This window comes from Bradyrhizobium sp. UNPA324 (assembly GCF_006658635.1).
GTDB lineage: Bacteria > Pseudomonadota > Alphaproteobacteria > Rhizobiales > Xanthobacteraceae > Bradyrhizobium > Bradyrhizobium nanningense.
The window spans coordinates 5,972,429-6,087,771 of record NZ_LFJD01000004.1 but is presented as its reverse complement, the minus strand read 5'-3'; the positions used below and the strand labels follow the sequence as shown (position 1 = coordinate 6,087,771).

The following is a 115,343-nucleotide window of genomic DNA, read 5'->3' as shown; positions in this document are numbered from 1 at the left end:
CTGACCGTGATCACCTCATCGCCCCTGCCGATCCCCAGGGCAGCCAAGGCGAGCTGCAGGGCGGTCGTGCAATTCGCGACCGCGCAGGCGTGCTGGGCGCCGACAAGTGCGGCGAACTCGTCCTCAAACGCAGCCACCTGCGGACCTTGCGATACCCAGCCTGACAGCACGACCGCGCGAGCAGCATCGGCCTCTTCGTCCGCGAGCAGCGGCGCTGCGATCGGGATCACGATGCTGCCACCTGCCGCTGACGGTCCGATGCGTGATCGCGTTCTGATCGCCACCATTTCACGAGGTCGGCGAGCCCCTGTTCGAGCGAAACAGTGGTGCGGAACCCCAGCAGTCGCTCGGCCTTTCCCGTCGATGCCAGCCGTCGCGGTACCGGATTGACCGAGCGCTCGGGCGCAAATTCGGGTGTCAGGCTGCGGTGTCCCATCACCCGCGCAAGCACCGTAGCCAGTTGCGTCAGGCTGGTCTCAGTACCGCTTCCGACATTAAAGACTTCATCGGTGACCTTTGCCCTGGCCGCAAGGATGTTGGCGCGCGCGACGTCGCGGACGTGAACGAAATCCATGGTCTGACGGCCGTCGCCAAAGATAACGGGCGGTAATCCGGCCTCGAGCCGCTCCATCCAGCGGATCAAAACTTCGGTGTAGCGTCCGTGTATGTCCATCCGGCTACCGTAGACGTTGAAATATCGGAATGCCACGTAGTCGAGGCCGCATACGTCGTTGAAGGCCCGCAAAAGCCCTTCGTTGAACGCCTTGGCGGCTCCGTAGAGGGTCCGGTTGTTGTACGGATTCTGTCGCTCAGTTGTCGGAAACTCCTCTGCCATGCCATAGACGGATGCCGAGGAGGCCGCGATGATCTTCTCGATGTCGTGCTTGATGCACAGCTCCAGGAGGTCATAGGTGGCGTCCACCATGACCTCCTTGGCCAGACGCGGCTCTGCCGCGCAATGAGTGATGCGGAGAGCGGCCTGGTGAAAGACGATATCGGCGGCCTTCACCAGGGCTTCCATCAGCTTGCGATCGCGTATGTCGCCGTGAACCAGTCTCACCGGTCCACGCCCGAGCGCGCGCCGGAGATTTTCCGGCCGGCCCCTGACCATGTTGTCGAGGGCAACGATCTCGATGCACCCCTCTTCGCAGAGCAGATCAACGATGTGGGAGCCGATGAACCCTGCCCCGCCCGTGACAAGAACGCGCTTTCCCTTGAGCTCAATCAAGACGCCCTCCTCTTGCAGGACCTTGTTGTGAAGCTTTGTGACGGCTGCGTTTGGTTGCTGACGGCTTCGCTGGATCGCAATGCCCCGGCGTTCCTCAAAGTGGAGACAACTGCGGTCGCCTGGTCCGGCAGCAACTCCGGATAAATGGGAAGGGAGAGAAATTCGTTCGCAAGCATCTCGGTTACCGGAAGATCGCCGGCCTGATAACCGAGTTCTGCGTAGGCTTTCTGCAGGTGCACCGGAATGGGATAGTGAATTCCTGCTCCGATGCCGGCCTCCCGCAACAATGTGAGCGCATCGTCACGCCGCTGCAATCTGACCGAATAGACATGATACACGTGGCGCGAGTGCGAGGGCGGCCGCGGACACGCGGATGGGAGCGCGGAAAGCAGTTCGTTGTATCTTTCTGCCAACGATCGGCGGGCCTCGGTCCAACGCTCGATGTAGTCCAACTTGACATTCAGTACCGCGCCCTGGATCTCGTCCATGCGATAATTGTATCCGGCAATGACGTGGTCGTATTTCGCCTCCTGCCCCCAGTCTCGCAGCAGCGACACTCGGCGTGCGAATTCAGGCCGATCGGTTACGACGGCGCCACCCTCGCCGAACGCCCCGAGATTCTTGCCCGGGTAGAAGCTGAAGCATCCCATATCTCCGATCGAGCCGGCGCGGCGTCCCCGGTATTCCGCGCCATGCGCCTGCGCGGCATCTTCAATGACGACCAGGCCGTAACGCCGCGCAATCGACATGATGGAATCCATGTCGGCCATCAATCCATGGAGGTGAACCGGCAGGATGGCTCTGGTTCGAGGTGTTATCGCAGCTTCGATCAGACCGGGATCCATCGTCCAGGTGACCGGGTCAACGTCGACAAAAACCGGTTTGGCGCCGCTGTAGAGAATGGCGGCGGTTGTCGCCACAAAGGTCATCGACACTGTGATGACTTCATCACCGGGTCCGATGCCCGCTGCCAGCAGCGCAAGGTGGAGCGCAGAGGTCCCACTATTCACTGCGAGACAATGCGAAGTCCGGCAATATTCCGCAAAGCGACCCTCGAAGGCTGCCACCTCCGGCCCGAGCACAAAATGCCCGCTGCGGACGACTCTTGCCACCGCGGCGTCGATTTCCGGCTTGATTTGAAGATATTGGGTTTTCAGATCCAGGAAAGGTATCAAGATTCAACACCTTGAAATTGGTCAACCGTATATAAATAATTAACTCGAATTATATTTTTAAATCAAGGCTATTTTTTCAGAATTTAAATGGTGATTAATTTGATTTGACCTGCGAGGCGTCGCTGACGAAGGCATGATCGGCTGTGGCCATAGCGCCCGCTCGGAACAGGGTCCGAGCCGGCACTCCCGCGACGGTGGCGCCCGCTGGAACATCCTTCGTCACAACCGAGCCCGCGCCGACGAATGCCCCCGCACCGATTGTTACACCGCACAAGATGGTAGCGTTGGAGCCGATGGAAGCGCCCCTCTTGACGTGAGTGCGCTGCAGCGTCCAATCCGAAGCTTGCTGAGGACGGCCCGCCGCCGTCGTTGCCCTCGGATGCTTGTCATTTGTAAACATCACGCCATGACCGATAAACACCTCGTCCTCGATCGTGACGCCCTCGCAGATGAAGCTATGCGAGGATATCTTGCAGCGCGCACCTATCTTTGCCCCCGCCTGAATTTCGACGAACGTTCCGATCCCGCTCTCGTCACCAACGGTGCAGCCGTACAGATTGACCAGCTCCGGGTGAGGAATGCGAACACTGCGACCAAGCTCGACGTCTTTTCCGATGGGCATGTACGAACTCCGAATGATGTCACCGAAACCGCTATGATGCCGTCCGCGAACGCCACAGCCCCGGCACCATTCTCGCCAAGCCGGCTGCGGCGTAGTGAAACTGCTGCAAGAGCGGGTGCCCGGTTATCGCCAGTCCCAGCCCCCAACAAAGCACAGCGACGGAGAAGGCTGACGCCAAGCGCGCAAGCGACATAAGTCCTTGAGCGTCCGTCAGCGCCGCACAGATGGATACGCCGGCAATCACAAGAGCCGTTACGGCCCCGCTTCTGAGCAGGGTGCGTACAAGTTCGCGGATCCCAAGGTCGAGATGTCGTCCAAGAAAATGAAACGCCACTGCTGCTTGAAATGGCAACGTCACCAGCGCGGATGCCGCAACGGCGTGCACGCCCAGAAATGATGCGCCGAAGATCACCAGAAGCGAGGGGGGCAACGAGATCAAGGACGAGATCAGCGCATCCTGCACCCTTCCGACCGCAACAAACACCGGGTAGGTCAGGCAGGCGGCGAAAAGCGCAAGATTGCCAATACAGAGCAGCTGCACGAGCGGGACGACCTCCAGCCACGTCGGACCGAGCCAGATCAGAATGATTGGTCGGGCCATGATTGCCATAAAGGCCAGGAACGGCCACTGCACCGCGGAGAGCAACTGAATGGCCTCCAGATAGACGGCCTTGAGATCGCCCCCTGCTTTACGTTGCGCGACAACCGCGGGCATGACGACCGGACTTATGACCTGCGTGACCAGCTTGTCGAATATCTGCGTCGATGCAGTGGCTCGGCTGTAGAGACCGACGGCCGTGAAGTCGAGCACTCTGGCTAGGAACAGCTGCGGTGCCAGGCCATAGAACACATTTACAACACTCACCGCGCCCGAATAGAGGCCAAAGCCGACGATCTCCCGGCAATCGACCAGGGACGGACGCATTGCACCAAAATCTTTCCGCCATATGAGCAACATCACGGCCAACACCGCGTTGCCAGCCACCGCCCCCCAGAGCGGTGCCATGTAGCTGAAGTGGGCCATCGCGAGAGCGATCGAAACGACAGCGATCGTCGTACTTGCGGCAAGGTTACAGATTGCCAGTGTTCCAAACTGCATCTCACGCCGGAATAACGCGGCTATGGTTCCGGAGAACGGCAGCAAGAGAAAATTCAGCGCGGAAATCTCGATGCCTAGGCGCAAGCGGTCCAGCTCGAAGAGATGCGCGATGGGCTGCGCAAACACGAACAGCATGATGGCGGTGGCCGCCGAGATCACGAGGGTAATCGTGAACGTAGTCTGTACGCTCGCACGCGACAACTCGCGCTTCTGAATCAGATAGCTTGCGCCTGCAAACTCCTGGAAACAGGCGGCAATGATGGATGTGATGGCGTTAACCACGGCATAGATGCCAAACTCCTCCGGCGACAGCAAACGGGCAAGCACGGCGGTCGCGACAAAGACCAGCAGCAGGCCGATGTAACGATCGAGCGCGGAGAACAGGATCGAGCGCTGCACGGACCTCATTGCACTGTCTGCCATGTCGATTGGGTCAGCTAGGTCGCCGCACGCCTCATGCTATCGCTCTCGCGCGCTGCCGGATTCCGTGAGGCTCTCGCAGCAATACCGGCGCCCCCTGTTTTGCGATCGAGCACGAGGCCGCTTCCAAGACTTCGACCACGCGAAGTCCCGAGACGCCGCTGGAAATCGGCTGGCCACCGGTGCGTACGCAATCGACAAAATGCTCCACCTCCGTCTGCAGTGCCTCCGTTGGCGAGATATGCGGAGCCCACATGTCGCCGGCGCGGTAGCCAATCCGGAACTGATGCGCATCCTCGGGAGACCCATCAAGTGTGATTCCCTTGTCATAGACCTTGATCTTCTCCGTCGGCTCGAGATCGTCGTAGACAATCATCTTCCTGCTGCCGCCGATAAACGTTTGGCGCACCTTGACGGGCGAGAGCCAATTGACGCTGACGTGAGCGACGCACGCGTCGGCAAAAAACAGCGTGATGTGCGCCATATTCTCTGGCGAGCCGACGACGTGGCACGACCCGGTCGCCGAGACGGCGATCGGGTCCTTATCGAGGATATGGTGGATAATCGAGATATCGTGCACCGCCAGGTCCCAGATTACATTTACGTCTTTTTGAAACAACCCGAGACTCGCTCGCGTGCTGTCGTAGTAGTAGATGTCTCCAATTTCCCGACTCAGCAGCAGCTCCCGGATTCTCTGGACCGCCGGCGTGTAGAGGAAGGTATGATCGACCATCAGCGTCAACCCGCGTCGATCCGCCTCCTCGATCAAGCGGGTGACGAGCTCGGAGCTCGTCGCAAGCGGCTTTTCGACCAGTACATGCTTTCCGGCCCTCAACGCCGCAAGTGCCAGTTCGTAATGCGTATGCACCGGCGTCGCGATAGCGATTGCATCGATGCTGGCGTCCTTCAGCAGATCTTCGTAACGACTGGTCGTTTCCACTCCCGGGTAAAGCTGCTTTACCGCGCCGAGCCTTCCTGGGTTCAGGTCGCTCACGCCGACGACGCGGGTGGCGGGATTGATCGAGAAATTGCGAACGATATTGGGACCCCAATAACCGTAGCCCACAACGCCGATCCCCAATTGACTGTCTCGCATGCTAACCTCGATGCATCCAGAGAATACGCTTCCAATCATTCCGTCGCAGACGATCAGCTCACGCCGGGCACTAGGTCCGTGCCGGCATGTCCTGCCAGATGCCTCGCGTATCTATGACGTCGAGATGTCGACGCTCCGACAGGGGTACCATCTTGAACTCGTCATGATCGACGAGGAGAACCGCGATTTCGCAGCTGCGCAGAGCCTCCTCGATGTTCACGAAAGCGACACGATGATCGGCCAACTGGGGCGGCAAACGACGAAGGTTCGGCTCAACGATCTTGACCCGTTCTCCATACTTTGCCGCAAGATGCGTGGCTATTTCCATGGCGGGACTTTCGCGCAAATCGTCGACATTGGCCTTGAACGTCAATCCACAGCAGGCGATGCTTGCGTAGGGATGATCGTCGATCAGCGCCTCGGTACGTTCGATGATCTTCTGCGTTTTGGTGTTGTTGACTTCGCGGCTGGTCCGCATCACCCGGGCGAGGTCCGGCGCGGAGTCGATGATGAACCAGGGATCGACCGCAATGCAGTGCCCGCCTACTCCAGGTCCCGGCCGCAATACGTTGACGCGGGGGTGGCGGTTGGCGATGTCGATAACTTCCCAGACATTGATGTCGAACCTGTCGCAAATCAGCGAGAGTTCGTTCGCAAAGGCTATGTTGGTGTCGCGGAATGCGTTTTCCGTCAGCTTGACCAACTCGGCCGTGCGCGCCGTAGTCCCGACGCAGGCCCCGCGAACGAACATCTTGTAGAATCGTTGAGCACGGCGCGTACAAGTTGGTGTGATGCCCCCAATGCATCTGTCGTTGTTGATGAGCTCGGTCAGGATCCGGCCCGGCAACACGCGTTCTGGGCAGTAGGCGATGTAAATCGCCGCGTCTTCCTTGCCGTTGACGCCTATGTGCAAATCTGGCCTGCGGTCGATGATCCGCTTGGCGATCGCCTCGGTGGTGCCGATCGGCGACGTCGATTCGAGGATGACGAGATTGCCGGGCGCAATGATGTCGACGATTTGGTCGACAGCGGCGTTCACACTTGACAAGTCCGGACGGTTCTCGCGATCGATCGGCGTCGGCACCGCGATAATGAAGACGTCGGCCGGCTGCGGCTTGGTGGATGTCGTCAGGGCGCCGCTCGACACGACCTTGGAAACGAGACCATCGAGATCGGGCTCGGCGATGTGAATTCTTCCGGATGCAACGGTATCGACGATGCGCTCGTTGGTGTCGACACCGACCACCTGCATTCCTCGGCTTGCAATGAGGGCCGCGGTCGGCAGCCCGATATAACCGAGTCCAACGACATTGATCTTCTGGAACTCAGGCATTGAGAAGCACCTTCACGATACGCTCGCTCGCGTGCCCGTCACCGAACGGGTTATGCGAACGGGCCATGGCCGCATAAGTCTCGTCGTCGTCGAGCAGGCGAAATGTCTCCGCAACGATTTTGTCGTAGTTCGCGCCGACGAGACGCGCCGTCCCGGCTTCCACCCCCTCGGGACGCTCGGTCGTATCGCGCATCACCAGGACTGGCTTTCCGAAAGTGGGGGCCTCCTCCTGGACGCCACCTGAATCCGTCAAGACCAGATGCGACAGCGAGAGCAGGCTCACGAAGTCCGTGTATTCCTGGGGGGAAGTGAGGACGACCCTCGGGTGATCCGACAACCGGGACGCAAACAAGTCGCGAACATTCGGATTCGGATGCACGGGCAGCACCATGGCAACGTCTTCCCTGCACAGGATCGTTTCCAAGGCGTTGACGATGTTGATCACACCGCCGCCGAAATTCTCCCGCCGGTGGCAGGTCACCAGGATGATGCGCCGGTTGCCGTGGCGCTTCTTGATGCCGTCCCAGCGGCCCGAGAGCCCCGGATCGGATTCGACCATGGCTTTTGCGAGGATGAGAGCATCAACCACCGTGTTTCCAGTGACGTGGATTCGATCATCCGAGACGTTTTCCGAGCGCAGCGCGCGCGCAGCGCGCTCTGTTGGGGCAAAATGTTGATCTGCGATTGAGCCGACGATCTTGCGGTTCACCTCCTCCGGCCAAGGAGAAAAGATGTCCCCACTGCGCAGCCCGGCCTCGATGTGAGACACCGGTATCCGGTGGTAATAGGACGCAAGTGCGCCAGCCATGGCAGTCGCTGTGTCGCCTTGGACGATAACCCTGGTAGGCTTCACTTTCTCGAGGAGCTCACCGACCTCTCCGAGCAGCCGAGCGGTGAGATGATCCAGCGTCTGATTGGCCGTCATGACGTTCAGATCAAAATCCGGAACCACTTTGGCGAGCTTGAGGACCTGATCAAGCAGCTGCCGATGCTGTGCTGTCGCACAGATCGTCAGGGAAATGTCCTTGCTATTCTCGGCCTTGAGTCGGTTGATGACCGGAAAGAGCTTGATTGCTTCGGGCCGAGTCCCCAAGAGGACAAAGAAATGCTTGTGCACGTCTCACCCTCCGATCCGGCTCGCGCCCGGAGGGACGGAGCCCGGCGCGCCAAGCGTATGCTGAATCGCTTGCTTGACGAGCGCTTGCGCCAGGATGCTCGCAAACAGCGTGTTCGTCGTGGCGTATCGCCACCACATCCGCCCGGGTTCTTGATAGATCCGGTACAACCACTCGAGGCCCAGCCTCTGAACCAGTGCAGGCGCGCGTCGAACCGTACCTGCAAGAATATCGAACGCGCCGCCCACGCCCATGATGAAGGGTACGCCGAGATCATCGCGGTGAGCGGCCAGAAAGCGTTCCTTCCGCGGTGTCGGCATGCCGATGAAGAGACAGTCGGCCCCGCTAGAGCGAATGTCCCGAACGACGTCACTCTCCTGCTCGGGTTTGAAGTAGCCGTCATGCCAGCCCGCGAAGGCAAGTGAGGGATGCCTCTCGCGCGCGCGTTGCATTGCCGAATGCAGTACGGCCTGGGTAGCTCCCAGGAAATACGGTTTGAAGCCTTCCCGCGCACATACTGCGAGCAGTTCGGCCAGGAGATCGACGCCGGCGACTCGCGCCCTCGCCGGAAGCCCCACTGCTCGAGCGCCCCAGAGAATCCCCATGCCGTCTATGCCGACAATATCACTGTTGGCGACATCGGCCGCGAGCACAGGATCGGATCGCATCTTGACGAATTTGGCGACGTTTAGCGCCACGTGCTGCAGGCGGCCGCGGCTGCGCATGGCGCCGCGCGCCAACTCTACGGTCTCCGCCATTGTCAGGAGGTCGATGGGGCACGCCAAGAACGATGCACGCATTTGAATCGACCTCCCAAAATGCAACTTTGCCTAAGTTGTATTTAAGATTATAATAACGATAATAAATGGCAAATATTTAATTGCAAGGATTAAATGCATTGCTTCAATCAGGCGAAAAATGAGCGCTGCCGCGCCGCGGATACGCAAAGTTCCAAATGGCAATTAAATAGGGACCGATGAAATGATTTCGGTAATTATTCCCCATCTCAACCAGGCGGCGGCTCTGGAAGCCTGCTTGCGAAGCCTGGATGCACAGACCCTGTCCCGGGACCTGTTCGAGGTCATCGTGGTGGACAACGGCTCGGCGATGCCCCCGATCGACGTCGTTGCCGCTCATCCCAAAGTGAGGTTGACGTACGAATCGGATCCCGGTCCCGGCCCCGCTCGAAACGCCGGCGCGGCTGTCGCAAGGGGAGAGATGCTTGCCTTCATCGATGCCGATTGCAGAGCGCATCCAGATTGGCTCAACAGCGTATTGCGGGCGTCGCGCTCGTCGCCGGCCGACACGATCTTCGGGGGCGACGTTCGCATCTGGCAGGCGGAAAATGCGAGTCTTAGCGCCATTGCGGCTTATGAGAGCGTCTTCGCTTATCGATTCAAACTCTACATTGAACGCCACGGCTATTCCGGAACGGGCAATATGGCGGTGTTTCGTCGCGACTTCGATCGCGTCGGTCCATTCGCCGGCATCGACGTGGCGGAAGACATGGAATGGGGACAGCGCGCACTACGCGCTGGACTGCGATTTCGGTATATCCCCGACATGATCGCCTTCCATCCGGCCCGAAGCTCTCTAGAGGAGTTGTATGCAAAGTGGGACCGGCAAATCGCGCATTATCGCAATATGGCGCAAGGTAAGCCGGTGTGGCGGTTGCGCTGGATTGCGCGAGCTTTGCTCGTTCTCGCGTCGCCAGCGCCAGACGCTGTGACGGTGCTAACCAGTGACCGCCTTCACGGTAGCGACGCCCGTCTCAAGGCTATCGCAGTTCTGTGTGCCGTCCGCGCCCATCGTGCCATGACGATGCTTTCGCACCTGGGCCGTCGCCATGCAGTGGCTTGGAACCGCTAAGCCAGAATCAAGTGTCGCGGAACGCCGGGTAGTCGGTCAGATCCCGCAAGTCGGTACGGCGGCCGAATGACCACAATATCCAGCCGAGTTCGTAGCTGCGGCACTCGAGCCGGACTCCGACGCGAGCCGGATCGATCAGCGCCTCTCCGTTTCCGAACCAGGCGTTCCCGAGCGCGCGCAACATCCGCGGAGCCCTGGTCTTCAGTTCATTCTTGCGAACCTGCGAACGGATCGTCAGGCTAAGTTCCGGCACGAGCATGGTGCGGCCCAATTGGTTGTGGCCAAGCACCCAGTTGAATCCTTTGACCAGGGCATCCCGCGCTCCCCGTCGTCCAAAACGCTCGGCCCATTCCAGCAAGGCCGGCGCCATTCCATACTGATGGACCGAATAGACTTCGTAGAAATCGAGGACGCGGCCACTCATCGCATCGAAAAACCACGGCCATTCTCCCTGGGGTCCCTGAAGCGCAATTAAATTGCACACACAGGCGTCGGCCATGACGAGCGCGGACACATCTCCAGTGAATTCGCCATATTGATAGCAGGCGATTGAAAGGTAGGTTTGCGTCGCAAAAGATGCAAAGCGCCGACGGAAGCCGGCCGGCGCATCGAAAAACAATCCAGACTCGCTATGGAAACGCTCCTTCAGGAAACGGTAGAGCGGGCCGGCGAAGCATAGCCACTCCCTCTCGCCTGCCCTGGCCTGCGCGATGACTCCCGTCAGCAGCATACCCAAGTCCTGGGCCCGAAACGCCCGCCACTGCGACTCATCCGAAAGAATCGCTTTCAGCGCGAACCTTACCCGATCCGGAATGGGAAGGCGGAGTTCGGCGGCGGCCCACAAAGCCATGCCGAACGCATATTTGCGCACGGGAAACGCGGTGAGATCCGTGGCGTTCCGATGGAATATCTCTGGAAGATCAATATCAGCTGGAAGGTGCGCGACCCGCGACATTCCAAGCAGGACATTGAGGGTATAGAACACGTCGCTCTGCGCTATCGACTCGTTTGGCGAGGCGCGCCCGTCGAGGTGATAAATGTGGGACCAACGGCGCTCCTTCGGCAACCAGCAGCGTTCCAGCCCCCTAAGGGCGTAGTTCACCAGAGGCGAGTTTGGCGACAGCTCCTGCACTGGAGCGGGCACTATGAGCTTCACCCTAGAATTCGGACTGATCATCATCGACGGTCCACCATGGTAAATCCGGCTCAGTACTCCCGGATGCTTTCATCCAAGCCGCGAAGCAGGGGATAGAGGAAATATGAAATCACTGTCCGCTGTCCAACCTTCATCTCGGCAGTGACCGCCATGCCGGGTATCAAATGAACTCGTTCAGCCGGCAGCCGAAGGTGCGCGTCCCGTAGATCGATCAGTACGCGATAATAGGGAGCTGACGACCGGCGCGCACCTTCGGCTTTCGCGTCTGGCGAGAATGAGTCCCGGCTGATGACGCCGACCTCGCCAGTCGCAGTGCCGTACTTCTGAAATGGAAATGCCTCAAACTTGACTCGGACGACTTGCCCGACCGCCACCTGCCCGATATCCCTTCCCTCGACGTTGACCTCCGCACGGAGCGCCTCGTCGCGCGGGACCAGCACAAACAACGTCTCGGCCTCGCGGACCACCGAACCTACCGTCCGATTGGCAATGTCGAGTACCACCGCATCCGCCGGTGCAGTCAGCACGATCAGTTGCCGGCGGAGCTCCGCCTTCTTGAGCTCCTCGGCAGTGCCATCGCGCTTTGGCAAGGTCTCTACAAGTTCCTGATAGGCAGTGCGGCGAAACTCGGCGGCGAACACCTTCTGGTCTGCACGGGCCTTGTCCAGACGATGCGTGTTGTCGACGATGCTGCCACGAACTCGCGCCAGGTTGCTTTCGACCTCCAACCGCGCATCGCGTGACAGCAGGAAATTCAATCTTGAACCGACCTCTTTGGCCATCAACGCATTCCGCATGGCTTCAATGGACTGCATCGTATCCAGCCGCTCAGCCAGGACCAGTTCCTCGTTCTGCGCCGTTTTGAGATTGGCCTGTGCGGACGCAATCTGCGCGTCGTAGTTCTGGATCTGAAGGTCGTAAGCCGCCCTCCTCTGCAGGAATACCTTTCTCTGCAGAGCTTGGTCGGCATTCGCCGTCTCATCGACGCCATAATCCGTGCCGTCCAACTCGGCTCGCAGCCGATCGATGGAGGCGTCGAGGCCTGCCAGGCGGCCGCGCAGTTGGGCAAGATCGGCCTGAGAGAACGTCGGATCGAGAACCGCAAGCACGTCGCCGTGATTCACGATATCGCCGGCCTTGACCCGAATCTCCCGAATGACCGACGTTTCCAGCGGCTGTACGACCAGGTTGGGATTCGTCGTGATCAACTTACCCTGGGCAGTCACAATCATATCAACGCGAGATACGCATGCGAATGTGACCGCCGCAGCGATCAGGGCGCCGACACAATAGAGCGTGATCCGTCCCAGCCGCGGTGGCGTCAATTGCTCGATCTCGGCTGCGTCGGACTGAAATCGCGCGACAACGCGAGCCCCTGTCGGCCCGGAGTTCAAGAGCCGGCGTCTCGTCCGTCGATCGGACGGAGGCCCGGATCTGCCCGGGGCTGCTTCAGCTCTGGTCTTTTCAGCCGCGGTCATGCGACCTGCCTCGTTTGCTGGTTCCAGAGATGCCTGTAGAAGGTGCATTTCGAGAGCAGCGCGTCATGACGATCCACATCGACGATCCGGCCACGGTCGATCACCAAAATCTGGCTTGCGTCCGACAGCATCGAAAGCCGGTGCGATACGATAATGACGGTTCGTCCCTCCGCGATTCGCCGCAGATTGCGCCGAATGATCGTCTCGCTCTCGGAATCCAGCGCGCTCGTGGCTTCATCGAGAATCAGGATACGCGGGTTGACGATCAAGGCCCGCGCGATGGCGAGCCGCTGCTTTTGCCCCCCGGACAGGTTTGATGCCTGCTCCTCGAGCACGGTATCGAACCCTCTCGGCAGCCGCTCGATAAATTCGTCGGCACCGGCGAGCTGAGCCGCCCGGACGACCTCCTCGAACGGGGCGTCGCGCCTCACGCAGGCGATATTTTCGCGCACTGTACCCCGGAACAGGAAATTGTCCTGGAGCACGATCCCGAGATTCCGCCGCAGGTGGGCGAGGTCGATCTCACGCGAATCGTGACCGTCGATGCGCACCAATCCCCGCTGCACCGGGTACATTCCCGCGATAAGCCGCGTCAGCGTCGTCTTGCCCGAACCGCTCCGGCCGACAATTCCGAAGATCGAGCCGGAAGGGATCGAGAACGACACCTCGTCCAGCGCCGGCGGTCCCTCGCCATAGCGAAACGTGACGTTTTCAAACTCGATCTGCCCGGCGAAATCGGGCCGCAGGCCCTCGCGATGGCCGTCCCGTTCCAGCTCCCTGTTCATGACCTCGCCGAGCATCTTAACGGCCAGCGCGATCTCTTGATATTCGTGCACCATGGTCACCATCTGCACCAGCGGCCCCGAAACCCGTCCCGCCAGCATGTTGAAGGCGACCAGTGCGCCGATCGTCATCTCGCCGCCGAAGACGTCGAGCGCACCCAAGGCCACGATACCAAGCGTCATCATCTTCTCGAGGAACCCGGTCAGCGCCTGAGCGCCCGCCGAGATCTTTTCGACGCCAAATCGCATCGAGACCGATTGCGCGCAGCGATCGTCCCACGCCCTGTTCTGGCTTGGCTCCATGGCCAGCGACTTCACGGTGCGCATGCCATGCACGGTCTCGACCATCAAGGCCTGGCGACTGGCTTCGGCCTGATACAGCTGGTAGAGCCGCCGGCGGAACGGTCCCATCAAGATGGCGATCACACTCGCACTAACGGCCGTGAAGGCCAGAACAACACACGTCAGTTTGATGCTGTAGAGCGCGAGGATCGGCAGGACGACGACCAGCGACAACGCGTCTAGGGCCGTCAGGAACAGACGGCCGGTCAGGAACTCGCGGATTCGTCCGGCCTGCTGCATGTGCTTCACCAAGACGCCGGCCGAGATGCGCTCGAAGAAGGTTATCGGAAGTCCCAAGAGATGCCGAAACGTCCTGGTCGCGACCCGGATGTCGATCTTGTTCGTGGCATAGAGCAGCAGGTAGCGTCGCAAGAAGCTGAAGATGGCGTCGAAGCAGAGTGCTAGGATCGCGCCACCCGAGAGCACGTAGAGTGTCGTGAGGCTCTCGTGGACAAGGACCTTGTCGATGACGAGCTGAAAGAAGATCGGAAGCGCCAACCCCAGCGCATAGAGGAACACCGCAGCAATTGCGACGTCGGAAAAGAGCCGCCACTCCCGCAGCATTTCGGGTATGAACCAGCGCAGCCCAAAGGGCCTCTGGTCCCGCGATGGAGAACTCTGGCGCTTGAACAGAACGACCTTTCCGGACCACTTGGCGCAAAAGCGGTCCGCATCGATTAGCAGGTGCTCAGAGTTCCGCTCGGCCAGTGGATCGAACACCGTTACCGCGTCGCATTCCGGCCCGGCTCCGAGCACGACCACCCAGTTCAGGTTCGAGAGCTGAACAAGGGCCGGATAGGCTTCGCCGAGCTGGCATATGGCCTTCCAATCGAGCTGCGCCGTGCAGGCGCGAAGGCTCGCCTCATGAGCCATGCGCAGCAAGAGATCGATCGAGATGCCGGTCTCGTCGACAGCATAGGCATGCCGCAGGCGGTCGGACGGCAGATCGATACCGTGATGGGCGGCGACCTTCGACAGGCATTCAAGTGCGGTTTGAGCAGCCCGACGCGGCTCGTCCTCCGACAGAGGCGGCGCCGGTTCACAGCTGCCAATTTCAACGGAAGTTGGCTGAGACATTTGGAGATCGTGAGTTGTCCGAAACTGGCGAGACGGGCTCGACTTGCGCGCTCGCCTGTGGCGCGACAATCGACGCTCTCGGCCGAGAGCGCTGGACGACTCCAGAGTCGACCAGACCCTGAAGCGCGTTCTGCATCACCTCCACGGAGTTCGCGAACGCCTCCGCTGAGAAGATCAGCCTTTGGCAAAAGACTTTCTTGGGCGCGTTGTTGGCGTCACGTTCCGTGGGCGAGAGACTGATCAGGTCCACCCTAACGATCGACCCGCCAATCGTGACCTCGTCAACCCCGTCTGTATAGATCTCGGCATGCATTGCGGTTCTCCTATGCTGCGAGCTGAGGCCTGAAGAGAACGTCAACCGCGTAGCTCGTCGCGTTGAAGGTGTTGGTGGGGAAGAGGCTCCCGGATCCGTATGCATAGACGCCGTTCCCGCCGCTGGACGCGGATGACGGGGCTGTCAATGGTCCGTTGGTTACCGAGCTGGCAAAGAGATTCGGATCGTCAGAGTAATTTCCTGCACTGTGGTAGGAGGCGAGATAGGTCGTGCCCGCCGTGATGGTGACCGGCGTCGCAAAATTGACCTGTTGCCAGCCGCTCGCCGTCTCATTGGTGAATGTGGCGGTCGCCAACAGGGTCCCGCTACTGCTCCAAAGATCGGCGACGTGAGTGCCGGTATTGGATGGTCCTTTGTAGAAGCGCAGTCCCATGATGTCGCCAGTGGTGGACACCTGGAACTTCATACCGAGCTCAACCGAATTCGGATCATTCACCGTCACCACGCTGGGCGTTGGATTCGAGCTGAACAGGCTTACAGTGCTTGCTGACGGCGCGTGAACGGTCACGGCCACACTTGCGCTCGCCGTGCCGCCCCGCCCGTCCGAGATCGCGTAGTTGAACGAGGCCGGCCCGGTGTAATTGCTCGCCGATGTGAACGTCACCGTATTGTTCTGGGTGTTGAAACTGGCGGTGCCATTGACGGCTCCACTGACCCCTGTAATCGTCAACGGGTCGCCATTCGGATCGGTATCGTTTGCAAGCAGCGAGGCACTGGAGATGCTCAGCGGAACCCCTTGGGTCGCGTTGAAGCCGCTATCGTTGCTCGCTATCGGTGACTGGTTGGTGCCGCTGCTCGAGCTGCTGAACACCACGTCCACCCAATAATTGGTAGCGTTGTAGGTGCTGGTCGGGAACAGATTGCTCGAACCGTAGGTGTAGACACCATTGTTGCTGGAAGGAGCCGTGAGCGGTCCATTAGTATGGGCCGTCGTGAAGTAGTTCGTGGTATCGCTATAGTGGCCATTGCTATGGAAGCTCGCGACATAAGTGGTGCCGGCCGAAATGGACACGGGACTGCTGAATGTGACCGTCTGCCATCCGCTGGTGGTTTCATTCGTGAACGTCGCGCTCGCCAATAGCGTTCCCGTGCTGCTCCACAACGAGGCGGTATGGGTGCCTGTGTCATTGGCGCTCTTATAGTACTTGATTCCGGTGATCGTACCGGCCGCCGAAGACGAGAATCGCACACCGAGATTGACCTGCGAGGCATCGGGGTCGGACAGTGTCGCCGGTGTGTCGGAGCTCGAGAACAGACTAACCGTCGTGGGAGCCGTGCTTACAGTTACATTGAACGTCTCGCTGGCCGCGAGGCCGCCGAGATCAGTCGCGACGGCCTTCACGCCGAGCGTGCCGACATCAGCCGACGTCGGTGTGCCGCTGAAGGTCCGGGTCGAGGCGTTGAAGGTCAGCCAGGCAGGAAGTGGCGAGCCATCGGCCGCGGTTGCCGTGTAGGTGAGTGAATCGCCAGAATCGACGTCGGTGAATGTGCCGGCCGGCAATGTCAGGGAGAACGCCGACCCAGCTGTTGCGGTTTGATTGCCGGTCTGGACCGCCAGCACCGGCGCATCGTTCGCGCCGTGAATGGTGATCGTGAGCGTGGTCGACGATGTCGCGCCGGCGGCATCACGCATCGTGTAGTTGAAGACGTCCGTCAGTGTATTGGTCGAAAGCCGCAGGGCCTGGACTGCGGAATCGGTTTCATTGACGGTATAGGTGAAAGCGCCTGAAGCATTGAGCACGAGGCTTCCGTGCGCTCCATTTAGCGCCGAGTCCAGCGTTCCGGAAGTCGAGCCGAAGCTAACCGCAGTCACAGTCTTGGTGTCGCCCGCGTCCGGGTCGGTGTCATTGGTCAGGACGTTTCCCGTGGCGGGTGAGCCGCCGGAGCCGTTATTGACACCGCCCTTCTCGGTCGCGTCGCCCGTGTCGGCGACCGCAGTTGGCGGAGTGTTCGCAGTCGTCGTCACGACAATATTGAACGTTTCGCTTGCAGTGAGGCTGCCGAGATCCGTTACAGTTGTCTTCACACCCAGCGTGCCGACATCGGTTGACGATGGCGTACCGCTAAAGGTTCGGGTTGACGCGTTAAAGGTCAGCCAGGCGGGAAGTGCCGACCCGTCGGCCGCTGTCGCAGCGTAAGTGAGTGAATCGCCGGAATCGACATCGGTGAAGGTGCCCGCTGGCAGCGTTAGCGAGAACGCCGACCCCACCGTCGCAGTTTGGTTGCCGGTCTGGACCGCCAGTACCGGCGCATCGTTCGCGCCATGAATGGTGATCGTGAGCGTGGTCGACGATGTCGCTCCGGCGGTATCACGCATCGTGTAATTGAAGACGTCCCTCAGCGTGTTGGTCGCGAGTCGCAGGGCCTGCACGGCGGGATCTGTCTCGTTGACCGTATAGGTGAAGACGCCTGAAGCGTTGAGCACGAGGCTTCCGTGCGCTCCGTTCAGCGCCGAGCCGAGCGTGCCGGAAGTCGAGCCGAAGCTGACTGCAGTCACGGTCTTGGTGTCGCCGGCGTCCGGATCGGTGTCGTTGGTCAGTACGTTGCCCGTGGCGGGCGAGCCGCCGGTGCCGTTATTGACCCCGCCCTTCTCGGTGGCGTCGCCAGTGTCGGCAACGGCGGTCGGCGGCGTGTTCGTACCGGCGGATCCGTTGAAGACCACGTCAACGTAGTAGTTGGTCGATTTGTAGACGTTGGTCGGGAATGATGCGCTGGTTCCGTAGGCGTACACTCCATTCCCGGCCGCTGGTGCGCTTAACTGGCCGTTCGTAACTGAGCTCGTGAAGTAGTTCTGAGTGTCGGAATAATTACCTCCAGTGTGATAGGAAGCAACGTAAGTCGTTCCCGCGGAAATCGCGATCGGGCTCGCGAAACTGACCTGCTGCCAGCCGCTGGCCGTCTCGTTCGTGAAGGTCGCCGTAGCAAGGACCGTTCCCGTCGAGCTCCAGAGATGCGCGACATGGGTTCCGGTATTCGACGATCCCTTGTAGAAGCGGAGGCCGGTTATCGTCCCGCTCACAGACGCGGAGAACTTGACTCCGACCTCGACGGAGCTCGTATCGCCCGAATTGGCCACGCTCGGCGCATCGTTGGTACCGAACAGGCTTTGCGCGGAGACGGGATAGTTGACGTTGAGGAGAACCTGGCCGGTTCCGGTGGCCTCGCTCGTGTCAGTGATCGTATAGGAGAATTGCGCCGGTCCCGCGTAATTCGCGGTCGGAGTGAACGTCACTGTCTGGGTCTGAGCGTTGTAGCTTACGCTCCCGTTGATCGGGCTGCTCACGCCGGTGATCGAAAACGACAGGCCGGCCGGATCCGTATCATTGGCGAGCAGCGCCGATGCCGGAATAGTCAGAACACCGTTTTCAGTTACGCTAAAACCACTGTCATTGTTGGCCTGCGGCTGCTGGCTGGTATTTCTGAAGACGACATCGACCCAATAATTTTGAGCCTTCACAATCGAAACGGTGTTCGGGAAAAGCGGTCCGGGACCGTAGGCATAGACACCGTTGAGGCCGCTCCCTGTCGCCGTCAGTGGACCGTGCGTATGGCCGGCATTGTCGAAATAGAAGTCGGTCGTAGAGTACTGACCGGTATTCGTGTGATAGGAGGCGATGTAGGTGACCCCGGCCTGCACATGGACCGGTGTCGCGAAGTTCACCTGTTGCCAACCGCTCGCGGTTTCGCTGGTGAACGTGGCGCTCGCAAGGAGTACGCCGTTCGTGGTCCAGAGATCGCCCAGATGCGTCCCTGTGTTCTGCGGCCCTTTGTAGAACCGGATGCCGGTGATGTCGCCGGACTCGGCGGCGACGAATTTCATGCCCAACTCTACGGCGCCGGCGTCGTTGTTTGTGATTACGGCCGGCGTATCGGTCGAATTGAAGATCGTCAGGTTCGACGAAGGCGTGACGGTGTAAGCAGCGCCCGAGCCAGCCGTCTCGAGGTTGAGGCTGTCGTCCACCGCCCTGCTCTTTATGGTGTACTGGCCGGAAGCGCCAGCGGAGAATGTATACGACCACGTCACATTCGAGATGCCGACCCTGCTGCTGGCGGGATGCCACGTCTTCCCGCTGTCCGTCGAGACTTCAACGCCGCCGATGACACCGCCCACATCGCTCGCCGATCCTGTGACGGTAACCGACTGGCCCTCCGAGATGCTGCTGGCCGAGACGTTCGTGATGGTGGATGTCGGAGCAGTGCGATCAGTCGATTGGGAAGCAATGACCAGACTCGCTTGCAACGTCCCGGGCTGCACGCCCATATCGGCGAGCACATTGACCGTCGCTTGCTGGACATTCGGATCGATTGGCGTTGCAGACCCTGTCACCTGGTCGTGATCGGAGGCGAGGCCCCATGACCAGAACACCGTACCGGTCCCGAAAACAAGGGCACCGCTGACCGGGTCACGAAACTCGACCAGATTGTGAGTTGCTGTTCCGTTGCCGGTGGTGTTGCCGTAGTCTAGGAGATACTGGCCGGTGATCTGCAGCGTCGAAGACGACACACTGACCAGTCCAGCCGGGCGGAAGCCGTTATCCGGCGAAGAATCCCACTCGTACCCGAGCAGGTTCTGTACCAGCGAGGCGGTTTGGCCCACCGGCGTGTTGGCAACGGACGTATTGCGCCAGAAGCGCAGTTTCGTCATGTCGTACGGAATCCGGATAATATCCGTGCGATCGGAGTCCACCTGAAATACCTGGCCGGTGAGGGCATTGGAGGGGGTTCCCGACAGGCCTCCGGTCGACGCGAAGCGCGCGTCCATGAAAGTGGCAGTCGCCGTTCCAGTTGGATCGATCAGCTGATTGGCATGGGTGTCCTTGTACGTGATCAGGGTGCGGTTGGCCGTCTGGCTGGCATCGATGCTGGGCGCAAGTCTCGTTTGCCAGTACACTTCGTTGCCACTGAGAAACATCAGATTGACGCCGGCATGGCCGGCCGCCTGGACGTTGGAGAACTGGCTGTCGGTCCAATATTCATCGTGGCCGACATCCATATAGACTTGATGGTTGAGCAGTAGCGATCCGTTGGTCGCGGCATCGATACCGGAGATGTAGGAGACGTCGTATCCGTTCTGCTCGAGCCAGTAGATCGCCGGATACTCCGCCGAAAAAACCATGTCGTTGGAGGTGCCGTATAGGCCGCCGTCCCGTGTCGTAATGGGGCGGTTGTAGCTTACGGCATAGGCCGAACCGTTGATGCCCGGTCCGTTGCCGGCGTAAAGATCGGCTCCGCCCCAGGGATTGTAAGCCTGCCACGTCTGATCGGACGTCTGAAACACCACAGCGCTGTGCGACGCATCGTTGCGGATGACGAACGGAATCTGGAAAATCTGCGTTCCGTCGATGACGTTGGCGATGTACACGCCGGAAACGGCGTCAATCGGCATGCTCCAAGAGTCGGTCACGCTCCAGTTGCCGGCGTCGACGAGGCCAGTCGATGCGTTCTTCAATGGCGCCGGTTGCACCACCGAAGTTGCGGCCTGATGCTGTACGGTCGTAATTAGTCTGGCGCCGTTGCCGCCGTAATATCCCAGCCGGTAGATATCGATTCGATAATTCGGATTGCCCGTCTGGTTGTTGATCTTGAATTGAACGGTGCCCCCGATATTGGTACTTATCGCCGTCGTGAATCCCTGGATTTTCGTCGAGTCCGCGCCAGGGCTGATCTGCCAAATGCTTGGCGATGTGCCTTGCTTCTGATTCTCCAGCACGATCGGGTTCGTCACCGGATCCGCAACGATGGTGCCGCCCAGTCCATCGCTTGCAAAGGTCCAATTTGGGTCGTTCCCGGAAAACAACAGGGTGACATTGCCGGCCCCGTTGCTGAAATCGACCGTGCTGATGTTTGAGCTCTGGTCGTAGTGAACCGACGCTGACATCGTCGCCGTGAAGGCGAAATCCTTGAGGTCAATCAGGTTGCCATCCGAAAGCGCTCGATCCTGCGACGAACTTCCGATCAGGCCGTGGAATTGGGCGGAGTGATCGAGGATCAGGGTGCCGACTTCCGTCTCGAACGAGACGGTTATTCCGTCAAACGAACCGTTCACGAACTGCCCGGAGACCGCGCCTCCGATCTCCAGCGACGATCTGTCCGAGATCGCGAAGGCGCCCGACCCGCGGACATCGCCTTTAAAATCCGCTGTGGCAGCTCCATGGCCGCCAGACGATCCGAGCTTGATGCTCCCGTTGTTGATGGCGTCAGTTTCCACGACGAACGACGATTCCCGCCCGAGCGCGATCGTCACGCCTGCATCAACGAACAAACTGCCTACATCGACATTGGCTCTGGTCGTGACAACATAGGATCCTGGCGCGTCGATGACGGCGCCCGACGCGGCGTTTGGAATGCCCGCACTCCAGTTCGCGGCCATATTCCAATAGCCGCCGCTCGAATTGATCCAATGCGTCGCACCGGCGCGCGAACGAGATGGCGCGACCAACGCTTGCGGATCGGCGCCGGAAGACAGCAGCGAGCCGATGCCGTCGGGGCGCGTCAGCGTGCCTGCCGTCCCCCACAACCAAGCAGCGTCTCTGCTCCAGGTCGCTTTCCAGGGCGGCGCATCCGGCAAGCCCGCATTTATCTGGGCGAAATCACCCTCTTCCGCGAGGAGAAGCCTTGCTGCTCGATAAAGGACGCTCGCCTTCTGATTTAACATGGCCAGCCTCAAATTTCGCAAGTTTAGTATTTAATTTAAAAGAGCGATATCGGTCAATTAATTAAATGAAAGCAAATTTAAATCGCAGATCAGACCTCGATTGCGGCGCCGGAACGAGCCTCAGGCAACCGCAGGATTTCATTGAGATACCTGCCGTATCCGCTCTTCTCCAGCGGCTGAATCAGTCCGCGGAGCTGATGTTCATTGATGAATCCCTGCCGGAAGGCGACCTCCTCGAGACACGCCACTTTCATGCCCTGCCGCTTTTCGAGCGTCTGTACGAAGGTCCCTGCATCGATAAGCGACTCGACCGTGCCCGTATCCAACCATGCGAATCCCCGTCCCATGCGCTCGACGTGGAGAGCGCCGGCCGCGAGATAGCGCATTTGCAGATCGGTGATCTCGAGCTCTCCCCGCGGCGACGGCTCGACACGGCGGGCATATCGCACGACCCGGTTGTCGAAGAAATAGAGACCGGTGATGGCCCAGTTCGATGTCGGCTCTTTCGGTTTCTCCTCGATTCGAAGTGGGCGGCCCATGTCGTCGAACGTGACCACGCCGTATCGTTCGGGGTCACGTACGTGATACGCGAACACGGTTGCCCCCTCCTCGCGGGCTGCGGCCCTTGCGAGTAGTTCGCGCAAGCCGCCGCCGAAGAAGATATTGTCTCCGAGCACCATTGCGACCCGATCGGTTCCGATGAAATCGGCACCTACGATGAACGCTTCCGCCAAGCCGCCGGGACGAGGCTGTTCCGCATAGCTGAGCCGAATTCCCCACTGGCTTCCATTCCCGAGCAATCGCTCAAATTGAGACCGGTCCGCCGGGGTCGTGATCACCAGGATGTCGCGGATTCCTGCCAGCATCAGCGTCGACAGCGGGTAGTAAATCATCGGCTTGTCATAGATGGGCAGCAACTGCTTGCTGACCACATGCGTGATCGGGTAGAGCCGAGTTCCGCTGCCGCCAGCCAGGACGATTCCCTTCAGCATCGGTGTCTCCTTTTCCGACAAGTTGGTCGAGACAGCTTTCGAGAGAGTGGCGCCAGGCCGGCAATCGAATTCCGAACACGCGCTCCGCTTTAGATGAATCCAGGCGCGAGTTCAGAGGCCTGCGCGCGGCGCAGGGATACTGCTCTGTCGTGATCGCTTCCAGCGCCGGCGGCCGCACTCCACGACGGGACAAGCCATCGAAGATTGCTTCGGCAAAGCCGTGCCAGCTTGTTGTCCCCTGGCCGGCCACATGAAAGATGCCTGCCGCGATGCGGCGATCATCGGCAAGCGACCGCTTCGCAATCTTCAGGAGCGCTGCGGCCAGCTCCGCCGCCGACGTCGGGCTTCCGTGTTGGTCGCAGACGACCCTTACCATTGGATGCGTTTCGGCCAGCCGCAACATTGTGCGAACGAAGTTGGTGCCTGTTGAGCTGTAGATCCAAGACGATCTGACGACGGTCGCGAGAGGGTGCGCCGCCAATACGGCCGCCTCGCCGGCCAATTTTGATGCACCATATGTGTTCAACGGCGCTGGCACGTCGGCCTCGTCGTAAGCCTCGCGTTTAGCACCGTCAAAGACATAATCGGTCGACACATGCACAAATGGAATGTTTCTCTGCCATGCGACATCCGCTAACGCAGCCGCACCATCGCGGTTGATACTGAAGGCTTTTCCGGCCTCGGATTCAGCTTGATCCACAGCCGTATAGGCCGCGGCATTGATGATCATGCAGGGGGCGATCGAGGCGATCGTTCTGTCGACCCCCTCGCGGACCTCAAGATCGAGCTCCTCACGTCCGAGCGCGACCGCAGACACGCCGCTAAGCGCAGCGAGATCATGAAGGCAACTGCCCAATTGGCCACTTCGACCAGCAATCAGGATCGGTTGTTCGATCATTGGCAACCTCAGTGTCGGGTGGCTGGGAGGCCAAGACGCGAACCGTCGTAGACCATATTGCGAGCCCGCGCCCACCAGGTGCCGCTGGCCAGATACCATTCCACCGTGTCGGCGAGACCTTGTTCGAAGCTTCGGGTCGGCTTCCATCCCAGCTCGCTGCGAGCTTTGGACGCATCGATCGCGTAGCGCGCGTCGTGTCCCGGGCGATCCGACACAAACGAGATCAACGATCGCCTGGCTGCCGGCCCCGGACGTAAACGATCAAGCACGTCACAGATCCGGGTGACGACTTCCAGGTTCGAGCGTTCGCTATCGCCTCCGAAATTGTACTTCTCGCCGGCTCTGCCCTCGAATAGCAGCCGGATCAGGCCGGCTGCGTGATCGTCGACATGAAGCCAATCGCGCACATTGCTGCCGTCGCCATAGACGGGCAGCGACTTGTACTCAATCGCGTTGAGAATCGTCAGAGGAATGAGCTTTTCCGGGAATTGGAACGGTCCGTAATTGTTCGAACAGTTCGACACGATCACCGGCAAGCCATAGGTCCTATGCCAGGCGAGCGCGAGGTGGTCCGAGGCGGCCTTGCTCGCCGAATAGGGTGAACTCGGCCGGTAAGGGGTATCTTCCCGGAAGCAGTCGACCGGCCCCAATGAACCGTAGACCTCGTCCGTCGACACGTGAATGAACCTGAACTGTCTCTGTTTCTGGCTCGAAAGCCCGTCGTAATATCGCCTGGCTGCTTCCAGCAGAGTATAGGTGCCGACGATGTTGGTGCTGATGAACGCTGCCGAGCCGGTAATCGATCGATCGACGTGGCTCTCCGCCGCCAAGTGGATGACTGCGCTCGGCTCCCATTCGTAGAATAGACGAGTGACCGCCTCGTGATCGCAGATGTCGTGCTGCTCAAATCGATAACGGCTGGTGCCGTCGATTGATGCCAGCGAGGCCAAATTGGCCGCATAGGTCAACTTGTCGACATTGACCACCGAGGCCTCAGCTTCCAAGACCAATTGGCGACAGACCGCAGACCCGATAAATCCCGCTCCACCCGTCACCAGGACACGCATGACACGCCCTCTATTCAAACACTGAAGCGAGTTGATTGAAGGACGGAAGCGCTCGATCCTTCGGCGACAGTTGCGCCTCCGAGGCCTTAACCGGCCACTCGATCGCCAACTCCGGATCCGCCCAATAGACGCCGCCATCGTGGTCCGGCGAATAGACCTCATCGACCTTATAAAAGACCGTGGTTTGAGGCTCGAGCGTACAGAAGCCGTGAGCGAACCCTTTTGGAACGAGCAGCTGCTCGTCACTCTCGCTATCCAGTTTCACCGAAACGTGCTTGCCGAATGTCGGCGATCGCCTCCGAAGATCGAGCACCACATCAAGGATCGCGCCCCTTAACACACGGACGAGCTTGGCCTGTGCGAACGGAGGCCTCTGGAAGTGCAATCCGCGAACCGTCCCCACCCGCTCCGAGCAGGACTGATTGTCCTGGATAAAGTCGTGAGAAATTCCTTCTTCGGCAAAGGCAGAGCGGCGAAACGTCTCGCAGAAATAGCCCCGCATATCGGAAAAGCGCTTCGATCGGACTATCTTGACGTCCGGAATCGCCAAACTTCGCACTTCCAGCATGACTGCACGCTCCGATACGCAGCGCTATCGCCCGGGCGGTCGACCTGATCCTCTCAATGCACCGCGCATCGAGCACTCCGGCCGAACCAGTTCGGCCTCGCTCTGGTCGCGACAAATGTCAGGAGTTAATCGGACGCCACGCCCTTCCGTCATTCAAATTAATTATTCGGCAATTAATGCCTGAGCCGGATTTAATTGGCAATACAAATTTTATCTGATATATTATTTTAAATCAGCCCGTGGCGCCAATACGTGGCCACGGGCTGCTCCCGCGCGATTGTCGACAGTCGAGAGAATTGTCCGATGCTTCAGACCAATACGCTCCAGACCGACGGGGCACGTCTCCCCTCCGCCGCACAAATGCAGCCGGATCGACAAAACGCCGCGGGCATCGGCGAGCTCATTAAATTGGCGCTCGTGTTTATACGGCGACAGTACCTCGTCATCATTTTCGCCACTCTCCTCGCAAGTGCCGCCAGCCTCATATACTTACGATTGGTCTCGCCGGCCTATACAGCGCAGGTTCAGGTCCTGTTCGAAAATCCAAGGGCGCAGTTCCTCCAGAAGCAATCGCTTCTATCCGAACCAACCGTCGACGTTACCCAAATCGAAACGCAGCTGCAGATCATCAAGTCGCAGGCGACTGCTGCGGCTGTGATCAAGCAGTTGACGTTAGCCGATCACCCTGACTTCAAGGAGGTACGGCCGCTGCAATCCTGGTTACTGGGCCTGCTTCGAAGGTGGAGGTCCGCTCCATCACAAGGTGCGCAACCTACTCCGCCAGAGCAGCCCTCGGAAGCCACAATTGCGAACTTTCTGGATCGCCTATCTGCCGGCCGAGTTGGCTACAGTCACGTTATTGAAATCGCGTTCACCTCGAGCGACCCAGCGCTGGCGGCGGACATCGCGAACGCAATTGCCAAAGCCTACATCAACGACCAGCTCGAGGCGAAATTTGAAGCCACTCGAACTGCAACGAGCTGGCTGCGGGAACGACTGCGAAACCTCGGTGAGGAGGCGCTGACCGCTGAACGTGCAGTCGAGGCTTATAAATCTCAAAACAACATCGTTTCGTCCGGAGGAAAGCCGATCGACGAGCAGCAGATCACCGAACTCAACACGCGGCTGGCTACCGCGCGCGCACAGAGTTCAGAAGCCACGGCCAAGCTGTCGCGTTACGAAGCTCTCCTTGCCGTCGATCCGGCCAAACCATCCTCGATCGGCAATCTGGATGCCATAGGCTCCGACGCGATGAACAGTCCGATCATTACGTCGCTACGCCAGCAATATCTCGAACTTGCCAGGCGCGAGGCCGAGTTATCCGCCCGCGTCGGTCGAGATCATCTGGCGGTTGTCAACATCCGAAACAGGCTGCGTGAGTTTCGCGTCTCCATTCTGGACGAGGTTAAGAGACTCTCCGAGATCAGCCGCAGCGAAGCCGAACTTGCAAAGCAGCGGCAGCAGGAGATCGAAAAACGTCTCTCTGTGGCCATTGCGCAGTCGCGCCTCACAAACTCGGCAGAGCTCACGATAAGAGATCTTGAGAGTCGGGCCAAGAGCTTACGGGGTCTGTACGACACTTTCCTTCAGCAGTACATGGGCTCGGCCCAGCAGGAAAGCTTCCCGATCTCGGAAACCCGGGTCATCTTCCCCGCTTCTGCCGCTCAAACCAAGAGCAAACCGAAAGCCAAGGTGGTGCTGAGCGTCGGACTTCTGGGAGGGCTCGCGCTGGGACTGCTCCTCGGTTTCGTGCGGGACGTAATGGATCGCGTTTTCCGCACGTCTTCCCAGCTTGAGGCAGCGCTGGACCTGCCGTGCCTATCCCTCGTGCCGATCCTGAGTTTGCCCAGGCAGCAGAGGTCGGCAGCTCGGCCGCAACAGACGCAGGAAGACTCGAACCAACGAATACTTTCGAGCGCTCCGGACATCCATCGCGCCGTCGTGGGCATGCCTCTCTCTCGGTACACTGAGGCCATCCGATCGATTAAGATTGCGATCGACCATAGCCCGGCGAAGACCCCCAACCAGGTGATTGGCGTAACTTCGGCCCTCCCAAATGAGGGCAAGACCACGATTGCCGCTTCCGTGGCGCAACTTATCGGGCACAGCGGGAAGAAGGTGATCATAGTCGACTGCGATCTGCGGAATCCATCGCTCTCGGCCCGTCTCGTCCCCAAGGCTTTGGATGGCATTATTGAAGTCATGAAAGGCGATCGCTCACTCGATGAGGTCGTATGGCGGGATCCGAACACGACTCTTGCCGTCCTTCCGGCCGTTCAGCGCGGCCGAGTGCTTCACTCAAGCGAACTTCTGTCCGACGGGTCGATATGCAAACTCTTTGATCGCCTGCGACAAAGCTATGACTACGTCATTGTCGATCTTCCGCCGCTGAGTCCGCTTGTCGACGTACGGGTAACAGCTCCCCTGATCGATTGTTACGTTCTCGTCGTCGAGTGGGGACGCACCAAGATCGACGTCGTGCAGCATGCACTGCACACCGCCCCGACGATCTCGGACTCGCTGATCGGCGCAGTACTGAACAAGACTGACATCAAGGCGATGGCGCGATACGACACCCACCGAAGCGATTATTACGATGACAGTCACTATATACGCTATGGTCTTTCGAGCTCCTGAGCGGCCTGTCGCCATACGACCTGCTGATTTGTCGTCGAAGAGTCTGCTGTGCCCGAGCCTTCGGAGAAACGCCAACCCCTGAGGTGACGTTGTATGCTCGACAGGTTCCTGATGGTGGCACTCCTGGTGTCCGTTGCCGTGGGTTTTGCAATGCCCGAGATCCCACAAGCGCGAGTTCTATGCTCTGCACTTCTCGCGATCGCGGTGCTTGCAACCGCAGTTTTCACCTCATCCTCCGCAATCGTTCGCCTGGTACGGCGGTTACTGCTCTTTCCCCTCGTCATTCTCGTTGTACCGGCGATCTACATGACTATTCAACTTGTCCCAATTCCTATCCACGGCTCCGGCAATCCGATATGGGCCACCGCATCTGCCGCCTTGAACATCCCCCTTGCTGAACGGCTCACGGTGGACATCGGCGCAACCATGCGGGCATTCGTGCATTACAGTACGGCTGTTGCCCTCGCGCTCGTCGCGACCGTTGTCGCGCTGGATAGACAGCGTGCTTGGCAGCTCCTCACCATGCTAGTCTCGTTCGCAACGATCGTCAGTGCGTACTTGCTAATGCGACAGGCGATGGGAGCGGACTTTCTCTCGCCCGGCGATACTCCCTTGCCGGTCGTGGCCGGTGCAGTACCGGCAGTGCTCGGCCTGGTGCTGTCTGCGGCGATGACGGCCCGTGCGTTCGAGGAACGCCGCCGGGCCAAGAAAATCTCATTTCAGCTGGCGACGACCCTGTCGTTCGCACTCCTGGCGACGTTGCTCTGCCTGTCGGCGATCCTTGCCAGGGAGGACTCGACGAGAACTGCCATAGCTGCACTGCTCGGAGTGGGAATCGTTCTCGCCGCATTCGCGATCCAGAACTGGTTCTATGGGCCTTGGGGAATGGCTAGCGTGCTTGCGACGGCTGCAATTCTCTTTCTGGCGGCGTTCACCCTGCTGCCGGTGAGGCAGAATACCGATCTCACGATCGCCTTATCCGCGCATCCCCCGACGGCGACTGAACGAATGCTGCAAAACACCCGCCAAGCCGGGACCGGTGCAGGAACGTACGTGGCACTGCTGCCGATCCATCGCGATATCGGCGCGCCGGTGTCGCCAGAGCGCCTGACGGCTGCCGCTGCCATCGCAATCGAAATGGGCCGCCCCTTTCTGTATGGCGTGTTGACGGTTGCGGTACTTGGCGCCGCGGCTTTGCTCAGATGCTCTCTGCGGCGAAGGCGTGACTACGTCTACGCGGCCATTGGTTCCGGCGCTGCGGCTGCACTAGCCATGCTGGCCTTGGTCGAGGACGGCATTCTCGAGTTCGGCGCATCGCTGCTCGCCGTCGCCATGTTCGGACTGGCGGTCGCTCAAAGCCAACGTGATACAGGCACTGCCGCCTTGCCGTCGCAATCAACGCGACCTGTAAGTGAACCGGATAGTCGAGGTCCGACATGTGCTCCAACACGCACTTATGAGATTGGCACGGCGACGATGCGTATTGGATTGGGCTGCTTCGCAGTCGCCCTGATCGCGCAAACGGTCTGGCTGCTCGCTCAGCAACGGAATCCGGGTGGTTTGCCGATCGAAGCGGCCGCCAGCCAAGCGGCACGCCAAGTCATTCTAAGGGCGCTCCTTCCGAGCTCACTTCGCGCTGACGGCGACTTGCGTCCCGGGGGGCTCGCACCTGCGCCGCAGCTCAACGCCAATGAAGCGGCAGCGTCGAGGCCGGAGATCAAAGTCGCCCCGGCCACGCCGACCGCATTGGCGCAGGCACTGCAGTACTCGCCGCTACGAGGTGATCTTTGGCTTATGCTTGCGGCTCTCTCGAGAGAGCAGAGATCAGCCGAATATGATGTCGCGGCCTTGCTGAAACTTTCGTACTACACAGCACCAAACGAGTTGGCCTTGTTTCCGCTGAGACTCACTGTCGCTCTCGGCGAGGTCTCGGCCGCAAGCGAGGTTGAGCTGCGTGAACTGGTGCAGCGTGACGTCAGGATTGTCCTTGCCAAACAGCCCAGTCTCCGCCCCGCTCTTAACGCCGCCTATCAATCGGCGTCGGCGGACGGGAAGGGCTTGGTGGACAAACTGACCACCGAGCGGGATTCAGCTGCCCTTCAGAGCATGAGCAAGGAAGTTCGGGTTCCATCCACCGGAACGGACCTCCCTCCGCCGAACCGAGTATCGGGCCGCGGGACAGCGCGATAACACCAAAGGGTTTCCGCTCGACATGCGGACGACGGAGCACATGCGCTAGATTCGAACCCAAGCGATGCGGCGCGCGATATAAATGATCGTTATTTTAACTTGATATATTCAATCAGTTAATAATATATTAAATACCTGTTTCGAGTACCTCGCCATGAACTTCGTGAACCGACACTTCCCCGATCAAAACGATACGGCTCGTGTCAGCCTTGAGCCGTTGGTATCCCGGCACAAATGGCCCCTGCGTTATGACCGGATCGAACACGTTGCGCTCTGTGCCGATATCGTGACGATTTTGCTTGCGAGCGTCGTCGTTACGTTTATGGACCGGTTCCAGAACGGGCCGACCGGGGGGGAACAGGGCAACGCATTTGGCTTGGCACTGGTCAGCGCAGCCTGTGTGGCGTCAGCGCTGAAGGCTCAGGGCCTCTATCGCCCAATTGAGCTCTTCATGCTCAAGAACCAGGTTCGGGCCGTCTGCGCGACCTGGGCGTCATTGTCGCTCTTGATTTGGGCCGCGTACGGCTTTGCAATCCGCCCCGGCGCATCTCAGGAGACAGCCCCAGTCTTCGCCATCCTCGGCCTGGCGTTACTTGTGGCCGAGCGATGGGGGGTCAGGACGCTGCTGGTAAGAGGTCTGAGCGAACGAAAATTCGCTAGCACCAATATCGTTCTAATCAGCGACCAACCGCTTTCGAAAAACGCCGGCCTGCCAGAGGCCTTGGCTATGCACGGTTATTGCATCAAGGGACGCTTCAGCCTGCCGCCGATTGGCTTCGGGCCTGCCGGTCGAAAGCGGCTCGCCTCTCGCCTAATCGACTATATTCGCAACGCCCCGCTCGACCAAGTGGTCGTCGAGGCCAGTCCGGAGCGATGGCCCGAGCTTCGAGCACTTGTCGCCGATCTGCGGGTGTTGCCGTTCCCGATCATGTTCGTGCCCGTCGGCACGACATCCGAATTGCTTCGACATCCTACGCGAAGTCTGGGAAGTGCTGTTTGCGTTGAATTGCAGCGCGGTCCCCTTACCTACCTTGAGTGCGCGACCAAGCGAACCATTGATGTTGTCGGGGCGGGGCTGGCGCTGGCGCTATCTGCACCACTGCTTGCGCTGGCTGCAGTCGCAATCAAGCTGGATTCTCCTGGCCCCGTATTCTTCCGACAACAACGCTGTGGCTTCAATGGTCGGACATTCTTGATCCGCAAATTTCGGACCATGCATGTGCTCGAGGACGGTAGCGTAATCGCTCAGGCCACCCCACTCGACCAACGTGTCACCCGCGTAGGCAAATGGCTGCGTCGGACGAGCTTTGACGAACTGCCGCAACTGCTAAATGTTCTTGAGGGCAGCATGTCGCTGGTGGGCCCGCGTCCGCATGCCTTGGCGCACGACGGACAGTTTGACAAGCTCGTGCGAAACTACGCCTTTCGCCGGAGGGTCAGGCCGGGGTTGACCGGATGGGCCCAGGTCCACGGCTGCCGCGGCGCAACACCCACGGCGCCGATGATCGAAGCTCGAGTACAGTACGATCTCTGGTACATCGACAATTGGAGTCTTGGGCTGGATCTCGCAATCCTGTTGCGAACTCCTATGGAAGTATTGCGCGGGCGCAACGCTTACTAGACCAGATCGCCACACACCAAGTTGCCCAGCCGCTGGCGCAACTTGTCCTCATGCCCGCTGCCGAAGCTTCGGAGCCGCTTCCCCGATACGGAAATCCTCGATCCGGCGACCGGACTTCATGGCAGCGACCAGCCAACGCGGTCGCTTGCCACGGCCTGACCAGGTTTCGGAAGTCTGCGGGTTACGATATTTCGGCAATACGCGCGGATATTTGCGCCTCTGCTTGCCGGTCGGAGAGACGCCCGCCCCGCCTGCTTCGGCTAACATAGCCGCCCCGCCGCCGAGAACCGCCAGGCGCTTCTCCAGCTCCTGCTTTTCCGCCCTGATCCGATCCGACAAAATGCCGCTAATTTCCTCATGAAGCGACCATAGGTCATCAATGGACAGCGCTTCTAGTTCGAGCTTCTTGGTCGACATGCTAGCATCCTGTAGTTGCGCCCATTTAATATCGTCCCCGTCCCGATAATCAAGAGCACAGTGTCGGGTTGTACCCAAAAAATATGTGGAACCGAACGGCAAGTGCGGCCTCCACATAGCTGCGTCGCCGGTTCCAATCAAGACTGAAAAATGAATTATCAGCTGAATTTAATAGCAGCCGAACTGGGAACACGCGCCTTACGTGCACCGCCCTCCCACCTCAAGCGAAAATGGCTGATTAAACGGGGCGCCTGATCAATCTGCCACGCCGCATTCCTGGCGAATATGACCGGTGCGCCAGGCCGCGCTTCGCTGGCAATCCTCCTGAAGTTCGACCATCGGCCCGCTGCAAACGCGAGCTTATGACTGCGATGTCTCTCAAAGCGAGCTTTCGCAGGTGGATTTGTAGCTTCAAAGCCTGGATGTCGGTCCCTGCACCCGAAGGAGCTATAAACTCACTCACTGCCGCTTGAAGACGTACCAGCGGGCAGCCGACAACATCGAATGCTTCTTTTCGAGCTTGCAGCAAGGTTTTTCGTCCATCAATAGAGCGGTGAAAATAATCCTCGCAATATATATTAAATAATATATTATTTATTTATTCTCGCGTCAATTTGAATGACCAGCCTTGCCCTGCCATGTTGTTCACTCGAAAATCGGTATTCACGTGAGATGAAGGTAGGGAGGCGGCGGTCGAACGGTGACGAGAATGCTATGCGCAGGCAGGATCTCGAGGCCATGGATTTTGAAGAGCTTTGGCTCCTCCACGAGGAGCTAACAAAGATTCTTGCTGAAAAGATCACGGCCGAAAAGCGTGAGTTGGAGAAGCGCCTGGCGCAACTCAATCAACCGGATCAATTCGGAGGGGCGGAAGGCGGGGCAACCGACACGGGCCCAAGCCAACCGCCTCGCCGCAAATACCCAAAGGTCGTACCGAAGTACTTCAACCCCCTCAAGCCGACAGAGACCTGGTCTGGGCGTGGCAAACAGCCGCGCTGGCTGGTCGCCGCGCTACAATCGGGGCACACGCTGGACGAGTTCAGAATTCACGACAACGGGGAAGCCTCCAACCGGAATGCTGGTGGTCACGAGCATTCATAACCCTGCCACTACAAATGCCGGCATGCGCGATGTCGTTAGCCCACGGATGGAAGGCACCAGCTCACTCCGAACGCGGCCATTGAAGCGTCGGCCCAGCGAATCTGCCGCACTGGCGAAGCCGCTTGTCGTTCAGGTCTTCCCTGCGCGCACCGCGACGGCCGCCTTTAACAGAAACTGCAGGGTTCCCATCCTCGGCAAGGACCACAACCCACGCCGGTGCGTGGCGGGTTGAATGGTGTCATTTGCCACCTTCCGGTAATTTCCGAGATCCAGCACCATCATTGCGAGGAAGGGCACACGTGTGACCGGAAAGCGCGCTTGCATCAACTGTCGCACGAACTGCAGACGGGGAATCAGCCGAGAGCGAAACTCTTCCGGAATCTCGACGCCAAGCAACTCAGCAAGAGCGAGCAGCTGGGTTTCAACCGCGTTCTTCATCAATTCGCCCGAGACAAGAGAGGTAAGTTCCCTCCAATCGAGGCCCTCGGCAGAATTGTTTAGATCGCGCAGTTCAACAAGGTGCCGCAGGTCGAGATCGCCGAGCCAATAACCATAGTCTTGAAACTGATCATGGATGATCAACATGAGCGCGCGATAGATAGGCGTGGGAATATATACGCGTCCCCGCCCCAACGTCGCAGGGACGCAATGGCTCAGCGCATGCCCGAAGCTCTGATAGAGGTACGCGGGACCTGGAGCTGCCCGCTGTAGGTCGATGGCCCCGACATCCTGTGAGCGATTCAGCTCGACATGCCATCTCTGGCTTTCGGGAGGGGCCTGGTCATGAATATCGTAACCAATTGCACATAGAGCGGCGACCGCCGTTCTAGCCTCATCTGGCATGATCATGATATCGAGGTCGGACATTAACCTAACGCCTTTTCGCGCCTCGGGCGCGGTCGCCAGCGTCGATGCCCCCTTGAGCAGGATCGGCGTAATGCCGTGGCCGTTCATGGCAACGACGGCTTCTTCGAGTTGAACGAAGAGCCGATTGTTGCGCAGTACGTTTCGGCGGTGGATCTGTCGAATATATTCACCGACGTCCTCCGGCAGGATCGATGCAAATTTATCGACAAAATCGATGAGCGCCGGCGTCGTCAGAGTCTGATTTGCAAGCCCGATCACCGACGTCCACTCGACATCGGCAGGTGGCAGGCCTTGCAAGCAATTGCAGAGGCTCGTCAGCGCCGTGCTATGCCTTGCCATTGCATAGATCCACAAGCATGCGCCGAGCCTCCACGGCTTCGGAGAAGGTCAATTGAAGGGATCGCGCGCCGGTGACTATCCGCTTCAAAGCGAAGAAGCCGGCCCGCGACAGTGTTCCGTCAGCAGCAAATGCGTTATCGATGAGCCGCCTCATCGAATCCAACTGGTCTATCGCGGTCAATTCGGCCGGACCGCTCTCGACGCGGTTCAAGAAGATAAGCCACCTTGCGGAAAGGCTTTGGTTGTGCGCATCCGGAATGGGCACGTAGCGCACGGAAATGCCGTCGGAGCGGCGATGCGTCGTGTCGTACCGGTCACCATGCAATCGCGCGAGCAAGTCCCACGATCCCTCCTTCAAGGTGAGAGCAAACGGGATGCCGCAGATCGCTCCGTCAGCACCAACCAGCGCAACGTCATCTCCGGCATACCGGAGTCCGGCGTCCACCAGCTGCAGTGTGAGGGTAGACTTTCCAGCTCCCGGTTGGCCGCACAACAACAGGCCCATACCGTCTTTCACGAGGGAAGCGGCATGAAGGGAGAAGACCCAACGATTGCTGCGAATGAGCCGCTCGGTGATGTGCGCTTTGATCGTAGGAGCCAGCGCTTCGACTTCACATCTGAAGATGCTGCAATCCTCCCCGCGCAAGAACACTTGCTCGTCCAGCATCATTGCCTCGATCGCAATGTCCCCGTCGCTCCCGCCGCCCTGGTCCGAAATACAAAATGGCGACAGCAGCCGTCTCAGGAGGTCCCGATTTGCGGCCCGGACGCTTATTCTGTGCCGACCTAAAATCGCCGAGAAGGCGCAATCGATCGACATTCGCCAATCGACTTGGAGCAGCGCTCGATCGATCCAGACATCTATGAGCTGTCGCGTGAATTGGCGTGCCGTGTCCTCGTCAATGTCTAGCGCCCCAAGCTCTTGATAAATCTCTTCCAGAGAGGCGCCTTGCATCAACTTACACCAAATGAATGCTCCTACTCGGTCGAGTTCAAAGATCTTCTGCCCTGCTTCACTGAACAGCATTGATCGGCCGTCCAGCAGCGCAAACGCCACGTCCGGAGCCGGTCTCAACACCATCTGTGCCGACGATCTTTCCAGCACGGCTTCAACCATTGTGAACAAATCTGCCTCGCCCTTTACAGACGAGGTGGCGACAGCGTCCGGGAAGCGCCATTGCCGCGCTTCACAACGGACTGCCGTCGCCTGCGAGATTCTCTAGCGCGGACTGCGGCGCTGTATTTCCCCTTCAGCCGAACACGCCACCCGACCGGGCGCGGTTTGAAAAGGAAAGCCGGCCGGTCATGCCGCGAGCTGACCGTTCTTGTCTCCTCCCGGCGGAGAAATGTTCAACACCTGCTCTGGAAGATGGCTCGCCCTCGCGATCAAGCGATGAGCATCCAATAGGTACCGATATGCTTCGCGATCGGCACTGCGCTCTCTTAGAATGCGCTCCTTCTCGCCAATGCTCACCAATTCCGCGCGCATCTGAGCCAAGTGTGGCTCATTCAAGGTGTGGTTGCATTCGTTAAGACTTAATTCCCACATCGTCTCCTCCAGCCGAAACGAGACCTGGACGGGTCAGTTTACGTGATCGGCAGCAATTAACAACGAGATTTACAGGTCGACCGTAAAATCAAAAATTATTTCATATTTAACGCCCAACCCTCCGCTACCAAGCCAAATCACGGCTGAAGTGCTGCGAGGGCCGGATATTCTTGGTGAGAGTATCTCGTGCCCTCAAGAACCGCAAAACAATCAGCGGAGAGTCACAAATCGGACCGAGGATCCAAATTTTAGTTTGTACATTAAATCAAAAAGTAGGATATAATGAAGTTAATGAGGGAGTGAAGCCAGTGATCCGGTCCGCTGATTTGAACGTTGACAGGAAGATAAAGGGTTTCGTTGCGAGCGGAACATTCGGCACGAAGCCACAGGGATTTGTACATATTAATTGTGAGGGACCTCCCAGAAGCTCTTGGTTGAGGTCGAAGCAGCCAAAGTAGGCAGTATCCCGAGAATTCGCCAAGCAGGAGATCCGGTCGGTTGGAGAAGCGTCCTCATGAGCAATCTGCCCGTTGCTCAAACAACGACCCCAGGTGCGATGCCCCCCAAGTAACCCGCACCGACGAGAGCGCACTCCGGCCGACCGGCCCTTTTTATCAACCGATACCTTTAAGGGAGGCGCGCATGGGTATGATCATGATCAAGTGTCCGCAAACGGGTCGCGGGATCCCAACTGGCATCAAGTCCGATCGCGAGACTTTCCAGCGGAGTGTCGTCTTTTTCGGCAATACTCGTTGCCCAATCTGTGAGGCCAATCACAACTGGTTCGCCCGCGAAGCCTGGGTCGACGAGCCAACCGTTCGGACGACGGATTTCCTTCGTGCTGCTGCAAATGCCGAGGCCGTTTCTGAAGGTCGTTTCTGAGAGTGCGTTCAAATTCCCATCCTCCAGATTCAGGTATTTGTGTTGCAACGCATTAGAACACCCAAACTATTTTCCGGGTATCGTCGTAAAGCGAACGGACGGCTCTAGAATCCATTGCTTAGACCTTATCAGGATATCATCAGCTTTCCGTCACGGATTCGCCGAGGGCCTGTTGAGGGTGTTGTAGTGAGTAGTGGGTTTTGCAGCCTGGCTGTTCTGCGTGACACGAGGATCGAACTCGTTAGCCTGCTGGCTCAATTGAGGCGGCTCCGGGAGAGAGTACGAAGGGCGGAAGCACGGCGCTCCGGCGAAAGACGGCGGTCAGTGTCCTCGTCGGGCGCGCGAAGGCGCTGAGAAGCAAGGGTATGGTACGCGCGGGATTTCCCCAGTCGGTGCGTTTCTGATTACTATGCTGGCCGGATTGATAACCGGCGTGGATGCGCAAACCTATTTTCTGTTCTCCGCCAGCCTTCTGGCGCGCCCTGCCCCTCCTTGCGACGCCAAGTTTTGATAATTCCGCCATTCTCTATTCCGCCAGTTCGATCGCAGCGGGTTGGTGATCCGAAACATCGGTCGCTTCGTTGACGTCGATGCTGCGAAGGCGGCTGATCAAATCTTCCCGTCACGAAAATGAAGTCGCCCCGACGACGGCCTTCATGGCGTGATGCGGGGGTCCCCCGGCTGCCCTCTGCCGAGGAAGGGGGGCGTGAAGCCATTTCGTCCCTCCACGAAATGACCCTGAAACAAAGCGGGACGACGCTGGTACCCTCAAAACGCGGGATGCCACTATGCTAGTTCTCGTAAACATGATTTGGCGCAGGCTTGCCTATACGCTGCTGATTGGGATGCGCTCCAAGCTCGCCCGGCCCTGAAGAGTGAGAGCGCGCCGGCGTGACGGCGGCCGCGCCAAAAGCCCCATGACGAAGATATTGCACAACTAGAATGAACTGGGATTTCAGTGCTGAGTTGAGAATGGATCGCTGCCGGGACGTATATTTTGAGCCCGGCAGCACTCTAGAGCCGTTTAGCTTGCCAGAGAGCGTGGCGTTGAGACACGTGGTTTGCAAGTGGCTGAAAGACAATCCTGCGCAAAGACATGGGCGCACCGTTGGCCAGACCTCGATCTTCTGAAGCTTTCCCCTGCAGAAGGTAATTATGTGGACCGCCTGCTCGTTGAAGGCGCTTCAACGTCTCCCGTTCACTCTAATTGACTGAACCCTCTCTATGACCGACCAGCTGAATTACTGGAAGGCGCACCGTTTGGCCGACCACATGCTCGATCAGATCGACGCGCGTAGTGGTGAGCGCAAGCGCGCCGGTGGCCCCGAAGCTACGCATGCAACGTCGAGGATGAGCACGATGTGGCCGAAAATTGGATTGCGACGTTTCGGCGGACATTGGGCGTCCGGGGGACGCCCAAGTCACGAAACTAGCGCTTCAACGGCTGATTACCACTTAGGAACGATCCCCCCGAACTCCCGGTTGCTCGAATGCTGGTCCACGTTGGATCCGCGGGGCGGCCCCGGGCAATGTCTCTCCCTCCAGTGTGCCGTGCCGGGGCCGCACTCCCGCCATCGGCATCGCACTTGATCATCTTCTGAGTAGAAGCCCCAAGCTGCGCGCGGTGCAATCGCCCCCACTTGTCTTCCAAGCTTCTTGGCTATTTTTCGGTCGATCTAGCGCGGTCTTGACCATAGGCAGCGGATCGCAAGGGATCGGAAGATGGCATGCAAAAGAGCGGCCTCAGCTTGGGCGGCTGAGGCCGTGGTGTGCTCCGGCTTCAGGGGCGGTGGACGCCAGAGCACGGAAGCAATCGTCAAATATGCCATTTGTTCCCGGCTCGCGACGGGGCCGAGGTGTTATCCTTGCCAATGCGGTCTGCCATTCGAGCTCTGCGTGGCTATCCAGCCAAATAAATCCCCTCGCCGCCCGATTAAATCAGCGAGAAGACCGCCGAAAGCGCGCCCGTTCGAGGGTTTTGACAAGACAGGTAATGAGCGCTGACTTCCGGATTAATCGCAATCAGCACCATTTTATGAGGACACGCGCGAACTCAAATTTTTTGCTAGCTTTTCCCGCATATTGGCTTCAGACTTGCGTTTATTGATTTTATTCAGGGAAGTTCCGATGGGAAAACCTTTTGTTTCCCGTGATGCCTTCCGTGGACTGCTCGCTTTCTATGCAGCAAAGGCTCATCACGACCATAAGCCTCGGAGTGAACATTGCCTCTTAAGGCTGTTCGGATCTGAAGAAGACGTACCCGATCCTCTACTGCTGCAGTGGCCGCGCAGAACTGAGCTACTCGGCTCCGAGACTATCGGTCGGTTAATGGATCCGTTCCTTGGTCAACACACGCACGGGAACGCTCAATACGACCATGCCAGCGACTTTCTCCACACGCTGCTAAGAGACCTCGGGCAAAAAGTGCAGTGATCTAAATTCACTGCGTTATAGTCGCTGTAGTCGACCAAGCGCGCGAATTCTGATCGCTGTTCTTCGCGTCCCGTTGAATCATCGGATATTCGAACTAAGGGCAATTCAATTGCTTGCAGCGAAAATGTTCAGAACGATTTCTACTGGCTTTAGATGCTTTAGCCGCGGGATCACTTCAAGGGCAATTTCGGATCACGGCTTGAGCGGATCACTGAGCCTGAGCTGGAGCTTGCCCTGGATTTGAACATGCCCGTGACTGCTAACGAGCTGAGTGTCTCCGTTTACGACCCACTGCGGAAGGAGTTGCAGCGTCGCATGGGTGCGCAGACGATCCGGCTAACCTTCTCAGAGATCGAAGAAATTCTCCGTAGACCATTACCACCATCAGCCTACAAGTTCAGTGCCTGGTGGGGAAACGAGAGTTCGCGCAAAGGTCACACGCAGTCTATGGCGTGGCTGCACGCAGGCTTTGCAACTAGGGTTTCGCTGAAACAACGAGCGGTCGAGTTTTATCGACTTTGAAGGCTCCCGCGTGCCTTCGTATCCGGTAATCGTGGCTGCAGCGGTTCTATGCCTGTCAGAGCTTAGTAGGGATGCGCGCTGCATTCCCGCGCAGACGACGATCGAGTGAGCTCGCACGCGGCTTCGGCCCACTGAAGTGCGCTTGATCGGACAGCCCGAATTCGAATTGCTCGAGGTGAGTTCTCGGCGGTTAAGCCCTAACGATGCCTGCGTCAGGAGCAAACCGGGCGACGGCTCGCCTCAGAGCGAACGATGCTCTTGACCCGCAGTAGACTGGATCAATGGAAAGATTCAACGCGCACTCCCTCAGCGGGTTAATCGATTGAGTCGCAACGTCTGGCCGTGAGGATCGACAAGAGTGTAGCGGAATTGCCGTCCTTTTAGCCTCTTTTCAGCCCAAAAATTGTTCGTTGCTTGGGACGGGGCAGGATCTCACCTCGGAGTCCTGCAATGTTTAAGCAAGTATTTTCTGCGTGTTTCTTCGTTGTCATCAGTACAATCTGTTCAGAAGCAAGACCTTACCGCATCAGCCAAGTGCCCGAATGCAATGTCATCATGCCATGTGACTTCTCGTTTACGCAGGCGCGCCGCGAACGAATTTTACGCTACTCACTGCAGGAGCATCGCCCACAACAACTCACATTAGCCACGTCCAACAGCGTAGCGGCCGGGAGTGCCCGTGCGGACAGCCGGATTGTCGGCGGCCGGCCGGCCGGCTGCCCGTCTTCATTCTGTGGTTGTGGCGCAGCCCTGCGCGTGTTTGGTCGTGTCGTGCCTGAATTAAATCTTGCGGCCAATTGGCTACGTTTCCCTCGCACGCCGCCCGCGCCCGGAATGGTCGCGGCGCGGCGCGGGCACGTCTTCGTTCTAGAACAGCATCTCGGAGGCGATATTTGGATGGCGTATGACGCCAACTCAGGCGGACACGCGACGAGGATGCACCCGCGATCATTGCGCGGCTACACGGTTGTCAATCCTCGCGCCGCGGGTTGAAGGCAGTCCGCACAACCGTTGGCCTAACGGTGCGTCGCCAATCCAAAGCAGCCGGCGGCCCTGAACGTGGGCAAGGCGTTTCAATGCCGGTACCCCCGAGCCCAGTTGGTGAACGATTGGGGTCCTGGGCCGCTGCCGCTGCGTAGGCCGGTAGAGCTCTGACAAGCTGCTTGCGAGCGCGCCGTTCCGGCAGATGGCGACTTCGCATTTAAACGATGCTTGCGCCGTGGTGTCACGGGCGCGTCTCGAATTTGCGGCCTTGCAGGGAAGCACGAGGCTCAGGTTTGAATATCGTGTCGGGCTTGGTCGACGCCAAGGACAAAAGGTTCAATTGCGAGGAAACGTCGCCTCGCGGAACCCAATGCTTTCGTTATTGTCTCAATTGGCCAATGTGATAGCTTTCACAGACGGCTGCATTTTGCAGTCGTAAGCTGAGCTCGCGTTGAAAGCTTGTGGATCCCCGCTATGGGCGAAATTCGCAACTTCAAATCCGGAACTCAGGATGAGTCGCCGCCACTGGGCGTCGGGCCACGTCGCCTTGCAGCTATCATCGTCGGCGATATCGCATCCTACAGTCGCATGATGCAGGCCGATGAGGAAGGAACGCATGTCCGCGTGAAACGGATAGAGCGGGACCTCATCCAGCCCAGTATCGCGGAGCATCACGGAAGTCTCGTAAAAACAACGGGCGATGGCTTCATCGCCATTTTCGATAGCCCGGTTGAAGCTGTTCGTTGCAGCATCGTCATCCAGCAAAATCTCATCGGTCGCAACGCTTCGCTCCCGAAGCACTCCCGCATCGAGTACAGAATTGGCGTTAATCTCGGGGACGTCATTGTAGAACCAGACGACGTTTACGGAGACGGTGTTAACATCGCCACACGCATCGAGGGTCTAGCCGATCCCGGTCACGTCTACATCTCAGGTGCGATCTACGAGCAGATCAAGCACAAGGTCGTGTGCAGCTACGAGTCACTTGGAGATCGCAAAGTCAAGAACATCACGGATCCCGTGCGCGTTTATCGCGTGCTACCGGATGCCGAAGCGGTCGGCAGGACGCGCGGCCGCCGAGAGAACGCTCTGATTTTTCTCCTGAGTATCACGCTGCTGGTCATTGCCGGCGGCGTGCTGTGGTATCTGCTGGTCTTACCGCATGATAAAATGACCGAGCAGGTCGCCATGCCAACCATTCCTCCGGTTATTCCGCCGCAGCCTCCCTTGCGCGAACCGACGAAGATTGCGCAACCATCCCCCTCATCGTCTTCGTCACCTTCGCCATCTCCAGCGCCGAGTCAATCCGCGACGCCTGTTCGCGAACCCGAGATGGTCGCCGTTCGCGGCGGCAGTTTCGTAATGGGAAGCAATGATGATCCGACCGAAAGGCCTATTCACCAGGTCACGCTAAGGCCGTTCTCAATAGGCAAGTACCCAGTGACGGTTCAGGAGTGGAACACTTGCGCAGCCGCCCAGGCATGCGCCTTCTCCGGCAGCGGCCTTGACGATGCGCCGATGAGCAATGTGAGCTGGACCGACGCGCAGCAATATGTCGCCTGGCTCGCGCGGGTGACGAAGAAGCCTTATCGCCTCCCGAGCGAAGCTGAATGGGAATATGCCGCGCGCGGTGGAACGCAAACTAAATATTGGTGGGGCGACAAGCTCCAGCCGCGAATGGCTGGATGCAAGGATTGCGGTGATATGGCGGCTGAGCAGCCGGCGAAAGTGGGGAACTACAAACCTAATCCGTTCGGACTCTACGACATGGGTGGTGGCGTCGATCAGTGGGTTGAGGATTGCTGGCATAAGACGTATCAGGGTGCGCCCGGCGATGGATCGGCATGGAGCAGTCCTGACTGCACTTCGCACGTTCTGCGCTCGGGATCCTGGAAAAATGATTCAAGATATGTACGGCCTGCAAATCGAGATGGTTACGACACTAATGTTCGTTACCCGACTCACGGCTTCCGTATTGCGCTCGATCCTTAGTTGCTGGAGTAGGCCCAATGGGAATCGTTCGCTGCGTTGCGTTATCGGCGATACTCGCATTGCTTCCGGCTGTCGCACATTCACAGGGCAAGACGGCCCCCAAGGACGCAAAGCTCTACTTCATTACCCCGCATGATGGTCAGAAAATCCGAGCCGGGTTCTGGGTTCGGTTCGGGTTGCGCAACATGGGCGTGACGCATGCGGGCGACGATTACCAGAACGCGGGTCATCATCATTTGCTGGTTGATGTCAGCGACCCCATTGATGCAAAGGAGCCCATTCTTCAGGATAAATCGCATCTCCATTTTGGAGCAGGACAGACTGAGACCTTCCTTGAGCTTCCGCCCGGTACTCATACGCTCCAACTGGTGCTAGGGGATGCCAAGCACTATCCTTTCGATCCGCCAATCGTATCGGACAAAATCACCGTCCGCGTTAGACCCCCGGATTCAGCGCGGCGAGGCAAATAGAAGCAAGGCATTTGTAGCAGGTCCCAGGCTGCGCCTGATCCTCGCCGCCACGCCCGAGAAGCCCCAGGCCCAGGCCTGCTCCAAGGTCGCCCGTCCGATGTCGACGTTGCGCGCCTTGAAGATCCGGTTGAGCGAGAGCGAGCGGTCCAGATTGAGCGCGGATCGTCGCCTTTTGGCCCGTTCCTGTCGATTGGCCTCCTTGAGGTCAGGTCGGCTTCTTGGGTACATCGGAAGTGGCGATCCGCTAGGTTCTGCAGCGCGATTGACCCGAAGCGGTTACCGACGCATCGATGCACATGATGCGCTCGCGCGTCGATCGCACTGGCCAACTCAAAGCTACCGCCCGGCTGACTACTGTTGTCAACGACACAACAAATGCCCGCAGTGAAGCGGCCTCTGACGGACTCGAATGGACCAAGACCTTTACGGTCCCATTCTCGCCGAGGCGGGATGTCCGGGCACCTGGAAGCGCTTGCCGGTATCCGTGACATTGCTGGCATCGACCTTCAGGATAGAGAAGTCCTGCGTGAGGTAGTTGCCGACAAGAAGATACTTGCCGTCGGGCGTGAAGACTGCCGCCTCGGGCAAGCCGCCGACCTCGATGTCTCCGGTCTTGCTCACTTTCTTGCCGTCGATCTTGAGCACCGAAATGCTGCCATTCTTTTCGTAGAAATACGCGTTCTTCATATTGGAACCGCGCAGAATCACAGCAACCGCGACGTCGCCCTTGGGGCTGATTGCAAGTCCCTCTGGGCCGTCGCCCACCACAACGCGATCGATGATGCGCGGCGGATTGACCTCCAAATCGATGACGCTCGTGGTATCCACACTTCCATCGGAGGCACCTGCGTTGCCATTGTCGGACGTCAGGGCGAGTTTCCCCCCGGGTACTGCCGCGACATTGTAGGGCCACTGGCCGGCCGGCAGGTCGATCTTGTTGTACGTCACTTTGTCGCCCGCGATGTCCATCATGGAGATTTTGTGAGCAGGAAATCGGGCGACCAAGGCTCGCTTGCCATCCGGGGTGAACGTCACGTGCGACGGACTGTCCGGCATTGCAACGGTGTCCGTGATCTTGACGTCTGTGCCGTTCACGGAGAGGACGCTGATTGAATTATCGCCGCGATTGGCGACCAGTGCCATCTTGCCATCTGGACTGAAGCTGAGCCCGGAAGGCTGCTTCCCGCCAGTAAGCGTAGCTGCCAGCTTCGGCGGACTGGCCTGCAGGTCGACGACGTAGATCTTGTTGTCGGGTACCTGTTTCAGCGCTTCGCCGTCCTTGACGACATCGACGGAGTCGGCGACCAGCGCCACTGTCCCGCTGGGATCGATCGCCACATTCACGGGCGGTCCGACCACCGAGTTCTTGAGCGGCAGAGCAGCGATGATCTTGGGAGTTTCAGGAGAAGCGAGATCGACGATCAGAATCTGGTCCTTGCCAGGTGCGGACAGAATGGGCTTGCCGCTTTCGTCCCACAGCAGTTTTTCATCGAGGCCGACGATCATGAGGGGCTTCGCGTGCCCAGTGCTAAAGCTCGTACCGAGCAGCATGGCGGCTGCAAACGACAATCCTATGGCGCGCAACATACTGGCGTCCTCCCGACAATACCCCCGCCTCTGAAGGGCAGGTCTCGGCAGCTTACGCCGTTAAGCATATCTTCGCTAGTGATGCCTCGGCTGCTCGTGGCCTGATGCCGCGAATAAAAGGCACGGCCTCCGGCCGGACGAGAATGTGTTCGATGTGTCATTTGCCGATGAGGCCCGCTTCCATCGCCGACAGGCGGACGGGTGCACTCATGCGATGTTATCCCTTCTCGTCAAGCAGCCTGGCCACACGACGCAAGCCGAGCAGATAACCCTGAGTGCCGAAGCCTGCGATAACTCCATCGGCTCGTTTCGAAACAAACGAGTGGTGGCGGAATTCCTCGCGCTTGTGCACGTTGGAAATATGCACCTCGATCACCGTCCCCTCGAACGTGTTCAAAGCATCCAGGATGGCGACCGACGTATGGGTGAAAGCCGCGGGATTCATTACGATACCGGCAGCCGTCTCGCGCGCCTCGTGGATCCAGTCGATCAGCTCGTATTCCCTGTTGGTTTGATGAAAGCGGATCTCCAGGCCAAGCTCCTTGGCCAGCGCCCGACATTCCCGCTCGACGTCCGCAAGTGTCTCGTGACCGTAGATGTGAGGCTGACGCTTGCCAAGCAAATTTAGATTGGGCCCATTGAGGACATAAACAAGACGACTCATGGAAGTACTCCGTTCAGTGATGGGCGAGGATTTCGCCAAGGAACTGCCTGGTGCGGACGTGCTGTGGATTGCGGAAGAAGGCGTCGGGCGCGCCTTCTTCGATGATCTGGCCTTCAGCCATGAAGATCACACGATCGGCAACCTGGCGGGCAAAGCCCATCTCGTGGGTGACGCAAATCATGGTCATGCCGTCGTTGGCGAGGCCTATCATCGTATCAAGCACCTCCTTGACCATTTCGGGATCGAGAGCTGACGTCGGTTCATCAAATAGCATCACCTTGGGCTGCATGCAGAGCGCACGCGCAATCGCGACACGCTGTTGCTGACCGCCGGAAAGCTGAGCCGGATACTTCTCAGCCTGGTCACCGATGCGGACGCGCTCGAGGTATTTTCGCGCGGTCGCTTCCGCCTCGGTCTTGCTGATGCGGCGCGCGCGAATCGGCGCGAGTGTACAGTTCTGCAAGACCGTCATATGCGGAAAAAGGTTGAAGCTCTGAAAGACCATGCCGACGTCCTGGCGTACGACATCGATTGCCTTGATGCTGTCGTCCAGCCGATGACCGTTCACCACGATACTGCCCTGCTGGATCGCCTCCAGCCGGTTGATACAGCGGATCAGCGTCGACTTGCCTGAGCCAGACGGGCCGCAGAGCACGATCTTTTCGCCCCTGCGCACGGTGAGATCGACGTTGCGGAGAGCTTGGTACCCGCCGTACCACTTCTGCACACCCATCATCTCGATCAGGATATGATCCTGCATGGATTCGGCCTCCACTATCGGACGACGGCCGACGCGCATTGCGTCGGCCGCTCGCCCTCATTATTGAACTGTGAACGGAACGCCGGGCACCGAGTCGGGGAAGGTCGGCACGGGCGCCTTCATCCATTTGGCGTAGAAGCCGGCCAATTTGCCGTTAGACTTGATCTGGTCGATGAACTTGTTGGCCGTCTCGTTCCACTCCTTCTCTCCTAGGCGGGTGCAGGCCCCGTTGTACAGCGCGGTGAAGTGAAGCTTGGGCTCGAACCCAAGTTCCGGCTTTGCGGCGTTCAGACGCTGCGGGTAGAAGCTGTTTGCGCCGACGGCCTGCACCTGACCGGAGAGCAGCGCCTGGATCGTGGCCGCATCATCATCAAATCTGCGGATTTCGGTGCCTGCTGGAGCACTGTTGGTGACCTGCGTATCCTGCGTGGAGGACCTCGGAACGCCGATAACGTACTTGCCCATGTCGGCATTGCTGTTGATCGGGGTCGCCTGGGCAGCGACAAGCGTGATCTCATTGGCAACATACGGCTTGGAATACTGCACCGCCTTTGCGCGCTCGGGCAGCATGGCCATGGTTGCGAACAGAATGTCGACGCGGCCTGTGGTCAGCGCCGGAATACGATTGGCCACCGCCAGCGGGACGAACTCGGCCTTGACGCCGAGATATTCAGCGAAGGCGCGACCCATGTCGGCATCGATGCCATCTTGCCTTCCTGAGCTATCGACATAGCCCCAAGGCGGATTATCGCCCTGAATGCCGATGACGACGACGCCCTTCTTCTTCACGTCTTCCAGAGTGCCCGCCTGCGATTCGCCTGCGATGGCGATAGCTGCCAATGCCAATAGCGCGACCCCGAGTTGGCGACGATTGGGTGAAAACAACATGAATATCTCCTCCTGGTGATGGCTGTATATTTTGAGCAGGTGCGCCGTTCCTACCTTTGACTGGCCAGGGCGAGCCTGGCCTCCATCCGACTGCCCCACCATGAGAGTGGCCAGCAGAGGACGAAGTACATTGCGCCGACCACGCCGAAAACGAGCAACGGCTGGAAGGTCTGGTTCGAAACGATTTGACCGGCGCGGGCGAGTTCGATGAACCCGACGATGGCGGCGAGCGAGGTGCCCTTGATAAGCTGCACGAGATAGCCGATGGTCGCCGGAAGCGAGATGCGGATCGCCTGTGGCAGCACGATATCGCGCATGCGGGACGAATAGTGCAGTCCAAGCGCCATCGCCGCTTCGGTCTGGCCGCGCGGCACGGCCTGTATCGCGCCGCGCCAAATCTCACCAAGAAAGGCGGATGCATTCACGGTGAAACCGATCGCCACCGCGACGAAGGCGTCGAGCTTCAACCCCGTTAGCGCCAACCCGTAATACACGACGAAAAGCTGCAGCAGCAGCGGAGTGCCCTGGAATATCCCGATGTAGATGCGGGTGATCCATTCCACTCCCTTGTGGCCACAGGTGCGCAGCAATGCGATAGCGAGCCCCGCCGTGCAGCCACCTGCGAATGCGACCAGCGTAAGCAGCACGGTCCATTGCAGGCCACGCAGCAGGAAACCGAACTCCGGAAGGCCAAAATGCGGTACCATGATCTCGCCCTCAGCGTGTCGGATATGCGAAGAAGCGGTGAGAGATGACCGCGAAGCCAAGCATCAGCAGCCAGGAGATCGCGAGATAGAGGAAGGTGACGGAGAAATAGACCTCGAAGCTGCGGAAGGTGTCGCTTTCGATGCGCTGCGCGACCGATGTCAGTTCGTAGGCGGACACAGCCGAACAGATCGACGAGGTGAGCGTCAGCATGATGAATTGAGCCGTAAGCGAGGGGTAGATCGCGCGAAGTGCGGGCTTGAGCACAATGAACCGGAATACCTGTCCTTTGTGCAGTCCGAGCGCGTAGCCGGCCTCCACCTGTCCTTTGTGAATAGACTGGACGCCGCCGCGGATGATCTCGATGGCATAGGCGCCGCCATTGACACCGAGTGCGATAATGGCAGTGGCTGTCGGATTGAGCTTCAATCCGACGAGCGGCAGGGCGAAGAACAGAAAAAAGATCTGCACCAGGAAAGGCGTGTTACGCACGATCTCGACGAAGCCGATCACGAGAGCGCGCAACCAAGCCGCTTTCGCATCGCGCGTCGCGACGCCGGCGACACCGATAATCATCGCGAGCGTCATGCCGGCGAGCGCCAGGCCCAACGTGCCCACGCAACCCCACAGCAGTGCGGGCATCGCATGCCAAACCACCGAGAAATCGAGCGTGTAGCCCATCTTTCGTTTCCTCTCGGGCGTTGTGCGTGCCGCTCGCCCATCGGCCGGGGTGTCATCCTCCCTGGGACGCGAAAGTCGCGAAGAAGACGTCGGGATCAGGTGAGATGCCCGTGAACAAGCGGAATGCCTCCGTGCCCTGGAAGATCGCCATGCCACTACCATCGACGGTGCGACAGCCGAGGGCGCGCGCCGCGCGCAGCAGGGCGGTTTCCAGCGGGAAGTAGACGATCTCGGCGACCCACAGATCGGCACGCAGCAGGGCCGTCGGCAGCGGCGTCCCTGGATACTTGTCCATGCCGATCGGCGTCGCGTTGACAATTCCGTCCGCGGCAGCCACCACCGCTGCGACATCCTGGCCGACCTTTAGGCGTCCTTTTTCGAATCGAGAGGACAAACTGTCGGCCACGCTTTCCGCCTTCGCCGAGTCAACATCGATGATGGTCAGTTCCTGCACGCCGAGCTTCATCAGCGCGAAAGCCACCGCCGCGCCTGCGCCGCCCGCGCCGAACTGCACGACGCGGCCGAGCGGGGCACCTTGCATGTTGCGGCGAAAATTCTCGGCGAAGCCGAACCAATCCGTGTTATGGCCCTTCGTTCGGCCATTCCTGATGACTACGGTGTTCACCGCACCAAGCGCCTCTGCATCCAACGAGAGCGCGTCCAAAAGCGGGAGAATCGCCTGCTTGCAGGGATGGGTCACGTTCAAGCCGTCAAAGCCCATCCGCTTTGCCGCCGTGAGCAATTCGGGCAAGGCTTCGACGCCGAGTTTCAACTCGGTCAGGTCGATCTTCTTGTAGAGATACCGGATTCCAGCGGCGTCAGCGGCCGCTTCGTGCATGGGCGGCGTGCGGGACGCCGCGATGCCGCTGCCAATCAGACCGACGAGAAAGCTGGAGTTCGGATGCATGTTCGGCATGGCCCGTCAGCTCAATGGAACGGTCAGTTCGGCGATGACCTGGGCCGTGCTCGGTCGAACGCCACGCCACCAGGAAAACGCTTCCGCCGCTTGCTCGACCAGCATGCCGACGCCGTCGGCGAGCTTGGCTACGCCCTCCGCGCGAGCCGCTTGCAGAAAGGGAGTCAATCCTTTGCCGTAGGCAAGTTCGTACGCCAGTTCCGCACCGCGGAAGACATTGCCTGGAAGCGGCGGCATTTCACCTCGCAGGCTGGCCGAGGTCGCGTTGATCACGACGTCATAACCCTCGGCAAGATCGGCCAGTTCAGCATAACCACTGACAATCAGGGGACCACGGCCGGCAAACTCTTCGGCCAAGGCCACCGCTTTCGACAGCGTTCGATTGACGAGAACCAGTTCGGATGGGTCCTGGCGCAGGAACGGAAGCAGCGCGCCACGCGCTGCTCCTCCGGCGCCGAGCATCAGGACGCGCCGGCCGGCCACTTTGACGCCGAGATTGAGAGTAATGTCACGCAGGAGACCGATCCCGTCGAAATTCTCGGCAATGATCCGATCGCCCTCGAACTTCAGGCAGTTTGCGGCGCCAGCGCGTCTGGCGCTCTCCGAAAGCTCGTTTGCGTAGGCGAAAGCATCAAGTTTGAACGGGGCGGTGATGTTCAACCCCTTGGCGCCCTCAGCGCGGAATTGATCGACCCGTGCAGCAAAGCCGCCAATCGGGCCCTCGATCGCTTCATAGGAGAGGTCCTGTCCGGTCACTTTGGCGAACGTCCCGTGGATGAAGGGGGATTTCGTGAACCCGATCGGATTGCCTATGACGGCATAGCGGTCAGTCATCGCTCACTCCCTCACGGCGGGTTCGTTGTAGAGCACGCCATCGCGCACCATCGCGTCGATGGTTTCGGCCGACAGTCCCAGTGAGACGGCAACGCGGCGATTATCCTGACCGAGCAGTGGAGCCGGAGCGCGTACCGTGGTGTCGCAATCGGAGAACCGGAACGGCAGGTCCGGCAGGGTTACCTTGCCGAGCACCGGATGCTCCTGCTCGACCAGCATGCCGCGCGCGTGGATCTGCGGATCCTTCACGACCTCTTCGATGGTCTGCACGGGAGCCGACGGCACACCAGCTTCTTCAAGTGCCGCAAGACAGGCATCCCGAGACGGCTGCGACAGCGTCCAGTTGCGCACAATCTCCATGGCTTCGGCATAATGGGCGTTGCGCGCAGCAGGCTTGGCGAAGCGTTCGTCGGATGCCAACGTGTCTCCCCCGATCAGGCTCGCCAATCGCCGCCATGCATCATCGACTTGGGCAGCGATGACGAGATTGCCGTCCCTGGCCGGAAAAACGCCGTAGACAGTCGAGTCCGGTTGTCCGCTGCCGGTCTGCTTCGGCAGGTCGCTACCCCCGGAGAGGAAGTAGCGCTGAACGGCATAGTCGTGCATCGAGACCATGCAGTCGTACAGCGCCAGATCGATATGCTGGCCGCGCCCGGACGACGCGCGGCCGACCAGCGCCGCATTGATGGCGGCCACACCGTGAATGCCGGTATACATGTCGGCCAGAGGCATCCGCAGCAGCGGCGGCGCTTCACCGGGGGAGCCCAGTTGCGCCAGGGCGCCAGACATCGCCTCTGCGATCAGGCCGAAGCCCGGACGGTCTGCATAGGGGCCGGTGTGGCCATAGGCGGAGACCGAGCAGTAAACCAGCCTTGGATTCCGCGCCGATAGCGCCTTGTAACCGAGCCCGAGGCGTTCGAGTGCGCCGGGGCGATAGTTCTCGATGAAGACATCGGCCGTGTCGACCAGCTTCATCATCATGTCGAGACCACGCGTGTCGCGAAGGTCGATGCACAATCCCTGCTTTCCCATGTTCTGCTGCAGGAAGTAGCCGGATTGTCCGTCCTTGAAATAGCCGTGGGCCCGGCCCGCATCGCCCGCCTTCGGACGCTCCACCTTGATGACGTCCGCGCCCATCGCGGCGAGGCAGCGGCCCATGAACGGGCCTGCCAGGAAATGGCTGTAGTCGATGACCCGAATGCCTTTAAGCGGTAGATCTTGCGCGGTCATGCCTGCTTTCCTGCGGCGTTGGCCTTCGGGCGCATCGGAATCATCAGTCGATGCTCACCAGCCTGCACCACTTCGCCGCGCTGATTGATGAGCTCCGAGGGCAGCACCACGATGCCCCACCCTTCCCGCTTCGTGGAGCGCATTGAACCAACGCGAAACTTCACATGCACGGTATCGCCGAGCTTGATCGGCAGCTTGAAATCCCACGTCCAGCCCAGCGACATTCCCGGAAGGAAGCGGTAGTCGGCTCGAGTCTTCAATCCGTCAGCCAGCGACAGACCAAACAGCCCGTGCGCGACGCGCGTGCCGAATGGTGTGGTCTTGGCGTATTCCTCGTCGACGTGCACAGGCGTAAAATCACCTGTCAGTTCGGCATAGGTATTCACCATCGCTTCGGTGACCCTCACTGACGGGGTGACGCACTCGTCACCGATCTTGGCATCGTCCCAGTAGCGCTCATCGGTCATGTCGCGTCTTCCTCTAGGAACGGGGATTGATCGCCAGGGCCGCTTCCACGGCACCTGCACTGGCTTGCAAGATTTCGACGTTGAGCCCGCTCGGCAGCTCGAGCCAGTTCGGCCCGGCAGGCAACGCCTTGGCGCCCCAGGAAGTGGCACGGGCGAGCACACCTTCATAATCGTCGACCATGATGCCGAGATGGGCGAGACGCCCCTCGGGTCCGACAAAAGTCCGATCTTCGATGAGCTGCACGCTTCCGAGCACCCATACCTGACGTGGGCGCGCACCATCGGCGGGTTGCTCGTCGCGAATGGCAAGACCGAGCACCTCACGAAAGAAGTCGACGTGACGATCAACGTCCGGCACGCGGATCGCGACGTGTTCGACATAGGCACGAGGCAACGACATCGTCTCAGGCCTTTCCTGGATAATCGCTGCGGGCGTATTCGAGCCCTTTGACCAACGCGACGAGGGTAGAGTTGACGGGGGTCGGCACGTTGAGCTTGGCGCCCCAACGCACGACGGAGCCGTGAATGTAATCGACCTCGGTCAGATTGCCGGACTGCAAGCTCTGCAACATCGACGTCTTGAACTCGGGCGGCAGTCCAGCAGACGCCATCGTCCAGGCGAGGCGCGGATCGGCAATCGAGATCTTCACGCCGGCAGCCTGCGCGACCGCGATGCTCTCTGAGATGGCGGCCAGCGCGCAATCTTCCAGGATAGTTAGCGAATAGAGGCCTCCATAAGTCAGTCCGGTAACGGCGGTAATTCCTCCTCCGGCGACGTTGATGAACAACTTGTCCCACATCGTGCCCAAGATGTTGTCGCTGAGCAGCGTGAGAATGCCGGCACGATTGAAAGTCTCGGAAATTCGCTGCGCGCGCTCCGTCAAGCGTCCATCAAGTTCGCCGATGATAGTTTCCTTGCCGATGACCCCCGAGCGAACGTGACCGGGGCCGAGCAGCACGCCGCCAACGTAGGTCTTGCCTGCCATGACCCGGTCACGACCAACTTCCTCCGAAAGGATGTCCTCGTGACCAAGACCGTTTTGAAGCGACATCACAACCGTCTGCGGCCCGATGATCGGCGCTGCCGCCCGGATCGCATCCCGCGTGTGGTAGGATTTGACGAGGACGATGATGAGGTCCGCCACGATGCCGACGTGGGCCGCGGAGGCGCTGGCGGAGACCTTCACAACCGTCTCGGCGTCACCTTCGAGCATCCGGAGACCGCCAGCATTGATCGCGTCGACGTGAGCCTGGAACGGATCGATCAGCCAGACTTCGGCCCCACCGCGCGCTAAGGTGCCACCGATGGTCGAGCCGAGGGCTCCCGCTCCGATAAAGCAGATCCTCATCCGAACGCTTCTCCCTGGCCCATTTCGGCCGTCCGAAGCGTGGTAGCAGTCTGCCCAGTATTTGGATATGCTATGATTCTTATATCCATTATTGCAGATCGCAATGAAGCACCGGGATCTCGCCGAGACGAACCTGCTGGAGCCGCGCCTGCTTCGGCTCTTTGACGCACTGTTCTCCACGGGCAGTGTCACCAAAGCAGCCGAGAAGCTCGGTCAAAGTCAGCCGACCATTTCGATCTGGCTGGCGCGCCTGCGAAAGGAACTGGACGATCCGCTCTTCATCAGGTCAGCGGAGGGAATGCTGCCGACTCCGCGCGCCGAGGCTCTCATCGGCACGGCCAGACAGGCGTTGGAGATGCTACGTCGTCTGGCGGAGCTTCGCCCCGAGTTTGACCCGGCGACCGCAAAGCGCCGCTTCGTGATCTGCATGACGGATGCGAGCCACATCACGCTGCTTCCGGCCATCCTCGCCTACGTTCGTCGGGTTGCGCCGGGTATCCGCATTGAGGCGGCGCAGATCGGCGGCGATACCCCGCGAATGCTGCAGTCTGGCGAGGCCGATCTGGCGCTCGGCTACATCTCGGACCTCGACGCTGGGCACTTCCAGCAGGTGCTCTTTCCGCAGGATTGGGTCTGCTTGGCGAACGCAAACCATGCCCGAATCCGCGACCGCATCACCGCAAAGGATTTCAGGCGTGAGGCCCACGTCCTCATTCGCTCCGGCACCGGACATCAGTTGCTCGGGGACGCGCTACGGGAGCAGCGGATGGTCCTTGACGTTGCGCTTGAGCTACCGGGCTTTTTGGGCTTACCCGCAATCGTCGGGACGACGGACCTGATCGCCACACTTCCAAGGCACATCGGCGAAACGTTGGCTCACTATTACGGACTGCGCGTGCTCGACTGCCCACTCGCGATCGCCGGCTTTACGGTGAAGCAATATTGGCACGCCCGTTTCCATCACGACCCGGCAAGCCAATGGTTGCGCCAACTCTGCGGAGAGCTCTTTCAACAGCAGGAGGTCCGGGGTCTACATCGTTCCGGTCGGCCAAAGAGACGAAGGCCACGCGATTTTCCGTCGTAGTCGAACGTTTATTGAAGACGGAAGTTAAACGCTCGGTTTGATGTCCGACGGCGGCGAGCAGAGCAAGTTGTCCGCTTTGCACGCCCTCGCCTTGATGCATGGCCGCGCTCATGAACGCGATTCTAAGTCCATGTGACGGCCGGCAGCGACTTGACTCAGGCTGCAGGGTAGCTGCTAATCGCCAGTCTCGAGGTAAGCTCGTTTTCGGCAGCATGGAGATCCAATCCAGCTGCCGCTAGGGACCCGCGATAGCTCCGTGAAGCCCAATTATGCAGTTCTTGCTCTGCTCGCCACGCGCCCGCGAGGACGTGCGAGCTTTGAGGAAATAGAGCGGGACATACGCATTGAAGGCGAGTCACAGCCGGACGAAGAAGCTCTCGATGATATCGATCTTCTCAGAGCGGGACTTGTGACTCCTGATGGTGATGGTTTGCAGATCACCGACACCGGGCGATCAGCATTGAACGCGCTGAGGGAGTTGAGACAGGAATCATCTCGTACCATCGACGCGAAAAGCTGGAGGGATGATCAGGGCTTTCTTGTTTTTCGCGCGACCTCTGTCGATGAGCCTTCTTCCCTGCATGGATTCGGATCTGCTGCTGAATCGGCGTCGGAGATCCGCTCAGGGAAAGGCAGCGTATTCCCGGACATCGCTGCCACATTCCGGCGTTTCGGTACATTGTGGCGCAAGCACCTGGAACACGAGCTTCCGGACAGGAAAATGCAGCATCGAGGCCGGAATGCGATCGGCGCCGTCATCGCGCTCCTGAGCCTCATGCTGCTTGCCATGTGCGCCGGAGCCGCTGCCGTCGTGATGCAGTTCAGGTCAACGAAATCGGAGATCGCTTACTTGCAACGCGAAGTGCTATCGCTGAAGGAACGATTGGCGCGCATCGATCAGGCCGAGAAGGCCAGGCAGCTCGAGAAAGCGAACACCGGGTGGGCCAAGTCCGGAGACAACAAGTCCGGAGACAATCTGGCACAAGAAGCAGCCCTGAATCTCTCGGCCGACGAGATTCGGATCATACGAGACTACATCAAGCCAGCTCAGTCAGCGGATCCGGCAAGTACGCCCATGAACGTGGGTGATCCCATCATTGGCCCAACCATCCCCCTTCCTTCTCCTCTCACTGAGAAGGTGCCCAAATTGATCGGGGCCAGATTTGCAATCCGCAACGGCGCGATCATCATCGTCAAACGAGACAGCCGTCGGGCTGACGCTGTGCTAGGGCCGAACTAGGCTTGACCACGGGCACGCTTCAGGCCTCTCGATGCCCTAAACCGTCAGCTATGGCTCTCCGATCTCGGGACCGATCCGTGATCGATTCTTCCTACGGCTGATTGTTGGGCGGCCTTTCAATGAAACGCCGGCTGCCATTGAGAAGCTCGAGGTTATTGGCGATAACCGGGTTGCCTGGATCGAGCGAATAGGCCTTCTCAAACTTTCGCCGCGCCGCACTCAGATTGCCGCGCAGCATGTACGAATATCCCTGGTCATTCAGGACTTGCACGGTTTCGCCGCCCAGCCGGATCGCCTGGGCATAGGCCTGGTCAGCCAGGTCGAAACGTCGTATCCGATCATAACTCGCAGCCAGCCCGACCCAAGCGGTCACGTCCTTGGGCGATTTCTCCACGCCGTCCTTGAAGTAGCGTTGTGCAATCCCGTAATTGCCGCGGTTGAAATGCTCCAGGCCCAGCCGTACCGGCTCGTCCGAGGGATAATATTTGACGTCGGTCGGCTCCTGCACTGGGTCCCCGCCAGGCGGCTCGACCGGAGCCACGACGGCGGCATCCCTCAGTGTCTGATCACACCCCGCAAGGCCTATCCCCAGCCAGCAACAGGTCAGCATGAAGATGATGCGCCGCATAACCCCTTCGTCCCCCGCACGGCGCAGCATTCACTGCGCCGTTTGCAAACAACAAAACCGCCCACGAAAAGTCATTACCTGCCGCCTCCGCCTGCCCCGCCGACCGGCACCGAGACTCCGGCAGTCGATCCTGCCCCCAACCCGGTGACGTTGACATTCTGCGTAACGGGAGGCCGCTGGCCCATCGCCTCGGTCGCATTTCCGATATCGGGAAGCTGATCTACCGGCCGTTGCGTGTTGCCATAGCGTGTCACGGCTGCCCCCACGCGCCGAGCGTCGTACGCGATCCTGCGATCACCGACGTTACGCGGCCAGGGATGGATGGTGTGGGTAGCGGCGTTGACCTCCTTGGCATTGCCGGCACTCATCGTGATGGTGTCGGAACGCTGGAAGTAGCGGTCCACCTCGTCATGACCGGCGAGCCCGTAACATCCCCCGAGCAGGAGCGGTGCGAACAGAGCCAGATACCTCATGGTCATCTCCCGCTTCCTTCTCAGTTGAGCGTTTTCACGACCGGCTGGTTCGCAGCGGCCGGTGCCGGAATGGTCGCAGTAACCTCAGGAGCGATGATGTGCCCATAGGGTCCTTTGACCTCGCCTCCGGAATTGACGTAGTCATTGTAACGTTTGCGGACTTCCATCTGGCCGTTGAGGAAGAAATCGACATCGTTGGCCGGAAGGCGGGAATCGAGCGGCGACGCCAATTGCTGACCGGGCGCGGCCGGTGCGACCAGGCGCGGCGTCACGATGATGACGAGATCGGTTTCCTCCTGCTGGTACGACTTGCTGCTGAACAAGGCTCCAAGCACGGGTACCGAGCCGATCCAGGGCAATTGCGAAACGTCCTGACGGTTGCGGGTCTGCAGCAAGCCGGCGATGGCAAAACTCTGGCCGTCCCGCAATTCCACCGTCGTTCGCGCATCGCGGCGGGTCAATGCTGGAACGGTCGTCCCCTGAATCGTTACCGCATTGGCGAAATCGAGCTCGCTGACCGACGGCTCCACCCGAAGGTTGATCACGCCGCGCGAGAGCACGGTGGGGACGAAGGCCAGCTCGACACCGAACTTCTTGTAGTCGATCGTCACGGTGGGAAAACCGTTCGTCGTCGTGTTTGGTATCGGCACCGGAAATTCACCGCCTGCAAGGAAGCGAGCCGCATCGCCGGAAAGCGTGGTCAGATTTGGCTCCGCCAACCTGCGGGCCAATCCTTTGGTTTCCAGCGCCGAGATCAATAAGTCTACCGAGCCGCCGCCGCTGGTCCTGACAATGCTGGTCAACAGGCTTCCGAAAGGTGCCGGAGCTATGCCGCCCGCGGTTCCCAAGAGCGTTCCCGCCGTTCCGAGTATCGGAAGACTGCCGGTAGGCGAAGCACCAACAGGTGTGCCGCCGGTATTACCAATGGGATTTTGGACCGTATTAATACCACCGATCGGCCGTCGGCCCGTTGCGGCAGTTGCACCACCACGCCCCGTATTCCCGACATTGGTCCCATTGGCGTTCGCGGCGTACAGGTTCACACCGAGGTCGCGGCCCGCGTCCCGGGTGACCTCGAGAAAGCGCACCTCCAGCATCACCTGCTGCGGCGCCGCAACGCTCATCGCATTGACGACGACGCCGCCTTTCGCAACCGTGCTGGTGGCGATCGCCATGGCGCGCTCGGCCGTAACCGCGTCGGCCGCAGTTCCGCTGAGCACCACCTGGCCCTCGGAAGCCGACACGCGGATACCCTGGCCGCCGGTGCTGGACCGGATGTTCTGCTGCAAATTGCCCGTGTCGATCACGACCTCGACGTCGAGGATCCCGATCTGCTTCATCGACGAGTCGAACAGGATGACGTTGGTGGTGCCCGTCTGCTTGCCCTGGACGTAGATCAGGTGATCGCTGAGCGACTTCACGTCGACGATATCCGGCGAGCCGGCCACGATGGTCGAGAAGGCCGTATCGACCTTGAAGGTGCGCGACTTGTTGACGACCACCTTGACCCGCTGGACGTCGCTCATCTCGCTGACGAAGACGCCGCCCGAGGAGCCCCGCCGGTCTGCAGCCGTCGCGCGGTCAGCGGACGCAAAGGAGGCGAGCGCCGCGCCAAGACCCATCACGCTGAAGGCGAGAACCCCCCTTGCCTTCTTACCCGAAATGCGACCGCCACCCATTCGAGTCCCCCCGTTGCGATCCGCGGCATTCCCGCAAATCTACGTGCTCGATATCCCCAACAGTTCCCCTCTGCGCACGACGTCGCAGAGCTTACAAGCTGTCCCACTACAATTCGTTACTTCGTATTTCCAAGATCATCGTCCTTCATGCTGCCTGCTTGCAAGACGAGACGCTTACCGCACAGCCACAAGCCGCAAAGAAAACTTTCCAATGTTGCCAGCGAGCATCATTCTCTCTGCAACTCTGTTCAGGACTAGCCAGCTTGGGCGCGAGGTTCCGTCGTCGCCCACCATCGAACGGCGCTGGCTCGCAGTCTTTGGAGATGCGCTTGGCCAGGTGCAGATTGCTCTGGCGCAGTTCGATGTCCAAGGGTTGGCCATGTCGATCCGCGCCACCCTGGTGCGACGTGGGTCCAATATATGTAAGGTATATTGCCATATTCGAGCCTACGCCAATGGTGCCCGCACGCTGGCACTTGGTGTGATGGCGTGTCTTGGCTTCGCATCCGCCGTCATCGTGATCGGCATCGCCAGGGGCCGGTCGGGTGTTCATCGGCTGATGCTCGGGAGTGCGCTAGAAGGGAATTTGCGTCGACGCGATCGGCGCATTGAGTGCCGTGCCCCATATCGGCATCAGCATGGTGAAGCCTGCTTGAGAAGCGGTCACGGTCAAATTGCTGGCGCTGGATGCCACGCTCAACGTCGGCGTGAGACCGCCGAAATACAGGAACGGCGCCGCGTTCTGCTTGTCGGTCGTGGACATGGGATCGCCCGTGCAGCTTGACGGCGACTGGGGCGGACTTTGAAGCAAGGCAGGCGTGTAGCAGCTGATCATGACCGCCCGAGCCCCGGCGCTCGCAAGCTTCCGCAAGGACTGCATTGTGATCGCATAGCGTCCGAGATCGAAGATGGCGAAGATCAACATGAAAAGGGACACGAAGACGAGGATGAATTCGAACGATGCGGTGCCCCGCTGATCGAGCTTTCTCATCACTGCACCAAGCGGACGACTTGGGTGTAAGGGACGGTGACCGGATTGCATCCATCCGTGCTCAGGTAGCCGCCACCACCCATGGTGAGTGTTTTGGCGATCACTTGTGAACACGTCGTATTAGTACTTTCTGTCGCTCCGTTCCACGTAACGTCGACGTGCGGGAAATACATCGCACCACCAAGTTTAACCGCACCACCGGTGATGGTCACCTGATTACTGCTCTTGCTCGGTGCCTGATCATCAATCAGAACGCCGTTCAGATCCGAAGAGAAACTGTTGGTGTAAGGCGCGGACAGATTAACGGCCGCACCGCCAGAGATGGAAATGCTCGAATCCCCGAGCAATACGAGCGTTACGCCTAAACCAGTGCCCGCCGGTGGCCAGCGTGTACAGGCATTGCAGGTGATGGTTCCGCCATTGAACTTTATTGTCCCATTGTAGAAGAAGTACGTGCCCGGAGTAAGATCTACTGCGTTTCCGGTCGTGCACGTTAGGTTGCGGTACAGGTTAGTGCTGCTCGGCGGGGTATTGGGCGTCAACGTACCGCTGCATGGCAGATCGTTTGGTTTCCCGCTCGACGTCAAGCTGTTGAACGATTCGCTGTCCAGTTTGCTAAGCGGATTGTTGGCGTACGGCATGAAATAATTGTGCGTGACGCCGGGATTGGCGCAGGTGCTGGCTGGACTACAGCCCGTTGCACCCAAGACGGCCCATCCCGAACCCGTGAAAGTGGCGGTGCTGGCAAATTGAACACTCGCATCCGACATCACCGGGCAACCCGCTCCGTTGTTGCTGACGTTACCCGCAATTTTAAGTGCCCCTCCGCCGCCGTTTGGATCAGGTCCAAGCGCCAAGGCGCACACTTTGCTCGGCAATTCGACCAGAGCGATGGCTTGGGCGGGGATGTTGATGGTCGTCAAACCCAGCACTGCCGACAAGTAGGCCGGCTGTTGCTGACTGACCCTGGCCCGAACGGCGTTGCCGCCTCCTGCAGCCGGCGTAGTGAACGCGCCGGCACTGTAGCTGCCGACATCAATCTGCACGGCCCGCGAGATTCCTGTTGGAAGGCTCGTCACACAGTTGGTGCCCGGATAGGCCGTGTCGCCGGAGTTGCAGAACCCATTCTGTGCTGCGAATTCCTTTGCGTGATAATCGACCGATGTATCGCAGAGCACACCGGCATTCGCGCATGCAAGCCGCAAGGCGCCCGAGTAGGCCGCCGCATCTGCCGCATTCTGCGCGTGCTGCCTGGTGACGTACCACGATCCGGCCTCGGCCCCGAGTGCGACCACGCCGATGAGAGGCACCAGTGCGACGACTGTCGCGAATGCGGCCGAGCCTCGTCTGGAACGGAGCAGATTACGCATGAAAACACCTACTGGAAACGTTCAGAGTAAGGCAGCGTGTACGTACAATTGTTGGGGCACAGCACCGACGTCAACACAATCGGGGCCAAAGTGACAGTTGTCGAAAACGTAAAGTATTTGGGAGTCGCACCAAGATTGCCGGAGTTGCAGACAGTGCTTCCGCACATAACCTGGATGTTGCCGATGGTATACCCTGCGACCGTTGTCTGCAGCGCTGCCACCCAGGTCCCCGGATTCGCCGGGTCGGGCGGATTCTTGTACTGAATATACTGCCCGAAGGAGCGCAGGGCCGTCCATGCGGAAATAAACCGGAAGCCCGCGGCGGCAACGTCGGCGAGCGGCATCAGCAGGCTCGTCACCAAGAAAATGTAAACTATGACTGTCTCGAACGCGACGGCGCCGCGCTGATCGGCGATGAAGGACACTCTCCGATACGCGCGCGTGCGTCGACGGGGGCATACCATGTGCGATCGCGCCGCCCTAGCCGCAGCGATTTGAATCATGTCCACGACAATCCGGCCACGCATAGCCGCTCACCAAACGTAAGGGATCACCCGCCAACGTGATGCTTCGTAACTCGAATACTCAGGGAAATTGCGCCGAAGCAGGTCTTCTTCGTAAAGTATTCGGCAGACCTGAATGCCTATATGCAGGACCAGTACGATCACCGTAACCGGTGTCAGGTATTGCAGCACGACGCCCAGCACCACGATTTCTTCTGCGACATAGAGCGGGTGCTTGATCCATCGATACGGACCGGTCTGCACCACCGAGCGCGCCTGTGGCACCAGGCTGAACGAACGACCCAGATGTCGGATCGTGACAAGCATCATGATCGTACCGACCAGCACACAAGCCGTCGATGCCAGGTTGGGCAGCGTATCGTCGGTTTTGCCGAGAAAGCTGATCGTCCATGGCAGATAGCTGCCGACGAAGGCAGCTATTCTTGGAAGCAGCCCGTCTGCATGCGCCTTTGCCGGCGAGCGCGTCATGATCAACAGCGCCAGGAGCACGTAGAAGATGCCAAGGCAAAAACTCGACAACAGCGAGGGCCATGAATCGGTCAGCGACGCCCCAATTCTGACGGCGACGCAAAGTGCCAGCAACACGAACCACAAGCTGCCAAGCAGCCGCATCATTCGATCGTAAGATCCGCTCTTAGAGAGGGCAATTGTGCTCATGGCTACTTACCGAAGCTTGCGAACGAACGCACGAGATGCAGAACGGGACTTCCTCCCATGATGACGAACATGGCTGGGAGCAGGAACAGAACCATCGGAATGGTCAGCTTGGCGCCCAACTTGTGCGCTCTTTCTTCCAGCTTGGTGATGCGCTCCCGCCGCAGGTCGAGCGCGATACTGCGAAGCGCCTGGCCCAACGGCGTTCCGTATTGCAGGCTCTGGCTGATCATTGTGCCAAACCGGCGAAGACCATCCGAAGTGGACGCCAAGTTCTCGAATGCGTCGACGCGACTTGGCAGTATCCGGAGATCATCAAGGAGACGGTGCAGCACCCAGGCCATGGCAGGATTGGTCGACTTCATTTCTTCGGCGACACGCCCCAGCCCGCTTTCCAGGCCCATTCCCGCTTCGCTGCATACGATCAGCAAATCGATCATATCCGGCGTGCCTAGCCGAATGGCAGCATCAAAGCGCCGCTTCATCATCGACAGAACCAATCGCGGACCCAAGATTCCGACCACCACACCCATCAGCGTGAAGACCAGCACGTCGGCAGCCCCCCCTCCCGAAAGTTGCGCCAGAAACAGCGCAATGACCGGGAAAGCGAACATGCTGACGACCTTGATGCCGATCCAGATCGGCAAGGTTCGATGATGATTGAAACCAGATGAGTGGAGGATCGTTCGTAGTTCTTCCAGATTCTCCTCGGCGTAGAAGCGCCGATATCGCGTGCCCAGCCATGAAAACCAACCGGTGAGGTCTTTGAAGGGGGCTGACCGGTAAGGGATACCCATCACGGCGTTTGACACCCGCGTGTCCAATGCACGGACGTGCAGTTCGCGGATGGTCAACATGCAGGCCGCAGTCCCGGCTGCTACTGCCAGGGCCACCAGACCGAGACCAAAAGTCATAGCTCCGTCTCCCGCCTGACCATCCAACTTATCACCAGATGCCCGATAAGCACCGAGACTATCGCGTAAGCCAGAAGCTTGTTTCCAGTCGGATCAGAGAACAGCAGATCGACATTCTGCGGATTGGCGGCGTACAGCAATGCTCCGGCAATCAGGGGCGAGATTGTGAGTGCGCGCGAGGAAAAGATCACTTCTCCTGCCAACGCCTTGGCGCGAGCAGCCAGCGCAACACGCTGACTCACTGTGTCGCCCAGCGTCTGCAAGGTTTCGGCCAAGCTACCGCCCGACTTCAACTGGACCGCAAGTGTCACCGCAAACATCGCATATTCTGCCACTTGCGTCCGCCGATAGACGGCTTCGACGGCTTCCTCCGGAGGTCTTCCCAGATTCACTTCGCTGCATACGATGGCAAACTGCCCAGACGTTGGTTGCGGCATCTCGCGCGCGATGGTGCGAAATGCCTCGTGCACAGGCAGACCCGATCGAACCGTACTCGTTACCAGCTGGATCGCGTCGGGCAGCTGCCGGAAAAGTTGACTGGCAAAGCGGCGTTGCTGCCATCCAAACAGACCTCGCACGACGACGATGGCGGCAATTGCTGCCGCGACAGCCCCGTAGGATACGGACAATCCCAGCAGGTGATTGGCATAAAAGACTGCGGCTACCGCGATCGCTGAGGCAAGCAGCACATACGCCGGATGAAAGGCGTGAATCATCCCGGCCCTGTAATTGGCTAAGCGATGGAGAAGCAGGGACCTGGAGCCGGTCTCCGACCGGCGAATGGATGGCAGGCTCGCCGGATGGGAGGCCGGTAGAGCTACAGCCAGCCGGCGATGCATGCGTCGCTCCCGGCCGTCGAGCCACAACGAACAAACGGCTGCGCAGATCGCAAGCACCAGAACAGCGACGATCACGGACTCAGGTATCATATTTGCCTCACGGCCTCGGCCCAGGCACGATCAAGCCCGAAATAGACAAGACGGCTTTTGAATTTCGGGACTGCAAGGGTGGCCCTGTAGGTGCCCGAGATCCGCCCATGTTCATCCTCGTCCTGGTACTCGAAGGCTGCGATGTCATTGGTGGTGATCACATCCGCTTCTAACCCCATCACCTCGCTGATCTGGACAATGCGACGTTGTCCATCGCGCATGCGCTCGACTTGCACGATGAGATCCAGCGCAGCGACGATCTGAGCTCGGATGGCTCGCGACGGAAGATTCACCTGCCCCATCTGCACCATGTTCTCGATGCGGGTCAGGGCATCGCGGGCGCTATTGGCATGGACCGTGGAGATCGAACCATCATGGCCGGTGTTCATTGCCTGCAGCATGTCAAACGCTTCAGCGCCGCGCACCTCACCCACGACGATCCGGTCGGGACGCATGCGCAGCGCATTCCAGAGGAGATCGCGTTGTGTCACCTGCCCCGTGCCTTCGAGGCTGGGAGGCCGGGTCTCCAGGCTGATCACGTGCGGCTGCTGAAGCTGCAACTCTGCCGCATCCTCGATGGTGACAACGCGTTCGCTGTGATCGATGAACTGGCTCATGGCGTTGAGCAGCGTCGTCTTGCCGGACCCGGTGCCGCCGGAGACCAGAACATTGAGCCGACACCGGGCGGCGATCTCCAGTAATTGTCCGATGGCTTCGGTCATCGAGCCGTTTTCGACCATTGCGGCGACATCCAAACGGCGGCTTGGAAATTTTCGGATCGAGATGCAGGGGCTATGGATCGCCAGCGGCGGGAAGATGATGTTGACCCGGCTGCCATCGGGCAAGCGGCAATCCACCATTGGACTGGATTCATCGATGCGCCGCCCAACTTGCGCGGCAATTTTCTGGGCTACCGATGCAATGTGATCATTGTCGCGGAAGCGCACCGCGATCCGCTCCAGCTTGCCGGCCCGTTCGACATAAACGCTGCTCGGTCCGTTGATCATGATATCGTTGATTGATTGATCGAGCAGAAGCGGGCGCAGCGGCCCGTAGCCGGTCATGTCGTCAGCAATCTCATCCGCCAGTTGAAGCTGCTCGCGACCCGATAGTTCGAGCCGCTCCTCGTTGGCGATGCCATGGATGATTTCCTCGATCTGCCGCCGAAGGACGTCACGCGAGACAGTTGCGGCCAACGATGGCTCAATCTGCTCGATGACGCGTTCGCGCAGTGAAGCCGGCATCACTGGCCGCTCAATCAAGGGGTCCTCGCGCCTTGACATTGATGCAGGCACGCTCGGCACCGCAGCAGCCAGGCCCGGCATCATTGCAGGCAAGCGAACCGACGTTTCGTCTTCGCGCCTACCAAACCTTCTCATAATCCGAGCAGCCTCCTCAGCCTTCCCTTGCGCTCGACGCCGAGCCCGGTGATCTCCCGTACGATCGGCGCGAGGTGGCGCCGCAATCCTGATACGTGCTTCAGCGCTGGGATTCCGAGATTGACCGCCTGGGTCATCCCCTTCCCGAGATCGGGTACAACCATGTCTGGCTCAGTCCCCAGCGCCTTTACCACCGCGGCCCTGGGAAGGCCGCCGGGGCGATTTGCACGGTTTAGCAAGGTAAAGACCCGATCCCTGCCGGCAATGTTGGTGACGGCGGTCCGCAATGCATGAGCATTGCGAAGTCCGGTCACCTCGGCCTCCAGCAGCACCAACACGTGCCGAGAAAGAGAGATCACCGGATGGATGGATGGCGGAAACGGGACCGGGACATCGACAACGATGTAATTGAATCGTTGGCGGAGCAGACCAAGGACGTGCCTCACGCCCGCTTCGGTGATGTCGAGCTGAGCATCCAGGTCCTCATCGGCGGAAATCAGGCAAACTCGTTCGTTGACTGCAATTGCGGCGCGCTCGAGGAACAACGTGTCCGCCCGCATTGGGTTCTCCAAAGCGATGCGCAGGCCTGGTCCGGGCTGAACACCCAACATCACGGCTGTTTCGCCGCCTTGAAGATGAAGGTCGAGCAGCGCGACCTTGGCCTTGGTGGTCTCAGCCAGTTGCAGTGCGAGATTGATGGCGATACTCGTTGCGCCGGCACCGCCCTGCGCGCCACAGATCGAGATCACATGCCCGCCTCGGTCGGTCGGACCCGGCGCACGGTCACCAAGCAGCTTTGGGCGCAGCTGGTCCAGCACCATGTCCCGCGTGATCGGCCTCGGCAGGTACTCGGTCAAGCCGAGCTCCATAAGCGCGCGGTAGAAGGTGATCTCCCTGCTTTCACCGATCAGGGCCACCCGGACATCGGGCGGGCAGACGCCGGCCAACTTCTCCAGTTCGGCAAATGGATCATCGATGCCGCTGATGTCAGTCACCAGCGCGAGCAGCTCGGTATCGGTTTCGAGCATCCGTATGGCATTACGGATCGTGCCACGCTTGATCGATAAGTTGCTGCCTTCGAGGCCCTTGCGTAGAGCCGCAGCACTCAGCTCGTCATTTACGAAGCAGACGATTCGATTGCGCGCGACAACAGAGGTCGCTTCTTCAGGCGAACTGAGGGCCGCTATGTTAACGCTCATCAACGTTTCTCCAGCAACTTGCCTGCCTGGACCACCATCGTCCCGCCGCGGCGGGAAACTTCCGACCCGTCGCAGTTGATCAGAGTGTCGCCGTCGGCTGAATCCTGTTTCCTGACCGAGTATTGCTTTGTCTGACCACCAGAATGAACGACGACCGCTGCAGTCCGGCCGGCAATTGCATTCTGGCGGGCGATTTCCGGCGACACATCGCAGCTGGACATGGCACCAGTGTCCGCCGTGTCCCACTGCTCGACTGCTGCCCGTACCGCCAGGGAGAGCGTTCCGAGCTGCCTTGCGACTGTGATCTTCTTGACCTGGTCTGGCGCAAGCTCCAACGACACAGTCTGCGTTTGCTTGCCGGCAACCGAGCCCGCCACCGAGCTTACGGTTCGGCCGCCCTGCATAATCTCCTGGTCAATCGCGATGACTCGAACGTTGCCTAGAACGGTTTCGCTCAGGGCTCGACGCGCGGGATCTGCCTTCTCGAACACCTGGGTCAGCAAGACATCAACATGATCACCTGGCCTGATCAGCCCCGATACGCCGGACTCCTCATCCACCTTGATGCTGATTGCACGGCTATCCGGTGCCAAGACGCTGGCTAGGAAACCACGATCTCGAGGTCGCAATACGTCCTGCAAGGTGATCGGACTGCCAGCTTCAACGAACTTGCGAATCAGAGAGCCGGGAAGTCCGGCCTTCGAGTCAGGTGTTTCTAGGATCGCCCCTGCAGGAAGGCGTTCAGGCGACACCGAGCGCACCGTGAAATCTTCTTCGCGAGCCAATGTACCTTTCGACAGCGGACGTGCCGCAACAAAATACCCGACAGTCGAAGGAGGTGCCGGCCCCTGCTCTGTAACCGTTACCGGAACCTGCTTCGGCAGGTTCATGTTGTAGGCAATCAGCCCGAACGCGGTGGTTGCGAGCAAAAGCACCAGGATGATTGAGAGGCGCAACGCGGATGACATGTCAAAATCCTCTGCTCAAGATGGTCCAGATGCCACCGCACGCTATGGCGACGCCGTAAGGTAAGGGCGCATGTCGCACATGGCGCCAACGCTCGATCGCGTAGACGCGGCGTGCGAGCGACGATCCGACTGGCGCCAGCTTCGGATATGGCAGGACGCGCATCATTAGATGCAGCAGGGCAAGAACGCCCCCCGCCAGCGAGGTTACGGTCAACAATTGGATCAGGCCCGTCGGCGTCAGGCCAATGGCCAAAGTTACCAGCAACTTGACGTCGCCCCCGCCAATCCCTCCACGCCGGTAAAGCGCGAGCAGCAGCACGAACAGGATCGTCGCGGCGATGAGGGATTGGGCAAGTTGCACCGGGCTGCCAAGCTGACCGGCGATCCCGAACAGCGCCAGCACGAGACAGACGTCATTTCGGATCAAACGGGTCGCGACATCGAGCATTGCGACATACAGCAGCAACAGGATTTCCAGTATCGAGGGGATGTAAGAAACCCAGCCCATGCATGCCTCGAGGAGGTGGAAGGCACACTCAAAATGGAGAGAGAACATTCGAGGGGGACACATTCCGATGCCCCCCTCTGGCGTCAGATGGCCGGATCAAACTGCCGCAGTAAAAGCGGTGGTGATCGCCGTGATCCCGCCCGTCAGCGCCGTTCCGATCGCACCGCCAGCTCCAACGCCGAACACAGCTGACACTGCACCGATGATGCAAACCGCGACGATGATGTACTCGAACGACACCACGCCATTCTGGTCGGCACGCAAGCGCTTCAAGGCGTCGGTGGTCTTGATGTAATACTGCAACATAGGAAAAACCTTTCTCTCGAGATGAAGCTTCAGACACCCTTGGCAAACTTCAGCGGCTGGGGGCGATGACCGCCTCGCCACCTTGCAAACTCTTCATTAAATATTATTCTTAGTCAATATTTAATAATCAGATTAGTTTAAAAACGTCGACCGATAACGCCGGATTTGACGACGCGTCGATAAAAAATCTTTTTCTTACAATGGCATGCTAAATTAACCAACAATCCATTTGGATTACCGAAATAATACGGACATAATGAATCGCGCGACTTCTCTCCGTTCGGGCCTGTTAACTAGGCCTCCTTATATTAAATCACATGTGCGCCAATTTTCTGACCGCAAACGCGAGGGCCCCGGTCTCGGCGGCACGGTGCGAATCTGAGCGACATGCGGGCCAGCGACGCGAAGCTTGTCCTCCGGCGCGGTCACGATCGGCGCCGGAGTTTTTCACGAACTCCAGCATTTGGGATCACTTACCCGGCTTGTTCAGAAGCAGGCATCCGCAGAATTGCTTGAGATTCTGGCCAGTACGGAGATCCCGAACTTGCCGCGCGACGGAGCAAGATGCGGGATGCGATCTGGCGATTCAGTTGCGTCTGGTCCGTAGAGCAGTCCGGGACGGGCGATCCCGCTACTCGCTACAGCATCAATGAATGGCATGAGCTTGCGGCTAATTTGATCGTCCTGGTCGGTTTCCTGCATGCGATGGCAGCGCTTGCATGTCTGGCGCGCTCACCTGCTTGATCGAATGACCCTGTAATTGCTGCTGCCGGCGGCCGGGAGATCTCCCTGCACTTGAGGAGTCCGCCTGCGAGAGGTCGGGTTCGAATCGATGGAGAGAATCCAGACTGAGGCCCCATCGTCCAGTTTCTGGTTCTGCAGCAAACGCCATCCTGCGGCGACCGCTGGAATAGATCGTCCGCTTTGCTCGCCCGAATATCCTATTCTACGACGAGGACGTGACCGACCTTTGCTCTAGGGTCTGCGCGCTGTATCGAATTGGCGAAGATACAACAACAAAGGAAAATGCGCGCAAGAGTGGTCATGCTGCCTCCGACCAGAAAGCGTCGCACGAGACGCGCCTTGTTCTCTACCCGGAAACGAAAAGCCCTGCATCAGCAGGGGCTTGGGATGGTGGGCGCACCAGGGCTCGAACCTGGGACCCGCTGATTAAGAGTCAGCGTGACCCAGCGTGTTGGGCCTGTCGCGGGGCGATTATTGGGCAGTGTTTTTGAAAACACTGCCCAATGCTATCAATTATTTACAAGGATTCCCTTGCATTTTTCCTCGTCGCTATTGATGTTTTGAGGCATCAGCGATTTCGCGTTTTGCGTGACCCAGCGTGACCCCGGCTCCGGGGCGGTGTGACCCCCGATGATGACTACAGCAAGCAAGAGAAAGAAGGAAAAAAGGGCGGAAGAAATCACCGCCAAGAAGGTCAAGGAAAAGATTCGCGATCACGAGAAAGGAAAGCGGACCGAACTCACCGACGCAAAGTGTCGTGGCCTGCAATTCCGGATTACCGATGAAGCCGCAACGTGGACCGTTCGTGCCCGGCTGTTTGGCAAACAGCGCAGGTGGATCATCGGCAATTCGGAAGTAGCGCCGGAAATCGCACGAGAGAGAGCCAGCGAAGTTCGAGCTTGGTGCCGTCGAGGGAGTGATCCGGAGAAGCTCGTAACTGAATTCATGACCGGCATCTCGATCGCCCACCAGGTTCGCGTCAGCGGCGAGCGACCAGTGCGCTCATGGGATTGGATCGAGGCCGTAGACAAGTTCATGGATCATATCATGGACTGTCGCTCGCCGGACACGTATGACGACTATGCGCGAACGCTCGGAGGCCGGAGACGACTGGACCGTAGCAAGCGACACTCCCGCGTGGCGGAGCTATCTCGCTTCAACGGCAAACAAGTAGCCGCCATCAGCCGCGAGGAAATTGCCGAGTGCGTCGCCGACATCTGCAAGCGAGCGTACTCCCAAGGCTTACATGTGCTCAGAATCCTGGGCTCAATGTGGTCCTTCCTAGGCGATGACACGCGACGGAGACAAACTTCTGTCACCCCGAACTTCCTCCTTCGCGTGAAACCTCCGGAACGGCCCCAGCCGATGATCTCTAGACCGGCCTTGTCGGTAATTCAGCTGTTCGATAAGGATCGCGAGGACCGCCGCAGAGACGTACCGTCCCCCATGGCGATGGGGCGGGCGGTAGCGATTGCAAGATCCGGCGCCCTCGGCGAACGAGCTTCGCTGGCCGTTCAGCTGCTTGCTTTTTCTCTCCAGCGCCGCCGCGCAATCATCGGCTGTTACCAGATGGACTTTCTGGTCATGGCCGATTGGAACGATCCAGATGCCGATATGGTCTGGAGCATCCCTCCATTTATGCGCAAGCGCTCGAATAAACGACGAGCCCACCTACCCCATATCGTGGTCTTAACTGGCGCTGGCGCGAAAACGATTAGGCAGCTCGACGAACTCGATTTGGGTGAATACCCCTATTACTTTCCAGTTCGCGCTAAGCCAGGGAAGAAAACCAAAAACCCTTACGCCGATCCAAGCTTTGTCAATCATGCCTTGCAGTTCATGCCCGGTGTGGACATGAGCCCGCACGGCTGGCGCAGAGGATTTGCAAGTCACGGTGAGCGGGAATTCGGCCTCTCGCTCGGAGAAATCAAGCTGATCTTGGATCACTCCGAGGGCGCGCCCGCAGGAGATGTAACCGCGGAGAGCTACGCGTTGGACCCGCTGCTTCAAAAGAAGAAGCAAATCATGACCTTTTGGACAAATTGGTTGGAAACTCAAACCCAGGCGGCGATCGCGGCAGATCCTGGCCTGTTGAATGCCGATGCGCTGAAGGATTCGATTTACCGGGCCCGCTATGGCGAGGAGCGCTGGCTCAAGCGAGAGTCGAAACGACAAAAATTCTCGGAGGCAGCTGAGTAACTCATTCTCCCACGAGGCCATGGCTAAAGAGCAGCCCGTATTCCGATCCAATCAAGCTCCGAAGTGGCTCTTTTTGATGCGTCCGGATTTGTTCCCAGCAGAACGCCAAAGGACTATTCTGCGTACAAAACGCGCTCCCCCCGCGAAGAGGCGCTCACTTCCCGATCAGCGCGAGCCGCTGCATCGTAGATCCTGACCTGTAACATCGGAAATCGCCGCTTCAGATCCCGCACCCCCATCTCCACCCCATCTCTCGTCGCGAACTCGGTCTTCACAAGACCATCGATGATGATTGCATAACCGCTGGTGGGCAGATTTCGGTTCAACTTTGCCGTCTCCGTTTTACGTACGAAGTTTGCTGACTGATTGCTGTTTAGATTGAGTCTGCCGGGGCGGGCAAGCGTGGCAGCGCCGATCTTCCTCAGCTTTTCATGGTCCGTTTCCACGGCCCAATGGGCACTTACCAGGCGCAACGATTCGTCTGAGCTCCGCGGGCCCATGACCGTCAAGGCACCCTAAATTCCCAGAGATTTCGTCTAGCATCAATTGGCCTGTCCAAACGCGCCTGTTTCTCATTCGGAAAACGTGGCGCCACGTCACCTATGGTGGCAGACTGTCGGTCTCCACCAAGCCAAGGATTCCGGGAGTGGACGTTTTTGCCGATATCTGAATCCTTCCTTGAGACTCAATCGCAGCTGCGTGCCACCCTTGCCCGCAGGGTCAAGGAGCGGCGGCAGTTATCGAACTTGAGCCAGCGGGATCTGGCCGAACGAGCCGGGATCCGGCAGGCGCTAGTGAGCCAGATCGAGCTCGGCGAGGCCAACGTAACGCTGGATTCCCTTGTTAGAATTGCAATTGCGCTGGACGTTGATCTTGCCGGTCTGTTCGCGGCGGACGGCGGCGATCCGCGGGTCGGATCCGGGCATTCCTGAGCCACCGCCCATTTGGCGCGGAAATTTGGGCTATCCGGATTGTCGTGTTGGAGGCCTCACGAGCCTGAGCCTTTTGCCCGTGTAGAGTTTCCGCGGAGAATCCACGCCTCTTCGGCATCGTCTCCAGCGATCTCATCGAGATCCCTAACAATCTCGTGCATTCTCTCCACATCTCTCAGCTGCATTTGGAGCAGCTCGTTTATGTAAGTCTCGACGTGTTTTCCTTCGCGCGATGCCGCAGTGGCCGCGCGCGCGTACAGGTCGGCGTCGATTTGAACCGGCTTTGGCATAGCTAGATCCTCGATCACACAAAGCGGGAGAAGGCGGCTGCACCAACCTAGAGAATATCACGCGATAATCCGAGCTGCACGATCGCTGGATCACCACGATCTCAACACGATCATCAGGATAGTCGAAATTTAGCTGATCGATCAGTCAGATCGTCGACACTTTATAGCGTGTCATCGTATGCGCCAGTGGAACCGGGAGGAAAGATCGTTTTCGGAATCGCGTTGGATTGGCTAGACCCAGATCAGTCAAACCTCGGATTATCGTGTTGAAGCTTGGGGATTGGAACGGACTGTCGGCCGAACGCGGGCGGCGTCTATGAGAACGAGGACGGTTGCTACTGGAGTGGTGTGCGCGAGTGGCGCCGCCACACGCTACGGCCCCTGCCACCACGCCGCAGAGATCCGTCGGCGTCGCCCAACATTGCGGTTCGCACGATTTTCCGCTGTGGTGGCTGACCGCCATATCTTTGGCGCAATTTTGTGACACGCTTTAACGTGTCATCGACCAAACCTCCGAGTTGGCCTCTTGACATTTGGGTCCTACAGCATGCGACCCGGCAGAACAGCACTGTTGTTGAACTGACGCACTCACAAGTTCGCCTCGCATTCAGCACATCGAAAGCGCTCGTCCTGGGCAACCAGACCTCGCTCGTACTCGGCTTCGCTTGTCCGGCGCGGTCCGCCGAAATCGGTCTTTTCGAATTCACCTATGGAAGGAACGCGCTCATGTTCATCGATCATCACCGTCCGGAGCGTCGCCGCCTGCTCCCGCAACGCGTTCAGGACATCGTGTCATGCATGGCAACCAACCCCTTCGCAAGGCAACATCGACCACCTTCTCCGGCCCCAAATGCAAGGTCGCAATTCCTATTGAAAGCCTCCTGCTCCGTGACGCGCTCCAGGAGGCGAGCCTTGATGCGCAGGTACGCGCGCTTCAGTATCGGAAGGCTCCGAACCCATATGGTACGCCGCCCACGCTGATGAGCGTGGTGCTGCAAAGGATTGACGGAGATTTTCTGCTCGTCGTCTGCGAAAGGCGGCCGCGGAGATCCGCAGCTGACTACGAGCGACTCAGCGAGGTGCTGACGTCGGAAGGGTTGCGCCTTCTGGAACGCGATGCCGAGGACATCAGACGCGAGCCGATCTACTCCAACGTGCGAGAAGTCTGGTCCAACGCGCGCTTCCACGTATCTATCAAGGACCGACTGAAGATCGCAGCGGCGCTCGCCGAAGACGGCCCGCAAACGATACTTGAAATCGAGGAGCGCGCCCGCCCGTGCTGCGACATCTTCGCCGCCGTGTGTGCGTTGGCGTGCGAAGGGCTGGTGGAAATCGAGATCCACGACGGCCCCTTAGGGCCGCGCAGCGTGGTGCGTGAGCGTTAGAGAGACACCTCGACGGCTGCACGAAAGAGCCGGGTCCGCACTCCGGTAGCGATCACCGGATCGATGTCGTTCGCCGGCTCGTCGACAGGCACAACTCTTTTCGTCACGAGACACTTCGATGGTCAATTCCAACGATTGGCGGGCCAAGCTGGTTGACGCTTATCCCGATATCTTCCACCCGGTCGGCAATCCGCCCTTGGCGCAGGGCTGGCCCGAGGTCGGCAACGGCTGGCGCGACCTCCTGGAGCGGTGCTGCGGCCGGATCCGGACGGCGGTCCAGGCCGAGGGCGGGACGTTTCAAGCCACGCAAATCAAGGAAAAGTTCGGCACGCTGCGATTCTGTTGGCATGGCGCCCTGTCTCCGGACGCCGACGCCAAGGTCGAGGAAGCCATCGACCTGGCGGAAGCCCGCAGCGCCTGCTCCTGCGAGGTCTGCGGCGAGCCCGGCCGGCTGTACGGCCCAGGCTGGCTGACGACGCGCTGCACCGCGCACGCCGAGGGGCGCCGCCCCGAAGAGATCCGCCCCGGATTCGAGAACGTCCTCATCGAGGAACGGTACGTTGGCGACCGGCGCGTGGTGCGCTGCCGTCGCTACGATCGCGAGAACGACGTCTTTATCGACGTCGACCCCGCCTCGCTTGGAATCGAGGAGGAGTGAGATGGCGGGCATCGTCAAGGACTGGCAGATTGAGCTCATCGAGGCGCACCGCGGCCTATTCTGTCCGCCGGCTGGGAATCCCGGGGCTGCACTCGGGTATCCTCGCTGCGAGGGCGGCTGGCACGATCTGATTCAGCGCTTGTGCGTCAGGCTCGAGGCGGCGCTCGGAGACGACGAGCGGATCCACCTCGATCGAATCAGGGAAGCAGTCGGCCGCCTAAGAGTATCCTGGCGCGGCCAGGTGATGCCCGCGACCATATGCAGAATTCACGAGGCTATCGCACTCGCCGAAGCACGGAGCGCCTGCACCTGCGAGCTCTGCGGGGAACCGGGGCGGCTCTATCTGGATGATGGCGTCTGCATGGCGCGTTGTGCCGCTCACGCCAGAGGCACGCCTCTCGCGGACGAATCCGAGAGCAATAGAATGCATATCGTTCGCATGCCGAGGTGCGATGGCTCCGGTTATGAGCCGCGTCGTTACGACCGCGAGAACGACAACTTCGTCGACCCGCCGCCGGACGAGGAGGAGTGAGATGGCGCAGATCGCTCAGAGCTGGCGGATCGAATTCATGCAGGCGCACCCGCGGCTGTTCGACTTCATGCAGGACGAACCGAAGGACACTTTCGGCTACCCGCTGTGTCAGGAGGGTTGGCAGGACGTGCTGGAGCGGCTGTGCGGCCGCCTCGAAGAGGCCCTGCGGGACAACGAGACCTTCGAGTTCGTCCGCATCAAGCAGAAGTTCGGGATCCTGCGCATCGGCTGGGAAGGCAATGTCTCGGAGGAGACCAGGGCCAGCATCGAAGAGGCGCTCGCGCTCGCCGCGGCCCGCAGCAGCAGCACGTGCGAACTCTGCGGCGCGGAAGGTGAGAAGTATCACGCTTCCGAGGAAGTGATAGTCCGCTGCGAGAAGCACGCCGAGGGCCGACCTATCTTGGAGACGCGCGCCAATAAGCGCCTCCACATCGTGCGCGTGGTGGCGCCAACCGAGCCGCCCGTTTGCATACTGCGCCACTATGACCGAAAGACCGACAGCTTCGTCGGGCCGCCGGTGGATGTCGACACCACTCCATCGCGCCGCAACACAAAGATAGATAAGGAATAGCGATGGCCCGGTTTCGCTGCCGCACCTGCCACCAGGAAGGCACATGGGTCTACGACCCAGAGCGCTACACATGCCCGCTCTGCGATTCAATCGACGTGCAGTTCATCATTTCGCGGGACGAAGTGCCTGAGGGCGATCCATTGCTCAATGCGCCGAAGGACAACGAGAACTCAACACCGTCGAAAAAAGCGGAGGAATAGCGGTGGCCCGGTTTCACCGCCGCACCTGCGGTAACGAAGGGACGTTCGCTTAGGACGCGAAGCGTCATGGAGGCTGTGAATATGAAGGTCATTACCATCGTGGAGGACGGCGAGCGCGCGCGGTCTGTCTACGTATCCGCCGACGGCGACCTGACGGTGTTCGACCGGGATCGCAAATTCCGGTTCCGGACCGACGTCGCGGGCGCCGAGACGACGTGGCAGATCCTTGAACGGGTGGTGCCGGCCATCATTCATGCTGAGACCGCCAGTCTCAAGATCGAAGCCCTCGCTGATCGGTGCCGCACCGGCTGGCGCCCGGGATATCCGGACGAGATCGACCGGGATATCTCCCAACGGACGCTGCGGCGCGCGGGGTTCGGCATCGATCTGATCCGCTATCCGGATGACGAAGAGTTCTACAGCCCGGCCACGATCTTGATGGGCATCGAGACGGGCACGGGACCATCGACGAGCCTGGTCGGGAAGAGCCACGGAACGGTATGCGTCACCGGAGAGATCCTCTGGATCGATGCCGCACGCGAGTGGGCGGTCTGCGAGGACGGCTTCTGGTGGACCCCGGCGGAGGAATAGCGATGGCCAGATTTCGCTGCCGCGCCTGCGCCCGGGAAGGCGAGTTCACCTACGATCCGAGGCGGCACGAATGCCCGCGCTGCGGCTCGCCCAACGTGCAGTTCGCTCTTGGCATCGACGAGATGCCGGACGAGCTCATCGACCGGATCGTCCAGGGGCTGCGCCAGGCCGAGCCGCTGGACGATCATCCAACCGACGAGGACTGAACCGTGTTGTTGTGGATCCTGTCAGATCTGCATGTCGAGCTGACCCGCGGCTGGGACCTGCCGTCCGGCGATGCGCGGCCGCGGTTCGATGTGCTGGTGGTCGCCGGCGACCTTATTCCGCGTGCGGAGCGCGGGGTGAAGTGGCTGCGCGAACGCGTAACGTATCGGCCGGTGATCTACGTCGTCGGCAACCACGAATTCTATGGAGCCGACGAGTTCAGGACGGTTGACAAGGCGAAGGCTGCGGCAGCCGGCACGAACATTCATGTGCTGCAGTACGAGACCGTCCGGATCGAGCACGTGACGTTCGCCGGCGCAACGACATGGACCGACTTCGATCTGCTCGGCGATCAGCATCGCGCGATGAGCGTGGCGGCTGAAAGGATGAACGATTTCAGGAAGATCAGGACGGCGCGTTACGAGCGGCGCTTTCAGCCGCACCATGCCTATGCCCGCCATCTTGCCGCGCGCCTGTTCTTCGAGGGCGAGATGCGCAAGGAGCGGTCCGGCAAGCTGGTCGTGGTCTCCCACCACGCCCCGCATCCCGGACCCACTGTGACGCTGTCCGATCCGCCAAAGCCGGACGAGATCCTGAATGCGGCATACCGCAGCGACCTGACCGCGCTGATGCGACCAGCGTCCGACGAGGGATGCGGCGCGCTCAAGCCCGCTGATCTCTGGATCTACGGGCATACCCACGAGTCCGAGGACATCATGATCGGTATGACGCGCGTGGTCTCGAACGCCAAGGGTTATGGACCTTGGCCACCGCAGCAGCGCGACTGGGACAACCCGCGCTTCGATCCGAACTTTGTCATCGAAATCTAAGGAAGGCTGGCAATGGTCGACATCGAAGCGACTGTGCGCGCCGGATTGCAGAAGCGATCTTATCCGAGCGCGACATCCACGCGGGGAGGACTGAGGATGACCCAGGAGATAACCAGCAGCTCCTCGGTGCCCTTGCCGGTCGAACTGCTGTGGCAGAGCGGCTGGCCGCCCGCGGCCCAGCTCTTCTGGTCGCGCATTGGCGAGGTCAAAAATCTATCGCGCGATCAGGTTGCTGCCGATTTCTGGTCGGGAGAAAAGGACCGCTGCAAAGCGGCCTGCCAGAGGTTCGCCGACCTCTTGTTCGCGGCGGGCCACGGCGAGGAGGCGCTCGCGGCGCTGATGTTAGCGGCTGATCCTGTCAAGCCGCAAACGTTCGAGATCGTACTGCCGCAGCTTGGCTACGCCGTCGAGCACCTCTGGGATTGGCCAGTTGCCAGCATCACGAGGAATCACGCTTTGCAGCGCCTAGCCGTCTGGTGGCGCGCCGCAAGAGGCGATTTCAAGGATAGCGACAGCAGCGTCTTCTGGACTACTTGCCTCGAACTGTTTTACCAGGACGACAGCTCAGAAGGGTTGCCGGCACCGCGCGAGCAGAACCGAGGCGAGCAACAAGACGCGACAGCAGCGCTCGAGATCGTCGTCATGCCCAAAGACAAGGCTACAAAGCTCAACAACTACCACTCCGAGTTCAAGGATCTGGTGGATGCAAGGTTGCCTTTGCGGCTCGCCCGCGATATCGCCGCGATGCGAGCAAAGTTGATGGCGGAGTACCCGCACGCCACCAACGCCATCGACCTCGTACTACGCGACCTGCGCGAGGGCGCGCCCATTCGTCCAGCGCCCATCCTGCTGACAGGCCCTGCCGGCACCGGCAAGTCGCGGCTTGTCCGCAGAATCGGCGATCTCCTCGGGGTCGGCGTGTACCGCTACGACGGATCCGGCGCATCGGACAACATGTTCGGCGGATCGCCAAAAGGCTGGGGCAACACGATCCCGTCGGCACCGGCGCGCGCGGTCAACCAAATGCGCATCGCGAACCCGATCGTGATGATCGACGAGATCGAGAAGGCCGGCACATCGTCGCGCAATGGACGTTTGTGGGACGCGCTGCTGCCGTTTTTGGAGCGCGAGACCGCGGCCAGATACAGGGACGTCTCGCTGGACGCCGAGCTTGACCTCTCATGGATCTCGTACATCGCGACCGCCAATGCCATCGTGAACCTGCCGGCGCCTCTGCAGGACCGCTTCCGTATCGTCAAGGTGCTGGCGCCCCGGCTTGCCGATCTGCCGCTTCTTGCGGCTAACGTTCTGCGGGAGCTTGCCATTGAGTCCGGCGAGCCCGGGTTCGTTTGGCCGCTCGCCGAGGACGAACTTGAGGTGATCGGGCGTGCATGGGAAAGGGCCGGGTTCAGTGTCCGCAAGCTGCAGAAGATCGTGGCGGCGACGGTCGAGGCGCGCAATGCCACCGCGGTGAGGCACTAGATGCCGCCTGCACAGGACCAGCTTGTGCCGCTGGCCTAAGTCCGACACCAAGGACTATTTTAAAGACGAGGCACCTGGTCCGATTGAACTGGCGCATGCGCCGCTGCTTGAAAACTGGCGAGCGAACCTCGTGTGCAAACGTGGGCTGGAGCGAAGGATCGCCTCGATCGGCTGGCCGTGGTGCGGTGCTGTCCTGTGGAAGTGAAACTTTGGCAACTCGATTGGGAAATCGGGAACATGGCGAGCGAAGAGAAGGATAACGAGGCGATGTTGAGGCGCGACTTCGAGTCCTATCTGACCGGCGTGCAACCGTCGCCGGAGCAGCTTGCCTGCGCGCCGCTGCTCGAGAACTGGCAGGCGGTCGTCAGGCAATTCAGCGATGCAAGCCATTCGTTGTGCATGGTTCTGAGTGGAAGCGTCGTCAACCATCCCCTGCTCGGCCACGACAAGAGCATCCACACGTCGCAACTGATCTGGCTTGACCGCAACCGGAAATGGGCCCGCACCTGGAATCGGGTCTACCGACTCGGCGAGCCGGTCGGCAACAACACCGAAGATGGAGTCGTGGGGCTCTGATGACAGTTCTGATCACCCGTCGCGAGACAATTCTTGGCGCAGCTGCCCCGTTACTAACTGCGGTCCCGGCGGACCGGCCTCGATGCTTGTTTGCCTATCTCGCGCTGGCCGACCACTATGGACGGTCGCGCTGGCGGCATCCGATCTTGCTGCTCCATAAGGGGGAATTTCTGACCGGACGACTGGCCGCGTGCATTGGCCCGGCAACCGGCGAGCCATTGCCTGTCTACGCATTGCTGTTCGTCGATATTCAACGAGTCCCTTTCCCGCTCCGGGAGCAGTTCGCCCGCGCCTGCGCCGTCGATGTCTGCAGTGTTGTCGACAAAGCTGAGCGCCGTCACCGCAGCGATGCCCTGCACTTCGCGGCCAACGGTTACGCGGTCAATCACCGAGTTTGAGCGATGGGAACGATCTTCATCAGGGCTTCTGGGGATATTGGCCTTGGCTCAAGGCATCTCGTCTGGGTGTTTGTCGATCCCGATGGGCGAACCACCGTATTTGCTCGCGGACAGCACCTAAAGTTCTCGCTCGAACCGCCGCCAATGAGCGACGAGTCGCCACTCGTCCTGATTGCTCGGGTCACTCTCGAGGCCGCCTGCATCGAGGCGTATCTGCCGCGTGGACAGGATCACGGCACCAGAGCAACGATCGAGGAACCGGTCATCGTCAGGCGACGCGGCGTGATGAGGGGCTATCCCGTCTTTCGAGGAACCCGCGTGCCGCCCGGGCCGATCTTCTCGATGCTGGCCGACCTGTGGGCCAGCGAGATCATCCGTAACGATTGCCCCTCGGTCTCAAAGGCCGACATCGAACTGGCATTGCAGCAGGCGTGCCGTCTGCTGGAGCGCGAAGCACCATGGGTCGACTGATCACAAGATCCGCCACCAATCACTGGATGTGAGGTTCTAGTTATGAGGTTGCTCGACGCACAGGTGCTCAACGGAGCCCTTCTTCTCACTATCGACGGAAGCCTGATTGAGATGCTCGGTGCAAAAGCGGACGTCTCCAAGGTGCTGGGTTGCGAAGTCTATCTTGCCACACCGGGGATGATGAGTAGTGTCCAAACGGCGAACAGGAAACCCGGCGAGTCGAACCTCCAGTTTCTCGCGCGCCTTGCCATTATCGATACGATCCGCGGAAAGGCGCCAGTACCGGAGCCGGAGCACGTCGTCGTGCGCCGACAGGGTGTCCTGACCGGAAAGCCGGTCTTCCGTGGAACGCGCGTTCCGCCAGCGCCGATCTTCTCGATGCTGGCCGGCATGTCGGCCAGCGAGATCGTGCGCAACCATTACCCATTCCTCTCGAAGGCCGATATCGAAATGGCCTTGCAGCAGGCCTGCCGTTTGCTGGAGCGCGAAGCACCATGGATTGACGAATGACGACGACATTGCTTGCAGCGACCGAGCCGCCACGCCACAGGTGCTGCACGAACGCGACGCCGTCGTACGCGATCGGGAATCCGATAGCTCGCCGGCAATGCGGAAATCGTTCGAGTGATCGAAACATGGCTGAGAACGGGGATCATGATGAAGTTCGCCAGGCGAGCCATCCTTCTCGGAACCTTGACGACGATGCTCACATCGGTGTGGTCGCGCATCATCGGCGCGCCAGGGCTCCCCGCGCCAGCGCCTTCGGCGAGGCCGACCTGGCCTACCGATGTCGTCAGCAAGCTCTACCGCGATGCGCACCGTCGGCTCATTGACCCAGACGCATTCGAAGCCGCCTTCGATCAAGCGATCGAGGTTCTCCGCGCCAGCAATGCAGGCAAGATTGAGCGCGAGGAAGCGACCACGCGCATGCTCGCGATTCACGCGGAAGCGCTCCGGCATCCTCCTCCACCGCGCGAAATCCCGCCGCTTCGAGCGGACGAGGTGGGTGTTCATGAAGCGATGGCCCTATTGCGCCGCGCGATAGCCGGGGAGAGCCATATCGAGCTCGAGCACCCTTGGGCTGAGGTCTTCCATTCCTTTGGTCAGTTCACGATCGAGGGTTGGAAACTGACAGCTTTCAAGCGCAATCGCGGCATCAAGTATCTCGACGCGGCGCTATCGCCGGACGGCCACATGGGGACGTACGTTTCGTGGCAGGCTCGCGAGGGCAACCCCGTGCACCTACTTTCTGACGAAGAACAGGACCGCCTGGACGAGCTAATCGAAGGCATCGGTTCATGAGAATACCTTGATCCATCGCGGCGCTCACGTATGGCGAAATTCTTCAGCCTCGCATCCTTTTGACGGTGCGGCAACCCGGAATGGAGGCGGCGAACTAGGGACCATTTCTTGAAAAGCAAGAAATAGTCCTTGGCCGTACAAGTGACTAATGAAGCCGCACGATAGTCACCGCCGAATAGCTGAGCACCTGTTTACAGGGCAGTAAATGCCAGCTGGAGTTCACTTGGATCATCTGAGACGCGATATGCGAAAGATTACGCCACGAGACCTGCTGTCACGCGAGGAATTCGTCATATTCGTGAAGAGACTCGCCGCAGCTCAGTTCAAGGCGGAGGCCCGGCGCACCATCGAGACTGCTGCCGCTATCAAGGAAGAAACGGCCGCTTCGTCACACTGCCGCCGGAAGAAAAGACGTCTAGCGAAGCAGAAGCCAGTTTTGATGCCTATTTCTCCGAAGCGTCAACCGGGCTGAGCACAACCGACACTCGAGGGAGGCGCGCAGCGGAGCGATTCTCAGACTTGCGTCGGAAGTCCTCAACCCACTTCTTATATTTCGAAAATGGCCCCTGCTCAGGCATCACCAAAATGACTTCATCATATATCCAGGCCAGCGCAAACGCCTTTTGCAGCCAGCCGAACGCGTTCTTTGCATATAGTGTGGGGCTACGATACGGACCGACAATAAACATTGCTGCGACACGTACCCCCTCGTCTTGCCCTGATGGCGCGAAAAGAAATCGGAAATCTACGGGCGGCTCGCCAATTTCCTTTGCATTCTTTTCCACCGCGGTGACCAGCACATCCGAATTCAGCGCCTGCGACAACAGTTCATTGACGTACGGTTCTAGGCTGTTGCGGTATCGGACTTCTATCAATCGGCCGGCGGTCACTCCCCTATTCGATCGGGCCTCCTGCATCTTTTCCGTAAGGAGTTCGACAGGCGTTCGAGCGTTTTCCCAAGACAGGAAGGCGTCCCAAGCGCCCTCGTCATCAAATGCCGCCCAACGGGCTAGAACTTCCATGATGGATTGGGGCACTGCCGCGAAACGTTCAAAGGGTGCTTTATGCTGCGTCCATTCTTCAATGAGATCGAGAGCTCTCAAAGATCGCCGGAGAGTATTGATGTGCTCTGAGCCGGCGACGTCCTGGAGTGCAGCTTCCCGCTCGCCTTCTCGGACCCCATCCAAGAGCGCCCGCGCCCTGCGCGCGCGGGAAATCCAGTTTTCGTGTGGTGGACGGCCCGCCATCGGTCCTCGTTCTGATCAACTTCAAGATGATCGATCGCACCAAAATTCCAAACCGCCAACATAATAGTTGCATGTAACGATTATCTGTATAATCGTTGCATCCAACAATAATTCGGCCTTTGCTCAGTTGTTAACCTTAGATGGCGCCCTTTGGTCAGCTGAGGGTTTTGTCAACTCAATCAATGGGTTAGGTGTGCACCGAAATGCAACTGCTCGCCAAATCAGAGCTGGACACGCTCTTTGATGAGAGCGTTACGCGGAAACTGGATCTGCCGTTTCATGAGCGCAAGAAGCTTCTAGACGGCCTGATGCACAATCGCCCAGCCAATTTCATCGCTCCAGGGGCAGAAGCGATTGGCAATATACCGTTACGTGCGTTTGCTTATCTGCGCAATTCCCAAGGCATTTTCGATGAGAGCAGCAGCCTTATTCGCCAGGCTGAACCTATCATTTTGTGGGCAAAAGATAGAAAAGTCGAAATCCTCCGGTTCTTCTCCGATCCCGACACTCGGGGCTATTCTCTGATAAATCGGCCCGGGTTGATGTCATGTTTGATTGAACTGCGGCAGGGCAACGCAGATCTACTGTTGATCGATGAAGCAAGTCGTCTTTTTCGCGGAGGTAATCTCAAAGTCATCCACGAAGGCTTAGCCCAGCAGAACATCTGCATCGTCGACATGCGACGCGGCAAGCCGATGACGGAAATGGAGGCCACCCTTGAAGCCTTGATAGCGTCACAGGAGACGAGGACCTTAGCGCGCCGATCTTCCGGAGGCACAAAGGTAAATTCCACTCATCGCCATAAGATCACAAAACGGCCCAGCTGGGGCTTTCACCGCAATTATCCGGGCGGTCCGATAGTTTGTATCGATGAGGAGAAAGCAAAGACTATTCTCGAAATCCATCGGATGTACGATGAGGGATATGCCAAATCGCATATTGTGAGATATCTTAATGAGATGTGGGCGAAAGGGATTGAGCGCTATCGTCCCCCAAGTCCCGCCAGCGAATGGCTACTCGTTCACCTTCTGCGTAACCCACGTTGGGGGAGCGGGATCCTACGTTGCCGTGAGTACCTCGGCGAGTTTTGGCACAACAAAACGCGGAATTGGAGGGACCACAACTCCCAAGCGGTCATGCAGACGTTCCGTCCGAAAGATGAATGGATTCTCGTAGAAGTTCCTGAGCTCGCCATCTTTAAGACGGCGGAGGAACGCGCACTGTTTGAACGAAATCAACAAAAAATCGAAGCCCGCGGTACGGTCGTGTACGCTCGGATCGACGCCACGAGGGGACTCAATGAGAATTCCACATCCAACAGAAGCTCGCGCGAAACGAAGCCGCAGCGCTATTCGAGCGACGGTTCTGGCCGCCGGCTGTTAACCGGCGTGATCACCTGCGGGGTATGCGGACAGCCATACTACCACGGTAAGTACAAGGGGCGAGTGATCCTGCGATGTATAGCCAACAGCAGAGGCTTTTGCAGAAATTCTTTCCAAATTGACGCTGAGCGGGCCACCGCCGAGATTTTATCCAAGTTAGAAGCCGAAATATCAGATGACAGTGCAATCGCAGTTTATGCGGAAGAGCTTCGCAGGCTGAACGAATCGGCTGGCCGTGATCTCCTCGGATCGCTCGATGAGCTTGGCCGGGAGCTTGACTTGCAGAAGGCCAATCTGAAGTCGCTGCTCCTCAAGGCTAAAGGAAAGATCGACACGACGCGAGAAGTCTATGACGAGGCCGTTCAAGAGGTCGAAGCACAAATTACGACCTTGGAGAGACGTATTAAGACAGCCAAAACCATTTCGCCTGCGGAATCGTCTGATACGCTTCGAAAGTCGCAACTTGGACGTTGCCGAAAGCTTCTTGAGCGCTTGCGTGATCCTGAGACTTATCACTCAACGGATCACAATGATCTTTACATCGTGGAAGTGACCCGACAACTGCTCAGCGGGCGCCTTCATCCCAACGATCACGACTACGGCGCGCGGCTCACGATGACGCTCGACCTATCAAAATTTTTTTCACAAGGTCCGATCGCGTCCAGCCTTCTGCGACGGTTTCACATTGAAATTCCTCCTAGGACTTGCAAGTACCGCGTTCCTCTGCCCAAAGACATAAACATGCAAATTTTGAGCGAACCGGAGCGTCACGCTATAGACGATGCAACTTGGGCAGATTTGCTGCAGGTCTTACGTCCCTGCTGGCGACCCATTAACAAACGATTCGCGCAGGGGAGGCATCACTACGATGCCATCTTCCTATCGCTCAAATCCGGCGCGGGCCCATGCTCCAAGCACCATCCGCGTGCGAGCTGCTCCATTCTCTCACAGATTAATATCAACATGCGCCGGGAGGGTATCTGGCCCGCTGTCTTGGAGATCTTGCGTAAGCACGGTCACACCTGGGTCGACGATCTGCCTCTCCCGATGCTCCGCCATCTTGGTGGCGAGGGAGGAAATGTGAGAGCAGCTTGGGTCATTTCAGGCACGGAGTTGGTGGACATACCGGGACACGTGACGGGCGCGCCCGACAAGCTGGCCGGGTCGTGAATTTTCAGCGGCGGATTGAGCCGGGCCGTTTTGCGCCAGACGAAAAAGTGGGATGGACTTCCTCCCAAGCCGTCCTATCCGAAAGCTTAGACCCGGGAGGACAAGGAGCGAGCCTGTCAAACGCCATCCGGAAGTGCCCCCTCATATTGCCTCAGATGACAATGTTACCGAAGCGTCCCCGGCTGTCGCCCGAATTGGACGCCCCGGGTCCGAGCAAGCCGCTCGCGTAGCGTGCTCCCAGAGCGTCGTAGCAAGCGAGCGGCTTGCAGTAATTCGGCGAAGCAACCCGTGGGATTAGACACCGAGGCACGAAGCTGGACCGATTGTATGGTTTCTGTGCTGCTGATGAGCTGTCGAGCGGCCTTTGATCGCCAATTCTTCACCAACCGCTGCACCGTACGCCGCTGATGGCCGCTGAACTGATCGGGCGCATGCGCTGCCAGCCGGGAGAAAACATCGACCGCGGACAAGTGCGGAGCCGCGGCGAGGCATTCCTCGATCATGGGAATGTATGGATCGCGCATCGATGGCCGACGTGGCACATGTTTGCGCCGCACATAGCGGCGCCGATGAATGCCCCGCTGCTCACCCTGTTTCCAACCATCGCCAAGCTGTTGGGCAAAGGCGGCCAAGTCGCTTTGCACCGGCGCGACGTCCATCGCTGGCTTTCCAGCCCACTGATCAACGCGCTTGCCTAGCTCATTTTGGAGTCCCGCATCTGTGCCAGCCACCGGATCAAGCGTACGGCAAATCGTACGCATCCGGTGAAGACCCTGGCTGGATCTGTCGTTTCCGTTTGGCCTGTGTTTGCCACAAGATGGTTTTGATGTTCAGTCCGGGGTTAGTGGTTCCCTGGAGTCAAGTGCGGGTTAATCGGAGCCGGATAGCTGTGATCGTGTCTCCATCGGAGTTCTTTGATCCCGCAAGCTCATCCTTGAACCCGTGGGTTCGGCATTTTTGATCAGGCCGGGAAAGATTGACGTCTTCTGGGCCATAATGACGTTGAACCCGTTGGCCAAATCTCTATTTTCCACGCAGGAGATTTATCATTTTGAAGTCGACCCGCGACATTCCAAACATACCGGTACAGCCGAACGTCAGGCGGCGAACGGTCTTGGAAACGGCACGGAAACTTGGTCTGCTTGATGGCGAAAACCGTCGGATCGGCGGCCGCGTTTGCCAAGATCTGGTTGCAGCTGCGAAGAAAAAATCCGGCATATCGTCCGACGCCGAGCTTATCGAGTACGCGCTAGCGGAGGTGGCGCTCGAAGACGACTTCGGCACGAGACTCATCCGTCGCAAAGGCCTGGTCGCGAAAGACGTCGACCTTGAGTTTTGACCTGCTCGGTGTGCTGCGGCGGATCAAGCGGCATCGCACTGCGACCAAGATTCACCGCCGTCGTGCGAGTCATGGAGACGACGCATCTCTGAAAGCTTGCTTGAAAGTATGCTTTTCATCTTTGCCGGACAGTTGATTGGGCTCAAGCAGCGTGAGCGACGTTCGGCGGACGCCAGTTCCAGGGGAAGAGTTCGTGATGCGCTTGGCAGAGTGATCCGGCAAGCGGGCTAGGCCATCGGCGAGCCAAGCTTGCGGATCGATGTTGTTGAGCTTGGCAGTAGCGATGAGACTTAGATCGCAGCGGCGCGACGCGCCGCCCTCATCGGAACCTGCGAAGGTTCAATTCTTTCTTCCTACGGCGACGGCCCGTAGCTGGCGTTCGGCAGCGTTGTTCGACATGCATAGGCGCCCGTCATCGAGGAAGCGGGCGAAAGCGTCCCAGCAACTGAGGCAATAATTGATAGCCTTGGTCGTGTTGCTGTTACTGGAGAGCTTGGCGCGCTGCTCGCGCAGCCAGCTTTGCAGTTCGGTAAACAATGGGCGGCTACGCTCCTGGCGCACACGCAAACGCTCCTGCGGCGCGAGACCGTTGATCTCGCGTTCGATGGTGAACAGGACATCGATGTGCTTGACCTCCTCGACCGCAATCGGCGCTTGGCTGAGCTGTGCGAGATCAAAGAACTTGCGCCTGCCGTGTGCCCAGCACGCGGCCTCGGTGATCGGACCTTCTTTGCGGTTTGCTTGATAGAGCTTGCCGAAACCGGCGTAGGCATCGGCCTGCATCAGTCCGGCATATCCTGCCAGATGCTGCTCCGGATGCACACCGCCGCGATCGGGCGAGTAGAGGAACGCGGCCACCGGCGGTTCGGGGCCGCCAAACGGGCGGTCGTCGCGCACATAGGTCCAGAGGCGATCGGTGCGGGTCTTCCCCTTGGCCAGGACCGGCACTGTGGTCGTTCGCATGGATGCGTTCGGCCGCGAAGACATGGCTCCGGATCGCGTCAACCAGCGGCATCAGGGTTGCGGCAGAGGCGCCCACCCAGTCCGCGAGCGTCGACACGCCGAGGTCAATGCCTTCACGCACCGGTAGACGTCGCTCTGACAATTGAACGGCAGGTGGAGGCCGTACTTGGCGAACAGAACATGGGCCAGCAGCTTGGGCCCTGCACGCCCACGCGCAATCGGATGCGAGGGGGCCGGCGGCTGGGTGATCGCTTCGCAGGCCCGGCAGACGAGCTTCTCGCGCACTTGCTGGATCACCTTCCACTGGCGCGGAATGAGCTCCAACGTCTCGGTCACGTCCTCGCCAATCTTGCGCAATCGGCCGTCGCCGCAGCATGGGCAGGTGGTCGGCACCGGATAGACAATGCGCTCCCGCGGCAGATGCTCCGGCAGCGGCCGGCGGGCTGGCCTGCGGCGCTCGATCGATGGCACCGCAATCTTCTCGGCTGCCATCTGCGCCGCGGTCTCAGCTTGCGCCGCGTTCTCCTCCAGGTCGGCGAGCTGTAGTTCGAGTTGGTTCAGCAATGCGCCTCGCTCGGAGGACTGTCCGAACTGCTCGTGCCGGAGCTTCTTGATCGTGAGTTTGAGCTTCTCGATCAGCAATGTCCCCGCCTGGGCTTCCGCCTCCGCGGCCAACCGGGCCACCCGCTCGGCGCGCAGCATCGCCTGCAGCGTGGTCACATCGTCGGGAAGAGAATCATCAGCGCCCATCGCCGACCTGAGAATGACACGACGCGATTTCTGTCCGAACCGCTGATCCTTCCAGCCCCGCGATCCGGAGCGACTGCACGCACAGGTGCTTCCTCACGCATACCATTGATCTCGCGCGTGACGAACAGGACCTCTGCGCGCGAATGATCGGCTCAGCCGCGAAGGGCCCCTTGATGATCAACTTGCTGGAAGTGCCGACCTGGACCTATCCCTTGAATCCTTGACAAGATGCCAATGCCGCGGCACGGCGTCGAGGCCGCGGATTGCAGTCTGCAACCAACCCGTAGTGCATCATCCTGTTGACGACGAGATCCGCCACGCAGCGCGGCCGGGACTGCGGAAATTACAAATCCTTGGCCGGAGGCATCCCTGTGGACCGGACCATAAGGGTTAGATTTGTTGTGGAAAGAGGTCAGTGCGGTACATCGCGCCAAGGATTCGGCGAGCGACAACAATGTATCGACATCGCCACATGTCCCTGCCAAGATAGCTCGTCGTGTTGTAGTCGCAGTTCTGTCGCGTGCTCAGATTGGCCCGGCGGAGCAGACTTGCCGCTAGGCAAGAGCGCGACTATTGAGCAGCAGAACATCGCTTCAGTGCTCGCAACTTTCTTCGTACAAAGTAAGCCCCAAATGTTTTCAAAACGCACCCGGTTAGAGAACAATTGGGTACTGCTGTGTACATTGATGAATAAGGGAAATTTGACCCGCGATCACTCCCCGAAATCTCGTTGAGTTCGATCTTGGGTCACAGATGCGAGTTTCCGATCCAATTCTGAGCTAATGCGATCGCCGGGACACCCGTGTATCTGTCTCAGCTCCCTGTGTGCACTGGCAGGCCTCCTCGTCCATCCACCTTCGGCGGGACCAGGGATACTCTCCACTCATTCGCTCCAAAACACGGTCGACTAGGCTCGCCTCGGCCGCGCCGCACAGGCTGAAAACATAACAAGAATACCAAGCATTCGATTACCGCGGCCGACCAACGCCAGGATTGTAGCTTCCAAGCTGATGGCCATTGAGCAAACCAGAAACTGAAGGATTCGGCCGCCCATTGATGAGAAAGTGCGGCGGAATCAACCGGCGCATTTCGATGGCATAGCGGGTGACACTTCGTCGGCTGGCTAGGATACAAAACAGGATCGGCCCGCTTCGCCGTGCGTACCGGCCCCAAAGGATTCGTTGCTCAATCAGGAGCAGGGCTACGGAACGGGACAACTGCTCGAGTCGTTCGAGAGTCAAGTGCAAGATTGCCTCGGCCGATAACACACAAGGTTCCGACGAGAGGATGCCGAGGGCTCGCACTACCCGCCTCGCTACAGCAAGGTTTGGCGACACTCTGCTGCCATGAGCCATAGCCCACAGCCGTGCTTGCGTTACCTCGTCCCTCTACCAGCGTTAACCGAGAACACCGACAACGGCGAGGCGCGGCACGAGCCTAACTCAGCCTTCCGAAGATCGCGGAGGAAAATCTCGGCCTCCTCGCCGAGATTCGCGATCCTTTTTCGCTAGCCGAGCTGCGGCAGCGATTAGGCTCCAGACGCAACTCCATAGGCTCAGGCTGGCTTGAAGAAAAGGAAATGGGACGGTTACGATGCCTAGATGATTATGATTCTGCCGGAGCCGCTCTCAAGTGGACGACTCAGATTGGCAGGCACTCGGAGGCATTTTCGGACCGGCTCCGCGGGCGCGGCGCTTCGGCGTCACTTTCCCACGCCGCTCCTCGGAGCGTGGCCCCTCCTCGGCGGCCGGCGCATTCGTCAGCACCTTTCCCGGTGGCAAGATCAGCTCCGCGACCTGAATGCCGAGAGCAATGGCAATCCTGTCCAGCGACAGCAGGGCGGGATTTGCCTTTCCGACCTCAAGCGCGCTGATCAACGCCTGGCGCACGCGCGCCTCGTCGGCCAGGTCATACTGGGACCACGCCTTTTCAAGGCCCCATTATGGCACTCGATGCCGCGAGAGGGGGCCATCCACCCCATCAGTTGGCGGCCTCTTTCATATAACCATTTCGTATTGCGTTCCGAAAATCCGGCGAACGTGCCCTTCATATTCGTTCTGATCGCGCGATACCTGAGCAATACCTAGAAGCTGGCCCAGATGCTGGCGCAGCGCTTTCACGCCGATATCGGAGAGGAACTGGTGCAGCCTTTTACGCCGCTCCTGACCGCTGGCGGCGCGTTGCGGCTTGGTTAGCTCAAGGATGTTGCCGTTGCTATTAGCTAGTGGGTAATAGACGTGATTGACGGTAAGATGCTTGAACTTCCACGGCTTGTTGCGCTCGCGTTCTGGAAGTTGGTAGAGGCGACACCATTCGCTGTTGAGTTGGTTCGGAAATCCGCCTCGGCAGGTGTCCCTTCGTGAGACATAAAACCTTGGCATAGGTCGTGCAGACTAATCCTTACCGGGCTTTGCATCACCCCCGCCCGGGGCTGGAAAGCCGCCGCCCGCGATACATTTAAGCGGGCGGCGTTTTTCATTCCGATAGCACCCCAGCCCTAGGCTGGCTGAGCCAGGGCTGAAGGTGCTGGACCGATCAAGCCTAGTACGGCCCAGTGCACGCCAACATGCACTGGACCGACTCCGTGCGGAACTCCTTCGAGTGGTCGATCATGTGCGCCGAAGATCGGCCAAAATCGATCGGAACGGCGGCCCCCCCGATCGTCGTTAGCGCATCTGCAGCACGATGGGCTGGCTGCTCGCGGGTCCCGTGTGCTCGCGCAACTGACTGACGTCGTCGATCCGGACAGGCGTTCCTGCGCGACCCCAGGAGGCCCGCACGAAGGTCAGCAGGTCGGCGATCTGGCGGTCGTCAAGCTGATCGCGCTGGGGCGGCATCCGATAGGCATCCGGCACGCCTGCGCTGACGACCTATTTCAAAAGTTAGTTCGAGTGCCAATGACTCCAATTTCTTGCGTTGTTGCAAAGGGATAGCCGAACATTAGATCGTTCTGACCATGCATTTGTGTTGAATTACCTGCGGTAATTCGGCGACAGCAGATACAACGGGATGGAGCGGCCCCGAAAGAGCCATCACGAAACGTGCGGGCAAAGAAAATGAAGAAAATGGGGACACCTTAGACGACGCCACCCAAAGCCCGCCCGGCCAAGCGGCGGTGGACTAGACTTAAGAATCGAACTCAGAAAAATAGGGACAGCTTAGATCTAGACCCATTCCCCATGCCGCGAACAGCCCGACTTGTTGCCGCCGGACATCCCCACCACGTCACTCACCGTAGTCAGGATCGGCAACGCATCTTTTTTGAGGCTGAAGACTATCTGGACTATCTACGCATCCTTCGGGCGGAGACGGAACGTAATGAGGTCGGGGTCTGGGCCTATTGCCTCATGCCAAATCACGTTCACCTCGTACTCACCCGTCAACGGACCGAACTCTAGCCAAAGCCGTGGGAGAGACTGCGCGCCGCTTCGCACGGAGGACGAACGAGCACCAAGACCGCAAAGGCCACCTGTGGCAGAGCCGGTTTTATTCCGCAGCGCTCGACGAACGGCACCTTCTGGAGGCGGTGCGCTACGTCCTGCTCAACCCCGTCCGTGCAGGTCTGTGTGAGCGTGCCGAACTCTGGCCTTGGTCGAGTTTCGAAGCGTACCGAACCCGTTCTGACGATATCATTGCTTCAGAGCCCTTGGCGTGCCGCATCGGAACAATAGAATCCTTCGTCGCGGTCGGAATGTCCCGTGATGCAGCAGATCATCTTAGAGCCGCAACGCGCACCGGTCGTCCGTTGGGCGATAGAAATTTTTCCGAAGCCGTCGCCAGCGCTCACGGAATAACTTTGAACTACCGGAAGCGAGGCGGACCGCGGGCTAGATGAAGCGGCTACCCCGGTCCTACGCCACGCGCCCCCGTGATCGACGCTGGCGGTCATCTTCCGCCGCATGGCGCCGCGGTCGCTCCCGGATTCCTCCGGCCCGGCATGGTCAAGGATTCGGGCGCGGACGTCGGGAGCCGGGCCCGGCACCACCGGCCTTGCGCCGCTTCCTTGCCTTCGGTGCGGCCAAAAGCGCGGCGACCTCGACACCGAGCGCCTCCGAAATCCTGTCCAACGATTCCAAGGTCGGATTTGCGGTGGTGACTTCTAACGCGCTGACCAGCGCCTGACGCACGCCTGCTTCCTCGGCCAGGTCGTGCTGCGACCATTCGCGTCGTAGACGTAGACGTCGCAAGTTGCGCGCCAACAGTCGCCTGGTATGTATCGGATCTCGTCGCCCCATCCATCAGGATGATGCATGTCGCGCGCGCCACCACCACACGTTATAGCGTTTAAAACGCCAAAGCGTGTGCGCTCTTCCTTCCCCGACCCGTTTTGGCGGCGTCCCTGCGCACCCGGCCCGCGCGACCGCAGAAGGGCCTGACCGAGCGCCTCATTTCCAATCCTCCGGGACTGATAAACCCCGGCCTCACCGGCGGGGTTTTGTGTGTTTCAGGCCAGGGGACCTACTGCGACCGGATTAGGGACCAACTTGCAGGCAACCAACTATGCCCGTGCGGGCCAGACGTGGCTGCCGCGCGACCCGCCGGTCCTCAGGCTTCTTCGAGCTCCTTGACGAGCTCGGGGTGGCGATCGAGGATTGTGATGAGTTGGACGGTCGGGCCACTCGGCTCGACCAGGCCCCGCTCGTATTTATCGAATGCCTTCGGTCCGACCCGGAACAACGTGCCCGCCTTCCGCTGCGACAGCCGGAGCTTGGTCCGAACCTTACGAATCGTATCCGGTGCTGGGATGCCGTCGACCTTTTCCTTCAACGCGCGTAGCGCACGGTCGACGACGTCCATGTCGTTACCGACGTGCACGCCCTCACCTTTTCCCTTCGGGTAGTATCCGGGCAGGTCGACGGTCAGGGTATGCCCCTTGTAGGCCACCTTGAACGGACGCGAGCCACGAGTCAGGGTCTCGCCCGTTTCGGGCGAGGGCATCGTCTTCGGGAGATTTCCTGCCTTCCTTGCCATGATCACTTCTCCTTAAACGACACAACAGTAAATTCGGTCACCACGTTCGCCTGAAATTTCACGTAGAGCATTAGGCCGTCCTCAAGAGAAACGTGGTAGACATCCTGCCAGACGCGGTGGTCCGCGTGCGTCGTCATCGACTTGTAAAACATACCCTGGTTGGTGCTCCGGACAACCTTGGCAATGCCGGCGCGATCGAAGCCAGGGCCGCCGCGTCGCGTAGCGCCGAGGTGGTGATGGAAAGTGTGTCCACCGTCCCGATCGCGGCCTTGATGGCAGCAAGATCGTAGGTCGGCTTCCTCTTTTCCATAACTGCCACCATAATGGTGGCAGGTCAATGATGGCAATTCGGTCTGGGTTTGGAGCGGAAACTCGCGGTGCCGCCCCTTGATTTCATCGTCGAGATGCCCTCGACGTAGTCTCGGGCCACGACATATCGTTCCTCCGATGGCCGGACATATTGGCACTGCGGGATTGCAGGTCACGAAATCATCGTCTGTCCTCCCTGGGGCCGCAGCAGAGCTGTGGAGGCGCTACTGGCCACCCGTCAGATGCGTCTCACCATCAAACGCTCGGTGATACCTTATGTCACGGACTAAGTGCTCATGCGCCAACTGCTTGCCCTGTGGACAGAAAGGATGTTCAGCTCTCGAAGGGGTTCGCTTCCTTGCGTGAGGGTATGCTACTTGCGCGTCAGTCGAGCAGCTTGTCCAGCGTGATCGGGAAGCGGCGGATGCGCTTGCCGGTGGCGTGATAAACGGCGTTCGCGATTGCGGCGGGGACGCCGACGATGCCGATCTCGCCAAGCCCCTTGACGCCCAGCCTGTTGATACGGTCGTCGCGCTCCTCGACGAAGATCACCTCGATGTCGTGAATGTCGGCATTCACCGGGATGTGGTACTCAGCGATATTCGCGTTCATGATCCGGCCGAAGCGGTGATCCGTCACGGTCTCCTCGTGCAGGGCCATCCCGATCCCCCAGGCCACGCTGCCCATGATCTGGCTGCGACCGGTCTTGGTGTTGAGGATCCGCCCGGCCGCGACGGCGCTTACGACACGCGTGACGCGGATGACGCCGAGCTGCTCGTCGACTTTCACCTCGGCAAACACGGCGGAATGGGTGTTGCGGGCATGCGACTTGTCCTCCGCGAATTGGTTGAGCTTCTGCTTCTCAATCCGCTCAAGCTTGCCGGAGCGCATCGCATCCGCGATCGAGACCGCACGGCTCTTGTCGCCATCCTTGGCTATCGTGCCGTCGGCAAGGATGACGTCGGCCGCATCGATATCAGCGAGTGACGAGTCGGGCATCGCAATGGCAAGACGCGCGAGCTCCTGGCGAACGTCCTCGGCCGCTCCAAGAACCGCATGCGCACTCGACGCAGCCATCCAGGAACCGCCCTCGACGGGGGCTTGTGGCAAGGTCGAGTCGGCGAGCTTGACACTAATGTTCTCGATCGGCAGCCCAAGCGCATCGGCCGCCACTTGCGCCACGATGGTGTAGGTACCGGTGCCGATGTCGGATGCCGCGCAAGACACCTCGGCATGGCCATTGGCAGTCAGCACGATGCGGGCTGCCACGGGCATCTGGAGCGCCTCCCACACACCCGTTGCCATGCCCCAACCAACCAGGTCCTTGCCGTCGCGCATCGAGCGCGGCGCGGGATTGCGCCTGCTCCAGCCAAAGGCTTCTGCGCCGCGAGCGTAGCATTCGCGCAGCTGCTTGCTGGTGTAGGGCAGGTCTTCACTCTGGTCGCGGTCCGAGTAGCACTTCAGCCGCAGTTCGACGGGGTCGAGATTGAGCGCGACGGCCAATTCATCCATGGCGCATTCAAGCGCGCAGACGCCTGAAGCTGCGCCCGGTGCGCGCATATCGCAGGGGGTGGAGACATCGAGGCGGACGAGCTTGTGGGAATAGCGGCTGTTCGGGCTCTTGTAGAGCTGCTCCGCCCAGCCGGCGTCGTTGCGCGCGAAATCCTCATAGCGCGAGGTGACGGCTGTGGCCTCGTGCGTGACTGCCTCGAGCGTGCCGTCGGACTTGGCGCCGAGCCCGACGTGCTCGATCGTCGCCGGGCGGTAGCCGAGCCCGTACATCTGCTGCCGCGTCAGCACCACGCGAACGGGCCGCTTCAGCGCCAGCGCGGCAAGCGTTGCCAGCACCACCTGGTATTGGGGCCGCAGGCCGGAGCCGAAGGCGCCGCCGACATATGGCGAGAGCACGCGGATGTCTTCCGGATTCTTGCCGAACACGCCGCAGAGAAACTTCTGAACGTTCTGGACGCCTTGCGTCTTGTCGTAGACTGTGAGCCTGCCGCCGCCGTCCCAAACCGCCGTGGTTGCATACAGCTCCATCGGGTTGTGATGCTCGGTCGGAACGAAGTAGTCCGCCTCGTGCTGTACGGGTGCGCTGGCAAGCGCCGTGACGGCATCGCCGCGGGGCTTGCTCGGTTGCTTGACCTCGGCGGCCTTGCCGCGCCGGGCTTCGAGGTCGGTCGCAAACTCCTGCTCCTGATATTCGACATGCACCAAGGTCGCGGCGAATTTGGCGATTTCCAAGTCGTCCGCCACGACCAACGCGATCGGCTGGCCGTTGAACTTGATGCTCTCGTCGTAGAGCGGACGGAATGGCGAGCCTTCGTCCGGCGCCACTTCATCCTTCCAGGCCTCGTCCTTGTCGGCGAGCGGCGGCCGATGCGCATGCGTGAGCACGTCGAGCACGCCCTTCACCCTCAGCGCCTCGCTGGTGTCGAGACGCGCAATGCGCCCGCGCGGAATGGTAGCCGTGACGACGAAGCCATGGGCGAGTCCGTCGGCAGAAAATTCGCCGGCATATTTGGCGGCCCCGGTGACCTTGGCGCGGCCATCGACGCGCGAGGTTGGCGTTCCGACATAGGCGTTCATCGGCCCCTCATGCGATCTTCTTGTGAGCCTGGGACTGCGGTGTGGCGCTTGCGGCCTGCGTCAGTGTTCGCACGATGGCACGGCGGGCGAGCTCGATCTTGAAGCCATTATGCGAGCATGTCCTGGCGCCCTGCAGCAAGAGATCCGCAGCGCGGGAAAAATGATCCTCGGTTGCCACTTGGCCGCGCAAGGCCGTTTCGGCTTCAAGGCTGCGCCAGGGCTTGTGGGCAACGCCGCCGACTGCCACGCGCGCTTCTCTGATCGCGTTGCCGTCCAATTCGAGCGCGGCAGCGACCGAGACCAGGGCGAAGGCATAAGACAGGCGGTCGCGGACTTTCAGATAGCTGTAATTATGGGCAAAGCCCCGCGGCGGAAGTTCTATTCCCGTGATGATCTCGCCGGCGCCGAGATTGGTGTCGACATGCGGCGTGTCGCCAGGCAGCCGATGGAAATCGGTCAGCGCCATCGTGCGCTCGCCGGATGGACCTTCGATGTGCACGAGTGCGCCAAGCGCCGCCAACGCCACGCTCATGTCGGACGGATTGGTGGCGATGCAGGAGGCGCTGGTGCCGAGGATAGCATGGTTGCGGTTGAGCCCGTCGATCGCCGAGCAGCCGCTGCCGGGACTCCTCTTATTGCAGGGCGTGGCCGTGTCATAGAAATAGGCGCAACGCGTTCGTTGCATCAAATTCCCGCCGACGGAGGCCATGTTGCGCAATTGCGCCGAGGCTCCAGCCAGGATGGCGCTGGCAAGCAGCGGATAGCGCTGCTCGATGAGTGGATCGTAAGCGAGGTCCGAATTCGGCACCAAGGCACCGATACGCAGCCCTCCGTCGGTCGTCTCTTCGATCTTGCGGAGCGGCAGGCGGGAAATGTCGATCACCCGGGAGGGCTGTTCGACATTCTCCTTCATCAAATCGATCAGGTTGGTGCCGCCGGCAATGAGCTTGGCGCCTGGATGGGCGGTGAGCAGGAGGATCGCATCGGCGACGCCGGTGGCGCGGGAATACTGGAAGTTGATCATGGGCGGCCCATTGCCTGCTGGATGGCAGCGACGATGTTCGGATAGGCGCCGCAGCGGCAGAGATTTCCGCTCATCAGCTCGCGGATCTCGTCGGCATCCCCCGCGTGGCCTTCGGCCAGTAGGCCGGCCGCCGAGCAAATCTGTCCCGGCGTGCAATAGCCGCACTGGAAGGCGTCATGGTCGATGAAGGCTTGTTGCAGGGGATGCAGCGCGCCATCGCTGGCAAGACCTTCGACGGTCGTGATCTCCGCGCCGTCGGTCATGACGGCGAGCGTCAGGCAGGCATTGACGCGCCGGCCATCCACAAGCACGGTGCAGGCGCCGCACTGGCCGTGATCGCAGCCCTTCTTGGTGCCGGTCAGCGCGAGATGGTCACGCAACGCGTCCAGGAGCGTGGTCCAAGGCACGAGGTCGAGCGTGCGCCTGTTGCCGTTGACGATGAGATTGATCGGAACGCGGTCGGGAATTTGATTTACGGCATCGGCCATGACGTTTCCCTTGCGACGAAAGGCCGAACGAGGAGTCAAGCTGTGTTGACGCGAGGGCGCGTCGTCTCCGCTGGCCAATAGCGCCCAACGGTCGACCGGTCGCTTGGTTCCATACATGAAAAAGCCCTGCGGCGGCGAAGCCGTTAGTCGTCAGGTCGCCAGAACGGCACCGCCGGCGGTGCAAGAAGAGCCTCGATGTAAGGAGCGAGCCAAGCAGGGGCTCAGCTCGACCAGTCCCTCGGAATCGCAGCAAACATCGATTATACGGCTGCTTTGTCACCGTCAGCGGCTGTTGATTTTTGAGTACCTACTTTACTCGGCAAGGAACGGTTAGCTTGCCGATGTGCGGGACTCGCCCTTTGGGATTTCAACGATTTGCGGAGGCCACTAGGGGACGTACTTTGCTCGGTGCTGCAGACGGGCATAGTTGGTCCCCTATAAGTTGGTCCCTAAGCCGGGCAAAGTAGAATCAAACAAATCCAGCCGGCGACGGCGGGGTTTTCATTTCTCCGGGGCTTTGTCCGCTTTACCTCAATGAGCCGTGATCCAGGATAGCGATAGGATCTTCTGCTAGAGGAACTACTTTGGTCGGCGTCACACCCAGGCTTCACGCCCGTTTTGTAGAACAGACGGACCTTCTCGCTGTCAGCGACTGCAACTGTCGCGCCGGTAGGTTAGACTCACCGAGAGACTCCTGTTCAACCGCCCGACTTTTGCGGTCGCTTCATCGTCAGAAGTTTCGTCACATCATGCAGATCATCTGCCGATGCGACGGCAATCGTTAGCCATTTTCCGTCGATGTATGTTTTCGCGCCATCGTAGAGTTTGATCAATTGCGGGTGCCAAAGATAGCGCCGCTCCTCAAACTTTTCTCGCTCTGCTCTACCCATGACCACTACAGCTGAAACTCGTCGGAATTCCGGCACCAGGTGGCAGAACGCCTTGGTCTTCTTGTAACGCAGGGACCAACCGCGGTTCTTTCCACCGTAGAGCCAATCCGGCGCGAAAACTTCTGGGTAGGATTCATCGATCCAGGTCCGCAGCTTGGCCCAGTATTCGAAGCCATCTGCTCCGATCCATTCGCGAACGGTGCTTTCATCGGGCGATGCTGATTTGTCGGTGATCCTGTCGCCGATTTGCGGAAGCGTACTAATCATCGGAAGACCTCATGTTTGATATTCCCGCGGGGGCCGTAGGTTAAACGGGCGCTCCCTCAGAATGCCGCCGGTGCGACTTTGTCCGGAGCACGGAGAGCATTGCGATACAGCCTGGCGATCCTCGCGAGCACGGCTGATCAAGCAGCTACGTCTCGAAGCTCTCGCACGACTGTCAAGTCGATAGCGTCAATTACCTTCTCGCTCGCTAGCGTAGCTTGGCCCTCTTCGATAAACGCGGTGGCCTGCAGCGGAAGGAATTGCAGCGTCTTTAACCCAATAGAGTTCAGTGCCAGCGTCAGATAGGGCGTGAGAAAATCGGGTTGATTTCCTCGCTGCCCGGTAAAGACGCCGCCGGAAGCGACGCCGATGAAGACCGGACGATCCGGGATCATTCCCACCTTCCCGGCGGGCGTTGACTCCATCGTGCGGCCCACGCGTAGGACCTGATCGATCCACGCTTTGAGAACCGAAGGGATAGTGAAGTTGTGCATCGGCGTTCCAATGACAATCACATCGGCCGCCTCGACTTCCCGAATGAGCGTTTCGGCAAAGTCCAGAGCGCCCTTCAACGGTGCCGCCAGCGTGGCTGGCGATGACAGCGTATCCGCGTAGTCCGCCGTGGCGTGAGGCAGAGGATCAGCTCCAAGATCGCGCCGCCTGATGCTCGCATCGGGCGCAACTTGAAGAAGCTTTTTGACGATCGCGGCCGAAAGCTCACGGCTATGCGATTTCGGGCGAGGACTGCTATCAATGTGGAGGATATTCATGCGACCGATCCAAATGGCTAGAAAGTTGCATCAACCGCCTCCATAGCTCCTTGGAGGCGGTTGATACCACTGGCAGGCTCAGATCGAGCCGGCCGGTGCGACTGCGGGGAAGTCCTTGTCGGGATTGAACACGTTGTTGAAGAAGTTCGTCAGCGAGTACATGGCCACAAGCGCGACGATCTCCATGATGTTCGCGTCCGTGTAGCCCACATCGCGGACGGCCTGCAGATCGGCGTCTGTGACGTGGCCACGGGCCTCGATGATCTTGCGTGCAAGCTGGACGGCGGCATCCCGCTTTGGATCCCTGGCATGACCCTTTCGGGCGAGAACAATGTCTTCGGCCGGCAGCTTGGCCAAATGCTCCGCCGTGAAGCTGTGCACCGTCAGGCAGTAGTCGCAGCCGTTCACTTCGGAGACCGCAAGGCCGATGCTGTCGCGCGTCTTGACGTCGAGCGCCTTGCTCAAGGAGGCGAGCAGAGCGGCCCATGCGTTGAACGCGATCGGACTTTGCGCGAAGGTCGCCATCATGTTTGGCGTGAACCCGATGTTCTTGGTGAACATATCGAGGGTCGGTTTCGAATCGGCCGGCACGTGTTCCGGCGTCAGAGCGGGAGCTCTGGGCATGATCTTTCTCCTTGAATGATTGGCTTCGGGGGTGGTTAGGCGAAGTGCAGCACGTCGGCCACGGGCAGACGCGGCTTCTGCGGCCAGTTGCCGGCCCGCTCCGGCCCGACGGTCAACAGCATGACCGGGATTTCGTGTTCGGCCAGGCCGAACTCTTTGTGCACGGCTTCTGAATCGAAACCGATCATCGGTGTCGAACCCAGGCCTAGCGAGCGGGCCGCATAGATGATAGCTGCGGCGCCGAAGCTCGCGGAGCGCACGGCCTCGTCGCGCTGGCGCTGCGGATGATTGTCGTACAAGCCGCGGGCAGGCCCCTCCCATTCCGGCACCAGATGTGCCGGCATGATCCCGGCTTCCACGACCGGAGCCAGGCGCTCAGGGACCGTGCTGGCATCGGCCAATTGGCCGACGATGATCAAGGTCACGGCTGCTTCGGTGATTGCGGGCTGATTCCAGGCAATCGGAAGCAGCCGTGCCTTTGCTTCGGGTGAGCGCACGGCGATGAAGCGCCAGTTCTGCAGATGGAAGGATGTCGGCGCTGACGTGCCGATCCGCACGAGTTCGCGGATCTGATCGTCGCTGAGGACGGCCGTCGCGTCGTAATACTTCGCAGCACTACGGCTCAGAATAGTTTCGATCACGGCGTTGGTCGGCAGCGGCCCCGCGAGCCAGCGGGAGGTTTCGCGGTGGGCAGCGGTTGTAGCGGTGTCGTGCATTGGGTGACTCCTCATCAAGTGATTACGGAGGCCCAACTTACTGATGGCATTGATCATTTCGAGCCTCTATTGGTTCAAATTCATGCTCGAAAGGATCATTCTCGAGTAGGCGTGACCGGTAGGCTACTCGCCGTTATGCGCCAGTCGGCGCCATTCCCCTGGCGTCATCCCCATTCTTTCCGCAAACACCCGCCGGAACGCCGAAACGGATTGATAGCCGACCGTCTCGGCCACGGCTTCCGTGCTGATCGTCGGCTTCTTGAGCTCGTTGGCGGCCATGCTCATGCGAAGATCGGTCAACAGGTCGAGGGCGGAGCGACCGAGCTTGTCCTGAAACTGGCGCATGAATGTTGCGCGGGACATGCCGCATAGATCGGCCAGATCGGGAAGTTTCCAAGGTCGCGCCGGATCCGCGAACATCGCCGCAATGGCCGCTGCCAATCTCGGATTGCCGGCAAGGGCCAACAAGCCTTCGGTGGATTTGCCGGCTTCGCTCGCGGCGCGGAGAACCAGAGTGAACAGGACCGAAGACAGCGCGTTCAGAATGGCGCGTCCTCCCGCTCTGTCGCCAGCGGACTCCATTCGCATCAGGCCGACCAATCCGGAAAGTTGACCCGATGCCGACGCAATGTCCTCTTCTCCATGGTTTTTCGCAGCCCGCACGACCAGATTTGCTGGCAGGTAGTTGCGGACTAATCGATCATGGGGTGGCACGACGAAAAATCGTCCGCACAGCAGATCGAGTTGCTCGCCCGGTCCATTGTTCTCGCTCAACATCCATCCTGCGGAGCCCCTGCTTTCATGCGTGCGGACCGGCGTTTTGCCGCTGCCGTCGTGCAGGATGTGCGACGAACCGTGAGGCAGCAGTACGATATCCCCGCTCCCAAGCTCCTGCACCGTTTTCGAATCCGGGTCCTCGAAAATGGCACGGCCCTTGACGATGACATGATAGGGGATCTCGTTCGCCGCCGCCCTGGGCCAGATGATACGCCATGGTGCGCCGTAGGCGCAGCGGACCTCGAGTTGACCGGTCACGGTGATGATCTGCAGGAGATGACTCAACCAGTCGACTTCAGACATACGACCTCGAGAACCTGAATTGCCACGCAGCATATCGTATTGCGCCGAGCGCGCTTCTTGTTACTACGGCCCGGAGGTCAGCTCGTATTTCCCACGTACGTGTTCCTGATCTCTTCCCGGCTCCCAACGCGGATCAGCAAAGACATGAGTGGGAAAAAGAAGCCGTGAAATTGAAGTGGTTTCAATTCTGACGAGAGGATGGACAGAATACCTCGGGCCATTCGTCGTACGGACCCGGTCGGCAATCAGAATCATTGAAAACCCGTCATTTGCCAGTGGGCGAAACTACGGCCCTCCATGCACCGGCATCCGCGGCGCTGGAACGTCGTGGTCGCAAAGCGCACGGTTGCCACGATCGATTGTCGTGGACGGCGCAACAATTCAGTGCTCTTCGATCTTGAGCCCGCCGACATGCTTCTGGGTGTAGAACTCGAGGCCGATGCGGCCGATTAGATCGAGCTGGGTTTCGAGGAAGTCGATGTGATGTTCCTCATCGCTCATCAGCTTCTCGAAGAGGTCGCGCGTAACATAGTCCTTTACGCTGTGGCAATAGGTCGCCGCTTCCTCATATAGGGCACGCGCGCTCATCTCCGCGGCGAGATCGCACTCGATAATCTCCTTGACGTTCTGGCCGATGCGCAGGGGATCGAGCACCTGCATGTTTGGCAAACCATCGAAGAAGATGATGCGGTCGGTGAGCTTGTCAGCGTGCTCCATCTCCTCGATGGACTCCTTGCGCCAGACCTTAGCCATCTCTAGGAGACCCCAATTATTCAGGAAGCGGTAGTGCAGCCAGTACTGATTAATTGCCGTGAGCTCGTGACGCAGTGCCTTGTTGAGATACTCGATGACTTTCGGGTCGCCCTGCATGGTGAACTCCAAGACTTGAGGCTCGTTCTTGACTCTCGCAAGTTTAGAACGATTCTGACGAAGAACAAGCAAACAGGCATTCTCTGGTCGTGAAACCGAGAGGCGCTGTCCGGTAAATTAAGGGAACCTAGGCTATTTTCGACGCGAGTTTGGACTCATTCATCCTTGGTCCCACCATGCGGGCGGCAAGTCTGACGGGCTAGTGAACGCTCCCTGTACGCCTCGTCGATAATCGTCCTCACGGTGTGCGCGCAGCGGCCGCATTCGGTGCAATCGGGGTGCCCATAGATCTGCTTGGCATTGCGCAGCGCGGCGTCAGCCGTGTTCACTGCGTGGCGAACATCCCTGTCGCTGAAGAAATTACAGGAGCAGATGATCATGAAACTCGAAGGAAGCCCCTCAGTGATACGGCGTCACCGATAGGAGACGAAGCCAGTGCGCGTCGGAGGCTCCAAACAAGGAGGAGATGGTTGCGTGTCGACTGCCGTGGGAGTCAGCCTTGGCCTTTGATTTTTGGAGGTCAGCAAAAATTCTGCTTGGTCAATCGGGGGCGACCGGTAGCTGCAGATCGGACGGAGGACACAGAAGCACCGCTCCACGCCGGCCGAAGATCAACGCTTTCGGTTAACGTAGATGACACAGCCGCAGCTAAGCAACTTGCCTTGATCTAACAACGGGATTGAGGACTGTCGCCGCACAATTCCCCCCGCTATGGAAACCATAAGTACTGGCTATTGGAAACTTTCGAGCCGCGCTGCGACCTTGACAGCCACTCAGTCGAATAACGACCAGGACAACCGTTTCAGCCAACACGAGCAGGAAACCCTTGATGTCCGGACCCAATCCGCTCGCTTCCAAACCCGAAAACATTCGCTGCTCGAGCGTTTTCACTCCGAAGGTCGGCGCGATGATGCCAATGTATGACCCAAAGCCCGTCTTCATTACGAGTGACGGACGAACTACTACCACCGAAATCGCCGCTCGACCCGAGTGCGATCTCAAGTACGGTTTGCCGCTCAAGGCCAGCGCGCGTCATGTGTACGTTGCCGGCGATTTCGCGCTGATCGGGCTGGATCGGTCAATTGATGGCAACGGTCTAAGTCGCAATTACGTTGAAGGCTTAGCGAGCGGCGTCGTACGCCGCGCGGATCGACGATGGCAGTACCTGATCGACAATAACCAAAGGACAGCTGTGGCGGCTCTCAGCGATGGAGGCACCCGTCAGCTTGGCACCGATATCACCGCCACCTAGTGAAGCAAACAAACCGGAGAACTCGGACCTGCTGCCCGAATTCTTTGGAGGACGACCGATTCGCCACTCGATGCAGAACTTGCCACCAGTGATCAGCCAGTCTCACCGGAGCGAAATGCTCCCGCTGGCATTTTTATCAGCGGTAGTTTCCTTGGTGGTCTCATTCGCCGCTGCGGCCGCTCCGATCCCCCTTTACAACACCTACCGGACAGAAGACGGGTTCACTAACGCCGGTATTTCGATGGCCGTCGTCGCGTACGCCGTCGGCACCATAACCGCACTGTTGGTACTGGGACGGCTGTCCAATCATCTTGGCCGCCGGGTCACTGCGATCACTAGCCTCGGACTTCTCCTGCTGGGGTGTCTGCTGTTGCTGAATGTGCACGACATCGACACTCTGCTGGCCGGTCGGCTCCTCGTCGGCCTCGGCACCGGGTTGGCTGGCAGCAGTCTGACCTCCTACATCGTCGATGCGGCACCCAGCAGACCGGAATGGTTGGCGTCCGTTGTCACTAGTCAAGGACCGATGCTCGGCGTCGCTATCGGCGCCATAGCATCCGGCGCGCTTGTTGAGTTCGGCCCCTGGCCGCGCGAACTCATCTATCTCGTCTGCGTTTGCTTCCTATTACTGTCTGTTGCACTCGTCGCAATCAGTCCGGAAACAGCAACTCCGACTCCGGGCGCTTGGCGATCGCTGTTACCCCAGGTCAGCGTACCGGCGCGGGTCAGGCATCTGCTCCCTGTCGCGGCGGCGGTGTTTCTGGCTACTTGGGCCAGCGGGGGCTTCTACCAAGCGTTCATGCCTGCGCTTGTACAAGATGAACTCCACACCCGCAGCCCGTTGATCCTCGGGCTAGTGTTCGCTGCCTATATGACTCCCAGCGTTCTCGGCGCTCCCATTGGTGGCTGGTTCACATCCGCGGTAGCCCAACGCGTCGGTATGATCACCTTCGTGGCCGGAATGATCGGCATCAGCACTGCAATCTTAGCCGGCGCACTGGCGTTGTTCATCACCGCGACCATGGTTGCCGGTGCCGGCCAGGGCATTGCCATCAGCGCCGCCACACGCGGCTTGCTGCACGGGAGCACGCTCGCCGAACGGGCACCAATCTTCAGCGCGATCTACCTTCTCTGCTACAGCGGCGCCGCCTTCCCGAGCCTCATCTCCGGGCAACTTTCCAGTCTGTTCTCGCTTCCGCAGATCACGCTCGGATACGGCGGACTTGCCGTCGTCGCCACCCTATTCACCCTTCTCGGTGCGCGCAATCCGCACATCGACAGGACCGGGAAGAGCACGTCCGACGGCTCGAGCGCTAGCGGTTCACCAGTACAGGGAACAGTGTCATGAGACTCGTCGCTATTCTGGGCGCCGCTTTATCCGGATTGAAGCGCAGATTATCGCCGCAACATACCCAGCAATGAGACAAATGACAGAGGAGATCATTCTCATGAAAGCGATCGTTGTGACGGACCAGGCTGCGGGAACGGCGGGGATGAAGCTGGTGGAGCGACCCGAGCCGCAGGCAGCGATAAATGACGTCGTCGTTCAGGTTCATGCGTCTGGATTCACCTCGGGCGAGCTGACGTGGCCTTCGACCTGGACCGATCGTCTCGACCGTGACCGGTCGCCAACGATTCCCGGCCAGGAGCTGGCAGGTATTGTCACCGCTCTCGGTTATGGCACGACCGGACTGTCGGTAGGACAACGGGTGTTCGGTCTCTCGGACTCGTATCGCAGCGGCACCTTGGCCGAGTATGTGGCGGTGGAGGCACGCAATCTCGCACCGCTGCCAGGCGACGTCGAGTTCTCGGTGGGGGCGGCCGTGGCGATGCCGGGCCTGACTGCTTGGCAGGGACTGTTCGTGCACGGTCGCCTTCAGGCGGGGCAGAGCGTTCTCGTGCACGGCGCGGCCGGCGCGGTCGGCTCGATGGTGACGCAGCTCGCACGAGAGGCCGGTGCCTACGTCATCGGCACGGGACGTGCCGCCGACCGTCAGAAAGCGCTCGACTTCGGCGCGCAGGAGTTCGTCGACCTCGAAAACGACGATCTCGAAGGCGCCGGCGGAGTCCATCTGGTTTTCGACGTCATCGGGGGCGAGATCGGTAAGCGGTCCGCCGGCCTGGTTCGAACCGGAGGAACGTTGGTGACCATCGCCGGGCCGACCGAAGCGCGGCCCGCCGACGGCGTGGCGATCGACTTTGTTCTGGTGTCCGATCGCGCGCAACTGGGGGAGATCGTCCAGCGGGTACGGGACGGACGACTGCGTACAAACATCGGCAACATCGCGCCCCTTGACGAAGCTGTCGCCGCTTTCAATCCGACGCGGCGGATGAGCGGGAAAACGATCATACGAGTTCGTCCGTGAGGAAGCAGCGAAGGCGAGCGGTTCTCCCCTCCCACACGGATTGTCGGCGCTTTCCCCGCGGGCCTATGCGTGCGGCAGGCAGTGTCCATCCATCCCATCGTCTCTCAGCTGATTTCCAAGGTCGTGCCCGGATACCCATGCCATACCGCGGCCGTACCGTTGCCCGCTTTCTGGATGCACCGAGTGGGCAAGCTCGGTTCGCATCTTGGCGGAGGATTCGTCCTTGCCCCGGCCCTGCGCGGCCTGCTTATCTAGGAGGAAGAAAGTGACCGTCGATCATCCAATTTTTGCGCGCTGGCCGGCGCAGTATCCCGATCGGCTGCAACTCTTTTCCACTCCCACGCCCAACGGAGTGAAGGTCGGCATCATGCTTGAGGAAACGAGCCTTCCTTACGAACCGCACCGGATCGACATCATGGCGAACGAAACCCAAGACCCGGCCTTTCTCGCGCTCAACCCCAACGGAAAGATTCCCGCAATCTACGACCCTGATGGGCCTAGCGGAACACCGCTCGCGCTGTTCGAATCGGGCGCGATTCTTCTCTACCTTGCCGACAAGACCGGACAATTCATCTCGGCTGATCCAAACACCCGATATGAAACGATCCAATGGGTGATGTGGCAGATGGGTGGAGTCGGGCCGATGTTCGGCCAGGTCGGGTTCTTCAACAAATTCGCCGGTAAGGCCTATGAAGACAAACGCCCGCGCGACCGCTACGCGACCGAATCAGCGCGGCTGCTCGGTGTTCTGGACCAACGGCTCGCGTGCCGGGACTGGGTGATGGGGGCCGACTACAGCATCGCAGACATTTCACTGCTCGGCTGGGTGCGCAATTTGATCGGCTTCTACGAAGCACGCGATCTCGTCGGCTTCGATCGCTTTCTTCATGTGCAGGCGTGGCTTACCCGTGGCCTCGCGCGGCCGGCGGTGCAACGCGGGCTACAAGTGACAGCTGGCTAGAATGGCTCGCCAAAAACAAGGAGACGGTATCTATGATTGAAATCACTGCCGACATGGAGGCAATCATCAAACAGGCGATATTGTCGTTTGTGGCGACAGTCAACGAGGATGGAACGCCAAATCTTTCCCCGAAGGCGTCTTTGACGGTGAGAAACGGCGTTCTTTACTTCGCCGACATCGCCTCGCCTCGGACGATATTGAACTTGAAGCGCAGTCCCGCTGTCGAAATTAACGTAGTCGACATCTTCCAGAGGCGCGGCTACCGCTTCACGGGCCGTGCGTTGATACTGCCGCCAGAAGATGGCGAGTCCTTGATGATCGCCGACTGGGTTCGGGCGACGAATGGCCTAGAGTATCCTGTCGATCACGTTGTCAAAATCGAAACCACCTCAATCAGCCCGTTGCTATCTCCAGCCCATGTCTTCGCCCGCCCTCCTCGAACTCAGGATGAAATCAGGAGCACCTACTATCAAAAGTACGGTGTGAGGCCCATCGGGGCATAAGTCCCGGCTCCGCAAAAAAAGACCGGTTGGTACCCAAGGTAGAAAGCCCGCGAAGTCCGAACCATTATCTCGACCGCCCGCGTGCCGCAGCCTTATCGATGGCCGCCCCATCTATGCCGATGTAGCGAAGCGTAACCCGTCCCGAAGAATCTCGAGGCGGCCATTTCTTATATTCGTTGCAAGTCGCTGATCGCTGCAAGCATCAATGATGCGCCCAACGCGGCCTCCGCGACCGACACCCCGCACGCAGCCGGCTTTCATCTACGCTGATGTGAGTTCGGGCGCGACGCTGCTCGCTGTCTACTGCCTCGACACCAATGACGAGGCGCGTACCGCGCTCATCAAACAACCCGTTAGGACTTAAGAGGAGCGAAGGTCTTTCGTCCTGGGCGGAAGCGGTCCATGCCGAAGAATTTACCTGCGACGCCTCAATCGCGACGGTGCGAGGTTCCACGGGCGTGTTTACGAAAGAGCCTGCAGCTCTTGCGACGTCTAGAAGCAATATGACCGTCCCGCGACCGTCGAAGGAAGTTAACCCGTGGAGATAGCTACCGGCGGCACAGACATCATTAGCTCGAAAATCGTTCTGCCCCAGGCCAAGACATCGTCGTGGCGTCGTAGGCAATCAATGTCGTCACTGGAGTTGGTGTGCACTAAAAGTGCAGAAACGAGTCGATTTAAGCCAATTGCGAGTCCGCAAGATCGTCGTGGCGTTCCCAACGTCCGGTCCCGCCCAGGAGCCGACGTAGAGTACAAGTCGCGTGTTGAAAAAAGACGGACTCTACTGGTCAGCGAGATCAATAGCACGATAGGATCAAAGCGCCCGCCATCGTGCCCGGTAGGATTTCTCACGCATGTCAGATGCTCGTTCAGGCTACCGCTTGGGTATCGCCCTTGTGATGGCTGCCGCCATTGCCTGGAGTACGGCGCCGTTCTTCACCCGGCTCCTTCCCATCGACTCGTGGACCATATTGTTCTGGCGAGGGCTCTTCGGAGGCAGCCTAATCTTGGTTTTTCTGACATTGGCTCAAGGGCAAGTTGGCCTTCGTGATTTGATCACGATGGGAAGGGGCGGCTGGCTCGTCGCATCGTTGTCGACGCTGGCCATGGTGGCGTTCATTCCTGCCTTGCAGGTGACAAGCGCGACAAACGTGGCAGTCATCATCGCTACTCAACCATTTGTTGCTGCGGCCATGGCCTGGGCGTGGTTTCGGGAAGCCGCTCCGTTGCGGACCTTAGTAGCAGCTCTTGCGGCTTTCTGCGGAGTAGCAATCACCGTCGGCAATGCGCAAGCAGCCTCCGATGTCCGCGGAATTGCCTTGGCTTGCCTCATGGTCCTTGCGGTCTCAGCTATGACCGTCGCCATTCGGCGATACAAACAAACCTCCATGGTGGTCGCGGCGGCCCTGTCAAACTTTTTGGGCAGCGTCGTAAGTTTCCCGTTCGCGCATGACATCGTCAACGTGACCGGAGCCGAAATTTTTATTCTCGCGATGTTCGGATTCTTCCAAGTTGCTATGGGCCTCACCTTTTTTGTTCTCGGCTCACGGCTGTTACCATCCGGGCAAGCCTCATTAATCGCTACTTTGGAGACGCCACTCATGCCCTTTTGGATTTGGTTGGCGTTTCGGGAGTTACCCACCTCTCGCGCTCTTGTCGGCGGTGCTCTGGTCATGAGCGCCGTCGTCGCAGACGTTGTCATTGGTGAGAGCCGGGCGCGCTCACACCGTTAGATTTGTTTTCGACCGATTATGGCCCATCTGCGACTCGTTGATCCGGGCGAATGTCCGCTTCGAACTAGGACCGGTCGCACTGACCGTCGGACGGGACTCGGAATTCGTCGATGTCGGGACGGCGCGGGGACTCGTAATTAGCTTCAAACCAGGCTCGAAATCGCCTTGGCAGGCCGATTTGAAACTGTTGACCTTCTTGTCCCGCCAGACTCGTAGTTCGCTTAGGGCGCAGTTGGCCAAAGTCCCACAGCGGGCGCACAGGTGGCGATCGACGTCTGTTGCTGACGTGACCGCTTGCTGCCGCCTACGGATTACTTCGCTCCGACCAGAAAACGGATCATGACCGCCTTGGTTGAGCTCGGCCGCGCGTATCTAATCCCGGTCTTGGCGATTTCATCATGCCCGCCGGGATCGAAGCAATTGACTCCTCGCTGATCGAGCGGAGTCGCGGAACCTATTTGAAGAACAAATTGGGCCCGGGGGATCCTAAGCACCCCTGTCATCCTTTTTACCGAGCACGCAGCGCCATGCCGCGAGGCGCTCGGTCGGATGCTGATTCATCCAGTCGGCGAGCTGCGGTGCGCCCATCAGGCAGGACTGCATAGAGATGTCAGCGAAATTCGAGGTGGTGACGGTCTGCTCGTGGCAATTTGCTGGAGAAGACAAACTGCAGAGTACGGCAATGATCGCGATCATGATACGTCCCTATCGCCGCGATCGATGTCCGCGCCCACGCCCATGTGGTTTGCGTATGCATTGTCCGGCCGGTCGCGGGCGCATTCAGACGGCGGGAAGAGGCTGTCATAGATCGCTCGAGCTTTTCGAACAACGCGGGCTCGCTCTCGCTCCAACTTTGGTGCACATCGAATGATCTCACCCATGTTTCACTCCTATCATAGTACTTTATCGCACTATTTAGCGTTTTAGGTGCGTTGACGTCGATCCGGGCCCCGGCGCAGTTAGCAAACAAGGGAGTAAGAACAAGTAACGTATCGGATCTTGTAGGCGTCGGTCGTTTGGCCCGGTCGAGTTAGTACGCTATAGCGTGGCCTCCCACCGCGCGCCCCGACCGATCCGCGTAGATGTAGAGGGGACGCGCCGTGCCTTCCGCAACTTCGCGGGAAATCACGACTTCTTCCACACCTTCGAGGCCCGGCAGGTCGAACATGGTCTCGAGCAGGATCGCTTCGAGGATCGAACGCAGACCACGCGCGCCGGTCTTGCGCTCGATCGCCTTGCGGGCGACCGCGCCAAGCGCCTCGTCGGCGAAGGTCAGCTCGATGTTCTCCATCTCGAACAGCCGCTGGTACTGTTTCACCAGCGCGTTCTTCGGTTCAGTCAGGATCTTCTTCAGCGAGGTCTCGTCCAGATCCTCGAGCGTCGCCACGACGGGCAGACGACCGACGAATTCGGGGATGAGCCCGTACTTCAAGAGATCCTCAGGCTCGACGTGACGGAAAATCTCGCCGGTCCGGCGGTCTTCCGGCGCCATCACCTGGGCGGCGAAACCGATCGAGGTGGACCGGCCACGCGCCGAGATGATCTTCTCGAGGCCAGCGAACGCGCCGCCGCAGATGAACAGGATGTTGGTGGTATCCACCTGCAGGAATTCCTGCTGCGGATGCTTGCGGCCGCCCTGCGGCGGGACCGAAGCCACCGTGCCTTCCATGATCTTCAGCAGCGCCTGCTGCACGCCCTCACCCGACACGTCGCGCGTGATCGAGGGATTGTCGGACTTGCGGCTGATCTTGTCGATTTCGTCGATGTAGACGATGCCGCGCTGGGCGCGCTCGACGTTGTAATCGGCGGCCTGGAGCAGCTTCAGGATGATGTTCTCGACGTCCTCGCCGACATAGCCGGCTTCGGTCAGCGTGGTCGCATCCGCCATGGTGAACGGCACGTCCAGGATGCGGGCGAGCGTCTGCGCGAGCAGCGTCTTGCCCGAACCGGTCGGACCGATCAGCAGGATGTTCGACTTCGCGAGCTCGACGTCGTTGTGCTTGGTCTGGTGGTTGAGGCGCTTGTAGTGATTGTGCACCGCGACCGAGAGGACCTTCTTCGCATGGCTCTGGCCGATCACGTAGTCGTCCAGGACCTTGCAGATTTCCTTCGGCGTCGGAATCCCGTCGCGCGACTTGACCAACGAGGATTTGTTCTCCTCGCGGATGATGTCCATGCAGAGCTCGACGCACTCGTCGCAGATGAAGACCGTGGGACCCGCGATCAGTTTGCGGACTTCGTGCTGGCTCTTGCCGCAGAACGAGCAATACAGCGTGTTCTTGGAGTCGCTCGTGCCGACCTTACTCATTCATGTCTCCGTCCGCGGTTCGATCCCGTTCCGCTCGATCGCTCCATTCCGACACGATGGTCGGTATGAAGCTTAAGTAGAGCAAATTCCGTACCAAAAAAGACCCTACGCGTTATATCCCGTGCGAATCACGGTCGCTCGATTCTCCGCGATCATAGCCGATCAATCGTAGCCAACCATGCTGTCACCCGACTATCAAGAATTCGCTAATCGAGGGTCGCCGGCTACCCGTGACAATACCGTGATTTCCGGTCTTGGCACGGCTGCAGTGACCGAAATCACTACGGCGTTGCTGGATTGCCACGAAAAACAAGCACGAAAGCGGAACTTTCTGCCTGTCGCAGGGCGGAAAACTGCGTTTTGCAACGCGCATACGCGTCCATAGCGTGAACGCCACCTGATGGCGACAGGCGATCCCCATAGGGCGCCGAGGGATCGCCGCCCACCCCGGTAGTGTTACTGGGTCTTCGCCGGTGCGGCTTCCTCAGCGCGCTTGTCGATGACCTTGTCAACCAGCCCGAACTCCTTGGCGTCGTTCGCGGTCAGGAACTTGTCGCGTTCCAGCGCATCCTCGATCGACTTGTAGGTCTGGCCGGTATGCTTCACGTAGATCTCGTTGAGCCGCTTCTTCAGGTTCAGGATTTCCTGGGCGTGCAGCATGATGTCGGTCGCCTGGCCCTGGAAGCCGCCGGAGGGCTGGTGCACCATGATGCGCGCGTTCGGCAGCGAGAACCGCATGTCCTTCTCGCCGGCGCAGAGCAGCAGCGAGCCCATCGAGGCGGCCTGGCCCGTGCACAGCGTCGAAACCGGCGGGCGGATGAACTGCATGGTGTCGTAGATCGCAAGGCCCGACGTCACCACGCCACCCGGCGAGTTGATGTACATCGAGATTTCTTTCTTCGGATTTTCCGCCTCGAGGAACAACAGCTGCGCGACGATCAGCGTCGACATGCCGTCCTCGACCGGGCCGGTCACGAAGATGATGCGCTCCTTCAGGAGGCGCGAGAAGATGTCGTAGGCGCGCTCGCCACGGTTGGTCTGCTCGACCACCATGGGCACGAGGTTCATGTAGGTTTCAACCGGATCGCGCATGAGTCACCTAGGGTTTTCGGAGACGGACATCGCCGGGCAGGCTGGCCAGTTTGGCTGGATTTGCCGGAGGGGCGAATGGACGTCCTGTGATGCAGGAACTTGGCAGAGGTAGAAGGCGTACCGACAGATATAGCCCAATTCGCTTCTGACAAGTGCGGAGCGCATTAAGGCTTAATCCGTCGGGCAGTTGAAGCTGATTCGTACGAAGAGGCCCAGCCGGCCATCTGGCTAGCTGGGCCTCTTCGCCGATCATCCTTAATAGATGGCTCTCTCAAAGCCTTTAGGCTGCGGTCTTTTCCGCCTCGTCGTCCTTGTAGAGGTCCTCGCGCGAGACCTTCTTCTCGGTCACGTGCGCAAGCTCGAGGATGAAGTCGACGACCTTGTCCTCATAGATCGGTGCACGGAGCTGGGCCAATGCCTGGGCGTTGCTGCGGTAATAGTCCCAGACCTCCTTCTCGCGGCCCGGCATCGAGCGCGCGCGCTCGATCACGGCGCGGCCGACCTCGTCGTCGGTCACGGTGATCTTGTTCTTCTCGCCGATCTCCGAGAGCACGAGGCCAAGCCGCACGCGGCGGTCGGCGATCTTGCGGTACTCTTCCTGGGCCTTGTCCTCGGTGGTGTCCTCGTCGGCGAAGGTCTTGCCGGCGGAGGCCATCTCGGCCTTGACCGAGTTCCACATCAGATTGAACTCTTCATCGACCAGCGAGGGCGGCGCCTCGAAGCGATGCGCTTCGTCGAGGCGGTCAAGCAGCGCGCGCTTGACGCGCTGGCGCGTCGCGGTCGCGAACTCGGCAACCAGACGCTCGCGCGCGGCTTCCTTCAGCTTGTCCAGCGATTCCAGGCCGAGCGTCTTGGCGAACTCGTCGTCGATCGCGAGATCCTGCGGCGCCTCGATCAGCGTCGCGGTGGTCTCGAACTCGGCCGGCTGGCCGGCGAGCTTCTCGTTCATGTAGTTCTTCGGGAACGACACTTTCAGCGTTCGCGTCTCGCCCGCGCCGATGCCGATCAGCTGCTCCTCGAAGCCGGGAATGAAGGTGTTGGAGCCGATGGCGACCTGGATGCCTTCGCCGGTGCCGCCTTCGAAGACCTCGCCGTTGATGCTGCCTTTGAAGTTGATGGTGACGCGATCGCCCGAGGCGGCCTTGGCACCCTCGCCCTTGTCGGCAAAGGTGCGGTTGGTATCGGCGATGCGCTTGATCGCCTCATCAACGTCGGCGTCGGTGACGTCGGCGACCGGCTTCTCGACCTCGAAGGTCTTGAAGTCGGCGAGCGCGATCGCCGGCACCACCTCGATCGCGACCGTGTAGGTCAGATCGGTCTTGCCGCTCAACAGCTCGTCGACCTCGGCCTGCTCGCTCGGCATGGTGATCTTCGGCTCGGTCGCGAGCCGAAAGCCGCGCTCGGAGAACAGCTGCGTGTTGGTGTCGCGGATGGTCTGGTCGATGGTCTCGGCCATCACCGAGCGGCCGTAGACCTTCTTCAGATGCGAGACCGGCACCTTGCCGGGACGGAAGCCGTTGATGCGGACCTTGTCCTTGAGGTCAACGAGCTTGGCGCCGGCCTTGGCGTCGAGATCGGACGCGGGAACGCTGATCTTGAACTCGTGCTTCAAACCTTCCGAGAGGGTCTCTGTGACCTGCATGGCGTCCAATCTTCTTCTCGTTCGGTCCCGGCGCGCATGCGTCGGGACGCTGTCATTAATCGATCCGGCGCAAGGCAAACGCCTCGACGCCGGTGGTTCATCGGATCCGCTCCCAGCGGACGGGCATCCGCGCAGAATCAGACCCTTGTAATCCGTGCAAACGCGATAAGCGCTTGGTGCGGGCGGAGGGACTCGAACCCCCACAACTTTCGTCACTGGAACCTAAATCCAGCGCGTCTACCAGTTCCGCCACGCCCGCGTGAATTTGCATCAAGACCGGCCGCGATGCCGCGGGCGGCCGGGCTTATAGCATGTGCCTGACTGTTCGCAGCAAAAAAATGGCCTGATGGAGGCAGCCTTCAAGTAGGCACGACGGCTGGACTTATCCAGCGCGGCGTGGTCCGGATTGCCGATGAAACCGCGGATCTTCGACCCTAC

Annotated in this window: 107 protein-coding genes, 1 tRNA gene and 3 pseudogenes (1 of these 111 cut by a window edge); 38 read left to right on the top strand and 73 right to left on the bottom strand. The window is 59.6% G+C overall.

What is annotated here, in order from left to right; translation table 11 throughout:
* The 9 genes from UNPA324_RS29180 to UNPA324_RS29140 all read right to left on the bottom strand — a co-directional run.
* On the bottom strand, positions 1-287 hold the start of the coding sequence (locus UNPA324_RS29180) for a DegT/DnrJ/EryC1/StrS family aminotransferase (protein ID WP_128918312.1). The gene continues 910 nt to the left of window position 1, outside the view; the window shows 287 of its 1,197 coding nt (coding positions 1-287); the start codon lies at positions 285-287; its stop codon lies off the left edge, out of view.
* Positions 227-1,228 (bottom strand): NAD-dependent epimerase/dehydratase family protein, encoded by a 1,002-nt coding sequence (locus tag UNPA324_RS29175; protein WP_128918311.1) that lies wholly within the window; start codon positions 1,226-1,228, stop codon positions 227-229. Before UNPA324_RS29175 ends, UNPA324_RS29180 begins: the two co-directional genes overlap by 61 nt.
* Positions 1,225-2,403 (bottom strand): DegT/DnrJ/EryC1/StrS family aminotransferase, encoded by a 1,179-nt coding sequence (locus UNPA324_RS29170; protein ID WP_141937352.1) that lies wholly within the window; start codon positions 2,401-2,403, stop codon positions 1,225-1,227. The genes UNPA324_RS29175 and UNPA324_RS29170 overlap by 4 nt, the downstream gene beginning before the upstream one ends.
* A gap of 94 nt (positions 2,404-2,497) precedes the next feature.
* Positions 2,498-3,025, bottom strand: coding sequence for an acyltransferase (locus UNPA324_RS29165; RefSeq protein WP_141937350.1), 528 nt, complete (start codon positions 3,023-3,025; stop codon positions 2,498-2,500).
* A gap of 31 nt (positions 3,026-3,056) precedes the next feature.
* A complete protein-coding gene (locus tag UNPA324_RS29160; RefSeq protein ID WP_141937348.1) occupies positions 3,057-4,532 on the bottom strand; it encodes an oligosaccharide flippase family protein in 1,476 nt (491 codons plus the stop codon).
* A 46-nt stretch (positions 4,533-4,578) separates the two neighbouring features.
* Complete coding sequence (locus tag UNPA324_RS29155; RefSeq protein WP_141937346.1) at positions 4,579-5,640, bottom strand: Gfo/Idh/MocA family protein; 1,062 nt, start codon at positions 5,638-5,640, stop codon at positions 4,579-4,581.
* A gap of 70 nt (positions 5,641-5,710) precedes the next feature.
* A complete protein-coding gene (wecC, locus tag UNPA324_RS29150; RefSeq protein WP_128918306.1) occupies positions 5,711-6,973 on the bottom strand; it encodes a UDP-N-acetyl-D-mannosamine dehydrogenase in 1,263 nt (420 codons plus the stop codon).
* Entirely contained in the window at positions 6,966-8,090 is a 1,125-nt protein-coding gene (gene wecB / locus UNPA324_RS29145) for a non-hydrolyzing UDP-N-acetylglucosamine 2-epimerase (RefSeq protein WP_128918305.1), read from the bottom strand. The genes wecC and wecB overlap by 8 nt, the downstream gene beginning before the upstream one ends.
* Positions 8,091-8,093: 3 nt before the next feature.
* Positions 8,094-8,888, bottom strand: coding sequence for a WecB/TagA/CpsF family glycosyltransferase (locus tag UNPA324_RS29140; RefSeq protein WP_128918304.1), 795 nt, complete (start codon positions 8,886-8,888; stop codon positions 8,094-8,096).
* Positions 8,889-9,069: 181 nt separating this feature from the next.
* Between UNPA324_RS29140 and UNPA324_RS29135 the strand changes: the two genes are divergently transcribed.
* Positions 9,070-9,957 (top strand): glycosyltransferase family 2 protein, encoded by an 888-nt coding sequence (locus UNPA324_RS29135; RefSeq protein ID WP_141937344.1) that lies wholly within the window; start codon positions 9,070-9,072, stop codon positions 9,955-9,957.
* Positions 9,958-9,964: 7 nt separating this feature from the next.
* Here the strand turns inward: UNPA324_RS29135 and UNPA324_RS29130 are convergent, their stop codons facing one another.
* From UNPA324_RS29130 to rfbC, 9 genes are all read right to left on the bottom strand, one after another.
* On the bottom strand, positions 9,965-11,137 hold the full coding sequence (locus UNPA324_RS29130) for a hypothetical protein (protein ID WP_246667240.1): 1,173 nt from the start codon (positions 11,135-11,137) through the stop codon (positions 9,965-9,967).
* Positions 11,138-11,163: 26 nt separating this feature from the next.
* A complete protein-coding gene (locus tag UNPA324_RS29125; RefSeq protein WP_141937342.1) occupies positions 11,164-12,591 on the bottom strand; it encodes an HlyD family type I secretion periplasmic adaptor subunit in 1,428 nt (475 codons plus the stop codon).
* A complete protein-coding gene (locus tag UNPA324_RS29120) occupies positions 12,588-14,792 on the bottom strand; it encodes a peptidase domain-containing ABC transporter (protein WP_141937340.1) in 2,205 nt (734 codons plus the stop codon). The genes UNPA324_RS29125 and UNPA324_RS29120 overlap by 4 nt, the downstream gene beginning before the upstream one ends.
* On the bottom strand, positions 14,770-15,105 hold the full coding sequence (locus tag UNPA324_RS29115; protein WP_141937338.1) for a hypothetical protein: 336 nt from the start codon (positions 15,103-15,105) through the stop codon (positions 14,770-14,772). The genes UNPA324_RS29120 and UNPA324_RS29115 overlap by 23 nt, the downstream gene beginning before the upstream one ends.
* 10 nt (positions 15,106-15,115) lie before the next feature.
* Positions 15,116-21,781, bottom strand: coding sequence for a DUF4082 domain-containing protein (locus UNPA324_RS29110; RefSeq protein WP_349630219.1), 6,666 nt, complete (start codon positions 21,779-21,781; stop codon positions 15,116-15,118).
* Between the two features lie 89 nt (positions 21,782-21,870).
* Positions 21,871-22,773, bottom strand: a complete 903-nt coding sequence (gene rfbA, locus UNPA324_RS29105) for a glucose-1-phosphate thymidylyltransferase RfbA (protein WP_141937335.1) — start codon at positions 22,771-22,773, stop codon at positions 21,871-21,873.
* Positions 22,682-23,671, bottom strand: coding sequence for a dTDP-4-dehydrorhamnose reductase (rfbD, locus tag UNPA324_RS29100; RefSeq protein WP_128918298.1), 990 nt, complete (start codon positions 23,669-23,671; stop codon positions 22,682-22,684). Before rfbD ends, rfbA begins: the two co-directional genes overlap by 92 nt.
* 8 nt (positions 23,672-23,679) lie before the next feature.
* Entirely contained in the window at positions 23,680-24,738 is a 1,059-nt protein-coding gene (rfbB, locus tag UNPA324_RS29095) for a dTDP-glucose 4,6-dehydratase (protein WP_128948135.1), read from the bottom strand.
* A 10-nt stretch (positions 24,739-24,748) separates the two neighbouring features.
* Positions 24,749-25,306: a dTDP-4-dehydrorhamnose 3,5-epimerase gene (gene rfbC / locus UNPA324_RS29090; RefSeq protein WP_128918296.1), complete on the bottom strand. Its 558-nt coding sequence runs from the start codon at positions 25,304-25,306 to the stop codon at positions 24,749-24,751.
* 303 nt (positions 25,307-25,609) lie between these two features.
* Here rfbC and UNPA324_RS29085 point away from each other — a divergent pair, with 303 nt between their 5' ends.
* From UNPA324_RS29085 to UNPA324_RS29075, 3 genes are all read left to right on the top strand, one after another.
* Entirely contained in the window at positions 25,610-27,943 is a 2,334-nt protein-coding gene (locus UNPA324_RS29085) for an AAA family ATPase (protein WP_128918295.1), read from the top strand.
* 93 nt (positions 27,944-28,036) lie between these two features.
* Complete coding sequence (locus UNPA324_RS29080; RefSeq protein ID WP_141937333.1) at positions 28,037-30,133, top strand: energy-coupling factor transporter transmembrane component T family protein; 2,097 nt, start codon at positions 28,037-28,039, stop codon at positions 30,131-30,133.
* A 154-nt stretch (positions 30,134-30,287) separates the two neighbouring features.
* Complete coding sequence (locus tag UNPA324_RS29075; protein WP_141937331.1) at positions 30,288-31,754, top strand: exopolysaccharide biosynthesis polyprenyl glycosylphosphotransferase; 1,467 nt, start codon at positions 30,288-30,290, stop codon at positions 31,752-31,754.
* A 48-nt stretch (positions 31,755-31,802) separates the two neighbouring features.
* Here the strand turns inward: UNPA324_RS29075 and UNPA324_RS29070 are convergent, their stop codons facing one another.
* Positions 31,803-32,171, bottom strand: coding sequence for an H-NS histone family protein (locus tag UNPA324_RS29070; protein ID WP_128918710.1), 369 nt, complete (start codon positions 32,169-32,171; stop codon positions 31,803-31,805).
* A 714-nt stretch (positions 32,172-32,885) separates the two neighbouring features.
* Between UNPA324_RS29070 and UNPA324_RS29065 the strand changes: the two genes are divergently transcribed.
* A complete protein-coding gene (locus tag UNPA324_RS29065; protein WP_128918711.1) occupies positions 32,886-33,272 on the top strand; it encodes an H-NS histone family protein in 387 nt (128 codons plus the stop codon).
* Between the two features lie 129 nt (positions 33,273-33,401).
* Here the strand turns inward: UNPA324_RS29065 and UNPA324_RS29060 are convergent, their stop codons facing one another.
* Together UNPA324_RS29060 and UNPA324_RS29055 are read right to left on the bottom strand one after the other, a co-directional pair.
* Complete coding sequence (locus UNPA324_RS29060; RefSeq protein ID WP_128918712.1) at positions 33,402-34,478, bottom strand: nucleotidyltransferase family protein; 1,077 nt, start codon at positions 34,476-34,478, stop codon at positions 33,402-33,404.
* A complete protein-coding gene (locus UNPA324_RS29055) occupies positions 34,465-35,595 on the bottom strand; it encodes a PqqD family peptide modification chaperone (RefSeq protein WP_141937329.1) in 1,131 nt (376 codons plus the stop codon). The genes UNPA324_RS29060 and UNPA324_RS29055 overlap by 14 nt, the downstream gene beginning before the upstream one ends.
* Before the next feature lie 1,074 nt (positions 35,596-36,669).
* On the opposite strand from UNPA324_RS29055, the gene UNPA324_RS29045 reads away from it, so the two are divergent.
* The 5 genes from UNPA324_RS29045 to UNPA324_RS29025 all read left to right on the top strand — a co-directional run bounded on the left by UNPA324_RS29045 (position 36,670) and on the right by UNPA324_RS29025 (position 43,310).
* Positions 36,670-36,909: a hypothetical protein gene (locus UNPA324_RS29045; protein ID WP_128918715.1), complete on the top strand. Its 240-nt coding sequence runs from the start codon at positions 36,670-36,672 to the stop codon at positions 36,907-36,909.
* Positions 36,910-39,588: 2,679 nt separating this feature from the next.
* Positions 39,589-39,864: a DUF7662 domain-containing protein gene (locus UNPA324_RS36220; protein WP_430641883.1), complete on the top strand. Its 276-nt coding sequence runs from the start codon at positions 39,589-39,591 to the stop codon at positions 39,862-39,864.
* A 450-nt stretch (positions 39,865-40,314) separates the two neighbouring features.
* Positions 40,315-40,857, top strand: a complete 543-nt coding sequence (locus UNPA324_RS35385) for a hypothetical protein (RefSeq protein WP_181769554.1) — start codon at positions 40,315-40,317, stop codon at positions 40,855-40,857.
* A gap of 465 nt (positions 40,858-41,322) precedes the next feature.
* Positions 41,323-42,840: an SUMF1/EgtB/PvdO family nonheme iron enzyme gene (locus UNPA324_RS29030; RefSeq protein ID WP_141937326.1), complete on the top strand. Its 1,518-nt coding sequence runs from the start codon at positions 41,323-41,325 to the stop codon at positions 42,838-42,840.
* Positions 42,841-42,857: 17 nt separating this feature from the next.
* On the top strand, positions 42,858-43,310 hold the full coding sequence (locus UNPA324_RS29025; protein WP_128918717.1) for a DUF4399 domain-containing protein: 453 nt from the start codon (positions 42,858-42,860) through the stop codon (positions 43,308-43,310).
* Positions 43,311-43,327: 17 nt separating this feature from the next.
* Here the strand turns inward: UNPA324_RS29025 and UNPA324_RS35835 are convergent.
* The 13 genes and pseudogenes from UNPA324_RS35835 to UNPA324_RS28960 all read right to left on the bottom strand — a co-directional run.
* Positions 43,328-43,463, bottom strand: a pseudogene (locus UNPA324_RS35835) (NADH-quinone oxidoreductase subunit D-related protein); the annotation flags it as partial.
* 270 nt (positions 43,464-43,733) lie between these two features.
* The gene (locus UNPA324_RS29015; RefSeq protein WP_246667238.1) at positions 43,734-44,897 is read right to left on the bottom strand and encodes a lactonase family protein; all 1,164 of its coding nucleotides are present in this window, start codon (positions 44,895-44,897) and stop codon (positions 43,734-43,736) included.
* A 217-nt stretch (positions 44,898-45,114) separates the two neighbouring features.
* Complete coding sequence (aroQ, locus tag UNPA324_RS29010) at positions 45,115-45,561, bottom strand: type II 3-dehydroquinate dehydratase (protein ID WP_141937324.1); 447 nt, start codon at positions 45,559-45,561, stop codon at positions 45,115-45,117.
* A 13-nt stretch (positions 45,562-45,574) separates the two neighbouring features.
* Positions 45,575-46,321, bottom strand: coding sequence for an amino acid ABC transporter ATP-binding protein (locus UNPA324_RS29005; RefSeq protein ID WP_141939076.1), 747 nt, complete (start codon positions 46,319-46,321; stop codon positions 45,575-45,577).
* 60 nt (positions 46,322-46,381) lie between these two features.
* Positions 46,382-47,209, bottom strand: a complete 828-nt coding sequence (locus UNPA324_RS29000) for a transporter substrate-binding domain-containing protein (RefSeq protein WP_128918719.1) — start codon at positions 47,207-47,209, stop codon at positions 46,382-46,384.
* A gap of 50 nt (positions 47,210-47,259) precedes the next feature.
* Positions 47,260-47,916: an amino acid ABC transporter permease gene (locus UNPA324_RS28995; protein WP_128918720.1), complete on the bottom strand. Its 657-nt coding sequence runs from the start codon at positions 47,914-47,916 to the stop codon at positions 47,260-47,262.
* A 10-nt stretch (positions 47,917-47,926) separates the two neighbouring features.
* Positions 47,927-48,595, bottom strand: a complete 669-nt coding sequence (locus UNPA324_RS28990; RefSeq protein WP_141937323.1) for an amino acid ABC transporter permease — start codon at positions 48,593-48,595, stop codon at positions 47,927-47,929.
* A gap of 52 nt (positions 48,596-48,647) precedes the next feature.
* A complete protein-coding gene (locus UNPA324_RS28985; protein ID WP_141939074.1) occupies positions 48,648-49,502 on the bottom strand; it encodes a shikimate dehydrogenase in 855 nt (284 codons plus the stop codon).
* Between the two features lie 15 nt (positions 49,503-49,517).
* Positions 49,518-50,345, bottom strand: a complete 828-nt coding sequence (gene aroE, locus UNPA324_RS28980; RefSeq protein ID WP_141937322.1) for a shikimate dehydrogenase — start codon at positions 50,343-50,345, stop codon at positions 49,518-49,520.
* Between the two features lie 3 nt (positions 50,346-50,348).
* The gene (locus UNPA324_RS28975; RefSeq protein WP_128918723.1) at positions 50,349-51,575 is read right to left on the bottom strand and encodes a CaiB/BaiF CoA transferase family protein; all 1,227 of its coding nucleotides are present in this window, start codon (positions 51,573-51,575) and stop codon (positions 50,349-50,351) included.
* On the bottom strand, positions 51,572-52,042 hold the full coding sequence (locus UNPA324_RS28970) for a MaoC family dehydratase (RefSeq protein ID WP_141937321.1): 471 nt from the start codon (positions 52,040-52,042) through the stop codon (positions 51,572-51,574). Before UNPA324_RS28970 ends, UNPA324_RS28975 begins: the two co-directional genes overlap by 4 nt.
* A 13-nt stretch (positions 52,043-52,055) precedes the next feature.
* Positions 52,056-52,442 (bottom strand): VOC family protein, encoded by a 387-nt coding sequence (locus tag UNPA324_RS28965; RefSeq protein ID WP_141937319.1) that lies wholly within the window; start codon positions 52,440-52,442, stop codon positions 52,056-52,058.
* Between the two features lie 4 nt (positions 52,443-52,446).
* The gene (locus UNPA324_RS28960; protein WP_128918725.1) at positions 52,447-53,391 is read right to left on the bottom strand and encodes a ketopantoate reductase family protein; all 945 of its coding nucleotides are present in this window, start codon (positions 53,389-53,391) and stop codon (positions 52,447-52,449) included.
* Between the two features lie 103 nt (positions 53,392-53,494).
* Here UNPA324_RS28960 and UNPA324_RS28955 point away from each other — a divergent pair, with 103 nt between their 5' ends.
* Positions 53,495-54,475, top strand: a complete 981-nt coding sequence (locus tag UNPA324_RS28955) for a LysR family transcriptional regulator (protein ID WP_128918726.1) — start codon at positions 53,495-53,497, stop codon at positions 54,473-54,475.
* A gap of 256 nt (positions 54,476-54,731) precedes the next feature.
* Entirely contained in the window at positions 54,732-55,715 is a 984-nt protein-coding gene (locus tag UNPA324_RS28950; protein ID WP_141937317.1) for a hypothetical protein, read from the top strand.
* A gap of 91 nt (positions 55,716-55,806) precedes the next feature.
* Here the strand turns inward: UNPA324_RS28950 and UNPA324_RS28945 are convergent, their stop codons facing one another.
* From UNPA324_RS28945 to UNPA324_RS28880, 14 genes are all read right to left on the bottom strand, one after another.
* Positions 55,807-56,343: a tetratricopeptide repeat protein gene (locus UNPA324_RS28945; RefSeq protein WP_100235163.1), complete on the bottom strand. Its 537-nt coding sequence runs from the start codon at positions 56,341-56,343 to the stop codon at positions 55,807-55,809.
* 74 nt (positions 56,344-56,417) lie between these two features.
* The gene (locus UNPA324_RS28940) at positions 56,418-56,816 is read right to left on the bottom strand and encodes a hypothetical protein (protein ID WP_246667237.1); all 399 of its coding nucleotides are present in this window, start codon (positions 56,814-56,816) and stop codon (positions 56,418-56,420) included.
* A gap of 20 nt (positions 56,817-56,836) precedes the next feature.
* Positions 56,837-58,495, bottom strand: a complete 1,659-nt coding sequence (locus tag UNPA324_RS28935) for a type II and III secretion system protein family protein (protein ID WP_128918730.1) — start codon at positions 58,493-58,495, stop codon at positions 56,837-56,839.
* A 574-nt stretch (positions 58,496-59,069) separates the two neighbouring features.
* Complete coding sequence (locus tag UNPA324_RS28930) at positions 59,070-59,537, bottom strand: TadE/TadG family type IV pilus assembly protein (RefSeq protein ID WP_246667236.1); 468 nt, start codon at positions 59,535-59,537, stop codon at positions 59,070-59,072.
* Entirely contained in the window at positions 59,486-60,856 is a 1,371-nt protein-coding gene (locus UNPA324_RS28925; RefSeq protein WP_141937311.1) for a pilus assembly protein TadG-related protein, read from the bottom strand. The genes UNPA324_RS28930 and UNPA324_RS28925 overlap by 52 nt, the downstream gene beginning before the upstream one ends.
* 8 nt (positions 60,857-60,864) lie before the next feature.
* Positions 60,865-61,281, bottom strand: coding sequence for a hypothetical protein (locus tag UNPA324_RS28920; protein ID WP_245471666.1), 417 nt, complete (start codon positions 61,279-61,281; stop codon positions 60,865-60,867).
* A gap of 108 nt (positions 61,282-61,389) precedes the next feature.
* Entirely contained in the window at positions 61,390-62,037 is a 648-nt protein-coding gene (locus tag UNPA324_RS28915; protein WP_141937309.1) for a methyltransferase family protein, read from the bottom strand.
* A gap of 2 nt (positions 62,038-62,039) precedes the next feature.
* Positions 62,040-62,948: a type II secretion system F family protein gene (locus tag UNPA324_RS28910; protein ID WP_128918733.1), complete on the bottom strand. Its 909-nt coding sequence runs from the start codon at positions 62,946-62,948 to the stop codon at positions 62,040-62,042.
* The gene (locus UNPA324_RS28905) at positions 62,945-63,862 is read right to left on the bottom strand and encodes a type II secretion system F family protein (RefSeq protein ID WP_245471667.1); all 918 of its coding nucleotides are present in this window, start codon (positions 63,860-63,862) and stop codon (positions 62,945-62,947) included. The genes UNPA324_RS28910 and UNPA324_RS28905 overlap by 4 nt, the downstream gene beginning before the upstream one ends.
* Before the next feature lie 11 nt (positions 63,863-63,873).
* Entirely contained in the window at positions 63,874-65,256 is a 1,383-nt protein-coding gene (locus UNPA324_RS28900; RefSeq protein WP_128918735.1) for a TadA family conjugal transfer-associated ATPase, read from the bottom strand.
* On the bottom strand, positions 65,253-66,455 hold the full coding sequence (locus tag UNPA324_RS28895) for a CpaE/TadZ family protein (protein WP_128918736.1): 1,203 nt from the start codon (positions 66,453-66,455) through the stop codon (positions 65,253-65,255). The genes UNPA324_RS28900 and UNPA324_RS28895 overlap by 4 nt, the downstream gene beginning before the upstream one ends.
* Positions 66,455-67,423: a Flp pilus assembly protein CpaB gene (cpaB, locus tag UNPA324_RS28890; RefSeq protein WP_141937306.1), complete on the bottom strand. Its 969-nt coding sequence runs from the start codon at positions 67,421-67,423 to the stop codon at positions 66,455-66,457. Before cpaB ends, UNPA324_RS28895 begins: the two co-directional genes overlap by 1 nt.
* A 1-nt stretch (position 67,424) precedes the next feature.
* On the bottom strand, positions 67,425-67,931 hold the full coding sequence (locus UNPA324_RS28885) for an A24 family peptidase (protein WP_181769553.1): 507 nt from the start codon (positions 67,929-67,931) through the stop codon (positions 67,425-67,427).
* Between the two features lie 96 nt (positions 67,932-68,027).
* The gene (locus tag UNPA324_RS28880; protein WP_128918739.1) at positions 68,028-68,237 is read right to left on the bottom strand and encodes a hypothetical protein; all 210 of its coding nucleotides are present in this window, start codon (positions 68,235-68,237) and stop codon (positions 68,028-68,030) included.
* Between the two features lie 1,374 nt (positions 68,238-69,611).
* Here UNPA324_RS28880 and UNPA324_RS28870 point away from each other — a divergent pair.
* Complete coding sequence (locus UNPA324_RS28870; protein ID WP_141937301.1) at positions 69,612-71,180, top strand: integrase family protein; 1,569 nt, start codon at positions 69,612-69,614, stop codon at positions 71,178-71,180.
* Between the two features lie 113 nt (positions 71,181-71,293).
* Here UNPA324_RS28870 and UNPA324_RS35830 read toward each other — a convergent pair whose 3' ends face one another.
* Complete coding sequence (locus UNPA324_RS35830; protein WP_246667235.1) at positions 71,294-71,689, bottom strand: molybdopterin-binding protein; 396 nt, start codon at positions 71,687-71,689, stop codon at positions 71,294-71,296.
* Positions 71,690-71,836: 147 nt separating this feature from the next.
* Between UNPA324_RS35830 and UNPA324_RS28860 the strand changes: the two genes are divergently transcribed.
* Positions 71,837-72,112, top strand: a complete 276-nt coding sequence (locus tag UNPA324_RS28860; RefSeq protein ID WP_246667234.1) for a helix-turn-helix domain-containing protein — start codon at positions 71,837-71,839, stop codon at positions 72,110-72,112.
* A 56-nt stretch (positions 72,113-72,168) separates the two neighbouring features.
* Here the strand turns inward: UNPA324_RS28860 and UNPA324_RS28855 are convergent, their stop codons facing one another.
* Complete coding sequence (locus UNPA324_RS28855; protein ID WP_141937296.1) at positions 72,169-72,402, bottom strand: hypothetical protein; 234 nt, start codon at positions 72,400-72,402, stop codon at positions 72,169-72,171.
* 794 nt (positions 72,403-73,196) lie between these two features.
* Here UNPA324_RS28855 and UNPA324_RS28850 point away from each other — a divergent pair.
* The 14 genes from UNPA324_RS28850 (at position 73,197) to UNPA324_RS28785 (ending at position 81,602) form a co-directional block, all read left to right on the top strand.
* A complete protein-coding gene (locus UNPA324_RS28850) occupies positions 73,197-73,787 on the top strand; it encodes a hypothetical protein (protein WP_141937295.1) in 591 nt (196 codons plus the stop codon).
* A 118-nt stretch (positions 73,788-73,905) separates the two neighbouring features.
* Positions 73,906-74,445: a TraR/DksA C4-type zinc finger protein gene (locus UNPA324_RS28845; RefSeq protein WP_141937293.1), complete on the top strand. Its 540-nt coding sequence runs from the start codon at positions 73,906-73,908 to the stop codon at positions 74,443-74,445.
* Position 74,446: 1 nt separating this feature from the next.
* Positions 74,447-74,977, top strand: coding sequence for a hypothetical protein (locus tag UNPA324_RS28840; RefSeq protein WP_141937291.1), 531 nt, complete (start codon positions 74,447-74,449; stop codon positions 74,975-74,977).
* 1 nt (position 74,978) lies between these two features.
* Entirely contained in the window at positions 74,979-75,548 is a 570-nt protein-coding gene (locus UNPA324_RS28835) for a hypothetical protein (protein ID WP_141937289.1), read from the top strand.
* Between the two features lie 2 nt (positions 75,549-75,550).
* Positions 75,551-75,748, top strand: coding sequence for a hydrogenase maturation nickel metallochaperone HypA (locus UNPA324_RS28830; protein ID WP_141937287.1), 198 nt, complete (start codon positions 75,551-75,553; stop codon positions 75,746-75,748).
* Between the two features lie 81 nt (positions 75,749-75,829).
* Positions 75,830-76,339 (top strand): hypothetical protein, encoded by a 510-nt coding sequence (locus UNPA324_RS28825; RefSeq protein ID WP_141937284.1) that lies wholly within the window; start codon positions 75,830-75,832, stop codon positions 76,337-76,339.
* A 2-nt stretch (positions 76,340-76,341) separates the two neighbouring features.
* Positions 76,342-76,545, top strand: coding sequence for a hydrogenase maturation nickel metallochaperone HypA (locus UNPA324_RS28820; protein WP_141937282.1), 204 nt, complete (start codon positions 76,342-76,344; stop codon positions 76,543-76,545).
* 3 nt (positions 76,546-76,548) lie between these two features.
* On the top strand, positions 76,549-77,373 hold the full coding sequence (locus tag UNPA324_RS28815) for a metallophosphoesterase (protein ID WP_141937280.1): 825 nt from the start codon (positions 76,549-76,551) through the stop codon (positions 77,371-77,373).
* A gap of 12 nt (positions 77,374-77,385) precedes the next feature.
* Complete coding sequence (locus UNPA324_RS35825) at positions 77,386-78,855, top strand: AAA family ATPase (RefSeq protein WP_246667233.1); 1,470 nt, start codon at positions 77,386-77,388, stop codon at positions 78,853-78,855.
* A 237-nt stretch (positions 78,856-79,092) separates the two neighbouring features.
* A complete protein-coding gene (locus UNPA324_RS28805) occupies positions 79,093-79,431 on the top strand; it encodes a DUF6634 family protein (protein WP_141937278.1) in 339 nt (112 codons plus the stop codon).
* Positions 79,431-79,829, top strand: coding sequence for a hypothetical protein (locus UNPA324_RS28800; protein WP_141937277.1), 399 nt, complete (start codon positions 79,431-79,433; stop codon positions 79,827-79,829). The genes UNPA324_RS28805 and UNPA324_RS28800 overlap by 1 nt, the downstream gene beginning before the upstream one ends.
* A gap of 3 nt (positions 79,830-79,832) precedes the next feature.
* Positions 79,833-80,300, top strand: a complete 468-nt coding sequence (locus UNPA324_RS28795) for a DUF433 domain-containing protein (protein ID WP_141937275.1) — start codon at positions 79,833-79,835, stop codon at positions 80,298-80,300.
* Between the two features lie 42 nt (positions 80,301-80,342).
* Positions 80,343-80,810 carry a DUF433 domain-containing protein gene (locus UNPA324_RS28790; RefSeq protein ID WP_210246769.1) on the top strand — a complete coding sequence of 156 codons (468 nt, stop codon included), beginning with the start codon at positions 80,343-80,345 and terminating at the stop codon, positions 80,808-80,810.
* A 144-nt stretch (positions 80,811-80,954) separates the two neighbouring features.
* Entirely contained in the window at positions 80,955-81,602 is a 648-nt protein-coding gene (locus UNPA324_RS28785) for a DUF7693 family protein (protein ID WP_141937273.1), read from the top strand.
* A gap of 443 nt (positions 81,603-82,045) precedes the next feature.
* On the opposite strand, the gene UNPA324_RS28780 is transcribed toward UNPA324_RS28785, so the two are convergent.
* Positions 82,046-82,849: a hypothetical protein gene (locus UNPA324_RS28780; RefSeq protein WP_141937271.1), complete on the bottom strand. Its 804-nt coding sequence runs from the start codon at positions 82,847-82,849 to the stop codon at positions 82,046-82,048.
* A 203-nt stretch (positions 82,850-83,052) separates the two neighbouring features.
* Between UNPA324_RS28780 and UNPA324_RS28775 the strand changes: the two genes are divergently transcribed.
* Complete coding sequence (locus UNPA324_RS28775) at positions 83,053-85,401, top strand: recombinase family protein (protein WP_141937269.1); 2,349 nt, start codon at positions 83,053-83,055, stop codon at positions 85,399-85,401.
* 164 nt (positions 85,402-85,565) lie between these two features.
* Here the strand turns inward: UNPA324_RS28775 and UNPA324_RS36215 are convergent, their stop codons facing one another.
* Positions 85,566-85,904: a hypothetical protein gene (locus UNPA324_RS36215; RefSeq protein ID WP_502705471.1), complete on the bottom strand. Its 339-nt coding sequence runs from the start codon at positions 85,902-85,904 to the stop codon at positions 85,566-85,568.
* Here UNPA324_RS36215 and UNPA324_RS28770 point away from each other — a divergent pair.
* Positions 85,809-86,099, top strand: a complete 291-nt coding sequence (locus UNPA324_RS28770) for a hypothetical protein (protein ID WP_141937267.1) — start codon at positions 85,809-85,811, stop codon at positions 86,097-86,099. The two genes, UNPA324_RS36215 and UNPA324_RS28770, sit on opposite strands and share 96 nt — an antisense overlap.
* 353 nt (positions 86,100-86,452) lie before the next feature.
* Positions 86,453-86,740: a hypothetical protein gene (locus UNPA324_RS28765; RefSeq protein ID WP_181769552.1), complete on the top strand. Its 288-nt coding sequence runs from the start codon at positions 86,453-86,455 to the stop codon at positions 86,738-86,740.
* Between the two features lie 142 nt (positions 86,741-86,882).
* Here UNPA324_RS28765 and tnpC read toward each other — a convergent pair.
* From tnpC to UNPA324_RS28745, 4 genes and pseudogenes are all read right to left on the bottom strand, one after another.
* Positions 86,883-88,453: pseudogene (tnpC, locus tag UNPA324_RS28760) on the bottom strand (IS66 family transposase).
* Positions 88,454-90,081: 1,628 nt separating this feature from the next.
* Positions 90,082-90,372 (bottom strand): annotated as a pseudogene (locus tag UNPA324_RS28755) (helix-turn-helix domain-containing protein); the annotation flags it as partial.
* A gap of 78 nt (positions 90,373-90,450) precedes the next feature.
* A complete protein-coding gene (locus UNPA324_RS28750; RefSeq protein WP_141937263.1) occupies positions 90,451-90,834 on the bottom strand; it encodes a P63C domain-containing protein in 384 nt (127 codons plus the stop codon).
* A 285-nt stretch (positions 90,835-91,119) separates the two neighbouring features.
* A complete protein-coding gene (locus tag UNPA324_RS28745; protein WP_181769551.1) occupies positions 91,120-91,308 on the bottom strand; it encodes a c-type cytochrome in 189 nt (62 codons plus the stop codon).
* Positions 91,309-91,632: 324 nt separating this feature from the next.
* On the opposite strand from UNPA324_RS28745, the gene UNPA324_RS36210 reads away from it, so the two are divergent.
* The gene (locus tag UNPA324_RS36210; RefSeq protein ID WP_141937261.1) at positions 91,633-91,851 is read left to right on the top strand and encodes a transposase; all 219 of its coding nucleotides are present in this window, start codon (positions 91,633-91,635) and stop codon (positions 91,849-91,851) included.
* A 543-nt stretch (positions 91,852-92,394) separates the two neighbouring features.
* Here the strand turns inward: UNPA324_RS36210 and UNPA324_RS28735 are convergent.
* From UNPA324_RS28735 to bfr, 12 genes are all read right to left on the bottom strand, one after another.
* The gene (locus UNPA324_RS28735) at positions 92,395-92,688 is read right to left on the bottom strand and encodes a helix-turn-helix domain-containing protein (RefSeq protein ID WP_141937259.1); all 294 of its coding nucleotides are present in this window, start codon (positions 92,686-92,688) and stop codon (positions 92,395-92,397) included.
* 310 nt (positions 92,689-92,998) lie between these two features.
* On the bottom strand, positions 92,999-93,424 hold the full coding sequence (locus UNPA324_RS28730) for a type II toxin-antitoxin system MqsA family antitoxin (protein WP_141937257.1): 426 nt from the start codon (positions 93,422-93,424) through the stop codon (positions 92,999-93,001).
* A gap of 2 nt (positions 93,425-93,426) precedes the next feature.
* Positions 93,427-93,909 (bottom strand): type II toxin-antitoxin system MqsR family toxin, encoded by a 483-nt coding sequence (locus tag UNPA324_RS35820; protein WP_246667231.1) that lies wholly within the window; start codon positions 93,907-93,909, stop codon positions 93,427-93,429.
* A gap of 208 nt (positions 93,910-94,117) precedes the next feature.
* Positions 94,118-96,322, bottom strand: coding sequence for a xanthine dehydrogenase family protein molybdopterin-binding subunit (locus UNPA324_RS28720; RefSeq protein WP_141937255.1), 2,205 nt, complete (start codon positions 96,320-96,322; stop codon positions 94,118-94,120).
* A 7-nt stretch (positions 96,323-96,329) separates the two neighbouring features.
* Positions 96,330-97,346 carry an FAD binding domain-containing protein gene (locus UNPA324_RS28715; RefSeq protein WP_141937253.1) on the bottom strand — a complete coding sequence of 339 codons (1,017 nt, stop codon included), beginning with the start codon at positions 97,344-97,346 and terminating at the stop codon, positions 96,330-96,332.
* A complete protein-coding gene (locus UNPA324_RS28710) occupies positions 97,343-97,834 on the bottom strand; it encodes a (2Fe-2S)-binding protein (protein WP_141937251.1) in 492 nt (163 codons plus the stop codon). Before UNPA324_RS28710 ends, UNPA324_RS28715 begins: the two co-directional genes overlap by 4 nt.
* Positions 97,835-98,532: 698 nt before the next feature.
* Positions 98,533-98,991 carry a DUF3788 domain-containing protein gene (locus UNPA324_RS28705; protein ID WP_141937249.1) on the bottom strand — a complete coding sequence of 153 codons (459 nt, stop codon included), beginning with the start codon at positions 98,989-98,991 and terminating at the stop codon, positions 98,533-98,535.
* Between the two features lie 137 nt (positions 98,992-99,128).
* Entirely contained in the window at positions 99,129-99,758 is a 630-nt protein-coding gene (locus tag UNPA324_RS28700) for an FMN-dependent NADH-azoreductase (RefSeq protein ID WP_141937247.1), read from the bottom strand.
* A gap of 78 nt (positions 99,759-99,836) precedes the next feature.
* Positions 99,837-100,382 carry a carboxymuconolactone decarboxylase family protein gene (locus tag UNPA324_RS28695; RefSeq protein ID WP_141937245.1) on the bottom strand — a complete coding sequence of 182 codons (546 nt, stop codon included), beginning with the start codon at positions 100,380-100,382 and terminating at the stop codon, positions 99,837-99,839.
* 35 nt (positions 100,383-100,417) lie between these two features.
* Positions 100,418-101,098, bottom strand: coding sequence for a nitroreductase family protein (locus UNPA324_RS28690; RefSeq protein WP_141937242.1), 681 nt, complete (start codon positions 101,096-101,098; stop codon positions 100,418-100,420).
* 123 nt (positions 101,099-101,221) lie between these two features.
* Entirely contained in the window at positions 101,222-102,178 is a 957-nt protein-coding gene (locus UNPA324_RS28685) for an AraC family transcriptional regulator (RefSeq protein ID WP_141937240.1), read from the bottom strand.
* A 381-nt stretch (positions 102,179-102,559) separates the two neighbouring features.
* Positions 102,560-103,048, bottom strand: coding sequence for a bacterioferritin (gene bfr / locus UNPA324_RS28680; protein WP_141937238.1), 489 nt, complete (start codon positions 103,046-103,048; stop codon positions 102,560-102,562).
* Positions 103,049-103,877: 829 nt separating this feature from the next.
* Between bfr and UNPA324_RS28670 the strand changes: the two genes are divergently transcribed.
* The 6 genes from UNPA324_RS28670 (at position 103,878) to UNPA324_RS28645 (ending at position 109,863) form a co-directional block, all read left to right on the top strand.
* Positions 103,878-104,300 (top strand): hypothetical protein, encoded by a 423-nt coding sequence (locus tag UNPA324_RS28670; RefSeq protein ID WP_141937234.1) that lies wholly within the window; start codon positions 103,878-103,880, stop codon positions 104,298-104,300.
* The gene (locus UNPA324_RS28665) at positions 104,275-105,648 is read left to right on the top strand and encodes an MFS transporter (RefSeq protein ID WP_246667230.1); all 1,374 of its coding nucleotides are present in this window, start codon (positions 104,275-104,277) and stop codon (positions 105,646-105,648) included. Before UNPA324_RS28670 ends, UNPA324_RS28665 begins: the two co-directional genes overlap by 26 nt.
* Positions 105,649-105,748: 100 nt before the next feature.
* A complete protein-coding gene (locus tag UNPA324_RS28660) occupies positions 105,749-106,666 on the top strand; it encodes an NADP-dependent oxidoreductase (protein WP_141937232.1) in 918 nt (305 codons plus the stop codon).
* Between the two features lie 265 nt (positions 106,667-106,931).
* Positions 106,932-107,627, top strand: a complete 696-nt coding sequence (locus UNPA324_RS28655; protein WP_141937230.1) for a glutathione S-transferase N-terminal domain-containing protein — start codon at positions 106,932-106,934, stop codon at positions 107,625-107,627.
* 32 nt (positions 107,628-107,659) lie between these two features.
* Positions 107,660-108,130, top strand: a complete 471-nt coding sequence (locus UNPA324_RS28650; protein ID WP_141937228.1) for a pyridoxamine 5'-phosphate oxidase family protein — start codon at positions 107,660-107,662, stop codon at positions 108,128-108,130.
* Between the two features lie 854 nt (positions 108,131-108,984).
* Complete coding sequence (locus tag UNPA324_RS28645; RefSeq protein ID WP_141937226.1) at positions 108,985-109,863, top strand: DMT family transporter; 879 nt, start codon at positions 108,985-108,987, stop codon at positions 109,861-109,863.
* A gap of 486 nt (positions 109,864-110,349) precedes the next feature.
* Here UNPA324_RS28645 and UNPA324_RS28640 read toward each other — a convergent pair whose 3' ends face one another.
* From UNPA324_RS28640 to UNPA324_RS28615, 5 genes are all read right to left on the bottom strand, one after another.
* Positions 110,350-110,559: a hypothetical protein gene (locus UNPA324_RS28640; protein ID WP_141937224.1), complete on the bottom strand. Its 210-nt coding sequence runs from the start codon at positions 110,557-110,559 to the stop codon at positions 110,350-110,352.
* 334 nt (positions 110,560-110,893) lie between these two features.
* Positions 110,894-112,171, bottom strand: coding sequence for an ATP-dependent Clp protease ATP-binding subunit ClpX (gene clpX / locus UNPA324_RS28630; protein WP_141937220.1), 1,278 nt, complete (start codon positions 112,169-112,171; stop codon positions 110,894-110,896).
* Between the two features lie 456 nt (positions 112,172-112,627).
* A complete protein-coding gene (locus UNPA324_RS28625) occupies positions 112,628-113,263 on the bottom strand; it encodes an ATP-dependent Clp protease proteolytic subunit (protein WP_128917433.1) in 636 nt (211 codons plus the stop codon).
* 280 nt (positions 113,264-113,543) lie between these two features.
* A complete protein-coding gene (tig, locus tag UNPA324_RS28620; RefSeq protein WP_141937219.1) occupies positions 113,544-114,905 on the bottom strand; it encodes a trigger factor in 1,362 nt (453 codons plus the stop codon).
* A 174-nt stretch (positions 114,906-115,079) separates the two neighbouring features.
* Positions 115,080-115,164, bottom strand: a tRNA-Leu gene (locus UNPA324_RS28615).
* Positions 115,165-115,343: the final 179 nt, after the last annotated feature.

Bases quoted from the DNA above. Each gene is read 5' to 3' on its own strand.
- UNPA324_RS28730 (WP_141937257.1), bottom strand. From the start codon at position 93,424: ATGGCAAGGAAGGCAGGAAATCTCCCGAAGACGATGCCCTCGCCCGAA.
- UNPA324_RS28885 (WP_181769553.1), bottom strand. From the start codon at position 67,931: ATGGGCTGGGTTTCTTACATCCCCTCGATACTGGAAATCCTGTTGCTG.
- UNPA324_RS28970 (WP_141937321.1), bottom strand. From the start codon at position 52,042: ATGACCGATGAGCGCTACTGGGACGATGCCAAGATCGGTGACGAGTGC.
- UNPA324_RS28895 (WP_128918736.1), bottom strand. From the start codon at position 66,455: ATGAGCGTTAACATAGCGGCCCTCAGTTCGCCTGAAGAAGCGACCTCT.
- UNPA324_RS29005 (WP_141939076.1), bottom strand. From the start codon at position 46,321: ATGCAGGATCATATCCTGATCGAGATGATGGGTGTGCAGAAGTGGTAC.
- UNPA324_RS28685 (WP_141937240.1), bottom strand. From the start codon at position 102,178: ATGTCTGAAGTCGACTGGTTGAGTCATCTCCTGCAGATCATCACCGTG.
- UNPA324_RS28645 (WP_141937226.1), top strand. From the start codon at position 108,985: ATGTCAGATGCTCGTTCAGGCTACCGCTTGGGTATCGCCCTTGTGATG.
- UNPA324_RS29070 (WP_128918710.1), bottom strand. From the start codon at position 32,171: ATGTCGACCAAGAAGCTCGAACTAGAAGCGCTGTCCATTGATGACCTA.
- UNPA324_RS28925 (WP_141937311.1), bottom strand. From the start codon at position 60,856: ATGCGTAATCTGCTCCGTTCCAGACGAGGCTCGGCCGCATTCGCGACA.
- UNPA324_RS29075 (WP_141937331.1), top strand. From the start codon at position 30,288: ATGAACTTCGTGAACCGACACTTCCCCGATCAAAACGATACGGCTCGT.
- UNPA324_RS29130 (WP_246667240.1), bottom strand. From the start codon at position 11,137: ATGATGATCAGTCCGAATTCTAGGGTGAAGCTCATAGTGCCCGCTCCA.
- UNPA324_RS35385 (WP_181769554.1), top strand. From the start codon at position 40,315: ATGTTTAAGCAAGTATTTTCTGCGTGTTTCTTCGTTGTCATCAGTACA.
- UNPA324_RS29135 (WP_141937344.1), top strand. From the start codon at position 9,070: ATGATTTCGGTAATTATTCCCCATCTCAACCAGGCGGCGGCTCTGGAA.
- UNPA324_RS28845 (WP_141937293.1), top strand. From the start codon at position 73,906: ATGGTCAATTCCAACGATTGGCGGGCCAAGCTGGTTGACGCTTATCCC.
- UNPA324_RS29115 (WP_141937338.1), bottom strand. From the start codon at position 15,105: ATGCATGCCGAGATCTATACAGACGGGGTTGACGAGGTCACGATTGGC.
- rfbB (WP_128948135.1), bottom strand. From the start codon at position 24,738: ATGCGTGTCCTGGTGACGGGTGGAGCGGGATTTATCGGGTCTGCGGTC.
- rfbC (WP_128918296.1), bottom strand. From the start codon at position 25,306: ATGCTGGAAGTGCGAAGTTTGGCGATTCCGGACGTCAAGATAGTCCGA.
- UNPA324_RS28940 (WP_246667237.1), bottom strand. From the start codon at position 56,816: ATGAGGTATCTGGCTCTGTTCGCACCGCTCCTGCTCGGGGGATGTTAC.
- rfbD (WP_128918298.1), bottom strand. From the start codon at position 23,671: ATGATCGAACAACCGATCCTGATTGCTGGTCGAAGTGGCCAATTGGGC.
- aroQ (WP_141937324.1), bottom strand. From the start codon at position 45,561: ATGAGTCGTCTTGTTTATGTCCTCAATGGGCCCAATCTAAATTTGCTT.
- UNPA324_RS29120 (WP_141937340.1), bottom strand. From the start codon at position 14,792: ATGTCTCAGCCAACTTCCGTTGAAATTGGCAGCTGTGAACCGGCGCCG.
- UNPA324_RS28965 (WP_141937319.1), bottom strand. From the start codon at position 52,442: ATGTCGTTGCCTCGTGCCTATGTCGAACACGTCGCGATCCGCGTGCCG.
- UNPA324_RS28640 (WP_141937224.1), bottom strand. From the start codon at position 110,559: ATGATCGCGATCATTGCCGTACTCTGCAGTTTGTCTTCTCCAGCAAAT.
- UNPA324_RS35825 (WP_246667233.1), top strand. From the start codon at position 77,386: ATGGTCGACATCGAAGCGACTGTGCGCGCCGGATTGCAGAAGCGATCT.
- UNPA324_RS28985 (WP_141939074.1), bottom strand. From the start codon at position 49,502: ATGCATCCGAACTCCAGCTTTCTCGTCGGTCTGATTGGCAGCGGCATC.
- UNPA324_RS28690 (WP_141937242.1), bottom strand. From the start codon at position 101,098: ATGCACGACACCGCTACAACCGCTGCCCACCGCGAAACCTCCCGCTGG.
- UNPA324_RS29055 (WP_141937329.1), bottom strand. From the start codon at position 35,595: ATGGTTGAAGCCGTGCTGGAAAGATCGTCGGCACAGATGGTGTTGAGA.
- rfbA (WP_141937335.1), bottom strand. From the start codon at position 22,773: ATGCTGAAGGGAATCGTCCTGGCTGGCGGCAGCGGAACTCGGCTCTAC.
- UNPA324_RS29030 (WP_141937326.1), top strand. From the start codon at position 41,323: ATGGGCGAAATTCGCAACTTCAAATCCGGAACTCAGGATGAGTCGCCG.
- UNPA324_RS28830 (WP_141937287.1), top strand. From the start codon at position 75,551: ATGGCCCGGTTTCGCTGCCGCACCTGCCACCAGGAAGGCACATGGGTC.
- clpX (WP_141937220.1), bottom strand. From the start codon at position 112,171: ATGAGTAAGGTCGGCACGAGCGACTCCAAGAACACGCTGTATTGCTCG.
- UNPA324_RS28870 (WP_141937301.1), top strand. From the start codon at position 69,612: ATGATGACTACAGCAAGCAAGAGAAAGAAGGAAAAAAGGGCGGAAGAA.
- UNPA324_RS29025 (WP_128918717.1), top strand. From the start codon at position 42,858: ATGGGAATCGTTCGCTGCGTTGCGTTATCGGCGATACTCGCATTGCTT.
- UNPA324_RS29110 (WP_349630219.1), bottom strand. From the start codon at position 21,781: ATGTTAAATCAGAAGGCGAGCGTCCTTTATCGAGCAGCAAGGCTTCTC.
- UNPA324_RS28670 (WP_141937234.1), top strand. From the start codon at position 103,878: ATGTCCGGACCCAATCCGCTCGCTTCCAAACCCGAAAACATTCGCTGC.
- UNPA324_RS28695 (WP_141937245.1), bottom strand. From the start codon at position 100,382: ATGCCCAGAGCTCCCGCTCTGACGCCGGAACACGTGCCGGCCGATTCG.
- UNPA324_RS28855 (WP_141937296.1), bottom strand. From the start codon at position 72,402: ATGCCAAAGCCGGTTCAAATCGACGCCGACCTGTACGCGCGCGCGGCC.
- UNPA324_RS28880 (WP_128918739.1), bottom strand. From the start codon at position 68,237: ATGTTGCAGTATTACATCAAGACCACCGACGCCTTGAAGCGCTTGCGT.
- UNPA324_RS28790 (WP_210246769.1), top strand. From the start codon at position 80,343: ATGAGGTTGCTCGACGCACAGGTGCTCAACGGAGCCCTTCTTCTCACT.
- UNPA324_RS28835 (WP_141937289.1), top strand. From the start codon at position 74,979: ATGGCGCAGATCGCTCAGAGCTGGCGGATCGAATTCATGCAGGCGCAC.
- UNPA324_RS28820 (WP_141937282.1), top strand. From the start codon at position 76,342: ATGGCCAGATTTCGCTGCCGCGCCTGCGCCCGGGAAGGCGAGTTCACC.
- UNPA324_RS28710 (WP_141937251.1), bottom strand. From the start codon at position 97,834: ATGGCCGATGCCGTAAATCAAATTCCCGACCGCGTTCCGATCAATCTC.
- wecC (WP_128918306.1), bottom strand. From the start codon at position 6,973: ATGCCTGAGTTCCAGAAGATCAATGTCGTTGGACTCGGTTATATCGGG.
- UNPA324_RS28720 (WP_141937255.1), bottom strand. From the start codon at position 96,322: ATGAACGCCTATGTCGGAACGCCAACCTCGCGCGTCGATGGCCGCGCC.
- UNPA324_RS36215 (WP_502705471.1), bottom strand. From the start codon at position 85,904: ATGATCGAGGAATGCCTCGCCGCGGCTCCGCACTTGTCCGCGGTCGAT.
- UNPA324_RS28850 (WP_141937295.1), top strand. From the start codon at position 73,197: ATGCATGGCAACCAACCCCTTCGCAAGGCAACATCGACCACCTTCTCC.
- UNPA324_RS28780 (WP_141937271.1), bottom strand. From the start codon at position 82,849: ATGGCGGGCCGTCCACCACACGAAAACTGGATTTCCCGCGCGCGCAGG.
- aroE (WP_141937322.1), bottom strand. From the start codon at position 50,345: ATGACTGACCGCTATGCCGTCATAGGCAATCCGATCGGGTTCACGAAA.
- UNPA324_RS28770 (WP_141937267.1), top strand. From the start codon at position 85,809: ATGGCCGCTGAACTGATCGGGCGCATGCGCTGCCAGCCGGGAGAAAAC.
- UNPA324_RS28660 (WP_141937232.1), top strand. From the start codon at position 105,749: ATGAAAGCGATCGTTGTGACGGACCAGGCTGCGGGAACGGCGGGGATG.
- UNPA324_RS29015 (WP_246667238.1), bottom strand. From the start codon at position 44,897: ATGTTGCGCGCCATAGGATTGTCGTTTGCAGCCGCCATGCTGCTCGGT.
- UNPA324_RS28930 (WP_246667236.1), bottom strand. From the start codon at position 59,537: ATGCAATCCGGTCACCGTCCCTTACACCCAAGTCGTCCGCTTGGTGCA.
- UNPA324_RS29140 (WP_128918304.1), bottom strand. From the start codon at position 8,888: ATGCGTGCATCGTTCTTGGCGTGCCCCATCGACCTCCTGACAATGGCG.
- UNPA324_RS28625 (WP_128917433.1), bottom strand. From the start codon at position 113,263: ATGCGCGATCCGGTTGAAACCTACATGAACCTCGTGCCCATGGTGGTC.
- UNPA324_RS28750 (WP_141937263.1), bottom strand. From the start codon at position 90,834: ATGCCAAGGTTTTATGTCTCACGAAGGGACACCTGCCGAGGCGGATTT.
- UNPA324_RS28990 (WP_141937323.1), bottom strand. From the start codon at position 48,595: ATGGGCTACACGCTCGATTTCTCGGTGGTTTGGCATGCGATGCCCGCA.
- UNPA324_RS28900 (WP_128918735.1), bottom strand. From the start codon at position 65,256: ATGAGAAGGTTTGGTAGGCGCGAAGACGAAACGTCGGTTCGCTTGCCT.
- tig (WP_141937219.1), bottom strand. From the start codon at position 114,905: ATGCAGGTCACAGAGACCCTCTCGGAAGGTTTGAAGCACGAGTTCAAG.
- UNPA324_RS28945 (WP_100235163.1), bottom strand. From the start codon at position 56,343: ATGCGGCGCATCATCTTCATGCTGACCTGTTGCTGGCTGGGGATAGGC.
- UNPA324_RS29155 (WP_141937346.1), bottom strand. From the start codon at position 5,640: ATGCGAGACAGTCAATTGGGGATCGGCGTTGTGGGCTACGGTTATTGG.
- UNPA324_RS28785 (WP_141937273.1), top strand. From the start codon at position 80,955: ATGATGAAGTTCGCCAGGCGAGCCATCCTTCTCGGAACCTTGACGACG.
- UNPA324_RS36210 (WP_141937261.1), top strand. From the start codon at position 91,633: ATGCCGCGAACAGCCCGACTTGTTGCCGCCGGACATCCCCACCACGTC.
- UNPA324_RS29085 (WP_128918295.1), top strand. From the start codon at position 25,610: ATGCTTCAGACCAATACGCTCCAGACCGACGGGGCACGTCTCCCCTCC.
- UNPA324_RS28910 (WP_128918733.1), bottom strand. From the start codon at position 62,948: ATGACTTTTGGTCTCGGTCTGGTGGCCCTGGCAGTAGCAGCCGGGACT.
- UNPA324_RS28975 (WP_128918723.1), bottom strand. From the start codon at position 51,575: ATGACCGCGCAAGATCTACCGCTTAAAGGCATTCGGGTCATCGACTAC.
- UNPA324_RS28915 (WP_141937309.1), bottom strand. From the start codon at position 62,037: ATGAGCACAATTGCCCTCTCTAAGAGCGGATCTTACGATCGAATGATG.
- UNPA324_RS28805 (WP_141937278.1), top strand. From the start codon at position 79,093: ATGGCGAGCGAAGAGAAGGATAACGAGGCGATGTTGAGGCGCGACTTC.
- UNPA324_RS29160 (WP_141937348.1), bottom strand. From the start codon at position 4,532: ATGAGGTCCGTGCAGCGCTCGATCCTGTTCTCCGCGCTCGATCGTTAC.
- UNPA324_RS29065 (WP_128918711.1), top strand. From the start codon at position 32,886: ATGCGCAGGCAGGATCTCGAGGCCATGGATTTTGAAGAGCTTTGGCTC.
- UNPA324_RS36220 (WP_430641883.1), top strand. From the start codon at position 39,589: ATGCCCGTGACTGCTAACGAGCTGAGTGTCTCCGTTTACGACCCACTG.
- UNPA324_RS28935 (WP_128918730.1), bottom strand. From the start codon at position 58,495: ATGGGTGGCGGTCGCATTTCGGGTAAGAAGGCAAGGGGGGTTCTCGCC.
- bfr (WP_141937238.1), bottom strand. From the start codon at position 103,048: ATGCAGGGCGACCCGAAAGTCATCGAGTATCTCAACAAGGCACTGCGT.
- UNPA324_RS29125 (WP_141937342.1), bottom strand. From the start codon at position 12,591: ATGACCGCGGCTGAAAAGACCAGAGCTGAAGCAGCCCCGGGCAGATCC.
- UNPA324_RS28840 (WP_141937291.1), top strand. From the start codon at position 74,447: ATGGCGGGCATCGTCAAGGACTGGCAGATTGAGCTCATCGAGGCGCAC.
- UNPA324_RS28705 (WP_141937249.1), bottom strand. From the start codon at position 98,991: ATGATTAGTACGCTTCCGCAAATCGGCGACAGGATCACCGACAAATCA.
- UNPA324_RS28960 (WP_128918725.1), bottom strand. From the start codon at position 53,391: ATGAGGATCTGCTTTATCGGAGCGGGAGCCCTCGGCTCGACCATCGGT.
- UNPA324_RS29080 (WP_141937333.1), top strand. From the start codon at position 28,037: ATGCTCGACAGGTTCCTGATGGTGGCACTCCTGGTGTCCGTTGCCGTG.
- UNPA324_RS28955 (WP_128918726.1), top strand. From the start codon at position 53,495: ATGAAGCACCGGGATCTCGCCGAGACGAACCTGCTGGAGCCGCGCCTG.
- UNPA324_RS28735 (WP_141937259.1), bottom strand. From the start codon at position 92,688: ATGGGGCGACGAGATCCGATACATACCAGGCGACTGTTGGCGCGCAAC.
- UNPA324_RS28775 (WP_141937269.1), top strand. From the start codon at position 83,053: ATGCAACTGCTCGCCAAATCAGAGCTGGACACGCTCTTTGATGAGAGC.
- UNPA324_RS29000 (WP_128918719.1), bottom strand. From the start codon at position 47,209: ATGTTGTTTTCACCCAATCGTCGCCAACTCGGGGTCGCGCTATTGGCA.
- UNPA324_RS28700 (WP_141937247.1), bottom strand. From the start codon at position 99,758: ATGAATATCCTCCACATTGATAGCAGTCCTCGCCCGAAATCGCATAGC.
- UNPA324_RS29165 (WP_141937350.1), bottom strand. From the start codon at position 3,025: ATGCCCATCGGAAAAGACGTCGAGCTTGGTCGCAGTGTTCGCATTCCT.
- UNPA324_RS28715 (WP_141937253.1), bottom strand. From the start codon at position 97,346: ATGATCAACTTCCAGTATTCCCGCGCCACCGGCGTCGCCGATGCGATC.
- cpaB (WP_141937306.1), bottom strand. From the start codon at position 67,423: ATGTCATCCGCGTTGCGCCTCTCAATCATCCTGGTGCTTTTGCTCGCA.
- UNPA324_RS29060 (WP_128918712.1), bottom strand. From the start codon at position 34,478: ATGGCAAGGCATAGCACGGCGCTGACGAGCCTCTGCAATTGCTTGCAA.
- UNPA324_RS28995 (WP_128918720.1), bottom strand. From the start codon at position 47,916: ATGGTACCGCATTTTGGCCTTCCGGAGTTCGGTTTCCTGCTGCGTGGC.
- UNPA324_RS29045 (WP_128918715.1), top strand. From the start codon at position 36,670: ATGGGTATGATCATGATCAAGTGTCCGCAAACGGGTCGCGGGATCCCA.
- UNPA324_RS28825 (WP_141937284.1), top strand. From the start codon at position 75,830: ATGAAGGTCATTACCATCGTGGAGGACGGCGAGCGCGCGCGGTCTGTC.
- UNPA324_RS28800 (WP_141937277.1), top strand. From the start codon at position 79,431: ATGACAGTTCTGATCACCCGTCGCGAGACAATTCTTGGCGCAGCTGCC.
- UNPA324_RS28795 (WP_141937275.1), top strand. From the start codon at position 79,833: ATGGGAACGATCTTCATCAGGGCTTCTGGGGATATTGGCCTTGGCTCA.
- UNPA324_RS28650 (WP_141937228.1), top strand. From the start codon at position 107,660: ATGATTGAAATCACTGCCGACATGGAGGCAATCATCAAACAGGCGATA.